Below are 114044 nucleotides of genomic sequence, written 5' to 3'. Positions count from 1 at the left end.
CTGCACCAGGGTGTGCTCGACGGTGGCTTCGAAGATCTCCAGCAGCAGCTTGCCCCAGCCGTAGGACGGCTTGACCTTGATCTTCAGGCGCTCGCAATGACGCAGCAGCGCTTCGCGATCGGTGCAGTCGGCGACGCTGATCTCCGGATTGTGGTGGCGCACCGCCTCGTCCATGCGCCAGCGACGGAACGCCGGGCCCAGGTTGATACGTGCGCCGTCCCATTCCACCTCGGTCGTACCCAGCACCTGCTGGGCGACGTCACGGATCACGCCTTCGGTCAGGTCCATCACTTCGTTGTACGTGGCATAAGCCTCGTACAACTCCATCATGGTGAATTCCGGGTTGTGGCGGGTGCTGACGCCTTCGTTGCGGAAATTGCGGTTGATCTCGTAGACGCGTTCCAGGCCACCGACCACCAGGCGCTTGAGGTACAGCTCCGGTGCCACGCGCAGGTACAGGTCCAGGTCCAGCGCGTTGTGGTGGGTGGTGAACGGCTTGGCGGTCGCGCCGCCGGGGATGTAATGCATCATCGGCGTCTCGACTTCCAGGAAGTCACGGTTGTCCAGCCAGGCGCGCATCGCGCGGATGATGCGCGAGCGCTTGATGAACACTTCGCGCGACTCCGGGGTCACGATCAGGTCGACGTAGCGCTGGCGGTAACGCTGCTCCACGTCGGCCAGGCCGTGCCACTTGTCCGGCAACGGGCGCAGCGACTTGGTCAGCAGGCGGATCGACTCGGCCTTGATCGACAGCTCGCCGGTCTTGGTGCGGGTCAGCCCGCCTTCGACGGCGATGATGTCGCCCACGTCCCAGCCCTTGAAGGCAGTGTAGGCATCGCCCAACGTGGCACCCTGCAGGAACAGCTGGATCCGGCCGCTCTCGTCCTGGATCTGGGCGAAGCTGGCCTTGCCCATGATGCGCTTGGCCATCAGGCGGCCGGCCATCTTCACGCGGCGGCCATTGCCTTCCAGCGTTTCGGCGGTCCATTGCTCGGCGTCGGCGTACTCGGCCTGCAGCTTGCCGGCGAAGTCTTCACGACGGAAGTCGTTCGGATAGGCGATCCCCTGCCCGCGCAGCGCTTTGAGTTTCTCGCGACGCTCGGCAATCAACTTGTTTTCGTCGACGGGTGGGGTTTCGGTGGCTTCGCTCATGGATCTGCAGGTGGATAGTGGGGGGATACGGCCGGCAACGCCGGTCGTACAGCATACCAAAACCACCCTCCCCCGGCCGGGCCGGTCGGCCCGGCCCCTGCCCCGTCCACGTCAATGGATGGCCGGCGGGAAGGCTTGGCGGAGCTCGTCCACCAGCACCCGCGCGTTCTCCGAGTAGTCCACCGGCACCGTTACCAGATGGACGCCGCCAGCGTTGAAGGCTGCTTCCAAGGTCGGGATGAACTGCCCGATCTCGCGCACCTCGTGCCCGGTGGCGCCATAGGCCTCGGCGTACTTGACGAAATCCGGGTTGGTGAAGGTCATGCCGTAGTCGGCGAAGCCGTCCACCGCCTGCTTCCAGCGGATCATCCCGTAGGCGTTGTCATTGAAGATCAGCACCACCAGGTTCAGGCCCAGCCGGCGGGCGGTTTCCAGCTCCTGGCTGTTCATCATGAAGCCGCCGTCGCCGCAGACCGCCAGCACCCGCCGCTGCGGATACAGGATGGCCGCGGTGATCGCCGAGGGCAGGCCCGCGCCCATGGTCGCCAGCGCGTTGTCCAGCAACAGGGTGTTGGCCACCTGGGTGCGGTAGTTGCGGGCGAACCAGATCTTGTACATGCCGTTGTCCAGCGCCACGATGCCGTCCGGCGGCATCACCTGGCGCACGTCGTGCACCAGCCGCTGCGGGGTGAAGCGGTCTTCCCCGGCGCGGTCGGTGATATGCGAAAGGATCTGCTCGCGCAGCGGCAGCAGCGCGTCGGCGTTGGCCACCTTGCCTTCGATGCGGTCGGCCAGCAGGGTCAGCGATCGGCCGATGTCGCCGATCACCTCGACCTGCGGGAAGTACACCTGCTCCACTTCCGCCGGCAGGTAACCGACGTGGATGACGGTCGGGCCACCCGGGCGCATCACGAACGGTGGCTTCTCGGTGACTTCATGGCCGATGGTGACGATCACGTCGGCCTGGTCGATGGCCATGTGCACGTAGTCGCGCTCGGTCAGCGCGGCGGTGCCCATGTACAGCCCCGAGCCGCCGGTCACCGAGCCCTTGCCCATCTGGGTGGTGAAGAACGGGATGCCCGCGCGCAGCACGAACGCCGACAGCGCCTCGCTGGAGCGCGGCCGTGACGCGCCGGCCCCCATCATCAGCAACGGCCGCTTGGCGGCGCGGATGATCCCGGCGGCCCGATCCAGCGCTTCCGGGCTGGCGATGGGAAGTTCCTGTGGATGCGGCGGGATCAGCGAGACCTCGTCCCCTTCCATCGCCGCGATGTCTTCCGGCAGCTCCAGCAGCACCGGACCGGGCCGGTCCTGCTGCGCGGTGCGGAATGCTTCGCGGACGATGGTCGGGATGGTGCGCGCCGAGACGATCTGCCGCGCCGACTTGGTCAGCGGCTTCATCGTGCTGACGATGTCCACGATCTGGAAGCGCGCCTGCTTGCTGGCGACGATGCCCTTCTGCCCGGTGATCATGATCACCGGCCACGCACCCAGCAATGCATAGGCCGCACCGGTGGTGAAGTTCAGCGCCCCCGGGCCCAGCGTGGCCAGGCACACGCCCGGCTTGCCGGTCAGGCGGCCGTAGGTGGCGGCCATGAACACCGCCGCCTGTTCGTGGCGGGTGATGACCAGTTCGATGCGCGAGTGCCGCAGCGACTCGACCACATCGAGGTTCTCCTCGCCGGGAATGCCAAAAATACGCTCGACGCCTTCGTTCTCGAGTGCGGCGACGAGCAGATCAGAACCCTTGGACATGGAATGACGCCCTTCTTGCTGGACTGGTTGTATGGCAGGCAACGATGCGCGCGGCTCAGGCGCGATCGATCCACACCGTCTGCGCGTTGACGAACTCGCGGACACCGAAATACGACAACTCGCGGCCGAACCCGCTCTTCTTGACGCCGCCGATCGGCACCCGCGGGTCGGATACCGAGAAGCCATTGATGAACACCCCGCCGGTCTGCAGGCGTCGGGCCAGCTGCGTGGCGCGCGCCACATCGCCGCTCCACAGGTTGCCGCTGAGGCCGAACTCGCTCTGGTTGGCCAGTGCGACGGCGTGGTCGGCGTCGCGCGCGCGGGTGATCGGCGCCACCGGCCCGAACGTTTCGGTATCGAAGGCCTGCATGCCCGGCTCGACGCCGGCCAGCACGGTGGGCGCGTAGAAGCTGCCGGGCCGATCCAGCTGGTGCCCGCCGACCAGCAGTTGCGCACCGGCCGCCACCGAGGCCTGCACCTGCGCGTGCAACTGGTCGAGCAGGTCCTGGCGGGCGATCGGCCCAAGCCGGTTGGCCGGGTCACGTCCGTCACCCACGGTCAATGCCTTGACCTGCTCGCTGAACAACGCCACGAAGCGGTCATGGATGGCATCCTCGACGATGATGCGCTTGCCGGCGATGCACACCTGCCCGGCGTTCTGGAAGCGCGAGGTCACCGCCGCAGCAACCGCCTTCTCCAGGTCGGCGTCGGCCAGCACGATGAACGGGTCCGAGCCCCCCAGTTCCAGCACCACCTTCTTCAGCACCTGCCCGGCCTGGGCAGCGATGCTGCGCCCGGCCGCGACGCTGCCGGTCAACGTCACCGCGGCGATGCGGTCATCGGCGATGGCCTTGCTGGTCTGCTCCCGGTTGAGGTTGGCGCCGATGAAGGTGCCGTCCGGCAGCCCCGCCTCGCGCCAGGCGGCGTCAAGCAGCTTTGCGGTACCGACGATGTTCTCGGCGGGCTTGAGCAGGAAGCCATTGCCCGCCAGCAGGATCGGCACGGCGGCGCGCATCACCTGCCAGTACGGGAAGTTCCATGGCATCACGCCCAGCACCACGCCCAGCGGCAGGAACGACACGTACGCCTCACCGCTCAACACCTCGGCCGGCTCGTCCCTCAGCCATTGCGGGCCGTGGTCGGCGTACCACTCGCATTGCAGCGCGCATTTCTCGATCTCGGCAAGCGATTCGGCCAGGACCTTGCCCATCTCCGCGGTAGCCAACGCCGCCAACGGCTCGCGGTCACGGCGCAGGATCGCCGCCATGCGGCGCAGGGCCTCGGCCCGCTGCGCCGGTGTCTGCGCGCTCCAGGCCGCAAAGCCGGCACGGCTGCGGTCCAGCAGTTCGTCCAGTTCGGCATCGCTGATGAAGGGGTGGGTGGCGATCAGCTCGCCGGTGGCGGGGTCGCGGGAAATCGCGGCGGCGCCGCTTGCTACGGGGACGGCGGACATCAGGTTCTCCTGTCGTGTCGACAACGGACCAGCGGTCCGTTTCCTGGAACGCAATCTGGACCCTACCACCCACCGACAACAAGGCGTGTGACCATCCTAGGAGTGGCACTCCCCCTTTGTTGCAGCGCGGGTTCGTTCCGTTGTCGAAGGCTTGGGATTGTTGGGCGGCGGCTGCTTTCGCGCACGGAGGTGTTGCCGGCTTGGCGGCTGAAGCCGCTCCCATCGGGGCGCATCCAGCGCCGCGCGCAACGCCCCCTCCCTTTGGCAAAGCCAAGGGGAGGATTGGGGAGGGGTCGCGCTTCGCACGGGACGGAAACACCGCCGGCTTCGCGGCCGGAGCCGCACCTACCGGGGGCGCATCCAGCGCGCCGCGCAACGGCCCCCTCCCTATGGCGAAGCCAAGGGGAGGGTTGGCGGGGGGTCGTTCTTCACCTGGCACTGAAACGTCACCGGCCTCGCGACCGGAGCCGCGCCTGCATCCGGCACTCAGGTCCGCGGCAGGTAGGTCACCAATGACAGGTCGTGCCGGCTTTCCGGAATCAACGCCACGTACTGCAGGTCCAGCAGGCCGCGGGTGGGATGGCTCAGGCGCTTGGCGCCCTCATCGAAACGCCGCACATCGTGCTCGGGCCACCACGCCCGGAACTCGGCGCTGTGCGCGGCGATGTCCTCGGCCAGCGCCAGGAACGGCGCCTTGTCCTGCGCCTGCGCCATGGCCGCGCGGAAGCTGGCCAGCAGCCCGCGCGTCATCTCCTCCCAGTTCAGGATCAACTGCCGGTACGGCGGGTACAGGAACATCAACCGCAGCGTATTGCGCTCGTGTGGCGCCAGTTGCGCATAGTCCACGAACAGCTCGGCGATGGCCGGGTTCCACGCCAGGATGTCGAAGCGGGTATTGCGCACATAGGCCGGGATCGGCTGCATCGCCAACACCAGTTGGCGAAGCCCTTCGGTGACCGTTTCATCGGGCGATTCCAGCGGCACGCCGTAACCGGACAGTGCGAACGCGTAGGCACGCTCGTCGTCACTGAGCTGCAGTACCCGCGCCAGCCGCTCCAGCACCTCGGGCGAGGCCCGCACGTCGCGCCCCTGCTCGATCCAGGTGTACCAACTGACGCTGACGCCCACGGCGAGCGCCACTTCCTCGCGCTTGAGCCCGGGCGTGCGCCGGCGCCCCACCGGCAGCCCCAGCGTACCGGGATCCACGCGTGCCCGGCAGGCCTTCAGGAAGCCGCCAAGTTCCCTGCGTTCTTCTTCGCTGCGCATCATCGCCGTGCCCCACGGCCGGCGACGGCAAGGCGGGCCCCACGATGGGACCCGCCCACGGTCCGGACGGCGGCCGAGGCCGCCGCGGGAGCCGGATCAGGCATCGCTGCGCTTGGCACCGGCCTGCAGGCCGGACTTGAGGCTGGCCTCGATGAATTCATCCAGGTCGCCATCGAGCACCTTCTGGGTGTCGGTGCGCTCGATGCCGGTACGCAGGTCCTTGATACGGCTCTGGTCGAGCACGTAATTGCGGATCTGGCTGCCCCAGCCGATGTCCGACTTGGTGGCTTCCACCGCATCGCGCTCGGCGTTGCGCTTCTGCACTTCCAGCTCGTACAGGCGGGCGGCCAGCATCTTCATCGCGCGGTCGCGGTTGGCATGCTGGCTGCGTTCGGTCTGGCAAGCCACCACCACGCCGGTCGGGACGTGGGTGATACGCACCGCCGACTCGGTCTTGTTGACGTGCTGGCCACCGGCACCGGAGGAACGGTACACGTCGGTCTTCAGGTCGGCCGGGTTGATGTTCACTTCGATGCTGTCATCCACTTCCGGGGACACGAACACCGAGGTGAAGCTGGTGTGGCGGCGGTTGTCCGAGTCGAACGGCGACTTGCGCACCAGGCGATGCACGCCGGTCTCGGTCTTCAGCCAGCCGTAGGCGAAGTCGCCTTCCACGCGGAACGTGGCCGACTTGATGCCCGCCACTTCACCGCCGGACACTTCCAGCAGCTCGGCCTTCCAGCCGCGCGATTCGCACCAGCGCAGGTACATGCGCAGCATCATTTCCGCCCAGTCCTGGGCTTCGGTGCCGCCGGCACCGGCCTGGATGTCGACGAACGCGTTGCAGGCGTCCATCTCGCCGGAGAACATGCGCTGGAATTCCAGCTTCTCGATGTGGACCTGGTGCTTGTCCAGGTCGGCGACCACCGCCAGCGCGGTGTCCTCGTCCTGCTCGCTCTCGGCCAGCTCCAGCAGCTCGTTGGCCTCGGTCATGCCGTCCAGCACCACGGCGATGCCGCCGACGGTCTTGTCCAGCATCGAACGCTCCCGGCCCAGCGACTGGGCGTACTCGGGGTTGTTCCAGATGTCGGGGTTTTCGAGTTCGCGGGTTACTTCTTCAAGACGCTCTTTCTTGGCGTCGTAGTCAAAGATACCCCCTGAGCGAGACCACGCGATCGGTCAGATCGGCGATTCGCTGGCGGATGGGATTCAATTCGATCATGGTCGGTCGATGAAAAAGGCAGACAAGCCGGGAATTCTAGCATCCAAGCGGCCAGCCAGCCCTCCCCCGGCCCGCGTGAAGGATTCTCGCTGAATACACAACGCCGGACCCGTTAGAATCCCGTCCGACCCGCCCCCGCGGGGAACGGAAACCACCCTTACTTGAAGGACCCACGCTTGAACACACGTCATGCCCGCCTGTTCGCAGCGATCTCTATGACAGTTGCGCTTGCCGCCTGTCAAAAGCTGGGGGGCGTCGCCGGCGGCGACAGCAACCCCAAGCTGACCGTCGGCGAGAGCGTCGCCGGTGAGATCACCTCCCGCAGCACCCTGAACTACAACGACGGCAGCCGCCACCAGGCCTACACCGTCACCCTGAAGAACGGCGAGGCGGTGTCGCTGGAGCTGGGCGGCTCGCTCAACGGCCAGCTGGCCGTGTTCGACGGCCAGACCATGCTCGCCAACGCCAGCGGCAACTCGGACATGGAAGAAGGTGACTCCGGCAGCGCGGTCAACCTGGCCTTCCGCGCACCGAAGGACGGCACCTACCTGGTCGCGGTCAACAGCGCCGGCTCCAACAGCTTCGGCCCGTTCAAGCTCAAGAGCAGCAAGATCGTCCCCTACGACGGCAAGCCGCTGGGCGCGGGCAGCCAGGCCATCGACTGGCTGATGGACGACAAGCAGGAGTACAAGCTGCAGGTCGACAAGGCCGGCCTGTACTCGATCACCCTGGAATCGAGTGCCTTTGACGCCTACCTGCGCCTGAACGGTCGCAACGTCGAGCTGGAGGACGACGACAACGGCGGCCGCCTGAACGCCCGTATCCGCACCTTCCTGGAGCCCGGTGAGTACACCATCGATGCCTCCTCGGTGAACGGCAAGACCGGCTCGTTCAAGCTGAGCGTGGCCATGACCGCGACCGATGGCAACCTGGTCACCCGTGACGGTACCGCCCTGACCATCGGCCAGACCGCGCAGTCGATGATGGATTCGCGTGCCCGCCGCACCTTCGTGCTGACCGTGGACAAGCCGCGCCAGGTGCAGTTCGATGCCATCGCCGATGGCTTCGACTCGGTGCTGCACATCACCGGCCCCGGCGTGGACGAAGAGAACGATGACGGCGGCAACGGCACCAACGCGCGCCTGACCCTGAACCTGCGTCCGGGCCGTTATATCGTCGCGGTCACCAGCCTGGGCAGCCAGCAGGGCGTGTTCGAGCTGGAAACCACCGACCTGAGCGGTGACGCCATCGACGTGGCCGGCCCGAGCAACCGCAAGGATGCCGCCGAAGAGGCCGCCAGCGCCGCAGCCGATGCTGCCGCCGTCGCCGAGCCGGTCATCCAGTAACGCGCCGTGCCGCCGGGGTCCCTGCCCCGGCGGTCCCGCCCCATGGCCGCTGCCGGCGGCCATGGGCTGGAGGCCAGCCATTCCCCTGTTCCCCCCCTGTACCAATCCATAAGGAAATCGAAGTGAAGCGACTCACAGCAGGACTGCTGTCCCTCGCCATCGCGGCCGCCGTGAATTCCCCCGTTCAGGCCGCCGGTCCCGCCCGCTCCCTCACCCTCAACGGTGAAGCCGACGGCGAAATCACCTCCTCGACCCCGGTCAACTACAGCGACGGCACCCGCAGCCAGCTGTACACGCTGCAGCTGGCCGCCGGCCAGGCCGTCTCGCTGAAGCTGGATGGCCCGCTGAACGGCTCGCTGGCGGTGTTCCTGCGTGACAGCCTGATCAGCCGCACCGAAGCCGGCGAGAACGGCGGCACCACGCTGAGCATGCGCGCCGACAAGGCCGGCCAGTACCTGGTTGCCGTCAGCGGCTCGGATGCCCGTGCGTTCGGCCCGTACCAGCTGTCGGCCGAGCCGATCGCCACCTACGACGGCAAGCCGTTGACCGCCGGCCGCCGCATCACCGACTGGCTGCGCGGCGGCGACAAGACCTTCACCCTGGAAGTCGAACAGGCTGGCCTGTATACCATCGACCTGGAGTCGGACGAGTTCGACGCACGCCTGACCCTGAGCGGCAACGGCGTGAGCATGGAAGACGACGACGGCGGCAACCAGCTCAACTCGCGCCTGCTGGCGCCGTTGAAGCCCGGCACCTACACCCTGACCGCCGCCGGCTTCAGCGAAGCCTCCGGCGCGTTCTACCTGGGCGTGCAGCGCGCCGACATGCCCGAAGGCCTGGTCTTCGAGGACGGCAGCGCGTTGCCGGTGGACGGCTCGACCAGCAGTTTCGTCACCGGCGACGTCACCCGCAGCTTCGTGATGACCCTGCCGGAAACCCGCCGCGTCCAGTTCGATGCCACCAGCCGTGACTTCGACACCCTGCTGACCGTGCAGGGCGGCGACCTGGTGCTGAGCGACGACGACGGTGCCGGCAATGGCACCAACTCGCGCCTGACCCAGGTGCTCGATGCCGGCCAGTACAACGTCTCGGTGCGTTCGGTGAACGGCCGTGGCGGCGTGTTCCAGCTCGCCACCACCACCACCGCCGCACCGGAAGGCTCCGCCCGCCCGGAACTCAAGCTCGGCCGCGAAGTGCAGGGCCAGCTGCGCCCGGGCAACCGCGACCTGTACACGCTGGAGATCCCGCGCAAGGGTACCTACGTGATCAGCATGACCGGCATCGGTGGCCTGGACGGCATGCTCACGCTGATGCGCAACGGCGAGGAAGTCGCCCAGCAGGACGACAGCGACAGCAGCCTGGATCCGTCGCTGGAAGTGGAGCTGGACGCCGGCCGTTACGTGCTGCTCGCGCACAGCTACGACTCCAACGCCACCGGCGGTTACCGCCTGCTGGCACGCCGCAAGTAACCAGCGCGGCAGGATACGAACGGGGCCGGCATTGTCGGCCCCGTTCTTTTGTCGCCATCGGCGGTGCTCAGCGCACTTCGAACTCGCCCACCAGCACCGTGGATTCGGTTTCGCTCAACCGCATCGTCACCGCCTTGTCCTGCTGCCCCGGCGTGCCCCAATGCGTGCTCAGGCGCAGCATCAACGTCGCCCAACCGGTCACCAGCTGTTCGCGGCTGCCGAAGTAGTTGGCTTCAACCTTGTAGATGCCGGGCTTGGCATCGCGCAACGAGAACTGCTCGGGCCCGTAGCCCCCGGTGAAGTCCTGCGACATCTGCCCGCCCTGGCGGGTCAGGCGATTGCCGTAGTACGCGCGCTCGCCATTGGGGTCGGTCACCCACAGGTCCATGTCGCTGTTGTCGCTGTCCCAGGCCAGCACCACGCGCAGGTCCAGCGGCATCGCCTTGCGCAGGCGTGGGTCGATCATCTGCACGTCCAGCGGGGTGCGGCTTCGGGCGACCAGGTTGGTCAGCTCATCCAGCGCGATCAACGCCACGCCGTCGAAACGCGAGTCCCATTCGCGCTGCACCACCTCGTACAGCGGCTGCAATGCCGCCTGTGCCTGCCCACTGGCCTCCAGCGCCAGGCCGAGGTCGCGGAAGCTCTGCGGCTCGTCCTCGGCCATCACCCGCACCTGTTCAAACACCGGCACCGCCAATGCCGGCTCGCCGGCCTGCATCAGGCGGTAGCCCAGCACGCGCAGCAGGTGGCGGTTGTCCAGGTCCATCTCCGCCAGGTTGGACAGCACCCGCAGCGCCAGCGGCTTCTGCCCAGCGGCGAGCAGCAGGTCGGTCACGTCGAGGAAGAACGCACTGCTGTCGGCATTGGCGGCGCGTTCGGCCAGGTAGCGCGCGTACAGCGTGCTGGACGGCCCGTTGCGCAAGCGTTTGGCTGCTTCCGAATCCGGCACCCAGGCAGCCAGCCGGATCTCCAGCGCGCCGTCGTTGGCAGCTGCCTCGGCCGCCGGTGCCGCGTTGGCCGAGGCAGCGCTCACCACGACCCTGTCCAGGCTGGCGCCATCGGCGACTTCAGCGGCCAGGTCCGTCGGCGGTGAAGGCGGAGGCGGAGGCGGAGGCGGCAGCATTGAAGGCCTCGGGGGAGCCATGGCCGCCGCTGGCGCGGGGGCTTCGGCATACGCCACCCGCTGGCGCGCATCCGGTCCAGCCGCCTTCGGCGGGGCATCCTTCGGCCAACGCCGGTTCCACCATTGCTCGCGCTCCTTCCACTGCGCGGCGACCGCATCCAGGTGGGACCTGCGCGCGGCATCGCGGTCGGCCACCTGCCGGGCGAAACGTTGTTCGTACTCCGCCCGCATCGGTGCCGGGGGCCGGATCGCAAAGCGCAGGTAGTCTTCCAGGGAATCCAGCACGATCAGCGAGGTCCCCTCGCTCACCAACGAGAAAGCCTGGGACAAACGCTGCATCGCCTCACGGTTGCGGCGAGGATCCGTCCCCAGCTGCTGCAACCGCGCCTGCGCCCACAACCCGGCCAACAACGCTCCATCGGCCTTGTCCGTTGCCAGTGGCACGCTCTGCCAATCACCTTCACCCACCCGCAGCTTCAATGCCGGGGTGTCGTCATCGCTGCGCGCCAGGATCCACAACCACCCCTGGCCGATACTGCGACGGTCCAGCACCACTTCGCGCAGGCCCACCGGATCGGCCAGCGCCACGTCCACCGGCATGGACAACAGCTCAGCGGCAACCGCGGCGACATCATCGCCCTCCAGCAACAGCAGGCGACCACGATTGCCTTCGGCCCAGCCGCGCAGGCGAGCACTGTCGGTACGCGCGCCCGCGCTGCTGATCGCAAACAGGCGCTGGTTCGCGGACAGGCTGGGCTGGGCATCGCCGCCCCAATTCAACAACCCGTCACTGAACAACAGGTACTCCCCCACGCCCGGATCGGCGCGCCACCCCGCCAGCCCGCTGGCACCGTCCTGCGGCTCCTGTTCCAGCGTCTTGCGCAGCGCGCTCCAATCACCACCGCGAACCACGAAGCGGCGCGCGGGAGCGGCGGTATCACGCAGCACGGTCAACTGCACCTCGCCCTCACCCATGGCGGCGAAATACCGATCAAGCAGTGCGAACTCCCGCGCCCGGTCGCGATGCACCGCGGAGCCAGAGGCATCCCACAGCAGCCCGACATGGCCGGGCAGGCGGCGCGCACCCGGGCGCGCCACCGGCACTTGCGCCAGCAGGTACTGCTGGCCGTCGTACGCGGCCACCTGCATGCGTGCCGTCGCCTGCATCGGCAGCTGCCACTGCAGTTCGGCAGGCAGTTGCCGGCCACTGCCCTGCCAGGTCAGTTCACGGCCGTTGAAACGGAACCCATCGGTGCCGCCCTGCGGCACGGACGATGCCTGCAGGTGCAGGCGTACCTGCCCTGCCCCCACCGCGAACTGCAATGGCAGCCGCCATTGCCAGGCCTCACCACGTACCGGCATCGCATCCCGGAGCGTCAACTGCACGCGCCGGGTACCGCCGGCGGGCAGCGGATAGACCCGCAGCCGGAACTGGTTGCCGGCCGTCTGTTCCAGCAGGGCGGGGTCCACCTTCTGGCGGATCACCTGCTCGAACACCTGCCGGCCGCGTTCCTTCGGCACCGCCACCGCGGCCCGCAGGTCCCCGTCGATGTCCAGCGCAAAGCCGGTGACCTGCTGACCATCGGCCAGCGGGAACTGCAACTCCCCTTCCATCACCCGCCGGTTGGGGTTGCGGAACTCAAGCTCGATGCGGGTCTGCGTCACCCCGGCCTGCACTTCCCCCTCAATGCTCGCGCGCAGCAGCTGGATCGGCTGCTCGGCCTTGGCCACGCTGATCAGCGGCGGGGCACGCCACGCCTGCTGTGCTTCTGCAGGCCCAGCCAGCACGCCCAGCCACGCCACCCAACCCAAACACCATTGCCAAGATTTCGGGACCATCTCGATGCTCCATCCAGGGACCGGGAGATTGAACGAGCAGACACCAGCTTCGGGGTTACCCGCAGAAGGTAACCGTACGCGGGGATGAAATCCCAGCCCGGCGGCACTGCCGACGCGGACCGGCCAGTTGCCCTGCGCCCCGGAATCATGGGCGATGCAGGGACAGGCAAAAAAAGGGCTCCCGGGCGATTCCAACGCCCGGGAGCCCCTTCCACGCAGTCACGGCTCAGCGATGCAGCGCGTCGATGATCAGCCCCGTCGCGATCTCCACCAGCAGGTACTCGGTATCGGACTGACGCACCCAACGTTCCCCGCGGCCCGGATCACGCAGGTGGTAATGGTCGTAATCCTCCACCCAGTAGCGGCGGTCGACTTCCGCCCAGGCCAGGCGATCGCCACGACGCCATGCCTTCTTCTGCCAGCCCGGCGGCGGTGCATCACGGTTGTGCGGCCCGCCCGCGTGGGGTGGCGGGCCGTTGCCCCGCGCATGATGGGGCGGATCCGCCCAGGCAGGGGCAACAGCCAACACCCCCGCAGCGGTCAATGCCATGCCCAGCAAACGTCCAGCTTTCATGAGGAAACCTCCTGTCCAGGCCGCGGCACGCGGCGTCACGGCGCGGACTATAGATCAGCCCATGTGAACGATTCCCGGTGCTTGCCGGGACGGATTTCGCCGGCCAAACCCAGGCACGAAGGAGGGTGATCCGTGCCAGCATTCAGGCCCGTCCGCCCTCATCCCACTGGATAACATCCGTGCAGCAATCAGCCCGGATGGAACAGGTGCAGCGCGTAGAGGAAGAAGCCGGCACCCAGAACGCCATGCAGGGAAAGACCCCAGCGGCCTTGCATGAGCGTTGCCGGGTTCCTGTCCCGTACCAGGCATGCCAGCAAGGCGGAGTGCACCAGCAGTAGAGCAAGGGGCCAAAGTGACAGGTAGAGCAGAATGACGACGCCGTCGGGCCCGGAACCATCGCTTTGATGGACAGGCACATGCGTCACCGCAACGATCAACCAGGCGGCCGACACCAGCCCGCAACGGATTCGCGCAAATCGGATTGATATTCCAGGACGAGCAGGCGCATGCAGGCAGGATACTGCCACCGATACGCGAATCCCAGCGCGGCTTCGGCGTTGCGGATACAGGCATCTCAACGGGACATTCTGCTCCGCTGAAGCATCCTGAATGAGCCTGCAGCGTGGGCCGCAAGACCGGAGTCAGGGCAACCGGCAACGCTACTCCAGCGCGCCGCTAGCGGGCACGCCAACGACAACGCGTTGACGCGCTTATCGGCCCGCGGACCGCTCGCGCTTGCCGTCGTCGTGCGGCGCCGTTGCACGGCTTTGCGCGAACTCCGGGAAGGTTTCGGCCAGCGATGCCTTGTCCGGCAGGATGTAGAACACCCCGCCCCGCTCGAACGTCGTGCGGACGATCTGTTCGTAGAATTCGGGCGAGAGGTTGATGCAGCCGTGGGTGACCCGGTTGTCGTCCGGGGAAGGCGAAGCCAGACGCTCGGCGCGCCGTTCGGCCGGCACACCGGTGGCCGTGGGATGGATGGAAACCGCGGAGTCGTAGTCCACCCACAGGACTCGCCCGGCGTCGATCGACGGGCCGAAGCCACCCACAAAGCGACCGGCGGGCGTGGTGCGGTCCCGGCCCGGGATCTCACGAAGCGCGAGGCCGGCGACGCCGGGCGCGGTGTGATCGCCGGTCGCCGAACCGAACAGGGCGGGTGCTGCACCACGAAGACGGCCATCGCCGCCGAACACGAGGACCTGTGCAGCGGCCTTGTCCATGATCGCGAACGGATAGCCCTGGTTGTCCTTGCTGGCGACAACCCAGCCTGCGAGTTCAATCACCGTGTCGGACACAGCCTGGCCCGGCGGCAGCTGGTCGACCGCGGCAACCGGCGGTGCCACGTCATCCTTGGCGCTGGCCACGCCGATGCTCACGAACGCCAGCGCCATTGCCACGGAAATGGCTCGGATTGCGGGGTATGCGTGCGTACGGATACGGATGGGACGATTCCTTGGAATGAGGATTGCGCGATGAAAGGAAGCCAGTGGCCAGCAACGGCCACCGGATCCTGGATTCAGATGTTCGTCATGAATCGCGTGCGGAAAAATGGATCAGCCACGCGGCGTACGGCGCGGGGCCCTTTCGAGCTGCTGGACGCGGCCTTCGATTTGATCCAGCCGTTGGTTTGCCTGCTGCGCGGACTGATTGGCCGATTCGGCACTCTGCGCAGCGCCCTGCACCTTCGCATCAAGTTGGTCCAGGCGCGAGTTGATCCCTGCAAACTCCTCTTTGTAGGTTGCACAGGACGCAAGACTTCCGGCTACGAGAATCGCCACACCAAGCCTGCGTGCCATCACCAGCTGTTGTTTGGTCAGAAACATTCCACTCCCTCCTTCGTCTGGGGAGTCTGGAATATAGCGGCGTTCTTTGCGCAGCCCGCAACCTGCTTTCAGCTGACGTTGGCGTACATCGATGCGCCGTGAAAGTGCGTGAATCGGCAATGTTTTTGCTTGAAACCCTCATTCATCACGATAGATCGCAGCCGTTGAACGCGTATCGTCCGTCTGAAGGTGACTCGCGCATCCACCGAAAGTGAACCGGGCGCATGGATATTGCTGCCGCTGTGCATCGACTGGCCTTCGTGACTTCGTCGATTCATCCCCATTCATCACAACGAATCGTCACGCCTTGCGCGTGAGCGCCGTCGGCAGCACCGATGGTGTTGCCCCGCACAATGCCCCCTGCGGACGTTCGCAACGTCCGAGGTGAACCCGCCTTGGGGGAATGAACCGCCGCGTCTAGTAGAACTGGCACGCCCAGCGCCAGTCGCCGGACGGGGTGCGGAAGAAGTAGCCACGGCCGTTGTCGGCCCACATCCAGCCAACCTTCTCTTCCGAAGCGACCTGGAACACGTAGTCCTGCAGACCTACGCCATGCTGGATTTCCGTGGGATAGCCACCGAACTTGGTGCCTCCGTACCGCGAGAAGGCGTTGAAGAAGGCGTTGCTCGCCGCTTCGTCGTCATTCACCGGCCCCAGGTCGACCAACTCCCACGCATCTTCCCAGCCCGGCGCGTCATCGTCGACGCGATTCCAGGCAACGGGGAAAGGACGGAACGGCCCGCTATCGGCCTGGAGGGGGACCAGCCCCTCCAGGCGGGTGTACTCGCGGATGAGCCAGCCCTCCCCGTGCGGACGGTCAAACGGATACTCGTGCCGATTCAGGAACAGCACCAGCAGTGCGATGCCCGCAAGCGCCTCGGGGACCACCGGGAGCTCGGATACCCGTACCTGCAGGAGGGGGAACATCGGCTCGCCCTGCCATTGCGGAACCGTCTCGCCGGGCAAGCCGACCGCCCGGCAGAACCAGGAGGTGGTCGGATCTTCCGGGGGCCTGAAGCCACCGACCCGTGCGACTGCCGCAGGGCGGAGCCTGGACCGAAGGTCTTCGAGAACGTGTGCTGCGTGGGGCGTCATGGGCACGGCCAACCGTATTGATCTGGCCCCGGGAGGCCGGTGATGTGACGAGCCTCTGGCGCACCCGGAGTGCGCCTGCTCACGTGATGGGGCCTGATCCCAGGGACGCCTGGCCCGGCCAAGCCCGTGCACGCATCCATCGAGTGGCCCCGTTCCGGCGTCAGGACTCGCGCACCGTCACCGGTTCACCGGCCCGGCAACCCTGCGGCCGGCGCTTTTGCGCCCTCGCCCACTGTTTGCCGCACCGACGGCAGGTAACGACGGCTGCAGGGCACTACCTGCCCGTCGTCCATCTGCAGTTCCGCTTCGCCGCCGTCGAGTGATCTTATCGACACCAAGTGCTTGATCTGCACCATCCAGCTGCGGTGCACCCGGATGAAGCGTCCGCCAGCCAGGCGCTCCTCCAGGCCGGCCATGGTGATGCGCAGCGGATAGTCATGCCCCTTCACCCGCAGGTTGACGTAGTTGCCGGCGGCCTGTGCCCACTCGATGTCCTCGGTGGCGATCAGGAAGTCCCTGCCGAGCTTGCGTACCAGCAGCCGTTCCGGCCGCTCGATGGGCTCGACCGGTGGACCTTCGTCCGGCTCGGCCAGCAGTTGTGCCTCGCCCTGCAGCCGGCGCAGCAGGAAGCGATAGCCTTCGATGAAACCGACGATCACCACCAGCGTGCGGATGTCCTTGAGGTATTCATAGAGCAGTTCCTGGCCCCAGCTGTGGACCCGGTACTGCTCGCCCATCAGCCGGTAGACCAGCATGCGCAGGCCGAACATCGCCAGGACGTGCAGCAGCGACGCCGGCACGCTGGCCAACAGGTATCCCGGCAATCGTTGCCGCCAGTTGTCCCGATGCAGCGGGAAGCGCGAGGTCAACCAGACGATGGCCGGCACCAGCACGAACAGCCAGACCAGGCCACTGGAGAACTCCCAGACCCACGGTTCCCACGCCGCCATCGGCGGCCGGCCAGAGCGATTGGCATCCATCCATGTCGTGATCGCATTGCCGCTGCAGTTGAGCAGGACCACCAGCAACCAGAACACCACCTCCGCCCGGCGTCGCCATGGACGGAAGCGGGTGAAGGCATCGAGAGCAGGTCGTTGTTCCATCCGCGCATTCTAGGGGAGCTGGCGCGACACGCTGCCGCGGCTCGTCCCCTCGTTGCCACCACCCGTCCCAAATCCCCTTCCATCAATCACTTGGCCTGCGCCGACGGACGCAGGCAGTGCTCTGATGCACGCCACTTCCAACGGGACTGGACCATGCAACGCCGCCACGATCTGGATTGGCTCAGGGTGATCGCCTTTGGACTGCTGGTGCTCTACCACGTGGGCATGTACTACGTGAGCTGGGGGTGGCACGTCAAAAGTCCGTTCGCCAATGAAGGCCCCGAGCCGTTCATGCTGCTGAGCAGTCCCTGGCGCATGTCGCTGCTGTTCCTGATCTCCGGCGTGACCACCGCCTACATGCTGCGCGGCCCCGCCAACGGGTTCTTCCGCCGCCGCTCGCGCCAACTGCTGCTGCCCCTGCTGTTCGGGATGCTGGTGATCGTTCCACCGCAGGCCTACCTGCAGGTGGTCGAACAGCTGCCAGGCGGCTACGGTGAGTCGTACCTGGCCTTCTACGGCAAGTACCTGAGCGGGTACCACGGGTTCTGCGGGACCGACGGGGACTGTCTGCTGCTGCCTACCTGGAACCACCTGTGGTTCCTGCCCTATCTGTGGAGCTATACGGTGCTGGCGTGGCTGGCGTGGCGACTGCTGCCGGCGACGGCGCTGCAGCGCCTGCGCGCGGCGCTCGGCCGGGCAATGTCGGGGTGGGGCGCGCTGTTGCTGCCGGTTGCCGTGCTCGCGGCGGCCCGCCTGCTGATGGCCGAGCGCTTCGAGCAGACCCACGCGCTGATCGATGACTGGTACAGCCACGCACAGTACTTCAGCGTGTTCCTGATCGGATTCCTGGCCGCGTTCGACAGCCGCTTCTGGGAAGCGCTGCAGCGCCTGCGGTGGGTGTCGTTGCTGGTGGCCGCCGCCTGCTATGCCGCCTTCGTCCATGCGTGGTACTTCGCCGGATATGACGATGCGCACCCCATTCCCGAAGCGCTGCGACTGTGGTTGCGACTGGCCTGGGCGGCCGATCAATGGTGCGCGATCGCCGCCCTGCTCGGCTTCGCCTACCGTTGGCGCCATGCCGACAGCCCCGCCCTGCGCTACCTCACCATGGCGGTGTTCCCGGTCTACATCCTGCACCAGACCGTGATCGTGGTGCTGGCCCATGCACTGAAGCCACTGAAGATTGCCCCCGGGCTTGAGGCCATGCTGCTGGTTGGAGCCACCTTCGCCCTGTGCTTCGCCGGATATGCGTTGATACGCCGCAGCCGCATCCTGCGCCCGCTGTTCGGCCTGCACCCGCTCAATGGCAGCGCGGCATCAGCGGCGGCGGTACCCGACCGCTCGTAGAAGCTGAACGTCGCGGGAGCGGCCTTGGCGGTGAAGCTGAGACGCCTGCAGTAGCAAAGGCTCCGTATGCCCGGAATTGCCCGACTTCGCGCCTGAAGGCGTGCCTACGGAGCGGTCGCTTCCGCCGGGGTGCAATGCTCGATGATCAACTGGATGGCCTGACCACCACGGTAGTCGTCACCGACCAACCGGTAAGCGATATGCACACGGCTACCCGGGTCAGCGCCCTTCCAGCCGCTGAAATGGATCGCACTGATCTTTGCGTTGCCCCCTGGCGCGCGCAGCACCAGCTTCAGGTGCCGCTCTTTCAGCACGCGCCACTCCAGCACATCGAACGCGCCATCGAACAGCGGCTCGGCGAAACCCTGGCCCCACGGCCCGGCCAGACGCAACGCTTCGGCATGCGTGAAGTCCAGCTCCGATGCAGACAGCTCGCCGTCGCTGAGCAGTTGTTGCTGCAGGGTGGCGGGGTCAATCGTGGCCAGCACCTGCTGTTCGAACGCGGCCTTGAAGGCATCCAGCCGTTCGCGCGACAGGCTCAGGCCAGCGGCCATCGCATGGCCGCCGAACTTCTCCATCAAGCCCGGATGAGTGGCGTTGATCGCCGCCAGTGCATCGCGGATATGGAAACCGGGAATCGAGCGCGCGGAGCCACGCAATGCTGCACTGCCCGGTTCGGACGGCGCGAATGCGATCACCGGCCGGTGCAGCCGATCCTTCATCTTCGAGGCCACCAGCCCAACCACGCCCGGATGCCATTCGGCATCGAACAGGCAGGCGGCAACCGGGCATTGTCCGTCGTCGGCCAGCAGGGCGCGCGAGACGGCCAACTCGGCGTCGTCGGTCATCAGCTGCTGTACGGCGCGGCGTTCGGCGTTGATCTCTTCAAGCAATGCCGCGATCTCGCGGGCCTGCGCGGGGTCTTCGGTCAACAGCAGCTCGATGCCCAGCGCCATGTCTTCCAGGCGCCCGGCCGCATTGAGGCGCGGGCCCAGTGCAAAACCGATGTCGCTGCCGGTCAGTCGACGCGCATCGCGACCACTGGCCTCGATCAGCGCACGCAGGCCCACGCAGCCCTTGCCGGCGCGCAGCCGGCGCAGGCCCGCGCCCACCAGCGCACGGTTGTTCTCGTCCAGCGCGACCAGGTCGGCCACGGTGCCGACGGCGACCAGGTCCAGCAGCGTCAGCAGGTCCGGCTCGGGCTGCCCGGCAAAGGCCCCTTGCCCGCGCAGATGGCGACGCAACGCCATCAGCACGTAGAAGATCACCCCGACCCCGGCCAGTGATTTGCTCGGGAACGCATCGCCATCCACGTTCGGATCGACGATGGCATCGGCCGGCGGCAGCTTCTCGCCCGGCAGATGGTGGTCGGTGACCAGTACCTGCCAGCCCAGCGCCTTGGCGGCGTTGACGCCGGCATGGCAGGCAATGCCATGGTCCACCGTGACCAGCAGATCCGGCTGCAACGCGGCCAGCTCCTCGACCAACGACGGTGACAGGCCGTAGCCATGCACCATGCGGTTGGGCACGGCGTGCACCACGTCGCGCGCGCCCAGCAGGCGCAGGCCACGCACGCCCACCGCACACGCGGTGGCGCCATCGCAATCGAAATCACCGACGACCAGGATGCGCTTGTTGCCGGCGATCGCCGCGGCCAGCAGTTCAACCGCCGCCTGCATCCCGCCCAGCAACTCCGGTGCGTGCAGCTGGCCCAGCTTCGGCTGCGCCTGCTCCGCCGAACGGGCACCACGCGCCGCGTAGATCCGCTGCAGCAGGGGCAGCGTCTGCGCATCCCATTGCCCGGCGTCGAGCACGTCGCGCCGGACGATCTTCACGGCATCACTCATCGGCCAACGTCGCCACCGGCTTCTTCCAGAAGCGCCACCGTTGCCCGCGATGGATGCGGTAATGCGTGCCGTCCTCGAAATCCAGGCGCAGCTCCTGCAGCTCACCGCGGTTGATCGCCTCCAGCAACGGCGTGATCGCATCACGCGTGAGCTGCTCCAGCGAACGCAACTGGCGCAGGTCGACCAACGCATCGACGGTCTGTTCCCCGCCCACGCGCACGCCGGCCATCTTGGCCAGGCCCTGCAACAGCGCGTCGCGGCTGCGCACCTGCGCATGCGCGGTCTGCACCGACGCCGGCAGCCGGCCGGCACCCCAGAACCACAACGAGTTCACCGCGCGCTTGCCCTGCGCGATGCGCTGCTCATTCCAGGAATGCTGGTGCAGCACCACCTGCGCTTCGGTCAGCAGGGCCCGCCATTGGCGGCCGGCCTCACCCTCGGGCAAGTGCAGGAACAGGTCATCGCCCAGCGCGACGTCCGGGTCGACGAAGTCCGGCAGCGGCGTGTCCTCGGGCAGGCGCAGGTACCAGCGCGACGGCGTGGGGGCGTCCAGCTGGAAGCCGAACCCGGCGAACAACGGCTGCAGCGCGGGCAACAGCACGTCCGCGTCGGGCTGCTCCAGGCGCAGCGTCTCGGCCGATGCCATCAGCCGTGCGCCCTGCATGTCCGGCGCCACGTTGGCCGGGTCGGCGCGCAGCCACAACGCACCGGCGGCATCGCCGGCATCGGCGTGGCGGCTCAATGCCGCCGCCGACCAGGTGTCGGCGGCGATGTCGAAATGCCGGCGCAGCTGCGCCGACTCGCCTGCGTCGGCGAGCCCATGTTCGGCCCGCCCGAGCGCGGCGGCCACCGGTGCCGGCAATGCGCCGGCCGGGAAACGGCTGCGCGCAGGCAGCAGCAGCGTGGCCTTGGCCATCGTCAGTCGAGGTACTCGACGCTGACGATCTCGTACTCGCGTTGGCCGGCCGGCGCATCGATGGCGATGCTGTCGCCTTCGTTCTTGCCGATCAGCGCACGCGCCACCGGCGAGGAAATGGCGATCAGGCCCAGCTTGATGTCCGCTTCCAGGTCACCCACGATCTGGTAACGCTTCTCCTCGTCGGACTCCACGTCGGCCAGCGTCACCGTGGCACCGAACACCACCTTGCTGCCGGCGTTGAGCTTGGTGATGTCGATGATCTCGGCATGCGACAGCTCGCCCTCCAGCTGCTTGATGCGGCCTTCGATGAAGCCCTGCTCCTCGCGCGCGGCGTGGTACTCGGCGTTCTCCTTCAGGTCACCGTGCTCGCGCGCCTCGGCGATGGCCGCAATGACCTTCGGGCGCTTGTCCGACTTCAGGTGATCCAGTTCCTCGCGCAGGCGCTGTGCGCCTTTCAGGGTAATCGGGGCTCTCATGCATTCAACTCCTTGTGCAGTTCCTGCAGCGACCAGACCGGGCCGGTGCCGCGGAATTCCAACGATTGCACCAATGCCTTGGCACCTGCAACCGTCGTCGAATAGGTGATGCGGTTCTGCAGCGCCTCGCGACGGATCGAGAACGAGTCGTTGATCGCGGCACGGCCTTCGGTCGTGTTGACGATGTAGACGATCTCGCCGTTCTTGATGCTGTCCACGATGTGCGGGCGACCTTCCACCACCTTGTTGACCACCTCGCAGGTGTAGCCCTGCTGCTGCAGCCACGCCGCGGTGCCACGGGTGGCGACCAGCGAGTAGCCGCGCTCGACCAGGCCCTGCACCGCCGGCATCACGCGCTGCTTGTCGGCATCGCGCACCGAGATGAAGGCCTTGCCCAGCGGCGGGGTCTTGATGCCACCGGCTTCCTGCGCACGCGCGAAGGCGGCGCTGAAGCTGCGGCCCACGCCCATCACTTCGCCGGTGGAACGCATCTCCGGCCCGAGGATCGGATCCACGCCCTGGAACTTGGCGAACGGGAAGATGGCTTCCTTCACCGAGTAGTAGTCCGGCACCACTTCCTCGGTCGCGCCCTGCTCGGCCAGCGTCTTGCCGGCCATGCAGCGGGCGGCGATCTTGGCCAGCGCCATGCCGGTGGCCTTGGACACGAACGGCACGGTGCGCGAGGCACGCGGGTTCACTTCCAGCAGGAACACCACGTCGTTGCCCTCGGCGTCGGTCTGGATCGCGAACTGGGTGTTCATCAGGCCGACCACCTTCAGCGCCTTGGCCAGCTCGGTGACCTGGCGACGCAGTTCGGCCTGGGTCTGGGCCGACAGCGAGTACGGCGGCAGTGAGCAGGACGAGTCACCGGAGTGCACGCCGGCCTCCTCGATGTGCTCCATCACGCCACCGATCAGTACGTTGCCGTCCTTGTCGCAGATGATGTCCACGTCGGCCTCGACGGCTGCGTCCAGGAAGTGGTCCAGCAGCACCGGCGAGTCGTTGGAGACCTTTACCGCGTCGCGCATGTAGCGCGCCAGGTCGGATTCGCCGTACACGATTTCCATCGCGCGGCCGCCCAGCACGTAGCTCGGGCGCACCACCAGCGGGAAGCCGATCTCGCGGGCCAGCGCCAGCGCCTCGTCGGCGGTGCGCGCGGTGCGGTTCGGCGGCTGCTTCAGGCCCAGGTCCTGGACCAGCTTCTGGAAGCGTTCGCGGTCCTCGGCCAGGTCGATGGAGTCCGGCGAAGTACCGATCACCGGCACGCCGTTGGCTTCCAGCGCTCGTGCCAGCTTCAGCGGGGTCTGGCCGCCGTACTGCACGATCACGCCCTTGGGCTGCTCCAGCTCGACGATCTCCAGCACGTCTTCCAGCGTCAGCGGCTCGAAGTACAGGCGGTCGGAGGTGTCGTAGTCGGTGGAGACGGTTTCCGGGTTGCAGTTGACCATGATGGTTTCATAGCCGTCCTCGCGCAGGGCGAGCGCGGCGTGCACGCAGCAGTAGTCGAACTCGATGCCCTGGCCGATGCGGTTCGGGCCACCGCCCAGGATCATGATCTTGTCGCGGTTGGTCGGCGCGGCCTCGCACTCGTCCTCGTAGGTCGAGTACAGGTAGGCGGTGCTGGTGGCGAACTCGGCCGCGCACGAGTCCACGCGCTTGTACACCGGGCGCACCTTGTGCGCGCGGCGCAGTGCACGGATGGCCGCTTCGTTGGTGCCGGTCAGCTGGGCCAGGCGGGCGTCGGAGAAGCCGGCACGCTTGAGCACGCGCAGGCGCGCGGCGTCGAGCGCGTCGATGCCCTCGGCCTGCACCTGCTTCTCGTCGGCGATGATTTCCTCGATCTGGTCCAGGAACCACGGATCGATGTGCGACAAGCCGTAGACGTCCTCCACGCTCATGCCGGTGCGCAGTGCATCACCGACGTAGAACAGGCGCTCCGGGCCCGGGGCCTTGAGCTCGCGCTTGAGCGTTGCGATGTCGTCTTCGCTGGCCAGGTCCAGGCCGGTCGGGTCCAGCCCGATCTTGCCGGTTTCCAGGCCACGCAGGGCCTTCTGCAGCGACTCCTTGAAGGTGCGGCCCATCGCCATCACCTCGCCCACCGACTTCATCTGGGTGGTCAGGCGCGCGTCGGCGGCCGGGAACTTCTCGAAGGCAAAGCGCGGAATCTTGGTGACCACGTAGTCGATGGACGGTTCGAACGAGGCCGGGGTGAGGCCACCGGTGATCTCGTTCTTCAGTTCGTCCAGCGTGTAGCCCACGGCCAGCTTGGCGGCGACCTTGGCGATCGGGAAGCCGGTGGCCTTGGAAGCCAGCGCCGAGGAACGCGACACACGCGGGTTCATCTCGATCACGACCACGCGGCCGGTGGTCGGGCTGATGCCGAACTGCACGTTCGAGCCGCCGGTGTCCACGCCGATCTTGCGCAGCACGGCGATGGAGGCATCGCGCAGGCGCTGGTATTCCTTGTCGGTCAGGGTCTGCGCCGGGGCCACGGTGATCGAGTCACCGGTGTGCACGCCCATCGGGTCCAGGTTCTCGATCGAGCAGACGATGATGCAGTTGTCCGCGGTATCGCGGACCACTTCCATCTCGAATTCCTTCCAGCCCAGCACCGATTCTTCCACCAGCACTTCGGTGGTCGGCGACAGCTCCAGGCCGCGGTTGACGATCTCGATCAGCTCTTCGCGGTTGTAGGCGATGCCGCCGCCGCTGCCACCCAGGGTGAAGGACGGGCGGATGATGGTCGGGTAGCCGACGCGGGTCTGGATCTCCAGCGCCTCTTCCAGCGTGTGGGCGACGGCGGCCTTCGGGCACTCCAGGCCGATCTCCTGCATGGCCACGCGGAACAGCTCGCGGTCCTCGGCCATGCGGATGGCTTCGCGCTTGGCGCCGATCAGCTCGACGTTGTACTTCTCCAGCACGCCGTGGTCGGCCAGGTCCAGCGCGCAGTTCAGCGCGGTCTGGCCGCCCATGGTCGGCAGCAGCGCGTCCGGGCGCTCCTTCTCGATGATCTTCTCGACGGTCTGCCAGTTGATCGGCTCGATGTAGACGGCGTCGGCCATCTCCGGGTCGGTCATGATCGTGGCCGGGTTCGAGTTGACCAGCACCACGCGGTAACCCTCGTCACGCAGCGCCTTGCAGGCCTGCGCGCCGGAGTAGTCGAACTCGCAGGCCTGGCCGATGACGATCGGGCCGGCGCCGATGATGAGGATGGTCTTGAGGTCGGAACGCTTTGGCATTGTCTTCTCTAAGTCAGTACAGCGTGTCTGGGGGAAGTGATCGCACGCTGTCGATCAGGAAATCTGTTCCGGGTCCAGCGCGATCTTGCACTCGCGCTGCAGGGCATCGACGATCCGCTGGCTGAAGTCAGCGGGCGGCTCGTTGTCGTTGAAGGCCTGCATGAAGCGCTGGAAGGCCGGCTTGCCCATGAAATCGGCAATCTTGCGCTTGGTGGCCTCGTCCACGCCCGGGTCGGCCGGTTCCTTGCCGGCGGCGGCCGCGGCGGCGGTGGCGCGGAACGTCCGCGCCATGTCGGTGCCGGCCGGCGTGGCCAGGAACTGCTTCCACTCGGCCACCAGCTGCGCACCGTCGTCGCCGAAGGCGTCGGCGATGCCCTGCTGGAACTGTTCGCCCATCAGCCGGGACACCTGGGTGGAGGCGCAGGCCATGCCGGCCGCATCCTGGTCCTGCATGCCCGGCAGCTGTGCCAGCAACGGGCCGATGGCACTGCCTGCGAGGTTGCTCATGCCCAGCGCCTGCATGATCTCGCCCACGTCCTTGCGCTCAGCAGGTGCCGCCACCGCGGAGGTGGACAACAGCAGGCCGGCGATCAGCGCGATGGCGCGCATCAGGCCTTTGCCTCTTCCATCAGGGTGATGAAGCGGTCGAACAGCGGCGCCACGTCGTGCGGGCCCGGCGAGGCTTCCGGGTGGCCCTGGAAGGAGAACGCCGGCGCATCGGTCAGGGCGATGCCCTGGATGGTCTGGTCGAACAGCGAGCGGTGGGTGACCCGCACGTTGGCCGGCAGCACGCTCTCATCGATGGCGAAGCCGTGGTTCTGCGAGGTGATCATCACCCGGCCGCTGTCGATGTCCTGCACCGGGTGGTTGGCACCGTGGTGGCCGTGGCCCATCTTCATGGTCTTGGCACCGGAGGCCAGGCCCAGCAGCTGGTGGCCCAGGCAGATGCCGAAGGTCGGCACCTTCGCGGCGACGAACGCCTTGATCGCGGCGATGGCGTAGTCGCACGGTTCCGGGTCGCCCGGGCCGTTGGACAGGAACACGCCATCGGGATTCATCGCCAGCACCTCGGCGGCCGGGGTCTGCGCCGGCACCACGCTGAGCTCGCAGCCGCGCTCGGCCAGCATGCGCAGGATGTTGGTCTTCACGCCGAAGTCGTACGCCACCACCTTGAACTTCGGCGCGGCGCGCACGAACTCATTGCGGTCCAGGTCCAGCTGGCCGTCGGCCCAGCCATAGGGCTTGTCGGTGCTGACCACCTTGGCCAGGTCCATGCCCTTCAGGCCCGGGAACTTACGGGCGGCTTCCAGTGCCTTCTCCACATCGATGTCGCCGGCCATCAGCGCACCGTTCTGGGCGCCGCGCTCGCGCAGGATGCGGGTCAACTTGCGGGTATCGATGCCGGCGATGGCCACCACGCCGCGCTGGATCAGCCAGTCCTGCAGCGACACCTGGTTGCGCCAGCTGCTCGGGCGGCGCGGCACGTCGCGGACGATCAGGCCGGCGGCCCACACCTTGCTGGCCTCTTCGTCCTGGTCGTTCATACCGGTGTTGCCGATATGCGGATACGTCAGGGTGATCATCTGCCGGGCGTAGGACGGATCGGTCAGCATCTCCTGATAACCGGTCATGGCGGTGTTGAACACCACCTCACCCACGGACAGGCCGGGCGCGCCTACGGATTCGCCCTCGAATACGGTGCCGTCTTCGAGCACGAGGATTGCGGCTTGGGTCACGGGAATCTCACTTTGGCTACCGGGGGACTCCGAAGCCACGCCTGCGTCGCCGGCAAAAACCGGTTGCAAAAAAGCGCGGACGGCGGTCTGTAACCGGTCCGGCTGACGTGTTTCGGCGAGCGGGAATTGTAAGGCCAAGGGGGCGCCAGCGCCAGCGCCCCGTGATGCCCTTCACAAGGGTTTCAGCCGTAACAGAAAGCCAACGAACGCACGTACTGAGGCGTATTCAGTTTGACCCCCGCCCCGCCGGCTCAGCCCAGCAGGTCGCGGACCCGGTAACGGCCGGCCGCGCGGCCGGCCAGCTGCCGGGCGGCATGCAGCGCGCCACGGGCGAAGATGTCGCGGCTGGTGGCCCGGTGCACCAGCTCCACCCGCTCGCCGAGCCCGGTGAACTGGACGAAATGCTCGCCGATGATGTCCCCGGCGCGCAGGCTGGCGTAGCGCGGCGCGGCCCCGCCCTGCACGGCCGACTCGCCCAGCGTCAGCGCGGTACCGGACGGAGCGTCCTTCTTGTGCACGTGGTGCGACTCGACGATGTCGCAGTCCCAGCCGGGCAGCGCCTGCGCGGCGCGCTCGACCAGCTCGGCCAGTACTGCCACGCCCAGGCTGAAGTTGGTTGCCCATACCAGCGCGATGCGCCCTGCCGCGCTGTTCAACGCTGCCTGCTGCGCGTCGCTGATGCCGGTGGTGCCGGACACCAGGCCGACGCCACGTTCGGCGCACAACGCCAGTACCGGGTCAAGGCCTTCCGGCAGGCTGAAGTCGATGGCCACGTCGAACGCCGGCACGCCGGCCAGCTCACTGGCCGCGAAGTACGGGATGCCCTCGACCACGCGCTGGGTCGGCGGCTTGCGCACCACGGCGGCGACAACCTGCAGGGATGCATCCTCGGCAGCCAGGCGCAGCAGGGCCTGGCCCATGCGCCCGGAGGCGCCGTGTATCAACAGACGGATCGGAGTGTTGTTCATGGCGGGGAAACTAACGCCTGCGACCGACCTGCGACAAGCCGCAGGCCTGCATCAATGATTCGCACCGGCGTGCACCACCGCCACGCTGCGCGTCACCAGCACCTTCCAGCGGTTGCGTTCGATCGTGTCGCGCCCACGGCTGACCATCCGCATGCCGGGGATCTCCAGCACCGAGGACAACTCGACCTTGGCCGTGCTGCCGTCCTCGGAGAGCGTGATGCTCTTGATGGTCTGCTGGTGGCGCAGCGGGATGCGCCCCAGCTGCGCCTGCAACTGGCGCATCATGTCCATCGTCCGGGCCAGCTCGGCGCAGTATTCCTTCTTGCCGAGCGAACGCTCGGACTGCGCGTTCTCGGTCTTCATGACCACTGACTGTTGGTAGTCCTCGGCCAGCAGTTCGCACAGCGCTTTGTCGTCTGCGATTGCCATGGCCTCGTCGGCGCGCTCGTAGAACGCCCGCACCTGCCTTTCACTGAGCGAATTACCGCCCCACTGGTAAATCCCCGCCACCGCCGCGATCACCACGGCCAGCGATACCAGAAACTTCATCCAAGCCCCCTTGGTCTGCATCCTGCAAGACCGCTGATTGTATAGCGCCTGCTACCCTGCGCGCACTTCGAACCAACGGTCTGCAACACCGATGAAGATCTCCGGACAACGGGCACTGATCACCGGCATCCCGCTGCGCGAGGTGACCACGCCGGAACAGTTCGCCAACGCCGCGCGGTTCTTCGCCTCACCGTGGGCACGCGCGGTGACCGGGCAGAACCTGGTCGTCGATGGCGGATTGGTCCGCGATTGACCTGGAAACACGAACGCCGGGCAGGCCCGGCGTTCGGTTCAATGCTGCTTGGGCGCCTTGGTGTCGCAGCTGCTGCAACCACCGCAGGCACCGCCGCCATTGGCGGGCGGGGGCGCAAGCCGCCGCCCCCACTCCTGCAACCGTTGCGAATGCGCCGGCTTCACCAGCCACAGCGCCAGTGCACCGCGCAGGCGCCGCACCACGCCGGGGAACTGCTTCTTCAGCACGACCCAGGCGCTGACCAGCACAGCCAGCGCGATGACCAGGTACTGCAGCAGCATGCCCCTGTCCATCAGCCTGCCCCCAGCGCCTTGGCCACCTGGTAGGTCACCAGCGCGGCCAGGTACGCCGCCGCGAACAGGTACACCGTGGCAAACGCCATCTGCTTCCAGGAATTGGTCTCGCGGCGGATGGTGGCCAGCGTGGAGATGCACATCGGCGCGTAGATGAACCACACCATCAGCGACAGGCCGGTCGCCAGCGTCCAGCCGTCGCTGATCACCGGGGTCAGTGCCTGGATGGCGGCATCGTCATCGGCCGCGGACAGCGCATAGATGGTAGCCAGCGAGGACACCGCCACTTCGCGCGCGCCCATGCCCGGGATCAGCGCGATACAGATCTGCCAGTTGAAGCCCAGCGGGGCGAAGATCACCGCCATCGCGTGGCCGATCTGGCCGGCGAAGCTGTAGTCGATGGCCGGCATGGTCGCGTTCTCCGGCGCGCCGGGGAAGGACAGCAGGAACCACAGCAGGATGGTCAGCGCCAGGATGATGCCGCCCACGCGCTTGAGGAAGATCATCGCGCGCTCGTACAGGCCCACCGCCAGGTCACGCGGGTTGGGCAGACGGTAGGACGGCAGCTCCAGCATCAGCGGGTGCTCGCTCTTGTCGCGGCGGAACTTCTTCATCGTCCAGGACATCATCAGCGCGCTGAGGATGCCCGCCACGTACAGGGCAAACAGCACCAGCCCCTGCTGGTTGAACACGCCCCACACCGTCTTGGCCGGGATGAACGCGCCGATCAGCAGCGCATACACCGGCAGGCGCGCCGAACAGGTCATCAACGGCGCGACCAGGATGGTGGCCAGGCGGTCACGCGGGTCTTGGATCGAGCGGGTCGACATGATGCCCGGCACCGCGCAGGCGAAGCTGGACAGCAACGGGATGAACGAGCGCCCGGACAGGCCAGCCGACGCCATCATCCGGTCCAGCAGGAAAGCCGCGCGCGGCAGGTAGCCGGACTCCTCCAGCGCCAGGATGAAGAAGAACAGGATCAGGATCTGCGGCAGGAACACGATCACCCCGCCCACGCCGGCGATGATGCCGTCCACCAGCAGGCTGCTCAGCGGCCCTTCCGGCAGCTTGGCCGCGGCGAACTCGCCCAGCCAGCCGAAGCCGGCCTCGATGCCGTCCATCAGCGGGGTCGCCCAGGCGTACACCGCCTGGAAGATCAGGAACATCACCACCGCCAGCGTCAGCAGCCCGTACACCGGGTGCAGCAGCCAGCGGTCGAGCGTGTCGTCGATCTTGCCGGTGCGGCTGGGCATGCGCACCGCCGCTTCCAGGATGGCGCGCACCTGGGCGTGGTGCTCGCCGGCTTCCACCGGTTGCTGCAGGGGCTGCGAAGCCAGCTGCGGCACCAGCCCGTCGATGCGCTCGACCAGGGCCTTGGCCCCGTTGCGCTGCACCGCGACGGTTTCCACCACCGGCACGCCCAGTGCCTTTTCCAGCGCCGGCACGTCGATCTCGATGCCGCGACGGCGCGCCGCATCCACCATGTTCAGGGCCACGATCATCGGCTTGCCCAGCTCACGCACCTCCAGCGCGAAGCGCAGGTGCAGGCGCAGGTTGGTCGCGTCGATCACGCAGATCAGCGCGTCCGGCGCGGCCTCGCCGGGGTAGAAACCACGGCACAGGTCACGGGTGATCGCCTCGTCCAGGCTGGCCGGGTGCAGGCTGTAGGCGCCGGGCAGGTCCAGCACCGCGTACTCGCGGCCGGACGGGCCGCGCATGCGGCCTTCCTTGCGCTCGACGGTGACGCCGGTGTAATTGGCCACCTTCTGGCGGCTGCCGGTCAGCTGGTTGAACAAGGCGGTCTTGCCGCTGTTCGGGTTGCCGACCAGCGCCAGCCGTGCCACTGCCCCACTCATGCCGATACTCCTTCAGTACGCACGCGCACCCGGGCCGCTTCGCTGCGGCGCAGGGCAAAACGGGTGAAACCCACCTGGAACAGCAGCGGCTCGCCGCCGACCGGGCCCCGCGCCACCAGGCGCACCTCCTCGCCGTTCACGAAGCCCAGCTCACGCAGGCGGCGCGCAATGGCGTCATTGGGATGCAGGTCCTGTACGTCTTCAACCTTGGCGGAGGCATGCAGCGGCAACTCGGACAACGTCACTGAATGGGCCCTTCTAAGGAGTTGATAAGAATGGTTATCAATTCTAGCATCGCCGCGTCGCGTCATGGCGTCCCAGTCCTGCACCGCTATGATTCGCGCACTTACCGTTCAACTCAGGCTTTCCCGATGAGCGATGCATTGCTCGTACACCGCCAGGGCGCCGTCGCGACCCTGCAACTGAACCGCCCGGAACTGCACAACGCATTCGACGCCGCACTGATCCAGACCCTGACCACCGCATTGGAAGCCGTCGGCAATGACCCGATGGTGCGCACCGTGGTCCTTTCGGGGGCCGGCGCCTCCTTCTCGGCCGGCGCCAACCTGCAATGGATGCGCGCGATGGCCAGCGCCAGCCAGGACGAGAACCGCCAGGACTCGCTGGCCCTGGCCCGGCTGATGCGCACCCTGGACGAGCTGCCCAAGCCGACCATCGCCCGCGTCCACGGTGCCGCGTTCGGTGGTGGCGTCGGCCTGGTGGCCTGCTGTGACATCGCCATCGCTGCCGAAGGTGCCCGCTTCGGCCTGACCGAAAGCCGCCTCGGGCTGCTGCCGGCGGTGATCTCTCCCTATGTGATCTCGGCCATCGGTCCGCGCCAGGCGCGCCGCTGGTTCGCCACCGGCGAGCACTTCGATGCGGCCACCGCCGCGCAGATCAGCCTGGTCCACCAGGTGGTCGCGGCCGAGGCCTTGGACGCGGCCGTGGACGCCCAGCTGTCACTGCTGGCCAAGGCCGGCCCGGTCGCCGCGGCCTCGGCCAAGGTCCTGGTCCGTGAAGTGGCCGCCGCCGGCGGTGACCGCGATGCCCTGGACCGTGCCAACGCCGGCCTGATCGCCGCGCTGCGCGCCTCCGATGAAGGCCGCGAAGGCCTGACCGCCTTCCTCGAGAAGCGCCCGCCCGCCTGGGCCTCCCCGTGACCGCAGGTATCGCAACGCCATGAACGATTTCGTCCGCATCGTGGAAGTAGGCCCGCGCGATGGCCTGCAGAATGAAAAACAGCAGGTCGCCACCGCCGACAAGATCGCGCTGATCGACCGGCTCTCGGCCACCGGCCTGCGCAGCATCGAGGCCACCAGCTTCGTCAGCCCCAAATGGGTGCCGCAGCTGGCCGACGCTGCCGAGGTGTTTGCCGGCATCCAGCGCCGCCCCGGCGTGAACTACCCGGTACTGGTACCCAACGAGCAAGGCTACGAGCGCGCGCGCGCGGTCGGGGTCCAGGAAGTGGCGGTGTTCACCGCCGCCTCCGAGCAATTCAACCTGAAGAACACCAATGCCGGCATCGACGAATCGCTGCGTCGCTTCGAGCCGGTGCTGGCCCGCGCCAAGGCCGATGGCATCAAGGTCCGCGGCTATGTCTCCACCGTGCTCGGCTGCCCCTACCAGGGCGAGGTGCCGCTGGCCGACGTGGTACGCGTGGCGCGCAGCCTGCATGCGATGGGCTGCTACGAGATCTCGCTGGGCGACACCATCGGCGTGGGCACCCCGCTGAAGGCGCGGGCGATGCTGCAGGCGGTTGCCGCCGAACTGCCGGTCGACGCCCTGGCCATCCATTTTCACGACACCTATGGGCAGGCGCTGGCTAATATCGCCACATGCTTGGACGTGGGGGTCCGGGTGGTGGATTCGGCGGTCGCGGGCACCGGGGGGTGCCCCTATGCGCGTGGCGCCAGTGGTAATGTCGCCAGCGAGGACGTCGTCTACATGTTGCACGGAATGGGGATGAGCACCGGCGTCGATCTGCCGGCGCTCGCCGCCACGGGGAACTGGCTCGCCGAACGGCTGGGCCGGCAGACAGGCAGCAAGACAGGAAAGGCTTTGACAGTGTCATGACCGGAACCGGCCAGCGCATAGTCCACGCGGAGGGGGAACACCCCGCCGCCCACGTCGATGCGCTCGCCGGGCTGGACCAGGCCCTGCACCAGCCGCTGCCGCTTGCCCTGCAGCAGGTACTGGTCGCCGCCCGCGCCGCACTCAGCGAGGCAATGACCGAGCGGCACGCCGCCCAGCGCCGCTACGAGGCGCTGTTCGATGCCGTGCCCGACCCGGTCAGCATCCTCAGCGCCACCGGTGTCGTGCTGGACCTCAACAAGGCCGGCATCGAGGCCTACGGCCGGACCCGCGAGGAAATCGTCGGCCAGCCCATCGAACTGCTCAACCCCGACCTGCCCGCCGACCACCTGGAGCCGGTCTGGGAAACCCTCCACCGCGGCGAGACCTACGTGGTGGAAGTCACCAACATGCGCGGCGACGGCAGCCGCTTCCCGGTGGAAGTGCATTCGGCCGTGTTCGAGCATGACGGCCAGCAGTGCATCGTCGCCGTCGCCCGCGACCTGAGCCGGCGCTGGCAGGCCGAAACGCGCTACCGCCTGCTGCTGGAGTCCATCGACAAGGGGGTGATGCTGTTCGACCGCAGCTTCAACATCCTCTCGGCCAACCCCGCCGCGCACCGCATCCTGCAACTGACCAACCACCTGCCGGCCCGCGCGCCGGTGGATGCCGATGAGTGGATCACCGTCGACGAGCGCGGCCGCCGCCTGGGCATGGAGCAGTGGCCGGTCGCACGCGCGTTCCGCGACGGACGCATCATCCCCAGCACCATCGTCGGCCTGTACCACCGGCCGCACGGCCGCATGATCTGGATCTCGATGACCACCGTGCCGGTGTTCTCGTCCAACTGCGACCTGCCCGACCATGTGTTCTCGCTGTTCAGCGACATCACCGAACTCAAGCGCGACCATGCCCTGTTCGATCGCGCCCAGGCCCTGGCCCACATCGGCGGCTGGGAGTGGGACCGCGGCCAGAAGCGCCTGTACCTGACCGGCGAAGCCCAGCGCATCCTCGGTCAGGCCCAGCCGCCGGAGGACCTGGACACCCTGCTCGGCTGCCTGAACCTGGGGTCGCGCCAGTTGCTGCGCGAGGCCATGGACCGGGTGGTCGAGCAGCGTGCCGGCTTCGAGCTGGAGCTGCAGGGGCAGCGCGCGAACGGGCACAGCTTCTGGATCCGCATGATCGGCGAGGTCGAGCCCGGCGACCTGGCCTCCAGCCGCATCGCCGGCACCCTGCAGGACATCACCGAATCCAAGCAGGCCGAGGAAACGCTCAAGAACCAGGCCCGCACCGATCCACTGACCGGCATCATGAACCGCGATGCCGCGCTCACCGACCTGGAAGCGCGCCTGAGCAACCCCTCCCACGCCGGCGTGGCGGTGCTGTACATCGACCTGGACCGCTTCAAGACCGTCAACGACGTGCTCGGCCACAATGCCGGGGACCAGTTGCTGATCGAGGCAACCCGCCGCATCAGCCAGGCCATCGGCACCGAGGGCCTGCTGGCCCGCTTCGGTGGCGACGAATTCGTGGTCACCTGCGATGCCCGCGACCTGCCACAACGCCCCGAGCAACTGGCCCAGGCCATCACCGACGCCTTCGTGCCGCCCTTCCAGTTCGGCAAGGACGAGTTCGCGGTCACCACCAGCATCGGCATCGCCCGCGCGCCGCAGCATGGGCAACGCCCGCAGCAGCTGATCCAGAACGCGGACCTGGCCATGTATGAGTGCAAGCGCCGCGACCGCAATGGCTGGCAGGCGTTCTCGCCGGAGCTGGCCCGGCGCCAGCGCGACCGCCTGCAGATCGAACGGCGCCTGCGCAAGGCCTTGGAACGCGACGAGTTCCGGCTGGTGTACCAGCCACAGGTGGACCTGCGCAGCGGCGAACTGGTCGCCTGCGAAGCGCTGATCCGCTGGCACGACCGACAACTGGGCGAGCTGCGCCCGGATATCTTCATCAGCCATGCCGAGAACACCGGTGACATCGTCCGGATCGGCGACTGGGTGTTGCACCAGGCCTGCCAGCAGATCCGCGAATGGCGCGACCAGGGGCTGGGGCTGGTGCGGGTGGCGATCAACGTCTCCTACCGCCAGTTCAGCGGCGACCGGCTGGCGCACCAGGTCCAGTCGGCACTGCAGGCGTTCGACCTGCCCGGCAGCGCGCTGGAGCTGGAGTTCACCGAACGGGTCCTGATCGAGGACGCCCCGGCCACGCTGCGCACCTTCGCCGAGCTGCGCGGGATGGGGGTGATCCTGACCATCGACGACTTCGGCGAGGGCTACAGCGCCCTGAACTACCTGCGCAACCTGCCCATCCATGGCCTCAAGCTCAGCCAGCTGTTCATCGGTGGGGTGCCACGCAACCGTTCCGACGTGGCGGTCTGCGAGGCGGTCTGCGGCATTGCCCGCAGCCTGGGCCTGGGGCTGGTGGCCGAGGGCATCGAGTCCGAGGCCCAGCGCCAGTTCCTGCTGGAGCTGGGCGTGCCGGTCGGCCAGGGCTTCCTGTTCTCCCCGGGCCTGTCCCCTGGGGAACTGGCCCTGCGCCTGCGCTGAAGCGGCGAGCCGGCCTGCCCCTCTGGGCGGAGCAGGCGCATCCGCTAGAATCGGTGGTCCATTTTTCCGCAGGATCGTTCCAATGCAGCTGTCCTCCGTGCGTGCTGTCATCACCGGTGGTGTTTCCGGCCTCGGCCTCGGCGTCGCCCAGTTCCTGGTCGCCAACGGCGGCAAGGTCGCCCTGTTCGACCTCAATGACGAGAAGGGTGCGGCCGCCGTCGCCGAGCTGGGCGCCGACAACGCCCGCTACTTCACCACCAACGTCACCGACGAGGCCGGCGTGACCGCCAACCTGGCTGCCGCCAGGGACTTCCTGGGCGGGCTGAACGTGGTGATGAACTGCGCCGGCATCCTTGGCGCGGGCCGCGTGCTGGGCCGCGAGGCCCCGATGCCGCTGGCCAATTTCCAGACCACGGTGATGGTCAACCTGGTCGGCAGCTTCAACGTGGCCAAGGCCGCGGCCGACCTGATGCAGCACAACGAGGCCTCGGCCGATGGCGAGCGCGGGGTGATCATCAACACCGCCTCGGTGGCCGCCTATGAAGGCCAGATCGGCCAGGCCGCCTACTCCGCCTCCAAGGGCGGCGTGGTCGGCATGACCCTGCCGATGGCCCGCGAGCTGTCGCGCTTCGGCATCCGCGTGCTGACCATCGCCCCGGGCGTGTTCTGGACCCCGATGGTCGATGGCATGCCGCCGAACGTGCAGGAATCGCTGGCCGCCTCCATCCCGTTCCCGTCGCGGCTGGGCCAGCCGGCCGACTTTGCCAGCCTGGTCGGCCACATCATTGGCAATACCTACCTCAACGGTGAGACTATTCGCCTTGACGGTGCCGTGCGTCTGGCACCGAAGTGACCCCCCCGGCGGGGGGGGCGCCCCGCCCCGCCCCCCCCCGGGGGGGCCCCCCCGGGCCCCCCGCCTCCGTTTACCCCAACCGACTTTCCAAGCATGAAAGCCAGCGATATCAAGAAAGGCAACGTCGTCGAATACAACAACGGCGTCTATCAGATCCGCGACATCGAGCGCAGCTCGCCGCAGGGCCGCGGCGGCAACGTCCGCTTCCGTTTCATCATGTACAGCGTGCCGGGCGGCAACAAGCTCGATGCCAGCTTTGACGCCGATGACAACCTGAGCGAAGTCGAGCTGCTGCGCCGCCAGTCCACCTATTCCTACATGGACGGCGACGCCTTCGTGTTCCTGGATGACGAGGACTACACCCCGTACACGCTGGATGCGGACGTGATCGGCGACGACGCCGGCTACATCACCGAAGGCCTGACCGGCATCTACGTGCAGGTGATCGACGACCAGCCGGTGGCGATCCAGATGCCGCAGCACGTGACCCTGGAAGTGGTCGAGACCCCGCCGGAGCTGAAGGGCGGCACCGCGACCAAGCGTCCGAAGCCGGCCAAGCTGAACACCGGCATCGAGATCATGGTCCCGGAATACATCACCAACGGTGAGCGCATCCTGGTCAACACCACCACCGGTGAGTTCGGCGGCCGCGCCGACTGATCCCCGGCAGGAGCGGCCTCGGCCTGCAGCAGGGCCCGTCATCCGGACATCACCGGATGACAGGGCACTCCGGGATCAGCGCACCACCGGGAAGTACAGCGATACCGCCGCACCCCCCAACGCCGACCGGCCGATCGTCGCGGTGCCCCCGGACTGCGAAGCAAACCCGTACACCTGGCTCAGCCCCAGCCCGCTGCCGTCGCCCACGCTCTTGGTGGTGAAGAACGGCTCGAACACGCTGCCCTGGATCTCGGCCTGGATGCCCGGCCCGCTGTCGCCGACGGTGATGCAGACGAAATCCTCTTCCTCGCCCTTGCCCCCGGGCAGCACGGCGGTTTCCAGGCGGGCTTCCAGCACCACCCGGCCCACCCCGTGCATCGCGTCACGGCTGTTGCTCAACAGGTTGAGCAACGCGGCCTCCAGTTGGCCGGTATCCACCGCGATCGGCGGCAGGCCCTGCGCCACCTGGATGTTCAGCTGGATGGTCTCCCCGCACACGCGGCGATACAGCTCCAGCGACGACTGCAGCAGGTGGCCGACGTCACTGACCTCCGGCACCAGCGTCTGCCCGCGGCCGAAGGCCAGCATCTGCCGGGTCAGCTGCGTGCCCCGCTCCACCGCACGGTGGGCGATGTCCAGGATGCGGCGCGCGCTCTCGTCGCCGGTACGGCGAGCGGCGAGCATGTCCAGGCTGTTGGCGATCACCGACAACAGGTTGTTGAAGTCATGCGACAGCCCCAGGGTCAGCTTGCCGACCGCGTCCAGCCGCTGCGCGCGCAGCGCGATCTCCTGCGCCTCGTTGACCCGCTTCTGGGTCTGAAAGAAATCGCTCAGGTCGCGCACCACCATCAGCACGCGCGGCGTCGCGTCCCCGCTGCCTTCCACCCGCTCCAGCAGCAAGCCGGCACGGAAGCGCGTGGCGTCCTTGCGCATCATCGCCAGGCCCTGGTTCTCGAAGCTGTGCAGCAATGCCTTGGTCAGGGCCGCGCGGTCCGAGCCACGGTCCAGTTCGGCGCTGCTGAACAGACAGGCGAAGTTACGCCCAACCAGTTCATCGGAACGATAGCCGAAGACCCCCAGCACACCGGCATTGCAATCCAGGATCCGCCCGTGGTGGTCCATCTGCAGGACCGCGCATGAGCGCAGTCGCATCACATCCTCGGCCAGCTGCGTCGCCCCATCGGGCAGCTGCACATCATTCATTGCCATGCTCAACCGCACCCTCCACAAGTCGTCCTCTCCCCCGCCCCCCGGTCAGTACGACTGGCAAGGAGGACGACGTACCGTACCGCAAACGCAAGCGTTGGCGCAGGTAGTCCAGATTCGATTCAATGCCGGCCATTTGCGCCTGTTGCCCGGCAGGCAGCAACGCCAAGGCTTCCGCGCGCAGCGCCGACCATTGCGCGATGGCTTCCGGCGCGCCCGCCGCCACCGCCCCACGGGCAAGATCGCGCTCGGCGGGGGTCGGGATGCCATATCCGCCCAGCGGCAGACCGCCCGGCGCCACCAGCAGGCCAGCGCGCTGCATCAGGGCCAGGAATTCGGCATGCTGCCGCGCCGCGTCCTTCCCCCCCAGCAATTCACGCTTGAGGCGGTCACGGGCCAGCAGTTCCTGGCGCCGCCATCCGGCCTGTTCCAGCAGGAGCAGTGCCGCCAGCGATTGCCCGTCGGCCCGCTCCATCCATGGCCGCCGCTGCCCGGCTGGCAACGCCAGCCAGTGCGCGACATCGGCCACCGGCAACCCCAAGGCCTCCCGCGCCAGGGCGAACACCAGCGCGTAGTGACCGGCGGCCGATTCGAAGTAATAGCCCCCGCGCACCGCTTCGGAGGTGTCCTGCGGGGCGGCCACCAACAGGTGCTGGCGCTGCAGCTTCGCGCGCAGGCCGGTCGGGGTGATGGATTGCAGGTCGGCCTGGCCCAGCCGAGGGGCACCGTCGCGCAGCAGCTTCCAGGTTTCCACCGCGCAGTTGTTGCTGATGAAGAAGTAGCGGCCGTCATAGCTCCAGTGCAACTGCGCGGCCTGCTGCAGCAGCCCGGTGATTTCCTGCCGGTCCAGCGCCAGTGGCACCGACGAGACGCCGCGCAGCTCGACCTTGGTGTATTCGTCGATCACCCGGTTCAGTGGCAGCACGAACAGGCGCGAAGGGTAGGAACCGGTCAAGCCGCGCCAGTTGGAGATCTGGACGTCGCCGACGAAGGCACGGAAGGACAGCACCAGGTGATGTTGCAGGTCCATCCGGCAGGCAGGGCCAGGTGGCCGCCCTGGCGCGCACACCACCAATCGCAACATGCTGTGGCCCCAGCGGCTCATCAGCACGTCGTTGCCCTCGGCCAGCAGGTAGTCCACCTGGTAGACACGCGCAGGATCCAGTTCGACCAGCTCGGCGGACCCTTCCTGTTCGCCGGCCTTCATCAGCGGCACGGCTGGGGCGCAGGTTGCGGCGGCTTCCGCCGGGAGATCGCCCAGTTGCGCGGCATACCAGGCCGCCAGCGCCGGGCGCCGGCAGCCGAACTGCGGATCAAGCAGGTAGTACTCGAAGTTGACCGCGAAGAACTCGGCCGGGTTGTCCCGCTCGTAGGCATCCGGGCTGCGCAGCGTGAAACGGTTGCGTCCCCGGCCCGGCCAGAGCGGGCGCTCCTGCCAACCCGCCAGGTCGCGGAAGCGGGCCTGCTTCGACCAGCCACCGTCGGGTGCGCGATCCAACGCATGTGCCAGCTCGTGGGCCAGCGCGGCGCGCGCCACGGCCCAATCAGGCTCATGACCACCGTCCAGCGCATCGAGCAGGCGCCTGTCCAGGCCGAGCACGTCGCCGTGGGCGCGCCCTTGCACGTGTTCAGGCAGATCCTCGCGCCAGCGCAGCCGCAACGGACGGTTTGCACGCGCACGCAGCGCGGGCGGTGCGCGCTGCAGGACATCCTCGACCAGTTGTTGGCTGTCGCGCCGTTCGGACGGCGACAAGCCCGGGCCGTCCACGCTGATGCGCAGTGCGGCCTGGCCCTGGCCGGCGGCCAACAGGCCGGCCAGCAGGACTACCAGCCACCGCGCACGCGGCAGCCGGCCGGTGCCGGTCACAGCGCCAGGATCTTCCGCGCCAGTTCCATGTCGCTGGCTTCACGGGCGGCGGCATCACGTTCGCGCAGGTGGATCAGGGCCGCTTCCAGCCATGCCCCACGGATGGCGCCATTGCTGGCGACAAAGCCGGCGGCGTCTTCGCGCGCATCCAGCACCACCTTGTCGTCGCCGGACGAGCTGCCCGACGAGTTGGAGGACGCGCCCGAGGCCGATCCGGCCGATGTTCCGGCAAAGCTGGAGGCGAACACCGACAGCGGCAGGGCAAGCAGGGCGCAGAACAGGATCGGGCGGATCATCGTCAGGTCGGTCTTGGCGATTGGAGGGCGCACAGAGTAACTGGCAAACCCTTACTGGTCGAACAACTTGCCCGGGTTCATCAGGCCGTTCGGGTCGAACGCCCGCTTGACCCCGCGCATCAGCGCGATCTCGGCCGCGCCACGGGTGCTGCCCAGGTAGGCCTTCTTGACCAGCCCGATCCCGTGTTCAGCCGAAATGCTGCCGTCGAAACGGTGCAGCACCTCGGCCAGCAGCTTGGTGACATGCTCGCACTGGATCAGGAACTCGGCATCGCTGGTGTCGTCGGGCTTGAGCACGTTGATGTGCAGGTTGCCATCGCCGATATGGCCGAACCAGACCACGTCGAAATGCGGATACGCGCCGTTGATCAGCGCCTGCGACTCGGCCAGGAACGCCGGCATCGCCGAGATCCGCACCGATACGTCGTTCTTGTACGGCTTGTAGCGCGCGACCGCCTCGGTGATCCCTTCGCGCAGGCGCCACAGCTGCTGGGCCTGGGCTTCGCTGGCGCTGATCACGCCGTCCAGCACCCAACCCTGCTCCATGCAATGCTCGAAGGCCGCCATCGCCGCCGCTTCGCCGGCCTCGTCGACCGAGGCGTACTCGGTGACCACGTAGTACGGGTGGATCTCCCCGAACGGGTACTGTGCCCCGTGCGCGGTGACGTGCTGCACGGCGCGGTCGGTGAAGAACTCAAAGGCCTCCAGCTGCAGGCGTTCACGGAACGCCGAGAACACCTGCATCAACACGTCGAACGACGGCAGCGCCAGCAGCATCACGTTGGTGGCCGGCGGCGGGTCGGTCAACTTGACCGTGGCCTCGACCACGATGCCCAGCGTGCCTTCCGAGCCGATCACCAGCTGGCGGAAGTCGTAGCCGCTGGAGTTCTTGATCAGGCCCTTGTTGAGCTCCAGCAGTTCGCCGTTGCCGGCCACCACCTTGAGCCCGGCGATCCATTCGCGGGTGTTGCCGTAGCGGATCACGCGGATGCCGCCGGCATTGGTGGCGATGTTGCCGCCGATCGAGCAGGAGCCGCGCGCGGCGAAATCCACCGGGTAGATCAGCCCGTGCTCCCTGGCCGCGTTGTGCAACGCCTCCAGCGGCATGCCGGCCTGCACGGTCAGGGTGCGGTCCACGGCATTGAAGTCCAGCGCCTTGTTCATGCGTTCCAGGCTGAGCACCAGCTCGCCGTTGGCCGCCACCGCGCCACCGGACAAGCCGGTGCGGCCGCCGGACGGCACCACCGCCACGCCGAGCTGGTTGGCCCAGCGCACCACCGCCTGCACTTCCTCGACCGTCCCCGGCAAGGCGATGGCCAGCGGGTTGGGGGTCCAGCGGCGGGTCCAGTCACGCCCGTAATGCTCCAGGTCGGCCGGATCGGTCTTCAGACGCAGGCTCGGGCAGGACTGCTGGAGGCTTTGCAGGCGTGGATCGGTCATGGCGGTGTTTCGGCGACGTGAAAGCCGCCAAGCGTGACAGTCCGGCCGCGCCTCGTCCAGTCACCTTGGCAGCCCGCTGCCAAGCGCAGGTAAATTCATCTGAAACCTTTTCTCCATCAATGCCTTGCCGCGTTGCGCAGCGCACCAAAGCGGCTTCGGATCTGGCATAGTTGGCGGCCCTTCCCCCTGTGCCGTCGTACCCGACATGTCGCCCAAGAAGACCTCGTTCCCGAAGCAGGACATCCGCGTTTTGTTGCTCGAGGGGGTCAGCCAGACCGCCGTGGACACGTTCAAGGCGGCCGGGTACTCGCAGATCGAATTCCATACCAAGTCGCTGCCGGACGAGGAGCTGAAGGCCCGCATCGCCGAGGCCCACATCGTCGGCATCCGCTCGCGCACCCATCTCTCGGCCGAGGTGCTGTCCCACGCAAAGCGCCTGATCGCGGTGGGCTGCTTCTGCATCGGCACCAACCAGGTGGACCTGGAGGCGGCCGAGCTGGCCGGCATCCCGGTGTTCAACGCGCCCTACTCCAACACCCGCTCGGTCGCCGAGCTGGTCATCGCCGAAGCCATCCTGCTGACCCGTGGCATCCCGCAGAAGAACGCCGAATGCCACCGCGGCGGCTGGTCCAAGTCGGCCGACGGCAGCCATGAGGTACGCGGCAAGACCCTGGGCATCATCGGCTACGGCCACATCGGTACTCAGGTCGGCGTGCTGGCCGAGGCGTTCGGCATGAACGTGATCTTCCACGACATCGAAACCAAGCTGTCGCTGGGCAACGCGCACCCGGCCATCAGCCTGGACAGCCTGCTGGAGCGCTCGGACATCGTCACCCTGCACGTGCCGGAGAACGGCTCCACCCAGTGGATGATCGGTGCCCCGCAGCTGGCGAAGATGAAGAAGGGCGCGCACCTGATCAATGCCGCGCGCGGCACCGTGGTCGACATCGACGCGCTGGACGCGGCGCTGCGCTCGGGCCACCTGGGTGGCGCGGCGGTAGATGTGTTCCCGGTCGAGCCCAAGGGCAATGGCGACCGCTTCGAATCGCCGCTCACCGCGCATGACAACGTGATCCTGACCCCGCACGTGGGTGGCTCGACGCTGGAGGCACAGGAGAACATCGGCATCGAGGTCGCCGCCAAGCTGGTGCGCTACAGCGACAACGGCTCGACCCTGTCGGCGGTCAACTTCCCCGAGGTGACCCTGCCCGAACACGACGAGAGCCTGCGCCTGCTGCACATCCACCGCAACGTGCCGGGCGTGCTGTCCAAGATCAACGAGATCTTCTCGCGCCACAACCTCAACATCGACGGCCAGTTCCTGCGCACCGACCCCAAGGTCGGCTACGTGGTGATCGACATCGGCGCGACCGAGGAGCAGGCTACCGTGATCCGCGACGAGCTGGCGGCCATCCCCGGCACCCTGCGTACGCGCATCCTCTACTGACCGCGGCAGTTGCACCTGTTGCGCGCCTGAAGGCACTTCTGCCGCTTCGTCCAGGAGCGGCAGGAGTACCGCGAAGCTGGCAATCAACCCGCGCGCCATCGGATCTCATTCCGGCTTCGCGCCTGAAGGCGCTCCTACCGGGGCGTTGACCGCGCCAACCAGCGTTGCGCCATGCGCCGCAGGGACGCATCGTCCTGCCCGGCGACCTCATGCACCGTGCACCAGGCCAGGTCCAGCGACTCCTCGCTGACCGCGAAGCGCTCGTCCGCCCCCGCCTGCACCACGTAGCGGACGTCGTAATGCCAATGCCCGGGGACCTCGCCCCGCGCCGGGATCCAGTGCCTGTCCAGGTCATAGATCCCCGTTGACCCCAAGCTCAGGCCGGGCAGCCCCGATTCCTCCTGCGCCTCGCGCAGTGCCACGGCCGCCAGGTCGTGGTCGCCATCGGCGTGCCCGCCCAGTTGCAGCCACCGTGCAAGCTTGCGGTGGTGGGTCAGCAGTACCCGTTGGCCGTCGGCGCTGACCAGCCAGGCACTGCCGGTGAAGTGCCCGGCCAGCCGCTCCCGGCAGAAAGGATCCGGCCCCTGGTCGGCCAACAGCGCCAGGAACGATTGCACCACCTCCGCCTGCTGCGGGACGGTCCGCGCATATTCCTGCAGCGCCTGGCGCAGCGCCTGATCCTGTTCATGCATGACTGTAAGCACATTCGTGGGGTTGATGCCGGCGGCCATTATCGCTGTCGATGTTGCACCTGCGCTTGTCGAGTTTCATCGCCTTTGGCAAGGTAGGCGCGTTGCCGAATGTTCAGCTTTCGGCGCACTCTACCGGACCCGCCCTTCCAGTCGGCGGGCCAGCACTCAGTACGGGAACCAGCGGAATGCTCAAAACACTGTTGAGGGTCAAACCGGTCGAACCGGCCGCACATGTCGATGCGGGCGAGCCGATCGAGGGCAGCCTCCAAGGCGAAGCCACGCTCAAGCGCACCCTCACAGCCAAGCACCTGATCATGCTCGGCATCGGAGCGGTCATCGGCGCGGGCATCTTCGTGTTGACCGGCCAGGCGGCCGCCAACCACGCCGGCCCGGCGATCATGCTGTCCTTCGTCATCGCCGGCCTGGCCTGTGCCCTGGCCGGCCTGTGCTACGCCGAGTTCGCGGCGATGATGCCTGTCTCCGGCAGCGCCTATTCCTACTCCTATGCCACCCTTGGCGAGGGCATGGCCTGGTTCATCGGCTGGTGCCTGGTGCTGGAGTACCTGTTCGCTTCGGCCTCGGTCGCGGTTGGCTGGTCGGCCTACCTGATCAGCTTCATCACCACCACCCTGCACATGCCGTTCCCCGACGCGCTCAGTGCCGCGCCGCTGGCCTGGACGGGCAGCGAGTTCGTCAGCTCCGGCAAGCTGTTCAACCTGCCGGCCGTGCTGATCGTGGCGGCGGTGACCGGCCTGCTCTACGTCGGCGTGACCCAGTCCACCTTCGTCAACGCCATCATCGTGGCGATCAAGATCACCGTGATCTGCCTGTTCATCGGCTTCGGCATCCAGTACATCGATCCCGCCAACTGGCAGCCCTTCATCCCGCAGAACACCGGCACCTTCGGCGAGTTCGGCTGGAGCGGCGTGTTCCGCGCGGCCACCATCGTGTTCTTCGCCTACATCGGCTTCGACGCGGTCTCCACCGCCGCCGGCGAGACCAAGGACCCGCAGAAGAACATGCCGATCGGCCTGCTCGGCTCGCTGGCGGTCTGCACCCTCGTCTACATCGTGGTCTGCGCCGTGCTGACCGGCATGTTGAACTACACCCTGCTGGGGACCGACAAGCCGGTGGCCACCGCGCTGGAGGCCTATCCCAAGCTGATGTGGCTGAAGACCTTCGTCGAGATCGGCGCCATCGCCGGCCTGTCCTCGGTGGTGCTGGTGATGATGATGGGCCAGTCCCGCATCGCCTACACCATTTCCCGCGACGGCCTGCTGCCCAAGGCGTTCGGCCGGGTCCACCCGCGGTTCCGCACGCCCTATGTCAGCACCGTGGTGGTCGGCGTGCTGGCGGCAGCGCTGGCCGGCCTGATCCCGCTCAACGTGCTCGGCGAGCTGGTGTCGATGGGCACCCTGCTGGCCTTCGCCACGGTCTGCATCGGCGTGCTCGTCCTGCGCTACACCAAGCCGGACATCACCCGTCCGTTCAAGGTGCCGGTGCCGTGGCTGATCTGCCCGCTCGGCGCCATCGCCTGCGTCGCCCTGTTCCTGCAGGCATTCGTGGTGCATTGGCACCTGTTCGTCGGTTGGACCGTGCTGGGCCTGCTGATCTACTTCGGCTACGGCATGCGCCACAGCAAACTCAACGACAACGCCTGATTCCCCTCATGCCGGCGCCTTGTGCGCCGGCGTTTCCCTGCGCCTCCCCGCTGCGCAACGACGAGCGAAGACCCGAAACATGTTCAAGCAACTCTGGGCGACCAAACACCCGCACGCCGCGCACGAAGAGGCCAATGGCCTGAGCCTGAAGCGCACCCTCGGCCCGTGGGGCCTCACCGCGCTGGGCATCGGCGCGGTGATCGGCGGCGGCATCTTCGTCATCACCGGCCAGGCCGCGGCCAACCACGCCGGCCCGGCGATCATGCTGTCCTTCGTGCTGGCGGCGGTGTGCTGCGCGTTCTGCGCGATGGCCTACGCCGAGTTCGCCTCGATGGTGCCGGTCTCCGGCAGCGCCTACACCTATACCTACGCCACCTTCGGCGAGCTCTCGGCCTGGTTCATCGGCTGGATGCTGGTGCTCGAATACGGCGTGTCCGCCTCGGCGGTGGCGGTGAGCTGGACCGGCTACTTCCTCAGCCTGCTCAGCCATTTCGACATCTACCTGCCAGCGGCGCTGGTCAATGCACCACTGGATGCCCAGCTGCGCCCGACCGGTGCCATCGCCAACATCCCCGCCGCCGTGCTGGTGCTGCTGCTGACCTGGCTGTGCTACGTGGGCATCAGCAAGTCCTCGGCGATGAACATGGCCATGGTCATCCTCAAGACCGGCCTGATCCTGCTGGTCATCTTCGCCGGCTGGAAGTACGTGGATCCGTCCAACTGGACCCCGTTCATCCCCGCCAACGAGGGCCCGGGCAAGTACGGCTTCGACGGCGTGCTGCGCGGCGCGGCGATGGTGTTCTTTGCCTACATCGGCTTCGAGGCGGTCTCGGTGGCCGCCCAGGAATCGCACCGCCCGCAGCGCGACCTGCCGATCGGCATGCTGCTGTCGCTGGTGATCTGCACCGTGCTGTACATCGCCATGGCGGCGGTGATGACCGGCCTGGTCCCGTACAAGCTGCTGGGCACCGCCGAGCCGGTGGTGACCGCGGTGGCCGCACATCCGCAGCTGGACTGGCTGCGCATCATCGTCGAGGTCGGTGCCTTGATCGGCCTGTCCTCGGTGGTGCTGGTGATGGTGATCGGCCAGCCGCGCATCTTCATGATCATGGGTCGCGACGGCCTGCTGCCGCCAGTGTTCACCAAGATCCACCCGAAGTACCGCACCCCGCACATCAACACGGTCATCACCGGCATCGGCATCGCCCTGCTCGCGGCGCTGTTCCCGCTGGACATCCTCGGCGAGCTGACCTCGATGGGCACCCTGATCGCCTTCGCCGCGGTCTGCGCCGGCGTGCTGGTCCTGCGTCGCACCCAGCCAGACCTGCCGCGCCCGTTCCGCATCCCGATGGCCTGGTTGATCTGCAGCCTCGGCGTGCTCAGCTGCATCGCCCTGTTGACCGCGATGACCCTGCACAACTGGATGCTGATGGGCTTGTGGACCGCCACCGGCTTCGTCATCTACTTCGTCTACGGCATGCGCCACAGCAAGCTGCGCGGCCGCAACGGCTGAGCCGGCGGCGGCGCCAACGGCCCTCCAAGCCCGGGTGGAAACACCCGGGCTTTTCCCTGCCCGACGCCACGCGCCGCCCGGGCACGCCAAACACACCCGGGATCAGCCGGAACGCAGTCGCGCCGACGTACGGGTTCGTGGGCCCAGGGCACCTGCCGGGCCACGGGCCCATCGCGCCGCAGCCCCTAAGAGCGCCCCCGGCTTAGTAGAATGCGCCCCATGAACGCGCCTTCCGTCCCCTACGACAGCGAGCGGCTGAGCCAACTGGCCCAGTTGCTGATCGACAACATCCGCGAACTGGCCCAGGCCGGCTGGACGCCTGCCACCAGCAGCAACTTCTCGCACCGGCTGGACGACCAGCACGCCGCCATCACCGTGTCCGGCAAGGACAAGGGGCGGCTGATCGAAAGCGACATCATGGTCGTGGACCTGGCCGGCAAGGCAGTGGGCCGCCCATTGCGTCCGTCCGCCGAAACCCTGCTGCATACCCAGCTCTACGCCCGCTTCCCGGACGTCGGTTGCGTGCTGCACACCCACTCCCCGACCCAGACCATCGCCTCGCGCCTGTTCGGCGGCCAGGGCCACATCCGCCTGGAAGGCTATGAGCTGCTCAAGGCACTGCATGGCAACTCCACCCACGAGACCGCCGTCGACCTGAAGGTGTTCCCCAACACCCAGGACATGGACGTGCTGGCCGCCCAGGTCGAGGCCGAACTGGACAAGGGCCCGATGTGGGGCTACCTGATCGACGGCCACGGCCTGTATGCCTGGGGCCGCGACATGGCCGAAGCCCGTCGCCACCTGGAAGCCTTCGAGTTCCTGCTGCATTGCGAACTTGAACTGCGCAAGCTGCGCGCCATTTCCTGATTACCCCTCCGCATGGGCCCGCGCCGGCCCGTGCGGGTATGCTCCCCTCCCCCCCCACTCGAGGAGTCCCTGGCCATGAGCCGACTGCGCATCTTCAACGACACCGCCCCGGACACCCCGCTGCTGGACAGCCGCGACGGCGCGGTCATCGCCGCCGAACTGAAGCACATCGGCGTCACCTTCGAGCGCTGGCAGGCCAAGCACCCGGTTGCCCCGGGCGCGAGCCAGGACGAGGTCTTCGCCGCTTACCGCGAGGACATCGACCGCCTCGTCGCCACGCATGGTTTCAAGAGCGTGGACGTGGCCTCGATCGCCCCGGACAACCCCAACCGCGCCGAGATCCGCAGGAAGTTCCTCGACGAGCACTACCACAAGGAAGACGAAGTCCGTTTCTTCGTCGCCGGCTCGGGCCTGTTCACCCTGCACGTGGGCGACAAGGTCTACGAAGTGGAATGCGTGAAGGACGACCTGATCTCGGTCCCGGACGGCGTCACCCACTGGTTCGACATGGGCGAGGAACCCAGCTTCGCCGCCATCCGCTTCTTCACCGAGCCGGACGGCTGGGTCGGCCACTTCACCGGCACCGACATCGCCCAGCGCTTCCCGCGCTATGAGCCCAGCGCGGCCTGATCTGCTCTTCAACTCCTCTTCCGCCTGCGGCAGAGGAGTCGGGGTGAGGCAGCCCCTAGTGGGCAAGCCCTCCCCGACGACCCGACCGTAAACCCGCCAGCACCCGGCCAGCCCGGCGCAGGAATACCCCGTCCATGACCATCAAAGCCATCCTCACCGACATCGAGGGAACCACCTCCAGCATCTCCTTTGTCAAGGAAGTGCTGTTCCCATACGCACGCAACGCCCTGCCGGAATTCGTCCGCAGCCACGGCAACGAACCGCAGGTGCGCCAGTGGCTGGACGCGGTGGCCACCGAGATCGCCGCCGGCGCCTGCCAGGACGCGGTGATCGTGGAAACCCTGCAGGGCTGGATCGACCAGGACCGCAAGCACACCGCGCTCAAGGCACTGCAGGGCATGATCTGGGACGCGGGCTACCGCAACGGTGACTACACCGCCCACCTGTACCCGGAAGTGGCGGCCGTCCTGCGCGGCTGGCACGCAAGCGGCCTGCCGCTGTACGTGTATTCCTCCGGCTCGGTACCGGCACAGAAGCTGTTCTTCGGCTTCAGCGATGCCGGCGACCTCAATGGCCTGTTCTCCGGCAACTTCGATACCGAGGTCGGCGGCAAGCGCGAGGCCCCGAGCTATGCGCACATCGCCAAGGCCATCGGCATCGCGCCGCAGGACATCCTGTTCCTGTCCGACGTGGTCGAAGAACTCGACGCCGCGCGCGAGGCCGGGCTGCAGACCGTACTGGTCGACCGGCTCAGCGACTATCCGCTGCCACGCACCGGCGAAGCGACGCACGGCCATGCGCGGGTCGAGAACTTCGAGCAGATCACGCTCTGATACCGCGTTGCCGCTGGACAGGAAAACGGCCCCGGTGGGGCCGTTTTCGCATGTGTCGCCGGGCGTCATGGCCTCACGCCGGCGCACGCGCGGGGCTGCTAGGGTACCGATGACGCGGAAGCCCCGTCTGCCGGTCGCTGGAGGCATCGACGCATGATCATTCCATTCGCGGTCAGCCAGACCCTGGCCAATGAGTTTTCACTGCCCGACGCCGAAACCCTCACCGTGGTCGGCGCCCGCCTGTTGACGGCCATCGCGCTCGGCGGCGCGCTGGGACTGGAGCGCGAGAGCAAGGGACGTGCCGCCGGGTTGAAGACGCACATCCTGGTTTCGGTGGGTTCGGCGCTGTTCGTCCTGGCGCCGCTGCAGATGGGCGTTGCGCCCGGCGACGTCACCCGGGTCATGCAGGGCATCGTCTCCGGCATCGGCTTCCTGGGCGCCGGCGCCATCCTCAAGCTGGACAACGAAGAACGTATCCAGGGGTTGACCACGGCCGCAGGCATCTGGATGACCTCGGCCATCGGCATGGCCGCGGGCATGGGCATGTACCTGGCAGCCGGTTTCACCACCTTGGCCGCACTGGCCGTGGTCAGCGCCCTGCCCCACCTCATGCCCGAAAAGAAGAACGACTGATCCATCCACGGCAGGCCGCCGCGCCAGGCTGCTATCGCGTGCGCAACACCAGCACGTCGATGCTGGAAGACACCCCCAGCCGCGCGGTGAAACCGTCCCATTGCCCGGCGCCGGCGCTGACGAACAGGGTCATGTCGCGCACCTTGTACTCGCCCCGCACATAGCCATCATTGAACGGTGCCACCACAAGGCGGTCGAAGCCCAGCAGATGGCCGCCGTGCGTATGGCCGGAGATCTGCAGGTCCACCGCCCCGCTCCTGGACGCATTGCGCGCCTGCTTGGGCTGGTGGGCGAGCAGGATGTGCACGTCGCTGCCCTGCGCGCCCGCGATCACCTTCGGCAAGTCCGGCGCCATGCCGCCGCGCACATAGGGACGGGGTTTCAACGCGGCCAGATCGCCAATACCGGAGATCGCCAGGGTGCGGCCATGGATGGACAGCTTCGCGGTCTGGTTCTCCAGCACGCCCAGCCCCATCCGCCGGAAGTGGGCCATCCATGCGGTGTAGTCGTAGTAGTACTCGTGGTTGCCCGGGGCCAGCCACACCCCATACGGCGCCTTCAACTGCGCCAATGGCGCAGCGAACCGACCCGACGCCTCCAGGCCGCCGTCGGCCATGTCGCCCGGCAGCACGATCAGGTCGGGCGTGGCGGCCAGCACCTCGTCGACGATGCGCTGGGTCCGCCAGGCGCGCTTCACCGGGCTGATATGCAGGTCCGCCAGCACCGCCACCCGCACCCCGTCCAGCTCCGCGGGCAGGTTCGGCACGACCAGGTCGCGTTCCTGCACCTTGGGCGGACGCAGGCCGTTGGCAATGCCCCAACTGGCCAGCAGGACGATGGCGACCGCTGCAACGTCGTTCAACCGCGCCCCGTGCCAGACCGTGGCCAACGTCGACGTGCGCGCGAGCAGGCGACTGGCCAGCCAGCCCAGCGTGCGCAGCAGCAGGAAGGCCAACAGCAGCACGAACATCACCAGCACCCAGCCGAACACCAGCTGGACCCAGGCCACCACCTCGTACGCGAGCCAGTCCAGCCGCCACAGCGTGGCGAAGCCAAGTCCGACGAAGGCCAGCCCCATGGTCAGGGAAATGCGCCAACGGCGCTGCCGCCTGCTGAGCGCGTTGACCGGCAGCCACAACCACAGCGCCAGCAACGGCAGGATCAGGGAAACAAGGAGCGTCATCATTGATTGCGACAACCGCGATGCAGGCTTCGCCCGCCGTCAGGCCGCCAGGAAGGACTCAAGGGGATGCCACGTACTTTGACACAGCCTGATTGCCGGGAAGGTAGCGGCGGCTGAACTGCTGTGTTTGGTTTTCAGGGGCCATCTTCGCCCCTCTCCCGCGGCCGGGAGAGGGGGAGCGCCGGCTTACTTCGCCTTTGCCGCGATCCAATCGTTGATCTTGGCATCGAGCACATCCAGCGGCACCGAGCCGTCCTTCAGGACTTCGGCATGGAACTCGCGGATGTCGAACTTGTCACCCAACTGCTCCTGCGCACGCTTGCGCAGCTCCTGGATCTTCAGCTCGCCGGTCTTGTAGGCCAACGCCTGGCCCGGCCATGCGATGTAACGCTCGGCCTCGGCGATGGCATCGGGCTCGCTCACCGAGGAGTTGGTGAACATGTAGTCCAGCACCTGCTGGCGGGTCCAGCCCTTGGAATGCAGGCCGGTGTCCACCACCAGGCGCACCGCGCGCCACAACTCGCCCTGCAGGCGGCCGAAGTAGCTGTACGGGTCGGTGTACACGCCCAGGTCCTTGCCCAGGCTCTCGGCATACAGGCCCCAGCCCTCGATGAAGGCGGTCTCGCCACCGAAGCGGCGGAATGCCGGCACGTCCTTCAGCTCCTGCTGCAGTGCCAGCTGGAAGTGATGGCCCGGAATGGCCTCATGCAGGAACAGGTCCTCCGCGTCCCAGGTCTTGCGGGTCGGCAGGTCGTAGGTGTTCACGTAGAAGATGCCCGGGCGCGTGCCGTCCTCGCTCGGCTGCATGTACTCGCCACCGGCGGCCGACTTGGCACGGAAGGCCTCGATCGGGCGGATCTCGAAGCCCGCCTTCGGGGTCAGCGAGAACAGCTTGGGCACGTTGGCGTTGATCTTCGCCTCCAGGCCACGGTAGTGCTCCAGCAGCGCCGGCTCGGATTTGAACTCGAACTGCTTGTCGTTCTGCATGAACTTGAAGAAGTCCTGCAGCGAGCCCTTGAAGCCGACCTCCTCCATCACCTTGCGCATCTCGCCGTGGATGCGCTCCACTTCCCTCAGGCCGATCTCGTGGATCTGCTCCGGGGTCTGCGCGGTGGTGGTGCTTTCCTTGGCATTGAACGCGTACCACGCCTTGCCGTCCGGCAGGGAATCCAGGCCCACCGATTCGCGGGTCGCCGGCAGGTACTCGTTGGCGATGAAGTCACGCTGCTTCTTGATCGCCGGCATCAGCTGGTCGGCGATCAGGGTGCGGAACGCGGCGGTCAAGCGTTCCTTGTCCGCCTGCGGGAAGTCCGCCGGCAGCGACTTGATCGGCCCCCAGAACTGGCTGTCCTCCGGCTTGGCGGTGATGATCTCGTCGAACTGCGGCACCACCTTTTCCATCAGCACGCGCGGCTGCACCACGCCGGCCTTCATGCCTTCGCGCATGTTGGCGATCTCGGTATCCAGCAGCACCGGCACACGCGCCGCGCGCGCCAGCCAGTTGTCGTAGTCCTTCACCGTCTTGAACGGCTGGGCGACCTGGCCCGAGCCCAGCATCACCGCATAGCTCACGGTCGAGCCCATCTGGTTGACCGGCATCATCCAGGACGGGAACTTCTCCCCTTCCAGCGACTGCTTCTGCTCTTCCACGAAGATGCGGTAGCTCAGCAGGTCCTGGCCGCTCAGGCCGGCCTCGCCCACGGCCTCCACCTTGCCCAGCCACTCGGTGGTGAAGTCATGGCTCTGCGCGCGGAACTGCGCCGAGCCGAAGTCCGGCAGCTGGTCGTTGTAACGGTTGTCGCCCTGGAAGGTGGCCTGCAGCGGGTTCTGCTTGAGCACGCCTTCCCAGTAGTCGGCATACAACTGGTTCAGCTGCGCGGCCTTGTCGGCCTGCGGCGCCTGGCTGGCGGTCTCGCCGGCCTTGGGCTCGGAGGACGGAGAACAGGCGGCCAGCACGGTGGCCAGGGACAACGAGACGGCAAACGCCAGGGGACGCAGCTTCATGGAAGGTTTCCAGGGTAAGTACAAGACCGGCAGCGTCGGTGCTGCCGAAGCACCCGGAAAGGGCCAAAGGTCACTGGTGGCGGCCGGAATTCGCGCTCCGGTCGGCAAACCGTCATAATTCACCGCCACGCCGCCCGTCCGGGCCGGCCACACCCCTTGCTTCCTGCCCCGCCCACCGCCTTCCGGCACGTGGCCAGGGCCCTTGCCGTTGCTGTAGTCATGACGAATTCGCGCCGCCCGCTGGGCTTCTGGTCCGCCACTGCCCTGGTCGTGGGCAGCATGATCGGCTCGGGAACCTTCCTGTTGCCGGCCACCCTCGCCCCGTACGGCGCTGCCACCCTGGTCGGCTGGGGCATCACCCTGTGCGGTGCCCTGCTGCTGGCCGTCACCTTCGCCCGGTTGGCCCGGCGCTGGCCGCAGACCGGTGGCCCGTATGTGTTTGCGCGCAACGCCTTCGGCGAACTGCCGGGCTTCGTGGTGGCGTGGAGCTATTGGATCTCGATGTGGTGCGCCATTGCCGCCATCGCGGTGGCCTTCGCCGGCAGCATCGGGGCGATCTTCCCGCAACTCACCGCGACCCCGGTACGGGCCGCCAGCTGCGGCCTGGTCGCGTTGTGGCTGTGCGCGGGCGTGAACCTGCTCGGTGTACGCGAAGCCGGTCGCCTGCAGCTGCTGACCACGGTGCTGAAGGTGGTCCCGCTGTTGCTGTTCGGCCTGGTCGCACTGTGGTTCGTCGATACCAGCCACTACGTTCCGTTCAACCCGACGGCCGAGTCGCTGGGCAGCGTGGCCGCCAGCACCGTGGCCCTCACGTTGTGGGCCATGATCGGGCTGGAAGCGGCGACCGTGCCGGCCGAATCGGTCGATGACGCGCCGCGTACCGTCGCCCGCGCCACCGTGGCCGGCACCGCCATTGCCGGCATCGCCACCGTGCTGGCCTGCACCACCGTGCTCGGCCTGCTGCCGGCCGACGTGCTCGCCAACTCCGGCGCGCCCATGGCCGATGCCGCCGCCGCGTTGTGGGGGCCGACCGCCGGCATGCTGCTGGCCGTGGTGATGGCGGTGTCCTGCGTGGGCGCGCTCAATGGCTGGACGTTGCTGTCGGCACAGCTGCCGATGGCCGCCGCGCGCGATGGCGTGCTGCCGCGTGCCTTTGCCCATGAAACCCGGCGTGGCGCGCCGGCATTCGGGGTGATCGTCAGCTGCCTGCTGGCCACCGTGCTGGTCATCTGCAACTACAACCGTTCGCTGGTGGACCTGTTCAAGTTCTCGGTGCTGCTCTCCACCGCTGCAACGTTGCTGCCCTATCTGGTTGGCGCGGCAGCCTGGCTATGGCGTGGCACCGGCCTGGTGTCGCGCGTCGTCGCCGCGGGCGCATTGGCCTTCAGTCTGTATGCGGTCATCGGCATCGGTACCGAGGCCCTGCTCTGGGGCGTCGGCCTGATCATCGCCGGCGTGCCGATCTACTTCGTGCTACGCCGCCAACGATAGTGGCGGCCGCCACCGCGAAGCCGGCGACGCATGCACACCGGGTACGCCACGCCTGCGTGGCAAGGCGTTCAAGCTCTGGTCCAACTAGCGCCTTCTGACTTCACCCTGCAGGCGTGAAGACAGAAGGTCGCATAGCTGGTGAAGCAAGCCTATCGTCGCGACGATTAAGACATCGTTACATCGCGCGGATATCTGCGCCGCGGTAGATGACACATCGTTCTACCCTTCTGCCCGAGTCTCATCAGGGGGAGAGGCAATGCCCGCAGATGTTACGTGCATGTCCAGATGTCCGGCGTGTCCTGCTGACCACACTGACTGAGCGCGCCATGGAAACCGGCGTACCCTGCTTTCATCTGCTGTGACGGCGACATGCCAGGACTGCATGATGGAAACAATGCTGACCCGTGACGCTATCGACCATTGGCTGCAGGGCATCGCACTGCGTGCGCGCGACAGGCTGGCCAACGCCCGCTCCGGCGACATCGCGGTGTTTGTCGCGCGCGAAGTCGATAGCATCCGGCCACGCGTCCCCGCGCCTGACCGCGCGTACTTCCATGACCAGTTGCGTGCACTGCTCGATGAGATCAGCAGCATCACCGCCGGCAAGCCGCGTGATGATGCCCTGCATTGACGGTGTACGGCTCCAACCCCGCATGTTCATGCACAAGGATCGGACAAACATGAATCATTGCCCCCCGTTGGACCACGCCGATGGCACAAAGTGTGAAGCCCTGACTTGTTCAGCCGGCAGTTGCCCTCTAGAAATGAACCAGCGGGGGGTCCGAACCACACACTGACGGAGTCAGCCTCATGGGATCGGTATCCATGTACCTTGAAGGCCCAGGCCGAGAGCGCCGGCCAGTCACACTGCTCGCCAGCGAGCCCACCCAGGTTCGCCCGGGTTCAAGCGACGGCATTCGCATCGCGCATCGACGCTCTTCGGAGATCCAGATGCGGACCTTGGTCGACGACCACGGCAACATCGCGCGCCAGGTGGATTACGACGGCTACCGCTACAAGTTCCAGGGCTCGGAGATGCACTGGGACCTGATCGTTGGATGAGCGGAAAGCCCCCTCCCGGGGGCTTTCCTTTTTCTTCAAGCAATCACCGCACCACGCTCAGCCGCGCGGGCCACCCATCACCGGCAGGATCACGCCATTGATATAGCTCGCGGTCACCGGGGACGCCAGGAACACATAGGCCGGCGACAGCTCCTCCGGCTGCGCGGGCCGGCCCATGTCGCTGTCCTTGCCGAACGCAGCCACATCGTCCGCCGCCTTGTCCGCGGGATTGAGCGGTGTCCACACCGGCCCTGGCGCCACGCAGTTGACGCGGATGCCGCGTTCCAGCAACTGTGCCGCCAATGATCGGGTGAAGGCATGGATAGCCCCCTTGGTGGCGGAATAGTCAATCAGCGATGGGCTGCCGAAGATGCCGGTTTCCGAGCCGGTGTTGAGGATGCAGGCGCCCTCCTTCATGTGCGGCAGCACCGCCCTGGCCATGTGGATGTAACCGGCGATATTGGTCTGCAGTGTTTCCTGCAGTTGGGCATCGCCAAGATCTTCCAGCCGGTGACAGTGCAACTGGAAGGCAGCGTTGTTGACGAGGATCTCGACCCCGCCATACGCCGCGACCACCTGGCGGACCGCAGCGCTGCAGAAGCCGGGGTCACGCACGTCGCCGCTGATCACCAAGCAGCTCGCGCCCTCCCGCTCCACCTGTGCGCGGGTCGTTTCGGCGTCCTGGTGCTCGTCCAGGTACAGCAATGCCACGTCGGCGCCTTCGCGCGCGAACAACACCGCCACCGCACGACCAATGCCGGAGTCGCCCCCGGTGATGATCGCGCGCATGCCGCGCAGTTTGCCCCTGCCGTGATACGCCGAGGCCAGATAGCGCGGGGCCAACTCCAGCTCCGCCTCCACGCCGGGCTTGGGCAGATGCTGGGCTGGCATGCGCACGGGTTGGTGGCGCACCCCGGCCTGGACACCCGCGCGTGGCTTCGGCTTCTTGTCCGCACGTGCATCGGCCTTGTCGGTCCGCGCCTGCAACTGGCGCTGGCGGGCGGCCGTGGTCGCGGCGGCGTTCTTGCCGACGGCCTTCTTCGCCGCACTGTGCCCGGTCTTCTTTGCGGGGCTCATATGTGAATGCTCCGGGTATGGCGCAGAATCGGGGGGACGCTCACGCCGAGGCGGGCTGAGCATGACGTGCGCAGTGCTCGCAGCAGAAGACGGAGCCCGCTGCCTCCACGCCGTGCCCGATGACCGCGCATCCGCAATGCGCGCACCGCGGTGCCATCGCATGGATGGCACATTCGAACGAATCGAAGGTGCCGGTTGCTTCGCCCTGGGTCACGGTGAAGCAGTGTGCATAGTTGTTGCCACAAACATCGCAGGTAGCCATCTGCAGTTCCTCGCGTGATCAAGCGGGAAGGAATTCTCCGCGTGCGCACCGGCCGGCAAGGTGAAAACAGGTAAACGCACCGTGTAGGCGATGCCTGGAGCAGCTAGCCCCCTGCTCGCGCCTGCGATCAGCGCGTTCGCCCAGCGCCCTTCCCGTTCCGGTGATGCGCGCGCAGGATGCGCAGCACGGCGCTTTCGCGGGCACGCGCTCCCCGCAATGTACGCAGGGGTTCCAATGCCCCCGCATGCCAGGCGTCGAACACGCAGGGGTCCACATAGGCCCTGCGACAGACCGCCGTGGTATTGCCCAGCACGGCCGCCACCGCATCCATCACCTGCCGTTCCACCGTGGCCGCTGCAGCGGGGTCGGCGGCGTATCGCGCCAGTTCGAACGCGGCGGCGGCGGTACCGCCCCAGGTTCGGAAGTCTTTCGCGCTGAACGCGCCTCCCATGGCCTGCCGCAGGTAGTGATTGATGTCCCCCGAATCGATCGGCACGGCCGTTCCCTGCGCGTCCACGTACTGGAACAACGATTGACCGGGAAGTTCCTGGCAGCGGCGGAGCAGGCGCACCAGTTGTGGGTCATCGATTGCATGGCGCTGCCTGCGCCCGGACTTCCCGGTGAACTCCAGCAACAGACCACCTCCGGCGCATCGGCCCAGATGTCGGTTGCGTAGCGTCGTCAACCCATACGAGCCATTGCCGCGGGCGTAGGCGTCATTGCCCACCCGGGCCAACGTGCGCCCCATCACCGCGATCACCAGCGCCAGCACTTTCTCGCGCGGCAAGCCGGGCAGCCGCAGGTCGGCACGCACCTGGCGGCGCAAGTGTGGCAACGCCGTGCCGAACTCCACCAGGTGCGCGAACTTGTCGGCGCTGCGCCGCCGGGTCCAGTCGGGGTGGTAACGGTACTGTTTGCGTCCGCGGGCATCACGACCGGTCGCCTGCAGATGGCCATCAGGAGCCGCGCAGATCCACACGTCGCGGTAGGCCGGCGGTATGGTCAGTGAACGTATGCGTTCGAGCGTGGCCGCCTGCACCACGGGTTTGCCGTTGGCGTGTACGTAGCGAAACCCACGCCCGCAACGCAGCCTTCGTATTCCCGGCGCGTCGTCACTGACATATCTAAGGCCTGCGCCCATCGCCACGCGCTCCTTCCCTGCCCCTTGCGGGCAGCGGCCCATCGCCGCTGCCCGCCATCATCCTCAGCGGGCCGGTGCCCCCATGACCCGGATGCCGGTCGCATCCACCTGCTTCACACCCTGGATACCGCGCGCAACCGCGACGGCACGTTCCTTCTCGGGTTGGCTGCTTACCGTGCCACTCAGGTTCACCGTGCCATTGATGGTCTCCACCTTGATCTCAAGGCCAGGAACGTTCGAGGTCGTCAACAGGTCCGCCTTCACCTTGGTCGTGATCCAGGCATCGCTGCCCGGCTGTTCCGAGTCCGCCTTGGCCTCTTCGCGCTCGGTCGGCGGGTTCTCGGCGCTGACGATGGCGGCCGAGGCACACAGCGGCAATGCAGCCAGCAGGGCCCAACGGCTGAGTAGTGCTCGTTTCATGGATTTCTCCTTTGACGGAGCAGGTCAGCTCCAGGTCCAGCATCCGCCTGCGCGGGTTAACCAGCCGCATCAGCGGCACATCGGTTGCTCATGCGCCGATGACAATCATGTACATCGCCACTACCACGGCGGGATGCTGATGATCAGCGCAAGGATGATGACGATCGCGCCGATGATGGCTATGTTCCTCTTGGACAGAAGGCGACGACGTTTCATGGCTACCTGCTCCGGTGCGGGACTCAGGCCGACGTCGGCGGATAGACCGCACCGGATTGCTCCGGCCAGATCAGGTCGGACAGGTCATAACCCTGCATGCGCGCCACATTCAGCCATTCCTCGGCGACGCTGCGCTCCATGTGGCCCTGCCGGTGCAGCAGCCACAGGTAGTTCCGTGACGGCTCACCGACCAGCGCGGTCTGGTAGTCCGCGTCGATCTTCAGCACCCAGTAGTCGCCCTTGGTGAACGGCACCCATTGCAATGCCTCGGGCAGGAAGCTCACCTCCAGCCGCGCATTGCTCTCGTCCACCGCGCGTGCCGTGCCCACCGACTGCTCCAGCTCGCGCTTTTCGTTGATGCAGGAGTTGACCACGCGGATCGAGCCGTCCTCGTTCAACGAGTAGTCCGCGGTGATGTCGCGCGCGCCCACATCCTCGTGGCGCATCGGCTTGCGCGCGATCTCGAACCAGAGGCCGAGGTAGCGCTCGATATCCAGGTGCGGAACGCTCAGTACTTCAGTGTCCATTGCGGTCTCCCATGTGCATGAAGTCATGAGAGCAAGCGCGCCTTTAGCGGCACGTGAAAGGAACCGGCCGGGGCCCTCACCGGACACTCATCCGGCTTGACGGGGGTGCAACGGCAACGCTTCAGAGCGGCAGGATCTCCACGCTTGCGCGCAGGATCGGCCCGACCAGTATCTGGTAGCCGTCCAGGTCGAACGCGACTTCGGGGCGGCTCAGCGCCGCGGCCCGCGCGAGGGTGTCCACGCTCCCCAGATAGGCCCAGTTGCGGATGACGTGGATCTGCCGAAGCCCTTCGCACTGCTCCACGATCCCGACGCCGCCGGCATAGGGCCACACGCGCCGGTGGTGCGCGCGAAGCGCCTCGTGCAGCCGTCGGCGGTGCTCTTGCATCGGAAGCTGGCCACAGCATGCGCCCGCGCAGCGCCCAAGCCGGTACCGGAAACAGGGCTGCCCCGCCGTGGACGGCTCCAGCCCCAGCACCGAACAGCAGAGCCCATGCGCATCGGCCAACGTGCGCAGCAATGCCTGCGCGGCGAACCTGCTGGCGAAGACCCCGTAGGTGGTGGTATCGCCGAGCGCATGGACATTGCGGATCTCGGGCGTGTCCCCGGGCAGGGTGATGCCCAGCAGGCGCCGGTGCCGCCGCAGGCGGATGTTGAAGACCGGGAGCTGCTGCTTCACCAGCCGGGCCTCCAGCAACTGTGCGCCGATGTCGCCGGCCGTGCGTACATGGCGGACGCGTCGCGCCCGCTCCAGCATGCGACGCGAGCCCGGTGCCCGCAGGTGATCGGCCACGCGACGGCGCAGGTTGATGCTCTTGCCGATGTAGAGCACTTCATCGTCCTGTCCCAGGAAGATGTACACGCCGGGTGCGGGCGGCAGCGCCTGCAGGCCCTGCAATTCCATCGGTGGTTTCATCGACGCAGGGTACGTCGCCATTGCTTAACGGCCGGGGCATCCACCGCGGTCATCATTGTCAGCGTACCGGCAACGCGACAGCCACGGCGTACTAACTGCCCAGCGCGCAGGGTACTGGCACGGCAATGCCTGCCGTGCCAACGGAGCAACGCCATGACCCTCCTGCAAGCCGGTCACCGGCTCGGGATTTCATCGCGGAACGACGCCAAGCCCGTTCCTTCCGACAACCTGCCGCATCCGGCGCCTCGCCGCGAGCCGAACCCCGGTACACCGCCCGAACCCAAGAAGCACCGCGAGCACGACGACGAGGAAGAATGAACGGGGCGTCGGCCTCGCCTTCAAGCACAAGCCCCGCGTAACGGGGCTTGTGCAGAACCGGACGATGGGTAGCGGACGTCAGGCCGGCATCGGCTCCGCGTCCTCTGCGGCGGCCTGCGCCGTTGGATTCAGCACCGGCGCACCGATCCGCGTCAGCGTGTTGCGATCGGTGTGATTGAACGGCTCGGCCTGGCCCGGGATCACCAGCACCGTCGTCTGCTCATACGACCAGGTGCCATCGTCATGGATGGTGACCTCGATGTCGTAACTCTCGGTCCGGAACGCATGTTCCAGGAACGGATTGGAGAGGATGCCGTTGGTGGTGGAGCCGCGCACCGCACGCAGATGGAAGCGCTTGGCGTCCGGCGCGGCCGTGCCGACGGCCATCGCCGTCTGTCCACGCGGGATGGACAGCGTCAGGATGATCGTCCCGGTCGCCGGCTCCCACAGCCAGTGGCCCACCTGGTCGTGAAACGTCTCCACGTCGTCGGGCTTCACGATGCGTGTGTGGTAGCGCAGGCCGTAGAACAGCTGCGGGCCATTGGTCTGTGCGTCAATGGGATGGAGCTCGTAGTGCTCGATGAACGCCTGATGCTCCGGACCGTCCGCCTTGGGATTCACATCCATGCCGCGCTCGCCGCGCCAGACGCCGGCCATGGGTGCCAGCGGGCCCAGGTTGCCCAGCGTGTTGGGATCGGGGGTCGGCTCGGTGTAGATGTCTTCAGGGAATGTGGTCATGGCGCGCAGGGTGTACCGCAGCAGTGAATTGGCGCATTTTACCCGCTGCCACCCCGAATATCCCTGCCGGTCCCGCGCCCGCCCGATCCGCGGGCACGGAGCGCCCACCGCCCCGACACAACCGATGCCCATGGACTTCCCTGCCTATCTCACTGAACTCGCGGCCTTGTATGCGGCCAACGATCAGGCCCTGCAACTGGCCCCCGGCGTCAGCGAGGATGCGCTCGCTGACGCCGAACGGGAGCTTGGCTTCACGATCTGCCCGCTGCTGAAGAGCGCCTGGCGTCATGCCAATGGCAGCGAGGATGCCCAGACCGTGTTCGCGCGCCCGGGCTATCTCACCGGCTACCGCTTCCTGTCGTTGCAACAGGCGATGCAGCAATGGCGCGGCATGCACCGGCGCGCGCCCCAGTACGACGGCTACGAGGATCCCCGCCCCCGGGACGTGCGGCTCCAATCCGGTTGGGCGCAGCAGGGCTGGCTGCCCTTCGCCGGCTTCCATGCCCCGATCCTGATGCTGATCCTCGACCACAGCCCTTCCGCGCACGGCCGTCCCGGCCAGATCATCAGCTTCACCCACGACCCGGATGCGATGGACCATGTCTGCGACGGGTTCGCCGCGCTGTTGCCGCTCTCGCTCACGCAGATTGCCGACGCACCCGAGGACCTCCTCCTCGAATGAGTGGCAGCGACATGCCCACCCATCCACCTAGGCTCCGGGACGCCAGGCCATCGTCCGCGAGCGCCTGGACTTCGGCCATTCTCGGCGCCTCCTGCCCGCGCATTCGGCGCCGCAGGCCCACTCGATCTGCGGGTGTTTGATCGAGGCACTTTTGCCGCGCCTGCCCGAATGCTCTCCCCATGCGGTGTACCGACACCGCACATCGCTCACAACCCGACAGCCCCCTGCCGGCCTGTGTGAAGCACGGTGATGGAATGGCAGGCGTAGCGGATGAAATCGGCAACCGCATCTGGCTGGCCTGAGAGCGTGTCCGGTGCATGTCCCAGATACGCCGCCCGCGCAGCGGCCAGGACGCGTTGATACCGCTCGTCCAGCAGCGGGAGCAGCCAATCGGCGGCACCATCCTTGGCGGCGATCCGACCGGTGACCGTCGTGTACCAGATGCGCGCCAGCGCCAGAACGATATTGCGCTCGTCCCCTGCCCAATCTTCCGGCACCTGCCACTGCGCGACGGTGTCCTGCAATGCGCGGCCAACATCCGCATCGGGGACCGGCTCAAACAGCGCTTCCGGCGAGGGCCCGAACAGCGCCACGCCGTGCGCCTGCACCTGCCTGAGCAGAATGGCCAGGTCGTGATCGAGTACGGGCGCCTCGAACCGGCCCGCGACGATGTCCGACCGCAACCATTCCCCGAACTGCAGCTCCCGGCGCGCGGGATACCGCCATGGCACCACACCGTCGTACGCGACCACCGTCAGCTCCAGAGGACGCAACACCGCATCGACAGATGGCGGCGCCGATACCGTCAGCAGATCCACCAGCAATGCATTCCGCACACCCTCATCCGGTGCCACGGCCACGGTGACGAGCAGGTCGACGTCACTCGACAGCTTGAGCCCGCCCAACAGGGCCGAGCCAAACAAATGGACCGCCATGATCGTGTCACCGAGATGGCGTTCAACCACGCGGTGAACAGCGGCCAGCTGCAGATTGATCGAAGGAACCGGAGAGTCATGCATGCCGGGAGTGTAGCGTCGCCTCCCCTTCGATGCAGGCAATCGCACATCTGCGGCGGCACGGGGATCCGCAGCTCAACGGGCCAGGCGGCCCATGCCGCGCCTGGCCCCAACTGCATGCTGACGACGTGGATGGCCGATCAATCCCAGAAATCGATCCTGGTGTAGGAGGTGATGTCCTCGCATGCCATCCCCACCAAGCCCGCCTGCTGACAGGTGACGCGTAATGCTTCATTGCAGACCAGGGCATGACCCAGATCCATGCACAGGAAGGCCGCGGCCTCGGGCACCTTGCCTCCGTCGACTACAAACGCCTCAACCTAATTCAGCACTGGGACCGCTGGGAAATACTTCTGATGCAGCACATCGCCGGTCGTCAGGTCCCGCTCCAAAGTACAACGTGAACGCTGCAGATCAATCACCGAAGCCCATGCCGACCAGCACAGGTAGAAGTACTGTGTCCCCGGCGCTGCCCCGTTTGCGAGCACGACATCCAGCGGAATCGCGTCAACGCCGATGTTGAAATGGCGGCACACCGCCAAGAACCGATCGGACGCCATCCAGTTCACGTCCCAATAATCGACGTCCGGTCGCGCGTGTCCAGCCTGGTACATGTAGCCCGATCCTGATCTTCCCTGCGATGGGTCATGATTGAATGCCCTCCACTCCCACGCCCTGTTCAATCGACCCTTGAGCACGGCCGGGAAATCATCGTCATTGGAGACATACTTGACCCGATAGAGCGGCGCGACCTTGCGGCCGGAATGTCAACTTCGTGACGAGATTTTTTCCGGCCACACCTGTGAAGCACACGCCAGCGCATCCGATGCGCTCTCAATCGACAAAGATTCTGGCGAGATACCCGCAGTAGAGGCACAGGCCAAACGACGATTGCCCTGCACGTTGCAATGCCTCGATGTCTGATCTCCTACCACGCCTACAACTCAAGCAATGTCCGGGAACTACTTTTTGATCACCTCGCATGGCACGTTACTCTCATCGCCCAACAAGAACTCCCTCAAAGCGAGATCAACCGCCTGAAGGGGCACCACATAGGTTGACGGGTAGTCGACGGCCTGCCCTCCAACTGTCACCTCGGTGAAGTCGTCAACGTCACGCCCAGGGTCAACAATGTTCACGACTTTATCCAGGAAATCCATCGTAACGACATATCCATCACATCCGCCGCCCACAAGAATGTTCCCATCGGAAACAACGATGCACACGAGCGTTCTATCCAACCCATTCAGACGTCCAATCGCATTCATTGCACCATCAAAACTAAGATCATCAATGCGAACAGATTCCGCATACGCGCCGCGGCGCACCTCTTCAGTAAGTTCATTTATTGTGCGCATGGTGCCTTGAAAACTCGGGAGCCAGAGGGAGAGTGAACAAGTATCTCATCAAGCCCCAGTGCTTTGGCAAGCGAACCCACCCCATTTGAGGGGCCGCAGGCATGACACAGATCTCTATCGACCCACATTTCGGCAACCCTGGCCTTACCTACCATTCCAGCATCTACAGCCTGTTGAGCCGCATTTCCCTCAGCATGAAACTTCGTAATGTTGTTTATTGGCCCCGCCGTAAAAGGATTTTTTGGATTTTGAATTCGGCTATTCATACCAATAAACTCACGATCACCAACCTTCAACAATGCGATGGTGTTCTGGGAGTTCTTAACCCCTCCCAAAGCAAGCATGTCCTCATCCGCAACCGACAGGAGACCATTCTGGTCTCTAAAGAATGCGATCGATTCCCACGCACTGCCAGCAGATAACCCCAAAGGATCCACCCAAGCCAAGGAGTTTTTTCCATACCCATACAAATTGATGCTGGTAAGCAACCCCAACGGATCTTGCACCAAGAACGCATCCAAATCGGGGTCGTAGTATCTATACCTATTATATGCGAGCCCCGTCTCTTCATCAGCATATTGCCCTTGCAGGGCGATATTATTACCACCCACGCAATCGGCCGCACCCGAATCACCACTATCAGCCGCAGCACGTTGCCAGACCACATCACCGACAGCATTCAGCAGGCGAAGCGCACTTCCATTCGCGTCAACCTGAAAGATCGATACACCTGCTACTCCCGAGTTTTCGCCACACACCACATACGCCACATCATTGGCATTATTCGACTCTTCATAGAAAGCCGAATTCTCACCTTGTCTGGGCACCAATGAAGGCTCACAACCGGTTGCCACATCACTTTTACTTGGAGCAGAGCCCGTGCAGCCCCCTCCCCTATTTCCACTCTCCCGCCCCAATCTCGACCCAGCACCCAGGATTCCAAGCGGGCTATCAGACTTGCCACTTGCGACCATGGGAGGCGCTACCACCCGTTGGACAATAGAGCCTCGACCGTCGTCCACTGGGCTCGCTCCCCTCCCCACTAGATGAGATCTCTCCTTTGATTGCAAAGGAGAAGTGACCAACGCCAACGGCACAAACGTCCCCGGGTAGTACACATACTCCCGCACCCGCTCATGCAACATCTCCAGCCGCCGCTGCCTGCGCTTCACTTCCACCAGGCTGGCCACGTTCCCTACCCAGACCGGCACCGCATCCTCGGCGTCATTGGCCTGCTGCACCTCGCCCAGCAACGCATCGCCATCCCAGAAGAACCACGTCGTCTGCGTCGGATTGCGCTTGAACACCCGACGTCCCAGCGGGTCGTAGCCGTAGTACGTTGATTGCCCGTTGCGGCGGCTCTCCGCCAACCGATGGTTGGCATCCCAGATCAGCGTCAGGTCATCCGGCGCGTCGCCATGCGGTGCGCCCTTGTGCACCAGGTCGCCGGAGCGGTCGAACACGTAGTGCACGCCCTGGTAGGTGCCTTCGCGCGTCCAGGTAGTCTGCTCGTCTTCGTCGCCGCCCACCACCTTGCGCGCCTGCACCTGCTTCACTTCGGTGCGCAGCCGGTCGCCCGCCGGGTCGTTGAAGTAGCGCTCCACTTTCTGCTTCGGATCAATATGCTCCAGCAGGCGACCAATGGCGTCGTAACGGTACTCATCCATGCCCTGCACGCTGTCGCTGCGCCGGGTCAGGTTGCCACTGCGGTCGTAGTCGTAACGCGTCTCGAACAGCGGTGCGGCATCCTTCAGCACCGACTGCGAGGTCAACAGGTTGCGGCTGTCATAGGTGAACTCGCGCTGCAGATGCGGGCTCAGCTGCTCCCGGGTAGTGCGCCCCAGTGCATCGCGCTCCATCGCGATCGGCGGCTCATCGTTGATGGTCACCGACACCGCCTGATCACGCAGGTCGAAGCCGAACGCCACCCGGTTGCCGGCCGAGGTCTCGCGCAGGACGCGGTTGCCGACCGCATCGTAGGCATAGCCCACGCGGAAGCCATCCTGCAGCTCTTCCAGCAACTGTCCTACTTGATCGTGCTGCCGCCTGACCGTTCGCGCCGGATTGCGCAGCTCAACGAGCTGCCCCAGCTTGTCGTAGATGAAGTGCTCCTGCACCTGCTGGCCCGGATGACGGACATCGGGCAGCGTCTTGCGGATGATGCGTCCGAGCTTGTCGGTGGTGAAGGCGATCCGCTGGCCCAGCGGGTCCACCGTGGCGGTCAGTCGCCCCGCAGCGTCATAGGTGTACCGGCGGGCCTGTCCCCAGTAGTCGACCTCCTCGACAATGCGGCCCAAGGCGTCGCGCACCAACTGGTAGGTTTCACCGCGCTGGTTGATGACCGCGACGAGCTGTTCCTCGGAGTCATACCGATACTCCACGCTGTGGCCATCGGCCTGCAGCCGCTTGCCGATCTGACCGATACCAACGTACTGCAGGCGCGTTTGACCACCAGCTTCATCGGTGTAGCGCACCAGCTGGTCCTCGGCGTCGTACTCGCAGCGCACGCCATTGCCGTCCGGTCCGACCGTGCCCAGCAGGCGTCCCTTGATGTCGTACTCGTAACGACTGACCTGACCGAGTGGGTCCGTCTGCTCCTGCACGTGGCCCATCGGGTCATGCACGTAGCGGCTCTCGTGGCCCAGTGCATCGATCACCGCGGCCACCAGCCCGTGGCGGTCATAGCGCAGTCGCGTCACCGCCTGACGGGCATTGGTCTGCGCGAGCAACTGGCCCTGCCGGTCGTAGTCGAAGCAGGTGGTGGCGCCCAATGGATCCACCTGCGCGACCAACAGGCCCTGCAGGTCGTACGTCTGGCGCCAATCGGCGCCATCGGGTGTCCGCAACGACACCATATGGTCGTCCTGGTCGTACTCCATCTGGACCGAGGTGCCGTCGGCACGCGTCAGGCAGGTCAGGTTTCCGTGGGCGTCATAGGCAAAGCCGGTGCGCAGCCCCTCCGGGTCGGTCACCGCTACCGTGCGGCCGAAGTCGTCGTACTCGAACAGCGTGACGCCATCGAGCGGGTCGATCTCGCACAGTGGCAACTGGTTTTCATCGAACTTAACCACCGTCAGGTGGCCCAACGAGTCGGTGACGCGCGTTTCCCTCAGCAACGCGTCGTATTCGAAGCGATAGTCGTACAGGCCGCCATCACCCCAGGAGTGCACCACCCTGCCCTGTGCGTCGAACGCATAGTGGAAGGACAGGCCGACGCGATCAGTATGGCGCACCATCCGCTGCTGCTCGTAGCCGAACGTGCGCGGCGCACCCAGTGCATCGACGGCGGCGAGCAGGTCGCCGGCATCGCCATGCCGGTAGCTCACCAGCGGGTGAAGCCGGCCGGTGGCCGGATCGTGCAGGGCCATCCGCTCGATGCGGCCATGGCGCGCATCCACCTCGATGAAGCGCCCCTGCAGGTCATCCACCCCGCTTTCGACGATGCGGACGAGATGGCCATCGCGTCGCTCGAACCGCCAATGATTGCCGTGCGCGTCCTCGATGCGCTCGATGACCAACGCGCCCCTCGCCGGCAACGTGCTCACCCCGCCGGGTCGCAGCACGCCGAATACATACTGCAACCCACCCTTGAAGCGCACCCGCCACTGCCCCTGACCCCGCAGCAACCGGGCACCATCGACAAAGTCCAGGATCGCACCCACCTCGCCGTCCACCGCCGGCAGCTCAGGAAAGAACGCCACCTGGTCCGGCGCGGACAGCCAGGCGCTGCCATCGTCCAGGAGTTCCAGGCGTATATCGGCCGGCGTCAGCCAGCCGTTGCCGCACAGGCCCGGCTCTGACCCACGGCGCGAGCCGTAGCTGCGCGTCCACGCCAATGGCAGGCGGCCGGGAACATGGAAGTCCTGGTGGTTGACCACCACGCTGCCGTCACGGATATCCACCGGCTCGGCACGCAGCACCTTGCACTTGAGGAATCCCGGTGGCAGGTTGCCCCACCGCGCTCGCCGCCAGTTCGCGAATGCGTCCATCTTCTTGCGGAAGAACGCACTCTTGCGCAGCTTGCCCAGCCCCGCGAACGCCGCACGGAATGCCAGTGCCGTCCACGACACCGTCGGCGGACCGCCCACGGTGACGCTGGTGGGAATGGCCACGTTCAACCCGGTGGGCAACGACATCGCGCGCAGCGGCTTCTTGGGCTTCTTCACCCGGAACGGGTTGATCATGCCGGCCAGGTTGCAGTCCAGCACCGGCATGGCGAGCCGCGAGAACGGCTCCCCGTCGGCAGACACGGTACGGCTGCCCATGAAGATTTCTTCACCGTCGAACTGCGGCCCCATCGGCGCTGACAACGGCGGCGCCCACACCCCCATCGGGATGTGGATGTCCAGGCCCCCGGTACCGGCGGTGGCGCGATGCACGCCGTTGACCTTGATGGTCGAGCCGATGAACGGGATGTAGTCGAACGGATCCAGCACCAGGCCGATATGCGGCGTCGGCAGCGGGCTCGGCGGCACCGCGTACATATGGATGTCGATGCCCAACTGGGGGTCGAAATGCTTGGCGGCGATGCTCATGGCAACACTCCCTGTCCGCTATAGCGCGCGCGCCAGAGCGCGCAGGAAAGCCTTTACCTCGTCCCGGTAATCGGCACTGATCCACGCCACGACGGCGATGCCGACGACGATGGCCACGCTCATCCAGAGGATCTTGTTCGACTTCATGCCAGGGCCACTCCCGTGGTCGTTGCGGGTGTGACCGGGCTGGCAGGTGCCGGCTGCAACAACGCGGCCGGGTCCGGCAGCGGCTGCATGGCCGGCGGCTCGCTCCACACCGGAATGTCGTGGTCCAGCGGGTGCTCGATGGCCGGCAGGCCATTCCAGCCCGGGTCAAGGAAGTCGCGGCCCACCGCCACGATCTTGCGGAAGAATTCGTCGCCTCCCTGGATCACCCGCTCGCGCTCCTGCTGGGCACGGTGGAAGCTCTGCTCCAACGCGCCATCCAACTGCGCGTCGATCCGGTCCAGCGCCGCCCGAGGCGGCAGCGGCCCCAACGCTCGTGCCTGCGCATCGGCTTTTTCAAGCAGGAGCATACTTGCCTGCAGGTAGTGGGCCGACACCTCCTGGAGCTTTTCGCAACGACGCGTGTCCTGCAGCAACAGCAGGTCCCACAGCGCCTGCGGCAAGGTGGTGGCCTTGCGGTCGGCCGGTGACAGGGGCTTGGCGGTCCGCACCGCCTCCAGCAGGTGCGTGCGCGCCGCCTCGCGCTGGCCGGCCTGGAGTTGGCACCAGCCGGCCATGCGTTGCCCTTCCAGCGTGAACATCGGGTGCGGGATGCTGGCGGCCGAGGTGGAGGCCTGAAGGTAGGTCTGGGCGGCACGCTCGTGCTGTTTGGCCGCCAACCAGCAGCCGGCCTCGCCGAACCAGCTCTGCATCACCAGTTCCGGTGCGGCGGCATTGCCGGCCACGCGCGCCCCTTCGGCCGCGCTACGTGCCTGTCGATAGGCGTTGATGGCCTGCGCGTGGTCACCGTACTTGAGCCATGAACCGGCGAGCATCATCTGCACCACCGACTGTTGCTCCTGCCAGCCCTGGCGCAACGCCAGGCCCTGGGCCCGCTCGGCGCGGGCGGCGACCTGCGCCGGCGTGCCACGCTCGATCAGCAACATCATGTCGGCCATCAGTTGCCGGTACAGCACTTCCGGGCCGCGCCCGCCCGATTGCGCAGCGGTGTCGCGGGCGATGGAGAACAGGTCCACCTCCGCCGTGATCAAGCCGGCCTTGTCGCCCAGGCGATCCAGCAGGCTCTGCCAACGCGGCTGCTCCTGGCTGTCGATCAGTACCAGCCGCAGCCGCGGCCCCGGGCCGGCCGCCAGGGCGGCCTCCACCCAGCGCTCGAAACCCTCGCCCGGCACGCAGCGCTCCGGCTCCAGCACGGCCGCGAGCAACCGCATCTGTTCGCGGTGGTGTTCGACGAAGCTCTCCAGCACGTCCACCACGCCCTTGGCGCTGTCCGCGTGCGCCTCGTGCGGGCCGCGCCAACCCAGCGGCACCTGCTGCTCGCGCAGCTCGTCCTGGCTGGCCAGGTAGCGCTCCAGCAGATCGCACTTGATCTGCCGGCTGTAGCGGAAGCCGAGCTCATAGGCGGTGTCGATGCGCAGGAAGTAGTCCGGCGTATCGCGCCCCTCGTCGTGCCGCTGCATTTCGAAGAACGCAGCCAACAGGCGGCTGGCGTTGGCCGGCAGGCGCCACACCAGCAACCGGTGGGCCGGCTCCGCACTGGCCTGCAGCCAGGCATCTCGCAACGCGCTCAAGCCGCGCAGCATCGGGTTGTCCTGCATGCATTGCCTCCCGGGCCGGCTCAGCAGTTGAGCTTGATTTCGCTGCCATTGACCGAGACACCGCTGGCATCGATCACCACCACCGAACCCCCGGCGCTGATCGTGATCGCACTGTCGGTGATCTCGATGGATGAACCACCCACCTTCGCGGTGAGCTTGGTCGCCGACTCCAGGCTCATGTCGCCATCGGACCCCTGGGTGAAGGTACCGGAGGCGTCCTGCGAGTAGTTGCCGGTCACATCGACCACGCGCGCCCCGACATTGCTGTCGTCCACCTTGCCCTGCACCGCGCGCTTGTCCTCGCCGGTGATGGTGGTCTTGCGCCCCGCATCGAACGTCTCGGTGACCAGGCCGACCACGTTGCGCGTGGACGTTGATGTCACCGTCTCCAGCCAGGTGCCGGTGCGCTGGCTGGTGTAGTCGCCGGTCAGGGTGGTCTTGAACGGGCCGGTGATGGTCTCGGTGTAGCCGGCAGCGGTGATGGTCTTGGTTTCGCCGGCTTCGTACTTCTCGGTGACCGCGCCGGTGACGTTCGTGGTGCGCGTTGCCTTTGCCGTCAACGTGTCCGCGCCGGTCACGGTGATGCCGCGGGTGCCGCCCACGCTGATGTCCTGGTTGGCGCCCACGTCCATGCTGTGGTTCACCGTCACCGACGTGGACTTGTTGTTCTTGACCGTGGCGTTCTGGTCATTGAGCACGGTGGTGACCATGTCGCGCTGGGCGCGCATGTTCAGCAGCTCGCCGCCGGCGCTGTCGTGCATGGTGATCTCGTTCCAGCCCGCGCCCTTGACGGTCTTGGACTTCAGGCCGCTGACCTCCATGCCGAAGGGTGGCATGTTCTGCTCGTTGTATACGCGGCCGGTGATGATCGGCCGGTCCGGGTCGCCATCGAGGAAGTCGACGATGACCTCCTGCCCCACGCGCGGCGGCGAGACACCGCCCATGTCTGCACCAGCCCAAGGGCTGGCGCTGCGGATCCAGCACGAGGCGTTCTCGCGGCGATCCAGCTGGCGGTCCCAATGGAACTGCACCTTCACCCGCCCATAGGCATCGGCATGCAGCTCTTCGCCCGGCGGCCCGACCACCGTCGCGGTCTGCGGCCCGGGCATGCGCGGCCACGGCGTGGTGCGCAGCGGCCGGAACGGGATGCGACGGCGCAGGACTTCAGCGCGCATCTCCACACTCGGCGCTTCGGCGCTGCCGAAGTCACTGGCGAAGTTGTTCCGCCCTTCCCGCTGCAACGCCACCACGAAGAACTCGCGGTCAGCACCGTCACGTCCGTGGAAGTCCGGGTGACGCTCCAGGCTGAAGCAACCGCCCGCGTCCAGCTCGCCGGCATTGCCGGCACATTCGAACAACTTGGTCGGCCACACCACCTCTTCGTTGCGCACCGCTGCCAACGCCTGTCCGACACGGCTGTTGGAGAACCGTGCCGCACCGTCGTAGCGGTACTGCTCCAGCGGCGGCAGCAGGCCCAGTGGCACCTCGTTGCCCCGATCGCCATCCAGCTGCTGGCTGGGCTGCTTGAAATCAAAGCTGCGCAACGTCTGCATGCTGGGGCCAACACGGCGACGTGCGCCCCAATGATGCAGGCCGGTCCGTGCCAACGTGCCCTGGTCCGAGACGAAGGAAACCGCCAGCGGGTCACCGTGCACGGTGCTGAGCGTGGAGTCATCGCTGATCACCAGCGTATGCCCGTCCTCGTCATGCACGAAGCTGTAGTAGAGGCCGGCGTCTTCGAGCAGGCGGCTGACAAAGGCAAAGTCCGACTCGTTGTACTGCACGCAGTAGGAGAGCGCCGGCAGCTTGCCGGCATTGAGGTCGTAGCGGTACCGCGCCAGGGCGGAATACCCGTCGAACACCTCCTCGATGATCTGCAGGACGTTCTTGTCCTGGAAGATGCGGCAGTTGCAGGTGTAGTCCAGGAAAGCGAACCAGGGAGCCACCTCCGCGCGATAGCTGCTGAACTGTGCCTGCTGGCCAGTGCTGGCGAACTCACGCACGTAGCCGTGCACGCTGCGGTTCCCGAACTCGTCACCAAGCTGCAGGCGCAGCGGCTGGCCCACCAGTTGCTTGAGCTCCAGCCGGGGCTGGGTGGAAAGCAACTCGATGCGGTAACTGAAGGGCCGCGACGCGCCTTCGGAGCCATCGAACTGCTTGACCAGGAATGTCTCCGGCTCCAGTGCCGTCTCCACGCGGATCAGGCGTCGGTCCTGATGCAGGCGTTGCACATCCAGGGCGGTAAGCAATGATGCAGCGGACATTGGGCGCTCCGTCGTCCCATGTAGGTCGAGCCCGACTTTGCCATCAGCACCGGGAAAGCGCCATCATTTTGACGCTTCAAAATTCAATCACAAAGCTAAACAAGACGGTTCTGCAGCCCCGCTTCGGAATGCTCCCAATTCAGGCCTTGCATGTGCCCAACGTCGACGCACCACAAACCGTGATGCAGGCATGAAAACGGAGTCGGGCCCGCCAAAACGAAGGGCGGCCATTGGCCGCCCTTCGTTTCATTTCCGCTTGCCTTGCGCTCAGTACCCGGACCGGTACACCGGAACGACCGGCACCAGCGGTACGTACTGCACTTCGCGGCAGCCGTCATAGCGGCTGCAGCTGCCGAAGTACCCCGGCCCCCAGTAGCGCTGGCGCGCATCGCGGTTGTACGGGCTGTTGTAGAAATCCGGCCGGTACATGCCCGAGCCATGGTAGGTGTAGGGCGTGCTGCCGAGCGAGCTGGTCTGGCGCGCCGTGTAGGCTTCCGACGGCGCACCGTCATTGGCGACATAACCGAACTCGTTGTCGTAACGCACGAGCCGGTAGTAGACGGTTTCCCCACCCTGCTTGCGGCTGTGCAGGCGCTCGAGCTGGCCACCGCCGGCGTCGGCATAGGCCTGCCCATTCTCGAACACCACCTCGCTGGGGTTGACCTGTTCTTCCTCCATCGGCGGTGCGGCGTTCGCGCCACATGCGGCGGCAACCAACACCAGTGCCGCGCTCATCCTGATCAATGCCGTGTGACTACGCATGACTATCCTCCGTGATACCGCCCCGGGCCTGCCGGAGCCGATGATTGAGCCTTTGCCGATCCCCTTGGTTGGCCCGAGGGAGCGCGTCCATCACGGGCGTCCCGGCCTTCCCCACGCTCGGCACAAGGGCCGAGTATATGCCAGCCTCCACTGGCACATCGTGAAGCCGCGCACGCGCGGCTCAGCGAGCGGGCGAGGTCTGCCCGAATCGCTGCATCGCGGCGCGGATCAGCTGCCGCGCCTCCCCGGCATCGCCCCAGCCATGCAACTCGATCCGGGCACCGGCCGGGAGCTGCTTGTAGACGCGGAAGAATGCCTCGATGCGCTCGCGCTCCATCGCCGGCAGGTCCTGCAGGGTGCGCAGCGCGCTGTAGCTCGGGTCAACCGCATCGCTGGGCACGCCGACGATCTTCTCATCGGCCTGGCCGCGGTCGACCATGCGCAGCACGCCCAAGGGACGGAACCGGACCACGGCCCCTGGCTGGATCGGGAAGCGGGTCAGTACCAGGGCGTCCAAGGGGTCGCCATCGCCGGCCAGCGTGCGCGGCATCGAGCCGTAGTTCGCCGGATAGGCCACGGGCATCGACAGGAACCGATCCACCCGCAACTCACCGTCCTCGCCAAGCTCGTACTTGATCGCGCCACCGGCGGGGATCTCGACCACCAGCAGCACGTCGTCGGGGGCCGTCTCCGGCTGTTCCAACCGGATCGGATGCAGCACGACATCGCCCGCCCAGGCGCCCGGCGGCGTCAACGCCAGCAACAGGACCATTGATCGCAGCACTCGCATCCTCTACTCCCAGCAGCGGTCGTCGCGCCCCTTGGGCGAATGCGGGCGCGGGCAATCACGTTGCGCAATGCGCCCCTTGGTCACTTCGGTGAACCGCCGTGCCTCGCCCCTGCCACGACGAATCTCGAAGGCGTCGTACAGGCGCCCGGTCGCGGTCCGCGCCTCGTAGCGCAGGGTGCGTCCTTCGATCCGCAGCACCTGGAACAACTGGGTGTCCTCGGCCACCGGTCGCATCGTCGCGCGCGCCTGTTCGGACAGGCGGTACTGCTTGGGGCCCGCCACAGAGGAGATGTACTGCGGCAGGTCGCCTGCCTCGTCGGCACGGCGTCCGTAGGTGTGGTCGTGCCCCTGCAACACTAGGTCGACGCGGTGGCGGCGCAGCACCGGACGCAGCTGCTCGGCCAGCACCGTGTTGTCACGCTCGGCCCGCAGTGGATACAGCGGCTGGTGTACGACGACGATGGTCCAGTGCGGTCGCTCACCGGTGAGCACGCCGTCCAGCCATTGCGCCTGCTGCGCGGCCGTGCCCAGGTCCAGCGCCGAGGTGCCGTCGAGCACCACCACGCGCAGGTCCTGGTAGTCGAACCAGTACGTGGTGCTGCGGGCCACGCCCGCACCATTGCCCGGCAACGCGAAGCTCACCGGCCAATGCCGGCCCAGTACGCGTCGTTCCTGCGGGGTGTCTTCGAACTCCTCGAAGTACTCATGGTTGCCCGCCGCCGGTGCCACGGCCATTCCCGGCAGCAGCCAGCCGCCCGCGGCGAACCATTCGCCCCATTCGCTGTCGTCCTGCCCGTCGCCGCCGCTGACCAGGTCACCGGCGAACACGGCCAGCCGCGCGTCCGGTGCCGTTTGCCATCCCTGCCGGATCACCCGGCTGACGTGGCTGAGGTTCTTGTTCTGGGTGTCGCCGAAGTACAGCACTGTCAACGACTGGTCGGCGGTACCTGCGGTGCGGAAGTGGTTCCACGCACTCCAGCTGCCCTGCCCCTGCACGCGGTAGGCATACAGCGTGTCCGGCTGCAGGCCACCGACATCGGCGTGGTGGAACTGGGCCGCGCCGTTTTCTGTCTGCAACGCCTGGCTGCGGGCGGTGATGCGCCGCACCTGCCCCATGTCCGGCGAGTCACCGGCCAGGGTCACCTCCAGTACCGCCGCCGCATCCAGCGGCACGCTTCGCCAGGACACCGCAAAACCGGTGGCGGCATCCTGCGCCGGGGAAGCGACGATGCGGTCGGGCATGGCGGTCGCCGCATAGTGCCGGCTCCCCACCGGCACCTGTGTGTTCGGCTCTGCGGCCGGAGCGGCCCCCACCGCCCCGGCCGCGACCCACAAGGCTGCCAGCAGCAGCCACTGCCTCCCGCCCCCGGAACTCACAGCGCGCAGTCCTGCGGCAACGACAAGGCCTTGGCGATGTCACGCCAATCGAACGCGACCACCCCCTGATCGTCATGCACGGCGTACAGCGCTCCCTGCGGGAAGCGCGCCGATGCCTGCTGGCCGTTCCAGATGCCGTCGGTATTGGCCACCACGTCGCCGTGGAATGCCCCCACCGGTGCCAGCGTCCGGCGGTCGAACAGGTGGAACACGCTGCGATCCTTGCCCTGCTCGGTGGTGATCCACCAGCCACCGTCGCCGCAGGTACGCAGCATCACGCCCTCGGCTTGCGCCTTGAACTGCCCGTTGCCGAACGTGTTGCCGGTGAAGTCACCGGCCAACGTGTAGACCTTGAACTCGCTGGCATAGGTTTCGTCTTCCTCGGCCACCAGCAGGCGGTCATTGGCCGGGTCACCCCAGATCGACTCGACCACGCGCAGCGCGCCCTTCGCCGAGGTGTCGCCGATGCTGCGGACCAACCGCGCCTGCACCGTGCCGTCCCCGACTTCGACGTGGTAGCGACGCACGCGTTCGTTCAATCGCTCCAGCGCCGGCAGGATGTCATTGCCGGCCGCGTCCTCGCCGTCGTCGTAGGAATCGGTGACGTACACGTCGTAGCCGCCCTGCGCCGGGTTCACCCAGAGCCCGTAGGGCTTGCGCAGGTCACCTGCGGCGAACACGCCCAACGGCTTGAAATCAGGCAACTGCAGGACCTGCACGCGATGGTTGTCGCGCTCGACGATGAACACCAGGTCGCCGCTGACGGCGATGCCGTTGGGGCGATCAAACTGCCCCGGGGCGGTACCGGTGCTACCCACGTCACGCAGGTGCTCGCCGCTCTGGCCGTCGTAGACGACCAGCTTGTCGGTGGCCTTGGCGGTGGCGATCAGCCACAGCGCGCCGTCGGCGGCCCGCCAACTGGCGGGCGAGTCGATGTTGTCGGCCGGCGTCATCGGGGTCAGGAAGGCCTCGGTGACGCGGACCGACGGCGCCGCGCCCTCGGCGACGTCCTCGGCACTGGGCGGTTGCGTCGACTTGGCGGTCGGTTGGCAGGCACTCAGTGCCAGCACCAGCGCGGTGCCCAGCAGGGCGGCCCTCACAGTGCCACCTTCAGGCCGATGGCGTAGGTGCGGCCGTACTCTTCGTTCTGCAGGGTGCGCGAGCGCACGCCCTGGTAGAGCTCCAGCGGTTCGTCGAGCAGGTTGGAGGCCTCCAGGTACAGGCTCACGTTCTTGCTGAACTTGTAGTCCAGGCTGAAGTCCAGCTGCGTATGCGGCGCAACGTAGATATCGAACGCTTGGCTATCGCCGATGCTGTCCAGGTACTCGCTGCGGTAGACACCGGCAAGGCGCGTGCTGAAACCGCCCCACTCATAGCCCACATGCGCGCTGTAGACGTTCTTCGAGGCACGCGGCAGGGTGAAGTCGTCGCGCGCGCGGTCGGCCATGCCCGGGTCGAAGTCGGTATCCAGCCAAGTACCACTGGCGCCGACCAGCAGGCCCGACCATGCACCCGGCAGGAACGACAACTGCTGCTGCCAGTTGAACTCCGCGCCGAACACCTTGGCCTTGTCGCCGTTGAGCGAACGGGTGACATCCATGCCCGGGTATTCACTGTCGTTCTTGCTGGTCACTTCGACGATGTAGCCGTCGATGGACTTGTGGAATAGGCCGAGCGAGACGATGCCGCTGTCGCCCAGGTAGCGCTCCACCGAGAAATCCAGGTTGGTGGACTCATACGGATCCAGCTGCGGGTTGCCGACGCGCACTTCCTCGTCCTGCACGTTGACGGAAAGGCGCGGCGAGATGTCCCCGAACGACGGACGCGCCACCGTCTTGTTGACCGAACCGCGCAGCACCCAGTTGTTGTCGGTGTCATAGCGCAGGTGCAGGCCCGGCAGTACGTTGGTGTAGCTGCTGCTGGCCAGTCGCGGCGACACCAGGAGATCGCCATCCTCGTCGACATCGACCTGGTTGCCGGTCGCGTCGAACTGGGTGTTCTCCACGCGCACGCCGCCGATCACGCGCAGTGCGCCGATGTCCCAGGTGCCCATGGCGTAGGCGGCGAGGATGTCCTCGTTGGCGGTGTAGTCCTCTTCCAGCGACGCCATCGTGTTGCCCAGCGCCTCCTTGGAGCGCTCGCTGTACAGGCTGCCATTCTCGGCCCACCAGCGCCGCATCGCCGCCGAACGCATGCCCTGTCCCAACGGACCACCGCGGTGGTCGAGCGTCTCGCCGTTCCACTCGGTCAGGTCGACCGCCGGCCCCTTGCGCAGGTCGGTTTCATCGACGTTGACCGCGCGCTCGCGCCAGCGGCCGAGCAGGCCGAACTTGTAGCTGGCGTGGTCACCGTCGAAGCGGATGTTGACCTGCGCGCTGCGCTCGCTGTCATCCACCTGCTTGGGCGAAAGCACCACGCGGTTGAACGCATAGTTGCTGCTGTCCATCCAGCCGGCATCGCTCAGCGACAAGCCGGGGATGCCGCTGTTCTGGTCGATGACCGCGGACAGGTCGTCGCCGTCGTAGTCGAAGCGCGCCTCCATTTCATCGTTCACGCGCTCGCGGGTCTTGGTATAGCCCACGCGGTAGTCCAGCACCGCGCCGCTCAGGCGGTTCTCGCCGCCGAGGCTGGCGGCAAAGGTGTTCTCTTCCTTGGTGCGGTAGCGCATGCGCTTGCTGATCGCATCGGCGGGCAGCTCGTCCACCTGGTAGCGCCCATTGCCCAGCGCGCTGATCTGGCCGTCCTCCAGCGCGAAAACGGTACGCTGGCGGGTTTCGGCATCATCGAAGCGGCTGTACAGGGTCCGCAGGTAGTAGCGGTTGTCCTCGTCCGGGCGCCAGTCGAAGTTGAGGTTGGCACCGGTGCGCTCACGCTCGATGGTGTACTTGCGGCGCTGCAGCTCGGTGGCGACCAGGTCGTCCTGCCGGTCGTCGTCATACGTGTCATACGCCACTTCGGTGTTGTCCGATTCGAAGGTGCGCTTCTGGTAGTTCACGCCCAGCGCCACGCCGAAGGTGTCGTTGAACACTTCGCTGTAGTTGAACGCCGCCTTCGGGCTGGTCTCGCCGGACAGCTGCTGGTGGCTGGCCTCCACCTTGCCCTTGAGCGAACGGCCGTCGCGGTCGAAGGCCGACGCCGATTCCACCACCACGCTGCCGCCGATGGCGTCACCGGGCATGTCCGGGGTGGCCGACTTGACCACGCGCAGGCGCTCGGTCGAATCGGTGGGAATCACGTCCAGCGGGGCCGCACGCGAGGAGTCTTCCGGCGTACCCACGGCAATGCCGTCGATGCTCACGCTGTTCAGCGCGGCGTCCAGGCCACGCACCACCACGAAGCGGCCCTCGCCCTGGTCGCGGGTGACGCTCACGCCGGGCAGCCGCTGCAACGACTCGGCCACGTTCATGTCCGGGTAGTCGCCCATCGAATCGGAGGCCACCGCGTCCTGGATGCCGTTGGCATCCCGCTTGAGCTCCACCGCGCGGGTCTGCGCCTCCAATTGCGGACGCACCTCGACCCGGTCCAGGTCGATTGCCGCCGCAGCGGCAGCCGCGGTCGCCGAGCCATCCGGCCCCACCTGCTCGGCCCTTGCCGGAGCCGATGCCATGCAGGCCACCGCCGTTGCGACCGCCACCACCAGAACACCCTTGCGCACTATTGCCCCCAAACCATGTAAAGGATGGGTGGGCAAGGTATTTCCGAAAGTTTGCATGGGGGTTACAGCCACGCGGCTGCAATGTTTCAGTCACACTGGCCGAGCCGGGATGCAGGCGTCAAACTGTGGCATCTCCCTACCGCGTAGTACCCCAATGAAAATCGTCGAAGTCCGTCATCCGTTGGTCCAGCACAAGATCGGCCTGCTCCGCGATCCGGCCATGAGCACCAAGGATTTCCGCGAGGTCGTCAATGAGCTGGGTACCCTGCTGGCCTACGAGGCCACCGCCGACCTGGAAACCGAGAACCATACCCGCGACGGCTGGGCCGGCCCGGTGCAGGTCCAGCGCATCGCCGGCGCCAAGATCACCGTGGTGCCGATCCTGCGCGCCGGCCTGGGCATGCTGACCGGCGTGCTGTCGCTGATCCCGGCCGCCCGCGTCAGCGTGGTCGGCCTGCAGCGCGACGAGGAAACCCTGCAACCGGTGCCCTACTTCGAGCGCCTGACCGGCCGCCTGGAAGAGCGCGATGCGCTGATCCTGGACCCGATGCTCGCCACCGGCGGCACCCTGATCGCCACCATCGACATGCTCAAGCGCGCCGGCGCCCGCCGCATCAAGGGCATTTTCCTGGTGGCCGCGCCGGAAGGCATCGAGGCGGTCAAGGCGGTCCACCCCGACGTGGAGATCTTCACCGCGGCCATCGATGAGCGCCTCAACGAGAAGGGCTACATCCTGCCGGGCCTGGGCGACGCCGGCGACCGCATCTTCGGTACCCGGGTCGGCTGATCCGGCTTCCTGCCCCCGGGACATCCGGGGGCAGCGCTGTTCTCCCCTTCAGCGACGCAGCCACTGCTCTCCGTCCGCAGCCGGCGCTGCCAACGCGGCCCGTGCCTGCGGATCATCCAGCAGCTCGGCCTGCAGGAATGCCGTCCCCAGCTGCCGGGCGCGATCGAACAACGCCTCCGGCTCGCCGCCGATCAGGTTGTGGTCGCCGCCGGCCAGCACCACGCCGGTCTTGTCCCCGGCCGGTGCCGTTTCCACCGCGTACAGATGATCGGCGGGGTTGCTCACGAAGCCCGGCACCACGTCCTTGTCACCGGTGACTTCCAGCAGCGGGACCGCGAGCGAGGCATAGCTATCCGGCCCGATCAGGCCGGGAATCTTGCCCGGCGAGGAAAAGCCCAGCACCGCGACCACGGACGGATCACGCAGCGGCCCCAGCGTGGCCAGCGCACCGCCCAGCGCGGTCGATATCAGCGTACCCAGGCTGTGCCCGGCAGCGGCCACCGGCTTGCCCGGCCAATGCGCGGCAGCGTAGGCGCTGGTGGCGCGCATGTCGCTGAAGCGCTCGCCCAGGCTCTGCTGCAGGGTGAACTTGTCGCGCTCCGGGTACTTCATCGAATCCACGTGGACTGGCGCCAGCACTGCGAAGCCGGCGTCCACCCACGTCTGGAACAGCCGCTCGTAACGCTCCGGCCACGCGCCATGGCCGGATGAGAACAGCACCACGCCACGCACCTGCGCCGGCTCCCATACCGCCATCGTGGTGGAACGCTGCGCGCTTACCTGCAGCGGCTCCACCCGGGACGGGGCCGCCAGCGCCGCGACGGATGGCACCAGCAGCAGCGCGCAGAAGGCAGCACGACGGATCAGGCGGGAAATATTCATGGCATCGACTCCGCATCAAAGGATGGGGTCAATGTCCTCTCCGGCGCCCTCGCGATTCAGTGCCGGAAGTCAGTTTTTTTCGTGCTGTTGGTCAGCTCAGGCCGCCAGCGTGCGTGCCTTCAACTCGCCGACCTCGTGCGCGGTGGCGAAACGGCCCTTCTCGTCACGCACCACCTGTGCCATTGCGCACTGCGGGTCGTGGGTGAAGAACAGGTGCACGTTGCGGGCCAGCTTGTCCTCCAGGAAGGCGCGCTTCTCGTCGATCAGCAGCTCCGCATTGCGGTCGTAGCCCATGGTGATCGGGACATGTACCCAGGAGCGCCCGGGAATGAGGTCGGCGCAGAACACCACGCCGCCGCGCGGCTGGCCGTTGACCTGTTCCGGGCCGACGATCTCGGCCAGCATCAGCCCTGGCGTATGCCCGTCGCTGAAGCTGAAGCGCACCGATTCGCCCAGTGCCTTCGAGTGGGCACCCGACACCACTTCCAGCCGGCCACTGGCTTCCAGCAACCCCGGCAGTTCCGGGATGAAACTGGCCCGGTCGCGCGGATGCGGATGGCGGGCACGCTCCCAATGGGCCGCACCGACGACGAAGGTGGCATTGGGGAACAGCAGCTCCGGCTCACGCCCCTCCGACCACGGTGCCAGCAGGCCGCCGGCATGATCGAAATGCAGGTGGCTGAGCACCACCACATCGATGTCCTCGTGCTCGAAACCTGCCTCGCGCAGCGAATCAATCAGGATGTGGCGCGGCTCCATCACCCCGTAGCGCTCGCGCAGCTTGGGTTCGAAGAACGCACCGATGCCGGTTTCGAACAGCACCGTCTTGCCGCCCAGCGGGCTGGCCAGCAGCGCCCGGCAAGCCAGTTCGATGCGATTGAGTTCATCCGACGGCGACCACTTTTCCCACAACGCCTTGGGCGCGTTGCCGAACATGGCACCACCATCGAGCTTCTGCGAATTACCGCGGATCGACCAAAGTTTCATGTGAAAAATTCTAACCGGCGCACGTTAAATATTCGCAAGTTGTGAGTGGCGAATTATTGACGCGATGGGCCACCGGCACGCCGTGTCCGCCACCCCGCCGGGACGTGTGGCCTCGCTGGCCCCAGCCTCCCGCGACAGGGCCGGCTCGGGTCCACGCCCTGCCCGGCTACCTGCCATGCAGCGGCAAGCACCCGAAGCCCGTCAAAGAAAAACCCCGCTCGAAAGCGGGGTTCCCATCACCACGTCGGTAGCGCCGGATCAGTCGGCCTTGGCCGGCTTCTCGACCCGTGCACTGCCCACCGGGTTACGCGGATCGCTACCGCCGTACAGCGTGTTGGTGCTGCGGTCCCATTCCACCGTCTGCAGGTTGCCCCATACATGGCTGGAGCCACGCCCGCCTGCGGCGCTGTCGCCGGGCAGGTCGATCTTGTGGCCCATCGCCTGCAACTGCTTCACGGTCTCCGCGTCGAAGGTACCGTCCTCGGCTTCGATCAGGTCCGGCAGCCACTGGTGGTGGTAGCGCGGCAGCGCGGCGACCTGCTGCGCGGTCAGGCCATCGTCGTAGCCCAGGATGCCCAGCAGCACCATGGTGATGATGCGGCTGCCACCCGGCGTGCCGATCACCACCACCTTGTCGTCCTTCTCCATGAAGGTGGGCGTCATCGAGCTGAGCATGCGCTTGCCCTTCTTCGGCGCATTGGCCTCGTAACCCATCACGCCAAACGCGTTCGGGGTACCCGGCTTGAGCGCGAAGTCATCCATCTCGTTGTTGAGCAGCACGCCGGTGCCGGCCGGGATCAACCCCGAGCCGTACAGCAGGTTCACCGTCTGGGTGCCGCCGACGCGGTTGCCTTCGGCGTCGATGATGGAGAAGTGCGTGGTCTCCTCGTCTTCCAGCGGCGTCGGGTTGCCCGACAGCAGGTCGCTCGGCGTGGCCTTCTCCGGATGGATGGTCGCGCGCAGGCCCTGCGCGTAGTCGCGGCTGGTCAACACCTTCTGCGGGATGTCGACGAAGTCCGGGTCGCCCAGGAAGAAGGTGCGGTCGCGATAGGCGCGGCGCATCGCTTCCACCACCAGGTGGGTACGGTGGGCGGCGTCCATCTTGCCCAGGTCCCAGCCTTCCAGGATCTGCAGCATCGATGCCAGCGCGATGCCACCGGAAGACGGCGGCGGCGCGGTGGTGATCTTCCAGTCGCCATAGTTGAAGACGATCGGCTCACGGGTCTTGACCGTGTAGCCGGCCAGTTCCTCGGCGGTCCAGCGACCACCGGCCTGCTTCACGCCGGCCAGCAGCCTGCGCCCGGTCTCGCCGCGGTAGAAGCCGTCAAAACCACGGTCGGCCAGCAGCTGCAGCGTATGCGCCAGCTCGGGCTGCTTGAACACGTCGCCTTCGGCGATCGGGCGACCATTGCGCAGGTACACCTCGCGCGTCCCGGGATAGCGTTCCATCACCTCCGCACGCGAGGCATAGCCCCGTGCCATGCGTGCGTACACCGGGAAGCCGTCGGTGGCGACGCGGATGGCCGGCGCCAACGAATCCTTCAACGGCAGGCGGCCATGCTCGCGGGCAATCTGCACCAGCGCCGCCGGCAGGCCGGGGATACCGGCCGACCACGCACCGTTGACCGAGCGGTCGCGGTCCAGGTCACCGTTCTTGTCCAGGAACTGGTCCGGCGTGGCGGATTCGGGCGCGGTCTCGCGCGCATCCAGCATCACGTCCTTGCCGGTCCTGGCGTCGTGCAACAGGAAGAAACCGCCGCCGCCCAGACCCGAGCTGATCGGCTCGACCACGGCCAATGTCGAGGACACGGCCACCGCCGCGTCGAATGCGTTGCCGCCCTTGGCCAGGATTTCCATGCCGGCATCGGTGGCCAGCGAATGACCGCTGGCGATCACCGCACCATCTGGATGGGCCGCGCGCGCCGGCGCGGCCTCCGACGCCCACACGCTCGGGCTCAACAGCAACGCACACAACAACAGGGAACGGGCGATGGGTTTCATGCCTGCGGGTTCTCCGGTTCGTAAAGTTCGGGATGATCACGCTGCAGCCCGTGCAACTTGGCCAGCAACTGATCCTGTGTCTCGGGGATGTCCGGGTCCGGGTCGATGCATTCGACCGGGCAGACCACCACGCACTGCGGCTCGTCGAAATGGCCGACACATTCGGTGCAACGGGCCGGATCGATCACGTAGATCGTCTCGCCCATTGAAATGGCCTGGTTCGGGCAGGCGGGCTCACAGACGTCGCAGTTGACGCAGAGCTCATTGATTTTCAGGGACATGCCACTTCCTGCCTTCCCGTTGCGACGGGACGTTCAACCAACCACGCCGCTCCCGGTGCAGGAGCGGCCTCAGCCGCGAGGCTGACAAGGCTTCCACGAAGGAACGCCTGCAATCACATCACCGCCGGTGTTGCCTGCGTCGCCTCCAACGCCTGCCACCCGCGCCTTGAAGCAAGGCAGGGCCGCATCGCGGCCCTGCCCCATGGCATTACTTGGCTTCGACGAAGATGTAGTCGGCGCCGGTCGGCTTGACGATGGTCTGCACGCGGGCGTTGTCGGCGGCATCGCCGATGAACACCACGCGCACGTTCTTCATCGAATCAGCCTGCACGCCCTTGAAGGCGGCTTCGATCATGTCGGCCATCTTGGCCGAGGCCGAGGAACCGAAGGCCAGCATGTTGCCCGGCTGGATGCCACGGCCGATGGCGGTGGTGGCGCTCTCGACCTGGCGGTCGTACTTGGCGGCGAATTCCGGGTCCGATTCCGGCGGGAGGTAGTACAGGAACGGGCTGGCGGTGATGTTGCCCATGTTCTGCACGGCCACGGCCTGCAGGTACTTCTTCCAGCCCGCATCGTCGTCCTTGGCCGGGGCAACCAGCGCCTGCTGGGCTTCCGCCACCGGAGCGGCCTCTTCCTTCTTGCAGGCGGTGAAAGCCAGCACCATCGAAGCGGCCAGCATCACGCGCATCGTGTTCTTCATGTTTCTTCTCCCTTTTGAGGTTCTGTACGGCTGTTCGGATGTTTCACTTGCCCGCGCGGGCTTCGCGGGCCTTACGCAACGCTTCCAGCACGGTGGCCGGCACGAAGCCGGACACATCGCCCCCCAGCCGGGCGATTTCGCGCACCAGCGAGGAGGAGATGAAGCTGTGCTGCTCCGACGGGGTCAGGAACAGGGTCTCGACCTCGGGGATCAGGTGGCGGTTCATGCTCGCCATCTGGAACTCGTATTCAAAATCGGACACCGCGCGCAGGCCACGCAGCAGCACGCCGCCATGGCAGGCGCGCACGAAATGGGCCAGCAGGGTGTCAAAGCCCACGACTTCCACGTTGTCGTGGTGCTGCAGGGCTTCCACCGCCAGCGACACACGCAGCTCCAGCGGCAGCGTGGGGCCCTTGGACGGGCTCTGCGCCACGCCGACCACGATCTTCTCGAACAGCGGCGCAGCGCGGTTCACCAGGTCGATGTGACCGTTGGTGATCGGGTCGAACGTACCCGGGTAAACGGCAATGCGGCGGTTGGGCGTGGTCATACGGGTTCAGTCGCGTTCATGTCGCCGCGAAGTGTAACAGTGGCTTGCCGATACAGGGCATAGGCCACATCGCGAGTCCCCCCTTCGCGGTGCAGGCTCCAGCCTGCCGGCAGTGCCGGCATCGATCCGGCCGGGGCCTCCATGTACAACCAGGCATCGTCGGCCAGGTGCCGTGGCAGGCGCGCGATCACCTGTTCCCACAGACCTGCCGCGAACGGAGGGTCCAGGAACACGATGTCGGCCCGCACCGGCGATGCACTTTCCAGCCAGCGCAGGGCGTCGCCGCTGACCACCTCCACCTGCGCGGCCGCATCCAGCCGGGACACCATGCCCCGCAATGCCGCCACCAGGCCCGGGTCGCGTTCGACCAACTGCGCCGAGGCCGCGCCGCGCGACACCGCTTCCAGCCCCAGCGCACCGCTGCCGGCGAACAGGTCCAGGACCCGCGCACCGGGCAACTTGGGCATCAACCAGTTGAACAGGGTCTCGCGGACCCGGTCGCTGGTGGGACGCAGCCCCTGGACCTGCGGCACCTGCAGGCGGGTATTGCGCCATCGGCCACCGATGATGCGCACCTGCCCGGTACCCGTCGGCGGCGCACCGCCAGCGCGCCCACGGCTCATGCGGCCCCTCCCGGCAGGGCCAATGGCAACGGTCGGAGAAGGGAAGGCATCGGCAGGCACCCACAGGACAGCTGAATCAGGCCGCAGATGATAGACCAGCCCCCGTCCCGGGTGCCGACCTTGAAAATCGCCCATTCACCCCTACCCCTGTGTCAGCCGCCGCGCCGGGCGCGGCACCTCAGCCACGGAGCATCCCCGACCGATGAACGCACAGAACCACAAGGAAACCCGCGGGTTCCAGACCGAGGTGAAGCAGCTGCTGCACCTGATGATCCACTCGCTGTACTCGAACAAGGAGATCTTCCTGCGCGAGCTGGTGTCCAACGCCGCCGATGCCAGCGACAAGCTGCGCTTCGAGGCGCTGACCCGGCCGGAGCTGCTGGAAGGCAACGGCGAGCTGCGCATCCGCATCGAGGCCGACCCGGCCGCCCGCACCCTGACCATCGACGACAACGGCATCGGCCTGAGCCGCGATGAAGCCATCGCCCACCTGGGCACCATCGCCAAGTCCGGCACAGCCGAGTTCCTGAAGAACCTGTCCGGCGACCAGAAGAAGGACTCCAACCTGATCGGCCAGTTCGGCGTGGGCTTCTACTCGGCCTTCATCGTCGCCGACCAGGTCGACGTGTACAGCCGTCGCGCCGGCCTGCCGGCCAGCGAGGGCGTGCACTGGTCCTCGCGCGGCGAAGGCGAGTTCGAGGTGGAAACCATCGACAAGCCCGAGCGCGGCACCCGCATCGTGCTGCAACTGAAGGAAGGCGAGGAAGGCTTCACCGACGGCTGGCAGCTGCGCAGCCTGATCAAGAAGTACTCCGACCACATCGGCCTGCCGATCGAGCTGCAGAAGGAACACCACGGCGAGGAAGCCGACACGCCGGCCACGCCGGAGTGGGAAACCGTCAACCGCGCCAATGCGCTGTGGACCCGTTCCAAGTCCGAGATCTCCGACGAGGAGTACAAGGAGTTCTACAAGCACATCGCGCATGACCCGACCGACCCGCTGGCGTGGAGCCACAACAAGGTCGAGGGCAAGCTCGAGTACACCTCGCTGCTGTACACCCCGGGTCGTGCGCCGTTCGACCTGTACCACCGCGATGCGCCGAAGGGCTTGAAGCTCTACGTGCAGCGCGTCTTCATCATGGACCAGGCCGAGCAGTTCCTGCCGCTGTACCTGCGCTTCATCAAGGGCGTGGTCGATTCCAACGACCTGCCGCTGAACGTCTCGCGCGAGATCCTGCAGTCCGGCCCGGTGATCGACTCGATGAAGTCCGCGCTGACCAAGCGTTCGCTGGACATGCTGGAAAAGCTGGCCAAGGACCAGCCCGAAGCCTACGCCGGTTTCTGGAAGAACTTCGGCCAGGTGCTGAAGGAAGGCCCGGCCGAAGACTTCAACAACCGCGAGAAGGTCGCCGGCCTGCTGCGCTTTGCCTCCACGCATGACGCCAGCGGCGAGCAGAGCGTGGCGCTGGCCGACTACATCGGCCGCATGATCGAAGGCCAGGACAAGATCTATTTCCTGACCGGCGAGAGCTTCCAGCAGGTCAAGGACAGCCCGCACCTGGAAGTGTTCCGCAAGAAGGGCATCGAAGTGCTGCTGATGACCGACCGCATCGACGAGTGGCTGATGAGCTACCTGCACGAGTTCGATGGCAAGTCGTTCGTGGACATCGCGCGTGGCGACCTGGACCTGGGGAAACTCGAAACCGAGGAAGACAAGAAGGCGCAGGAAGAAGTCGCCAAGACCAAGGAAGCCCTCGTCACGCGCCTGAAATCAGCATTGGGCGAGGACGTGGCGGAAGTGCGCGTCTCGCACCGCCTGACCGACTCCCCGGCCATCCTGGCCATCGGCGAGCAGGACCTGGGCCTGCAGATGCGCCAGATCCTGGAAGCCAGCGGCCAGAAGGTGCCGGACAGCAAGCCGGTGTTCGAGTTCAACCCGGCCCACCCACTGATCGAGAAGCTGGATGCCGAGGCCGACACGGACCGCTTCAACGACCTGGCCCACGTGCTGTTCGACCAGGCCGCGCTGGCCGCGGGCGATAGCCTGAAGGACCCGGCCGGCTACGTCCGCCGCCTCAACAAGCTGCTGTTGGAGCTGTCGGTCTGATTGACCGGGAGCGGGCCTTTGGCCCCCTCCCTTTCGCGCAGCGAAGGGGTGGGTTGGGCAGGGGTAAGCTTTTCATCCCACCCCAGCAATACAACAGCCGCCGCCCCGCGCGCCGGCCGTTGCGCTGACGCAAGGGGCGTTCATCGGGGCGCGAACCCGTGGTTCGCAAGCGCCCCTCTTCGTCCCTTGAACGGGAGAGCGGCTTGAGCCCCCACCCTTTCGCGCAGCGAAGGGGTGGGTTGGCGAGGGGCAAGCTTTTCACCCCACCCCGGCGACACAACCGCCGGTGGTAGCATATGCATCTGATTTCAGGCCTTTTTCCTCCATGTTCAGCTTTTTCCGCCGCAAGAAGACCGACGACGCCCAACCGCCTGCAAAGCCGTCCACGCTGAGCGCGGAAGACCTGGCCGCCGCGTTCCCGAAGGCACCGGCCGAAGCCTCGGCAGAAGCCGACCTCGCCGAGGCGTTCGTCCAGCCTCCGGTTGAAGCGCCTCCCGCAGAAGTCGTCATCGCCGAAACCCCGGTCCAGGCCGAGCCGGCCACCGAAGCCGCGCCGGAGCCCATCGTCGTTGCCGAACCCGCGCCGGTCGCAAGCGCACCAGCGCCCCAGGCGAAGGTGGTACCCGCTCCCGCCCCCCTCGCCTATGAAGACGTCGCCGCATCGAGCGCGACCGAAACCGATGACGCCCTGATCCCCGCCAACGCCGCCCCCGCCGCACCGGCCGGCAAAGTCGGCTGGCGCGACCGCCTGCGCAACAGCGTGTTCGCCCGCAGCTTCGGCGGCCTGTTCTCGCGCAACCCCAAGCTCGACGACGACCTGCTGGAAGAGATCGAGACCGCGCTGATCACCGCCGACGTCGGCGTACCGGCCACCACCGCGCTGGTGGAAAGCCTGCGCAAGCGCATGAAGTCGCGTGAATTCGCCGATGCCAACGCCCTGCTGGCTGCACTGCGCGCCGACCTGATCGCGCTGCTGCAGCCGGTGTCCCAGCCGTTGGTCATCGACACCCAGGCCAAACCGTTCGTGATCCTCACCGTTGGCGTCAACGGCGTGGGCAAGACCACCACCATCGGCAAGCTGGCCAAGCGCTTCAAGGACCAGGGTCACAGCCTGATGCTGGCCGCCGGTGACACCTTCCGCGCCGCTGCCGTGGCCCAGCTGCAGATCTGGGGCGAGCGCAATGGCGTGGCCGTGGTCGCGCAGGGCCAGAATGCCGACGCCGCCTCGGTCGCCTTCGACGCATTGCAGGCCGGCAAGGCCCGCGGCACCAGCGTGCTGATCGCCGACACCGCCGGCCGCCTGCACACGCAGACCGGCCTGATGAACGAGCTGAGCAAGATCCGCCGCGTGCTCGGCAAGATCGACGACACCGCACCGCACGAAGTGCTGATGGTCATCGACGGCACCACCGGCCAGAACGCGCTGTCACAGGTGCGCCAGTTCCATGCCGCCGCCGGCGTCACCGGCCTGGTGGTGACCAAGCTGGACGGCACCGCCAAGGGCGGCGTGGTATTCGCGCTGGCCCGCGAGTTCGGCATCCCGATCCGCTTCGCCGGCATCGGCGAGCGCCCGGAAGACCTGCGCGTGTTCGACCCGGAAGCCTTCGTCGACGCCCTGCTGCCGCAGGCGCTGGGCAGCAACTGACCTGAAGCCCCTCTCCCGCGTGCCGGAGAGGGGGTGAGGGCCCATGGGAGCGAAGCCCCCACGCAGCACCAGCGCCCCCCCTGCCCTCATCCGCCCCTTCGGGACACCTTCTCCCGCAGGGAGAAGGGCTTCAAAGTCGCCATCGCCTGCGAGTCCATGTCCAGCTTCCCCAGCCAACTACTGACCTGGTTCGACCAGCACGGACGCCATGACCTGCCGTGGCAGCATCCGCGTTCGCCGTATCGGGTGTGGCTGTCGGAGATCATGCTGCAGCAGACCCAGGTGGCCACGGTCATCCCGTACTTCCACCGCTTCATGGAGGCATTCCCCACCCTTCCTGATCTGGCCAGGGCCGACAACGACACGGTGATGGCCAACTGGGCCGGCCTGGGCTACTACGCCCGCGCCCGCAACCTGCATGCCGCGGCGAAGCAATGCCTCGAACGGCATGACGGTGACCTGCCACGTGACTTCGATGCCCTGCTCGCCCTGCCCGGCATCGGTCGCAGCACTGCCGGCGCCATCCTCAGCCAGGCCTGGAACGACTCGTTCCCGATCCTTGATGGCAACGTGAAGCGCGTGCTGACCCGTTACCACGGCATCGTCGGCTTCCCCGGCCAGCCGGCCATCGAGAAGCAGCTGTGGGGGCTGGCCGCAGCGCATGTCGCCCAGGTGCCCGCCGGCCGCATGGCTGACTACACCCAGGCCCAGATGGATTTCGGTGCCACGCTGTGCACCCGCGCCAAACCGGCCTGCATCCTGTGCCCGCTGCAAGGCAACTGCGTTGCCCATGCCGAAGGACTGGTCGATGCACTGCCCACGCCCAAGCCGAGCAAGACCCTGCCCGAGCGCGAGGCCACGGCCTTGCTGCTGGAGGATGCCCAGGGGCGGATCCTGCTGCTCAAGCGCCCGCCGACCGGCATCTGGGCCTCGCTATGGACGCTGCCGCAGGCCGATACCGACGCACTGATGCGCGAATGGTTCGCTACCCACATCCAGGGTGATTACGACAATGCCGAAGAATTGCCGTTGATCGTGCACGCCTTCAGCCATTACCGGCTGCACCTGCAGCCCTTGAACGCCCGCAAGGTCGCCCTGCGTGCCCGGGTTGGCGACAATGCCGACCTGCGCTGGGTATCCCGCACGGAGCTGGCCAACCTCGGCCTGCCCGCTCCCATCCGCAAACTGCTTGAGCGCCATCGCGCGCACTGACACCACAGGACCACGCCATGCCCCGTTCCGTCTTCTGCCAGTACGAACAACGCGAAACCGAAGGTCTGGACTTCGTGCCCTACCCCGGCGATCTGGGCCAGCGCATCTTCGCCAACATCGGCAAGCAGGCGTGGGCCAGCTGGCTGGCGCACCAGACCATGCTGATCAACGAAAACCGGCTGTCGCCGCGCGACCCGAAGCACCGCGCATTCCTGGAAGAAGAACTGGTGAAGTACCTGTTCTCCGGCGGTGCCGAGAAGCCTGCCGGCTACGTCGCCCCCGAGGCCTGACACCGGGCAGGACGAGAGGTGCCGGGCCATGCCCGGCACCTGACGCTGCCAGCAACACCCCGCGGCGCCTGGCGCCGCGCTACCGTGTTGGTTACTTGTCTTCGGCCGTCTGGTCGGCGGCACGCTCGGCGACCTTGGCCTCGCGCAGTTCCTTCTCCGACGCCCGCAACGCCTTCACGTCCAGCGGCTGGATGCTCTCGATGCGGCATGGCACACGACCGACCGGCCCGCTGCCCAACACCACCACGCGGTCAAAGCGCGCCGACACCTGGCCCATCATGTTGGTGATGCTGATGGCCGGCGCGTAGGACAGGTCCATGCATGGCCCACTCAGGCTCAGCAGCCACGCCTCGCTCGGCTTGGTCCATACCGCCAACGCACTGTCACCCAGTTCGGTCCAGCCGTTGAACGAACCGAAGTACCGGAAGCTGTTCACCGGCGCGCCGGCGTGGGCGCGGTACAACTCCAGCCGCTCGCTGCTGCTCAGCTTCCCTGCCGTGGCACAGCCGGCCAAGGCTGCGGCAGCCATCAATGCGACAAGCACCTTCTTCATGGCACGACTCCTCTTACCGGGAAAGAAAACCACGCAACATCCAGGCAGGATCATCCTCCCGTCCGGGTGAATTGGCGAGAAACATCCCCGGCCTCAGACCTCGCTGCGCTCCAGCTGGTGCAGGCGGCCCTCGCGCAGCTCCAGCACCCGATCCAACTTGCGGGCCAGGCTGCGGTCATGGGTGACCAGCACCAGGCTGGTCTGGTACCTGCGGTTCAATGCCAGCATCAGCTCGAACACGGTGCCCGCGGTCTTGTCATCCAGGTTGCCGGTGGGTTCGTCACCCAGGATGCAGGCAGGATTGTTGACCAGCGCCCGCGCCACCGCAGCACGCTGGCGCTCGCCACCGGACAGCTCGCCCGGCTTGTGGTGCACGCGATGTCCCAGCCCCACGGCCTCCAGTATTTCGGTCGCCCGTTGACGGGCGGCAACAACCTTCTTCCGTCCACTCCAGTACGAGATGACACCCACCCCGAGCAGCCCTGCAAGCCACAACCCCAAGGCAAGCCACAGGAAGATCCAGTGCCCGGTCCTGACCGAGGCCAGCGTGGCGAAACAGACCGTCGCAATGCTCGTGGCCACCCAGCGGCGTCCGGGGACAGGGCTCTTCTCATCCAGCATCACCGGCATCATCACGTTTTCCAGCGCGGTGAACTCCGGCAGCAGGTGATGGAACTGGTAGACGAAGCCCAGCGAGCGGTTGCGCAGGCGACCGCGCTCGGTGTCGGACAACGCCGACATCCGGTGCCCGGCCACGTAGACCTCGCCCGCGGTGGGAATATCCAGGCCACCCAGCAGGTGCAGCAGCGTGCTCTTCCCGGCACCGGACGCACCGACGATGGCGACCGTCTCGCCGGGCTTCACGTCCAGGTCCAGCCCATCGAACACCGGCGTGTGCATCTTGCCCTCGGCGTAGGTCTTGCCCAGGCCCTCGGCGCGGATCACGGATTCCATCGGGTTCTTACTCATAACGCAGCGCCTCGGCCGGTTGGGTGCGGGCGGCGCGCCACGCGGGGTACAGGGTGGCGACAAAGCTCATCAGCAACGCCACGGCGGTGATGATGACGATGTCACTGGTCTGCATGTCGGTCGGCAGGCCGGTGATGTAGTACACGTCTTCCGGCAGCAGCTTGATGTTGAAGGCCGACTCGATCAGGCCGAGGATGCGCTCCAGGTTGAGCGTCAGGGTGATGCCACCGAGCACGCCGGCGATCGTGCCGAACACGCCGATCAGCGTGCCCTGCACCATGAACACCTGCATCACCCCGCCCGGGGTCAGGCCCAGCGTACGCAGGATCGCGATGTCGGCCTGCTTGTCGGTGACCAGCATCACCTGCGAGGACACCAGGTTGAACGCGCCCATGGCGATGATCAGCGACAGCAGAATGCCCATCACCGTCTTTTCCATGCGCAGCGAGTGGTACAGGTTGGCGTTCTCCTGGGTCCAGTCGCTGACCCGGTAGTAGCCGTTGAGGTTGATCGCCAGGTCGCGGGCCACGGTGTAGGCCTGGTCCATGTCATGCATCTTCAGGCGTACGCCGGTGACGCCGTCCATGCGCAGCACGCGCTGCATGTCCTGCATGTTGACGAAGGCCAGGCCGCGGTCGACCTCGTTGGAACCGGCCTCGAAGATGCCGCTGACGGTGAAGCGCTTGACCCGCGGCATCGCACCCATCGGCGTGCCCTGCACCTCGGCCAGCGTGGCGACCACGTTGTCGCCCACGTCCACGCCCAGCCACAAGGCCAGTTCCTTGCCCAGCACGATGTTGAACTCGCCCGGCTTCAGATCATCCAGCGAGCCCTTCTGCATCTTGTCGGCCAGCACCGACACCTTGGGCTCCTGCGCGGGATCCACGCCCTGCACGATGGCACCCTGCACGCGCGGGCCGGCCAGCATGCCCTGGATCTCGATGTAGGGTGCGGCACCGGCCACGCGCGGGTCCTTGATCGCCACATCGATGGCGTGCTGCCAGTTCGTCATCGGCTCGCCATCGGCGCTGACGGTGGCGTGCGCCGACATCTGCAGCAGGCGATCGCGGATTTCCTTCTGGAAGCCGCTCATGACCGCCAGCGTGGTGATCAGCACGGTCACGCCCAGCGCGATGCCGAGGATCGAGGCCATGGAGATGAAGGAGATGAAGCCGTTGCGGCGCTTGGCTCGCAGGTAACGCAATCCGATTGCGACGGGTAAGGGTTTGAACATGCGCGTGTGCCCGGGAAGTGCCGCTATGGTGCCATTGTCCCTGCTTGGCGGGAAACGGCATGGGCGCGCACGGCCAGACGCAGTTCACGTCGTCGTGCCTGCGGCAGGTTGTCCGGCCCGAACAGCAGGCAGCCGCGCCGCCCGTCGGATTGCCAGCGCAGCAGCACCAATGGCCCGCGTTCGAGCAATTCCAGCCGGTCCAGCGGCCGGTCGTCCAGCCGGGCCGGCTGCGCGCTGGCGGGGATCAGCAGTTGCACCACCGGCCGCTGCCATTCGCGGCGCACCAGCCGCCACGACCCTGCCAGCCCGAGCACAGCCAACGGCCAGGCCACGGGGGCCTGCAGGTCACACGTCAATGCCGCCAATGCGGCCAGCCCTCCCAGCAGCGTCAGCGCGGCCAGCAGCCAGCGTGAAGGCCGGCACTCATACCGGAAGGGAGCGGATATAGGAGAGCAGCTCTGCCTGCGGCGCATCCGGACAGGCCTCGTAGCCCATGGACCAACGCCACAACTTATCGTCTTCGGTTTCCAGCAACTGCAGGAAAACCGCGCGTTCTTCGGCAGGCGCCTGCAGCCAGCGACGGTCAAGGTACCGGCCGAACAACTGGTCCAGCTCGCGCATGCCGCGCCGGCAACGCCAACGCAGCTTCTTCAACAGGATTTCGTCTTCGGTCTGCATGGCTTCGGATACCTCGGATACCAAAGCCCCTCTCCCGCCGGGAAAGGGGTTGGGGTGAGGGTTGGAGCGAAGCTCCCGCGAAATCGATGGCAGCAGGCGTCGCCCCTACCCTCTTCCGCCCCTTCGGGGCACCTTCTCCCCAAGGGGGAAGGCATAACGCATCAGGCGCGGCGCGCCATCATCAGCTTCTTGATCTCGGCAATCGCCAGCGCCGGGTTCAGGCCCTTCGGGCAGGTGCGGGCGCAGTTCATGATCGTGTGGCAGCGGTACAGCTTGAACGGATCTTCCAGATCGTCCAGGCGCGAACCGGTGTCCTCGTCACGCGAGTCGATGATCCAGCGGTAGGCCTGCAGCAGGATCGCCGGGCCCAGGTAACGCTCGCCGTTCCACCAGTAGCTCGGGCAGCTGGTCGAGCAGCACGCGCACAGGATGCACTCGTACAGGCCGTCCAGCTTCTCGCGGTCTTCCGGCGACTGCAGGCGCTCGCGGTCCGGCGGCGCCGGGGTCTGGGTGCGGATCCACGGCTTGATCGAGGCGTACTGCGCGTAGAAGTGGGTCAGGTCCGGAACCAGGTCCTTGACCACGTCCATGTGCGGCAGCGGGTAGATCGGCACCTCGGCCTTGCCGCAATCGGCGATGGCGCGGGTGCAGGCCAGCGTGTTGGTGCCGTCGATGTTCATCGCGCACGAACCACAGATACCTTCACGGCAGGAGCGACGGAAGGTCAGGGTCGGGTCGATCTCGTTCTTGATCTTGATCAGCGCGTCCAGGACCATCGGGCCGCACGCATCGAGGTCGATCTCGTAGGTGTCGGTACGCGGATTCTGGTCGTCGTCGGGACTCCAGCGGTAGATCTTGAAGGTGCGCGTGTTCTTCGCGCCGCCCTTGGCGGGGAAGTGCTTGCCCTTGGTGATCCGGGAGTTCTTCGGAAGTGCAAATTCAGCCATGTTCGTAGGTTCCCCGGATCAGTAGACGCGCGGCTTCGGCGGCACGACGGACACGTCATCGCTGAGCGTGTACATGTGCACCGGACGGTAGTCGAAGCTGCACTTGCCCTTGTCGTCGACGGTGACCAGCGTGTGCTTCTGCCAGTTGACGTCGTCGCGGTCCGGGAAGTCCTCGTGCGCGTGGGCGCCGCGGCTTTCCTTGCGCTGTTCGGCCGAGTTGATGGTCGCAACGGCGTTGAGCAGCAGGTTGTTCAGTTCGTAGGTCTCGATCAGGTCCGAATTCCAGACCAGCGAACGGTCGGAAACCTTGACGTCCTGGAACGAGTCGAACACCTCGGCCATCTTCTTGCAGCCTTCCTCCAGCGTCTTGCTGGTGCGGAACACGGCAGCGTCGGCCTGCATCGTGCGCTGCATGCGGTCACGGATGACGGCGGTCGGCGTATCGCCATTGGCGTGGCGCAGCTTGTCCAGCAGGCCCAGCGCCTTGTCGCAGGCATCGGACGGCAGGGTCTTGTGCGAGGCACCCGGCTTGATCGTCTCGGCGCAGCGGTTGGCCACGGCGCGACCGAACACCACCAGGTCGAGCAGCGAGTTCGAACCCAGGCGGTTGGCGCCGTGCACCGACACGCAGGCCGCTTCGCCGATGGCGTACAGGCCCGGCACCACGGCATCCGGGTTGTCGCCGACCTTGCGCACCACTTCGCCGTGGTAGTTGGTCGGGATGCCACCCATGTTGTAGTGGACGGTCGGGATCACCGGGATCGGCTGCTTGTGCACGTCGACGCCGGCGAAGATGCGGGCGCTCTCGGCGATGCCCGGCAGCTTCTTGTCGATCACGCCCGGGCCCAGGTGGGTCAGGTCGAGCAGGATGTGGTCCTTGTGCTCGCCGACGCCGCGGCCTTCGCGGATTTCGATGGTCATCGAACGCGACACCACGTCGCGCGATGCCAGGTCCTTGTAATGCGGTGCGTAGCGTTCCATGAAACGCTCGCCGCTGCTGTTGCGCAGGATGCCACCCTCGCCTCGCACGCCTTCGGTGATCAAGCAGCCGGCACCGTAGATGCCGGTCGGGTGGAACTGCACGAATTCCATGTCCTGCAGCGGCAGGCCGGCACGGGCCACCAGGCCACCGCCGTCACCGGTACAGGTGTGCGCCGAGGTAGCGCTGAAGTAGGCACGGCCATAGCCGCCGGTGGCCAGCACCACGCCCTGCGAACGGAACAGGTGCAGGGTGCCTTCGGCCATGTCCAGGGCGAGCACGCCACGGCAGACGCCTTCGTCGTCGAAGATCAGGTCGAGTGCGAAGTACTCGATCATGAACTGCGCGTTGTGCGCCAGCGACTGCTGGTACAGGGTGTGCAGGATGGCGTGGCCGGTACGGTCGGCGGCGGCGCAGGTACGCTGCGCGGACGGGCCTTCACCGTACTTGGTGGTCATGCCACCGAACGGACGCTGGTAGATCTTGCCTTCTTCGGTGCGCGAGAACGGAACGCCGTAGTGTTCCAGCTCGATGATGGCCGGGATGGCCTCGCGGCACATGTACTCGATGGCGTCCTGGTCACCCAGCCAATCCGAGCCCTTGATGGTGTCGTAGAAGTGGTAGCGCCAGTCGTCCTCGCCCATGTTGGCCAGCGCGGCGGAGATGCCACCCTGCGCTGCAACGGTGTGCGAGCGGGTCGGGAAGACCTTGGTGATGCAGACGGTCTGCAGGCCCTTCTGGGCCAGGCCGAAGGTCGCACGCAGGCCAGCGCCACCAGCGCCGACGACCACCATGTCGACCTTGTGTTCAGTGATGTTGTAAGCGGACATGTATCAGTTCCCAAGCGCGATGCGGGCGACCGCGAAGATGCTGACGATCGCGCCGAGCACGGCGACGAACTTGACCATGGTCTGCAGGGCCAGGGCCATCAGCGAGTTGTGGATGTAATCCTCGAGCACCACCTGCAGGCCAAGCTGGGCGTGCCAGAACATGGCGACCAGGAAGCCGACCAGCAGGATTGCATTCCACGGCTTGGAAACAGTTTCCACGGCGGTGACGTAGTCGGCGCCGAGCAGGCTCAGCACCAGGCACAGGAACCAGATAGTCAGCGCGACCAGCGCGGTGGCGGTCAGGCGCTGGTGGATGAAGTGCTCGGTGCCGGACTTGGAGCTGCCCAGGCCGCGTGCATTCTTGAGCGGGGTACGGAACTTGCTCATGCGGCGGCTCCCATGCAGACGTAGGCCCAGATCGCGGCGGTGATGACCAGCGAGGCGATCACCGAGATCCAGCTGCTGCGGATGAAGGTGGGCTTGGCATAGCCGATGGCGAAGTCCTGCACGATGTGGCGGATGCCATTGCACAGGTGGTAGGCGAAGCACCAGCTCCAGCCAAACAGGATCACCTTGCCGTACCAGGCGCTGGCGTGGGTGGTGAAGCAGCTCCAGGACTCAGGGCCCATCATCAGGGCGAGCAAACCGCCTGCGATGATCAGGGCGCCGACAGCCAGAATGATGCCGGTGGCTCGATGCAGGATCGAGGTGGCCATCTGGATCTGCCAGCGATACACCTGCAGGTGCGGAGAAAGGGGGCGGGGTCTGTTCGCCATTCGCTGACTCGTTATCTCGGCTGGGCGGCACAATGCCGCGTTGGCTCAACGCTGCTCAGAAATCGATGCAGCGCCCGTTTTTTTCCCAATCGCCATATCGCACCGGATCAAGTCCGCCGCGACCACCGATTTCCTGCGGCACCGGCGTGGCCTCGGGAAGCGGCTGCTTCTCGGGGGTCGACGGGGCTTCAGCTTCGGTCTCGGGAGTGGGGGTTGTTTGGCCTATCATGGTCGGTCTCGCAACGCACAAATTTTAGTCCCCAGTCACGTGTCTGACAACCTCGCCCCCGCTTTCAACGGTTTCCGCACATTGGCCATGGCGCAGATCGTGCGCCTTTCCGGCCCGGATGCGGTCGCTTTCGCCCAAGCCCAGTTCGCCAACGACATCCCTTCGCTGGCCGATGGCCATTGGCAATGGAGCGCCTGGCTGACCGCCAAGGGCCGCGTGATCGCCATCTTCCAGCTGCTGCGGCTGGATGCGCAGGAGCTGCTGCTGGTCTGCCACGACGGCGGCGCGGCGGCCATCGCCGAGCAACTGCGCCGCTTCGTGTTCCGTCGCAAGGTGGTGGTCAGCCATGCCGACACGCTGAGCGTGAATGCGGCGCTGCAGGCCCCGACCGAGGCCGATGGTGCGCGGATCGCGCGGCGCGACGGTGACGTGGTCGAGCTGGATGTCGGCAGCCTGGCCCTGCCCCGCACCCTGCTGCTCGGGCCGGCAACCGCGGCCGCCACCCCCGGCGAGGAGCTGGCCTGGCGGCAGAGCGACCTGCGCTTCGGGCTGCCGCGATTGGTGGATGCCCAGCGCGAGCAATGGACGCCCCAGCAACTGGGACTGGACCGGCTGGCCGCCTACAGCGTGAAGAAGGGCTGCTATCCCGGCCAGGAAATCGTGGCCCGCACCCATTTCCTGGGCAAGGCCAAGCGCTCGCTGGCCCTGCTGCACACCGTGGCCACGCCCGAAGCCGGTACCGCGGTCAGCCAGAACGGCGCCACCATCGGCAGCGTGGCCAGTAGCGCTGGCGTGCTGGCGCTGGCCGTCCTGCCACTGGAGATGGCCGAGGGCCCGCTGCAGGTCCTCGACGCGGACGCCCACATCATGCCGCTGCTGGACGGCCTGGCGCGCTGAACCGGGTACCGGGGCTCAACCAGCCCCGTGGGCCTCGATGCGATTGCCGCTGGCGGCATCGAAGAAGTGCAGCGCCGACGGCCTCACCGCCACCTGCAGTTCCTGCCCGACCTGCGGCAGGGCCTGCGGCGCCACCCGGATGACCAGCGCCTGCGCGCCGAGGCGCAGATTCACGAACATCTCGTTGCCCACCGGCTCGATACCCTCGATCCGCGCGGCGAACGCCCCCTCCCCGGTGGCAGGCTGCAGGTGCTCCGGCCGCACGCCCACCGCCAGGTCGCGGCCCACCCATTCCGGCGCGACCATCGCCGCTCCCAGCGGCACCTCGGTGCCATCGCCCAGCCTCAACCAGGCCGCCCCCTGCGCGTCCTGGTGCAGCACGCCGCGCAGCACGTTCATCGCCGGACTGCCGAGGAAGCCGGCCACGAACAGGTTGGCCGGGCGGTCGTAGAGCGCCATCGGCGTGTCGATCTGCTGGATCACGCCTTCGTTCAACACCACGATCCGCTGTCCGAGCGTCATCGCTTCGACCTGGTCGTGGGTGACGTAGATCATCGTGCTGCCCAGCTTGCGATGCAGCTGGGCGATCTCGGTGCGCACGGTATGGCGCAGCTTGGCATCCAGATTGGACAGCGGCTCGTCGAGCAGGAACACCTCCGGCTCGCGCACCAGCGCACGCCCCAGCGCCACGCGCTGGCGCTGGCCGCCGGACATCGCGCGCGGCAGCTTGTCCAGCATCGTCGTCAGGCCCAGCGCGTCGGCGGCGCCCTGCACGCGGCGCTGCACCTCGGCCTTGTCATGGCCGCGCAGCTTCAGGCCGAAGGCCAGGTTCTCGGCGACGGTCATGTGCGGGTACAGCGCGTAGTTCTGGAACACCATGGCGATGTCGCGGTCCTTCGGAGCCACGTCGTTGACGACACGATCCCCGATGCGCAGCGTGCCGGCGCTGATGTCCTCCAGCCCGGCCACCATCCGCAACAGTGTGGACTTGCCACAACCCGATGGCCCGACCAGCACCATCAACTCGCCGTCGGCGATCTCGAAACTGGCCCCGTGCACGGCCACCTGGCCGTTGTCGTAGACCTTGCGCACACCCTCGAAGCTCACCTTGGCCATCACCACCTCGTTGACATCGCCACATCCGGCACTGTGCCCGCAAACGGGCAAATCACTTCATGCCAATGCCCGCATTGGCACAGTGCAATCGTATACATCCGAAACCGTGTGCACAGTAAGCATATTCATATGGCAACATCCCGGTTCCGTTTTTCCATTTGCCAGCCCAGATGAACATGCGGCTCCGCCCTGCGGACCGCGGCGTTCGCGGCACTGGCATTGACTGCAATGCCCCCTCCCCCGGCCCCGGCAGACGCAAGCAGCCCAAGGCTCCAGTTCCTTGAATACAAACAATTGACAACGATGTCATCCGCACACGAAACTCGAGAAATGCACGATACCCTCTTCCTGTTCGGTGCCACAGGCGATCTGGCCCAGCGCTACCTGTTCCCCTCCCTGTTGCGCCTGCTTGGCGATGGCCTGCTGCCGGAAGACTTCAAGGTTCGTGCCCTGGCGCTGTCGCCGCACGACACCGCCAAGTTCCACGACATCCTGCGCCCGCGCCTGGAGCAGGCCATGCCGCAGGCCCGCCAGGAAGACATCAACGACCTGCTGCGCCGCATCGACTACCGTTCGGTGGACCTGCGCAACGCCGAGTCGGTGGCCGAGGCCGTCAAGGACCTGGTCGACCGCAGGTGCGTGAGCTACCTGGCGATCCCGCCGGGCCTGTACATCTCCACCTGCGAAGGGCTCGCCCTGGGGGGCGCGCTGGCGGCACCGCACCGGCTGATGCTGGAAAAGCCGATCGGCTCGGACAGCGCCAGCGCCGAGGAGATCCTGCAGACCATCGGCAAGTGGATCGACGAAGACCGCGTGTTCCGCCTGGACCACTACCTGGGCAAGGCCGCGGTGCAGAACCTGATGGCCCTGCGCTTCGGCAACACGCTGCTGGAGGCGGTGTGGAACCGCAACTACATCGAGTCCGTGCACATCATGGTCGCCGAGAGCGACGGCGTGGATGGCCGTGACTCCTATTACTCGCGCTCCGGCGCGCTGCGCGACATGGTCCAGAGCCACATCCTGCAGCTGCTGTGCCTGGTGGCGATGGAGCCGCCGGCCTCGCTGGAAGCCGACCGCATCCGCGACGAGAAGGTGAAGGTACTGCGTGCCCTGCGCCCGTTCGATGCCCGCCATGCGGCCAAGGATTCGGTGCGTGGCCGCTACACCGCCGGCACCATCAACGACCAGCCGGTGCAGGCCTACCAGCCGCCGGAAGGCAGCGAAGCGGAAACCTTCGTCGGCGTCACCGCGCACATCGACAACTGGCGCTGGGCCGGCGTGCCGTTCCACATGGTCACCGGCAAGCGACTGCCCGAGCGCACCACCCGCATCGAGGTCAACCTCAAGCCGGTCACGCATTGGCTGTTCGAGCGCCCGACCCGCCACCACGCCAGCGCCAACCGCCTGACCTTCCAGCTGCAGCCCCAGGAGAACATCCAGCTCGGCCTGATGAGCTCGCTGGCCGGCCCGGAATGGGGCGCGCTGGAACTGCAGCCGCTTGAACTGGAACTGTCGGTCCCGACCGGCCTGCACCGTCGCATCGCCTACGAGCGCCTGTTCCTGGACGCCTTCAACGGCAACCACGCCCTGTTCGTGCGCGACGACGAAGTGCGCGCGGCCTGGGCCTGGATCGACAGCATCAGCGACGCCTGGAAGGCTTCCGACCAGGCGATGGAACCGTACGCCGCCGGCAGCTGGGGCCCGCGTGACGCGGCCCACTTCCTGCCGGGCGACATCGTCGCCGAGGCTAGGGCCGAAGACGGGGACGCGCCGTGAGCGCGTCGACGACGGTCCTGGTCGCCGACATCGGCGGCACCAACGCCCGCTTCGCGCTGGCCGACCTCTCCCTCGCCGCTCCGTTGAACCAGGGCAGCATCGTCGAGTACCCGGTCGCACAGTTCGGCTCGCTCGGCGATGCCGCCGCGCACTACCTGCAAGAGCAGGGCGCCACTGCCAGCAGCGGCGTGTTCGCCGTGGCCGGGCGCGTGGATGGCGACGAAGCACGCATCACCAACCATCCGTGGGTGATCTCGCGCTCGCGTACCGCCGCCCAGCTGGGTTTCGAGCAGTTGCACCTCATCAACGACTTCGTCGCCCAGGCCATGTCGATCGCGCTGCTGGGGCCGGCCGACGTGGTGCAGATCGGCGGCGCCAGCTGGGAGCCGGCACCGGCCGGCGAACCCCGCAACTACTGCGTGATCGGCCCGGGCACCGGGCTGGGCGTGGGCGGCCTGGTGGTGCGCGACGGGCGCAACTACCCGCTCGCCACCGAAGGCGGCCATACCAGCTTCGCACCGGCCAACCCGGAGCAGATCCGCATCCTGGAGATCCTCTCGGCGCAGTTCGGCCGGGTTTCCAATGAACGGCTGGTCTGTGGCCCGGGCCTGGTCAACATCCACCGCGCCTTGAGCGAGATCACCGGCGTCGACCCCGGCCAGCTGGCACCGTCGGACGTGACGGCCCGCGCCGCCGCAGGCGACGCGATCGCGACCCGTGCGGTGGAAGTGTTCCTGGAGATCTTCGGTGCCGTGGCTGGCGATGCCGTGCTGGTGCAGGGCGCCTGGGATGGCGTGTTCCTGACCGGCGGGCTGGTGCCGCGCTTGCTGCAGCAACTGCAGCTGTCCGGCTTCCGCCCCCGTTTCGAAAGCAAGGGCCGTTTCACTGCGACGATGTCGCAGATTCCGTCGATGGCCATCGTCCACCCCTGCCCCGGCCTGCTCGGCGCCACCGCCTACGCGCTGGACCTGCAGCACGCTACACGAGGAACCCCCGCATGAACGCCGCTGTTTCCGACCGCATCACGCTTGTCCGCCACGGCAACGACGAGGACTGGACCGAAAGCGTAGCCAAGGAAATGGCGGGCTTCCTGCAACAGGACATCAAGCAGCACGGCCGCGCCCGCATGCTCCTGTCCGGCGGCACCACGCCGGCACCGGTGTACGAGATGCTGTCCGAGCAGCCGCTGGAATGGGCGCGCGTGGACGTGGGCCTGGCCGACGAGCGCTGGCTCTCGCCGCAGGACCATGACAGCAATGCATGGCTGGTGCGCAACAGCTTCCTCAAGCTCGCCGAGGGCGCGCATTTCGACCCGCTGGTGCGGGTCGGCCGGCCGATCGCCGAGTGCGTGCACACCGCCAACCTGCTGGCCGAGCATGCGCTGCCGGCCACGCTGGTGGTGCTGGGCATGGGCAACGACGGGCATACCGCTTCGCTGTTCCCCGGCTCGAAGGACCTGGACCGCGCGCTGCAGAGCCGCCAGGCCTATGCCGCGCTGGACGCCACCGGCTGCCCGGTGGCCAAGGACTGGCACCTGCGCATCACCCTCACCCCGCAGGGCCTGGCCCCCATCCGCCATCGCCTGCTGCTGCTGCGCGGCAAGCAGAAGCTGGAGGTGCTCGAGGCCGCGCTGGCCTCGGGCGACGTGCACACCTACCCGATCCTGGCCGCGATCAACGCACCGGGAAACAAACTGCGCGTCCACTGGGCACCGTAATCGCGGGCGCCGGCCTTGCCGGCATCCGTCCCCCTTCCTTCAAGGCCGGCACACCGTCCGACCTCAACTCATAGCCGGTAGCCAATGAGCCTGCACCCGACCATCCACGCCATCACCGAACGCATCCGCCAGCGCAGCGCCCCGTCGCGCGCGGCCTACCTGGCCGGCATCGACGCCGCCCTGCGTGAAGGCCCGTTCCGTTCGCGCCTGAGCTGCGGCAACCTGGCCCACGCCTTCGCCGCCTGTGGCCCGACCGACAAGGGCCGGCTGCGCGGCGACGTCACCCCGAACCTGGGCATCATCACTGCCTACAACGACATGCTCTCGGCGCACCAGCCGTTCGAGCACTACCCCGAGCTGATCCGCAGCGCCGCCCGTGAACTCGGCGCGACCGCGCAGGTGGCCGGCGGCGTGCCGGCGATGTGCGACGGCGTCACCCAGGGCCGCGGCGGCATGGAGCTGTCGCTGTTCTCGCGCGACGTGATCGCCCAGTCCACCGCCATCGGGCTGAGCCATGACATGTTCGACAGCACGATCTACCTGGGCGTGTGCGACAAGATCGTGCCCGGCCTGCTGATCGGCGCGCTGGCCTTCGGCCACCTGCCGGCGGTGTTCGTGCCGGCCGGCCCGATGACCCCGGGCATCCCGAACAAGAAGAAGGCCGAGGTCCGCGAGCGCTACGCCGCCGGCGAAGCCACCCGCGAGGAACTGCTGGAAGCCGAATCGGACTCCTACCATGCCCCGGGCACCTGCACCTTCTATGGCACCGCCAACTCCAACCAGGTTTTGCTGGAAGCGATGGGCGTGCAGCTGCCGGGCGCCTCGTTCGTCAACCCGGAACTGCCGCTGCGCGATGCGCTGACCCGCGAAGCCACCGCGCGCGCGCTGGAGATCAGCGCGCTGGGCCAGGACTTCCGCCCGCTCGGCCACCTGATCGACGAGCGCGCCATCGTCAATGCCGTCGTCGCGCTGATGGCCACCGGCGGCTCGACCAACCACACCATCCACTGGATCGCGGTGGCCCGTGCCGCCGGCATCGTGCTGAGCTGGGACGACATGGACCAGCTCTCGCAGATCGTGCCGCTGCTGGCCCGCGTGTACCCCAACGGCGAAGCCGACGTGAACCGCTTCGCCGCGGCCGGCGGCCCGGCCTTCGTGTTCCGTGAACTGATGGACGCGGGCCTGATGCACGATGACCTGGCCACGGTCGCCGCTGGCGGCATGCGCGCCTTCGCGCAGGAACCGCGCCTGATCGATGGCCAGGTCGTCTACGCACCGACCGTAACCGAGAGCGCGGACCTGGAAGTGGTACGCCCGGCGGCCGATCCGTTCGAAGCACAGGGCGGCCTGCGCCTGCTCAAGGGCAATCTCGGCAAGTCGCTGATCAAGCTGTCGGCGGTGAAGCCGCAGTACCGCACCATCGAGGCCCCGGCCGTGGTCGTCGATGCACCGCAGGCATTGAACAAGCTGCACGCCGCCGGTGCGCTGCCGCACGACTTCGTCGCCGTGGTCCGCTTCCAGGGCCCGCGCGCCAACGGCATGCCGGAACTGCATTCGCTGGCGCCGCTGCTGGGCCTGCTGCAGAACCAGGGACGCCGCGTTGCGCTGGTCACCGATGGCCGCCTGTCCGGTGCCTCGGGCAAGATCCCCGCCGCGATCCATGTCACCCCGGAAGCCGCGCGCGGTGGCCCGATCGCCCGCGTGCGCGAGGGCGACATCATCCGCCTGGACGGCGAGGCCGGCACGCTGGAAGTGCTGGTGGACGCCGCCGAATGGGCCGCGCGCGGCATCGCCGCCAACACCGCGCCGGCCGGCAATGACATGGGACGCAATCTGTTCGCGATGAACCGCCGCATCGTCGGCCCCGCCGACCAGGGCGCGGTGTCGATCTCCTGCGGCCCGGCTCACCCCGATGGCAGCACCTGGGACTACGACGCCGAATACGAGCTTGGCCACGACGCCGCGGCCGCCGCTGCGCCGCACGAAGCCAAGGACGCCTGATTCCGCGTGCCGCCCGCGGCACGCTTCCGCTGCATTGAGAGGAACACGATGAGCATTGCCCAGTACCAGGATCGCGCCGAGCAGCTGCTGAGCGCCGCCGGCATCCTGCCGGTGGTTACCGTCCATACCCTGGACCAGGCACGCGCGGTCAGCACCGCGCTGCTGGAAGGTGGCCTGCCGGCCATCGAACTGACCCTGCGCACCCCGGTGGCGATGGACGCGCTGGCCATGCTCAAGCGCGAGCTGCCCGACGTGGTCGTCGGTGCCGGCACCGTGCTGACGGTCGAGCAGATGCGCCAGGCCATCGACGTCGGCGCCGACTTCCTGGTCACCCCGGGCACCCCGGCGCACATGGCCGATGCGCTGGCCACCGCCCCGCTGCCAGTGGTGCCGGGCGCGGCGTCGCCGACCGAGCTGTTGGCCCTGCTTGCCCGTGGTTTCCGCATCTGCAAGCTGTTCCCGGCCACCGCCGTGGGCGGGCTGGCGATGATCAAGGGCGTGGCCGGCCCGATCCCCGAGCTGAAGCTGTGCCCGACCGGTGGCATCACCGAAGCCACCGCCGCCGATTACCTCGCGCAGAAGAACGTGGTGTGCATCGGTGGCTCGTGGATGGTGGCCGACAGCTGGATCCGCGCTGGCCAGTGGGACGAAGTGAAGCGGTCCGCCGCCGCCGCCGCGGCGATCGTCAGGCAGGCACGCGCAGGCTGAGTTTTCCAAGTACGACGGCAGATCTCCCTCTCCCTCCGTCTACTTCACTGCGCCCCGGTGTTCGGGGCGCAGTTTTTCTTTGTGCAGGGCGGTGCGCGTATCGGGGCAATCCCTGCCAGTTGTTTCAGCGGCGCGCACGCTCGCCGCGACGCTGGTCGGCGGGCACGTCGATCTCCACCTTGGCCGGCAATTGGGTGATGCGCAGTTCGCGCCCTTCCCAGGCGGCCGGCTCCCCATTGATGCTGGCCTCGCCCGGCGCACCCTCATACGGCCACGGCAGCACCAGGCCGCCGGCCGGCAAGCGCAGCCCCTCCGGCACCTGCAGGGTCAGCTTGCGGTCACTGCGCGCGAGGGCGTACTTCACCGTGCCATGCGAGGTCCGCAGACCGTCGATGGCGATGCCCTTCCCCGCCAGCCAGTCCGCGGGCACGCCGGCCGCCAGCACGATCGCATCGTCCACCTCGCGCTTGTAGGCGAACATGTCCAACGCCGAGCGCACGAAATCCGAGGCCACCCAGGCGTGCGGCAGGTCGCCGACGAAGAACGGCTTGCGGGGCGTCGAGGACACCACTTCGGCCCATTGGTTCCAGCCCTGCGGCGCGCGGTCCTTGAAGAAGAACTCGGTCGCCGCCCAGGCGCGGGTACGCCAACCCAGGCGCACGAAGGCCGCGACATTGCGCCATTCGTAGGGCGTGTAGTCCTTCCACTGCCGCTTGCCGTCACGACGCGCCTCGAACTCGCTCCAGTAGCGTTCGAAGGTGTTGTCCAGCGCGGGCTGCGGCAGGCGGCCCTGCTCGCCGCCCGGTGCCAGCGCGATGGTGGTCGAGGTGGCATCGAAGTCCCCCAGCTCCACCGACCCGGGCAGGAAGTCGATGCCATGTGCCTGCATGCTGGCCCGCAACGACTGGTCCAGGTCCTGGCGGAACGCGTCGCGGGAGGCCGCCATCATCGCCGCGTCCTCTTCCAGCCCCAGCGCAACGGCGATGTCCGCCGCATCCTTGTAGCCGCGCAACGCCCAGAAGTCGTCCCAGTACGAGTGCACCGGCTTGGCCGAATAGCCTTCGTGGCTGATCGAGGCCGGCATCATCCCGTAGAAGCCCGGATTGCGGGCCCGGTTGTCCTCGGTGCGCTCGCTCAGGCGCAGCTGCTCCATGTACTTCCAGGCGCCCTGCACGTGCGGCCACATCCGCTGCAGGAACTGCAGGTCGCCGGTATGCCGCCAGTACTCGGCGATGGTGTAGATCAGTTCGCCGTGACTGTCGTTCTCCGGCACCGGGTCACTGCCACGGGCATCCACGCAGCACGGCACCATGCCGCTCTCGAACTGGTACGGCGCGTACCAGTCCACGTACTGCCGCACCGCGTCGTCGCGGCCCATGCGCAGCAGGCCTTCGGAAATCATCGCGCCATCGCGGATCCAGCTGCGTGCGTAGGAGCGCGTGCCGGGCTGCAGGCTCGGCCCGACCCGCGAGATCAGCATGTGCGCCAGGGCGGTGCGCACGGTGTCGGCCAGCGGCTGGCCCGCCGCCGGCACCTGCAACCGCACCTGGTCCAGCTTCTGCCGCCACTGTGCAGCCACCTGCTGCTGCGCCTTGTCCACGTCGAACCCGGCCGGTGGCCGCCAGTCACCGACCTGCGGCAACACCAGCGCCACCTCGCGGCTCTCGCCGGGCTCCAGCTTGAAGGTGTAGAGCAACGCACCGGAGGCCAGCCCGGTGGCATCGCGCACCTCGGTATCGGCGGGCAGGGTCTTGTCTGCCAGATGCGTGACGTCCAGCTTGCCGTCGAAGGTACTGGCGAAGGCCTTGTCCGGGGCGGTCATCGCGAACACGCGCGGCACGCCGTTGACCTCGACCTGGTTGCCCTTGACCGCCAGGCGCTCGATCCGGCTCACCCCGCCCACCGTGTTGAGGAACTGCGTGGGCGGATTGACCTGGAACGGACGCACCGCCAACGCCAGGGTGTACTCCCGACCCGTCTTGCCCGGGTTGTGCAGCCGGTAGCGCGTGACCAGCTGCGCCTGCTCCGGCCGTCCCTGCACGAAACTGCTGACCTGCAGCCCGAAGTCCGCATGCTGCCACTGCACCGTTGGCATCGGCAGATAGCCATCCTGCAGGCTCTGGCTGCCAGTCACGTCCGCCCAGCTGACCACCTTGCCGTCGCTCAGCACGAAGGGCTCGACGCTGAAGCCGGACTTCACCGCCTCCACCGCGCCGTCCTCGCCCATCAACGCCTGCTCGCGGCCACCGTCCAGCCCCAGCAGCGTCCAGTAAGGCTGCTCACCGGTGAAGCCGCGCGGCAGGAAACCGCGCGGCAGGTCGGCCGCCACCGAGCGGATGAAATCATTCGGAGTCGCCGCGAAGGCCAGCGGCTTGAGCGAGATGTCACGGATGCCATAACGCCAGTTCGGGCCATCCTGCAGGTCGAAGCGCAGGTAGCGCGCCTCGGTGTCCGGCAGGGCCAGCCAGTCGCGACCGCCTCCGCCGGTGGTCACCTCGCGCACCGGATGCCAGTCGCGGCCATCGCGCGAGGCCTGAACCACGTAGCGCGAGGCCTGCAGGCCGGGCACCCATTGCACCACCGCGCCGCCGAACTCGCGCACCTTGCCCAGGTCCAGGCTGATGGTCTGCTGCTTGACGCCGCCGCTGATCCACATCGTGTCCGGCTTGCCGTCGGCGATGCGCTGCTGCAGCGCGGTCGCGGTGTCGGCCAGCACCACCGGTTGCAGCGGCGAGGTGTCCTCCTTGGGCAGCGGCTGCAGCGTCAGGCGGTCGAAGCAGACCGTGCCGCGTCCACCGACCTTGCTGTAGATGGTGAACTCCACCGCGGCGCTGCGCCGCAGCGTGCGGTCCGGGTCCGGGCCCCAGGCCTTGTCGATGTGACGCTTGCGGTATTCCACGCGCGTCCAGTTCTTCGGGAACGCATAGCCGGTCCTGTTCACCCACCAGACGTTGTCGCCGCTGGCGTCGATGAGCTTGAACTGCAGGTCGTTGGCCGGCGAATCGCCGCGCAGGTCGAACGAGACCTGGTAATTCTCCGGCCAGCTGACATCGAGCTTGCGGCGGATGCCTGCATAACCGGACACCTCGTGGAAGTCGTAGTCCAGGCACAGGGCGCGGCCGTTGCCACCGGCCACCGGCCGCAACGAACCACTCACCTGCGGCGAGGTGATCAGCTGCCACGCCCCGATGTCATCGAAGCTGGCCAGCACCGTCGTGCTGCCGGGTGAGGCTGCCCCCAGCAGCAAGGTGGCCAACAGGCCCACGGCATAACGCTTGTTCATCACCAGAATCCCGAATCACGATCGACGGCAGGCGTCGGATTTTCGCAAAGTTCCCTGTTCCGAACGACGCTGGTTGCAGACGGAAGTACCACCGCCGGCGCTCAGCCCTTGACGCTGCCCAGCAACAAGCCCTGGATGTAATACCGCTGCAACACCAGGAACAGCAGCAACACCGGCAGCACCGTGACCACCGCGCCGGCCATCATCATCTCCACGTCCTGGATGTGCTCGCGCGACAGGCTGGCCAGCGCCACCGGCAGCGTGTAGTGCTCCTGGTCGGTGAGCACGATCAACGGCCACATGAAGTCGTTCCACGCGCCCATGAAGGTGAAGATGGCCAACGTCACCAGCACCGGCTTGAGCATCGGCAACACGATCTGGAAGAAGATCCGTGCCTCGCTGGCCCCATCGATGCGCGCCGCCTCCAGCAGTTCATCGGGGATCGAGCGCGCGTACTGGCGCACCAGGAAGATGCCGAACACGCTGGCCAGCGCCGGGATCACCACGCCGCCGAACGTATTGACCAACCCCATCTGCTTCATCAGCAGGAACAGCGGCAGCATCGCCACCTGCGCCGGGATCACCAGCGCCGCCAGCAGCATCTGGAACACCCGTTCGCGCCCGGCAAAGCGCAGCTTGGCGAAGGCGTAGCCGGCCAGGGTGTTGAACAGCAGCGACCCCAGCGTGATGCCCAGCGACACGACCAGGCTGTTGAGGAAGTTGCCGCCCATGCCGGTGCGGCTGGCCAGCGCGTGGTAGTTGGCCAGCGTGGCGTGCGCGGGCAGCAACGGTGGCGGGAACTGCGAGGCCTGCCCGCTGGGCATGAACGACACCGACAGCATCCAGGCCAGCGGCGCCAAGCTGATCACCGCCAGCACCGCCAGCGCGCCGTTGATCCACCACGCATGCCAACGCGATTGCCCGATCTCCCGGCTCATACCAGCTCCTTGCGCTTGCCGAAGCGCAGCATCAGCGTGGTCACCGCCAGGATGATCAGGAACAGCAGGAACGCCACGGCCGAAGCGCGCCCCAGGTTCCACCACTTGAAGCCTTCCTCGAACATGAAATACAGCACGCTGACCGTGCTCTGCAGCGGGTCGCCGCGGGTCATCACGTAGGGCTCGGCGAACAGCTGGAAATAGCCGGACACGGTGATCACGCCCACCACCAGCAACACCGGCCCCAACATCGGCAGGGTGATGTGCAGGAACTGCTGCCAGCGCGTGGCCCCGTCGATGCGCGCGGCCTCGTACAGGTCCCTGGGGATCGCCTGCAGGCCGGCCAGGAAGATCACCATGTTGTAGCCGAAGTTCTTCCAGACCGCGAACAGGATGATGGTCGGCATCGCCCAGCGCGGGTCACCCAGCCAATCCACCGGATTGATGCCGACCTGGCCCAGGCCCCAGTTCACCAGCCCGTAGCGGGTGTGGAACAGGTAACGCCAGATCACCGCCACCGCCACCAGCGTGGTCACCACCGGGGCGAACAGGGCGGTGCGGAACAACGCCTTGAAACGGCTCGCCGGCGCATTGAGCAGCATCGCCGCGCCCAGCGACACCGCGATGGAGAGCGGCACGCCCAGCACCACGAAGTACGCGGTGTTGCCCAGCGACTTCCAGAACATCGGTGTCTGCAGCAGGTCGATGTAGTTGCCCAGCCCGTTGAAACGCAGGTTGTGCGGGTCGGCCAGTGCATACAGGTCGAAGTCGGTCAGGCTCAGCGCCAGTGCCGACAGCACCGGCAACCCGAAGAACACGCCGATCACGATCAGCGCCGGCGCGGCGAATACCCAGCCAACGAGCGAACGCTGCTTCATTGCCCTGCCCCCGCCGCGTTGGCGCCGGCCTGCTGTTCAACGATCCAGCGGCGCTTGGCCAGGATCTCGTCGACCTGCTGGTCCAGCTGTTCCACCGCCTTGTCCTGCGGCAGGCCACCGCGCACCACCTGCTCGGTGACCACCCGCATCTGCTGTGCGATGCGTTCCCACTCCAGCACCTTGGGCGTCGGTTTGACCCGCTCCAACTGGTCGGCGAATGCCGCGGTGAGTGGATCGTCGGTCAGCTCCGGCGACTGCCACGCACTGCGCCGTGGCGGCAGGTCACCGATGACGGTGTAGAAGCGCTGCTGGATGTCCGGGCGCGACAGGAACTCGATCAGCTTCCACGCCGCCTCCTTTTTCTGCGAGGCGCGGAACACCACCAGGCTGGTGCCGCCGGCGATACCGGCACCGGGGCCGTCCGGGCCGGGCAACGGGGTGGTTCCCCACTCCCCGTCCAGGCCAGGGGGCTGGCGCTGGCGGAACTCGCGGATGTTCCAGGGCCCGGACAGGTAGAACGCGGTGAAGCCACGGAAGAACTCGTCCCAGACGTTGGAGATCTGCGTCTCGGACATCTTCGGCGCCCAGCCCTGCTCGAACATGTTGTCGTAGAAGGCCAGCGTGCGCCGGAAGCCAGAACTGCGGAAATTGCCGCGCGTGTCGTGGTCACGCAGCAGCCCATCGTCCTGCTGCAGGGCGAAGGACAGCTGCGGCTCGAACTCGTTGAGCGGCATCAACACCGGGTAACCCTTGTCGCCCATCAGCTTCTTCAGCGCGGCGTTGGCCTGCTCCCACTCGGCCCAGGTGCGCGGCGGGTGGTCGTAGCCGGCCTGGCGCAGCAGGTCCTTGCGGTAGAACAGCAGGCGCGTGTCCACGTACCACGGGATGCCGACCAGTTGCCCGTCGACCACATTGGTGTCCCAGATACCGGGGAAGTAATCAGCCTGATCCACCACGGACGAGGCGTCCGCCCGGGCCTGCAGCGGCTCCAGCGCCTGCAGCGTGGCGAACTCGGCGATCCAGGTGTTGCCGAGCTGGCAGACATCGGGCAGCCCTTCGGCGGCATAGGCGGTCAACAGCTTTTCATGCGCCGCCGTCCACGGGATGTTCTGCACCTCGACGTGGATGCCCGGGTTCTCCACCTCGAACTCGCGCAGCAGCTCGCCCACCACTTCCGCTTCGCGGCCCATCGCCCAGAAGCGCAGCGTGGTGCCGTCCTGCGGCGTGCCGCCGCAGCCAACCAGCACGCCGGACAGGCACAACAGCAGCAGCGCGCGGATCATCGACGGCATGTCACTGCTGCGGCTTGGAGGCCGGCGGGTTGCCCGCCGCGGCCTTCTGTTCGGCCGCGGCGGCAGCGCGCGATTCGGCGATGCCGGTGGCGCGGGCCGACGCCGCGCGGTCGTCCTTCTGCAGGGGCTGGAAGCTGTCCTCCGGCGCCAGCCAGCCACCGGTGAAGCCCGCCCGCTCCAATCCCTTGCGGACATACGGGTTCTTCTTCATCACGTCCCACACGAACTCGTCGCGGTAGTTGGCGATGCCCAGCAGGATCGGCCCCTGGTCGATGGCGATGTAATCGCTGGCCACCCAGCCACGCTCGGGGATGGTGCGCCCGGTCTTGAGCGGGATGTCGTAGTTGAAGCTCGGGTTGAACGAATCCAGGAACCCGTAGCTGGAGTACAGGTAGTCGCCGTAGCGCTTGTGCATCTCCACGGTGGCCGGGATCACCACCTCCGGCGCATACGGCAACGAGGAGATCGCCGCCGACGGCACGATGGTGCCGTCATCGAAGTTCTCGCGCAGGCCCGCGCCGCGCGAGGAGTAATGGCGGAACTGGCGCTGCTCGCCCTTGTACTCCTGGGTGGTGTTCTGCGGCCCGTCGCCGGCGGTCAGGCCCCAGACGTTGTCGCCGTAGTCCTTCCACTGCATCGGGTTCTCGATGGCGTACTCGCGCTGGGCCAGCGTCGCGCGCCGGGTGTTGAGGAAATAG

At 66.9% G+C, this 114044-nt stretch carries 102 protein-coding genes (2 of these 102 running past the window's edge); 31 read left to right on the top strand and 71 right to left on the bottom strand.

The features are described from left to right. The 5 genes from lysS to prfB all read right to left on the bottom strand — a co-directional run. Positions 1–1152 carry the 5' portion of a lysine--tRNA ligase gene (gene lysS, locus VA603_RS04475; RefSeq protein WP_132863135.1) on the bottom strand. Its footprint begins 360 nt before the window's first position, so the window shows 1152 of its 1512 coding nt (coding positions 1–1152); the start codon lies at positions 1150–1152; its stop codon lies beyond the left edge, outside the window. Positions 1153–1263: 111 nt separating this feature from the next. Continuing rightward, positions 1264–2907, bottom strand: coding sequence for an acetolactate synthase large subunit (locus tag VA603_RS04470; protein ID WP_323438036.1), 1644 nt, complete (start codon positions 2905–2907; stop codon positions 1264–1266). 55 nt (positions 2908–2962) lie between these two features. Next, positions 2963–4360, bottom strand: a complete 1398-nt coding sequence (locus VA603_RS04465; protein ID WP_323438035.1) for an NAD-dependent succinate-semialdehyde dehydrogenase — start codon at positions 4358–4360, stop codon at positions 2963–2965. Between the two features lie 486 nt (positions 4361–4846). Next, a complete protein-coding gene (locus VA603_RS04460) occupies positions 4847–5629 on the bottom strand; it encodes a helix-turn-helix transcriptional regulator (RefSeq protein ID WP_323438034.1) in 783 nt (260 codons plus the stop codon). A 93-nt stretch (positions 5630–5722) separates the two neighbouring features. Next, positions 5723–6848 (bottom strand): peptide chain release factor 2 gene (gene prfB, locus VA603_RS04455; RefSeq protein ID WP_132863131.1). Its coding sequence is split into 2 segments (ribosomal slippage): positions 5723–6772 and positions 6774–6848, totalling 1125 coding nucleotides; the frame shifts between segments, so codons are not numbered across the junction. Positions 6849–7063: 215 nt separating this feature from the next. Between prfB and VA603_RS04450 the strand changes: the two genes are divergently transcribed. After that, positions 7064–8194, top strand: a complete 1131-nt coding sequence (locus tag VA603_RS04450) for a PPC domain-containing protein (protein ID WP_132863130.1) — start codon at positions 7064–7066, stop codon at positions 8192–8194. Positions 8195–8364: 170 nt separating this feature from the next. Further along, entirely contained in the window at positions 8365–9663 is a 1299-nt protein-coding gene (locus VA603_RS04445) for an ABC transporter substrate-binding protein (RefSeq protein WP_192285908.1), read from the top strand. Between the two features lie 67 nt (positions 9664–9730). Here the strand turns inward: VA603_RS04445 and VA603_RS04440 are convergent, their stop codons facing one another. The 7 genes from VA603_RS04440 to VA603_RS04410 all read right to left on the bottom strand — a co-directional run bounded on the left by VA603_RS04440 (position 9731) and on the right by VA603_RS04410 (position 17220). Further along, positions 9731–12625, bottom strand: a complete 2895-nt coding sequence (locus tag VA603_RS04440; RefSeq protein WP_323438033.1) for a VIT domain-containing protein — start codon at positions 12623–12625, stop codon at positions 9731–9733. A gap of 226 nt (positions 12626–12851) precedes the next feature. Next, positions 12852–13199, bottom strand: coding sequence for an RcnB family protein (locus VA603_RS04435; protein ID WP_132863127.1), 348 nt, complete (start codon positions 13197–13199; stop codon positions 12852–12854). 188 nt (positions 13200–13387) lie between these two features. Further along, complete coding sequence (locus VA603_RS04430; RefSeq protein ID WP_323438032.1) at positions 13388–13651, bottom strand: hypothetical protein; 264 nt, start codon at positions 13649–13651, stop codon at positions 13388–13390. Positions 13652–13909: 258 nt separating this feature from the next. After that, on the bottom strand, positions 13910–14590 hold the full coding sequence (locus tag VA603_RS04425; RefSeq protein ID WP_132866074.1) for a L,D-transpeptidase: 681 nt from the start codon (positions 14588–14590) through the stop codon (positions 13910–13912). Positions 14591–14752: 162 nt separating this feature from the next. Beyond that, positions 14753–15022 (bottom strand): hypothetical protein, encoded by a 270-nt coding sequence (locus VA603_RS04420; protein ID WP_132863125.1) that lies wholly within the window; start codon positions 15020–15022, stop codon positions 14753–14755. A 417-nt stretch (positions 15023–15439) separates the two neighbouring features. Then, the gene (locus VA603_RS04415) at positions 15440–15949 is read right to left on the bottom strand and encodes a DUF1963 domain-containing protein (protein WP_425603655.1); all 510 of its coding nucleotides are present in this window, start codon (positions 15947–15949) and stop codon (positions 15440–15442) included. Between the two features lie 353 nt (positions 15950–16302). Next, a complete protein-coding gene (locus VA603_RS04410; RefSeq protein ID WP_323438030.1) occupies positions 16303–17220 on the bottom strand; it encodes a LytTR family DNA-binding domain-containing protein in 918 nt (305 codons plus the stop codon). A 153-nt stretch (positions 17221–17373) separates the two neighbouring features. On the opposite strand from VA603_RS04410, the gene VA603_RS04405 reads away from it, so the two are divergent. Further along, positions 17374–18567, top strand: a complete 1194-nt coding sequence (locus VA603_RS04405; RefSeq protein ID WP_323438029.1) for an acyltransferase family protein — start codon at positions 17374–17376, stop codon at positions 18565–18567. A 104-nt stretch (positions 18568–18671) separates the two neighbouring features. Here the strand turns inward: VA603_RS04405 and recJ are convergent, their stop codons facing one another. The 8 genes from recJ to VA603_RS04365 all read right to left on the bottom strand — a co-directional run bounded on the left by recJ (position 18672) and on the right by VA603_RS04365 (position 28301). After that, positions 18672–20414 carry a single-stranded-DNA-specific exonuclease RecJ gene (gene recJ, locus VA603_RS04400; RefSeq protein WP_323438028.1) on the bottom strand — a complete coding sequence of 581 codons (1743 nt, stop codon included), beginning with the start codon at positions 20412–20414 and terminating at the stop codon, positions 18672–18674. Then, the gene (locus tag VA603_RS04395) at positions 20407–21330 is read right to left on the bottom strand and encodes a phosphoglycerate mutase (RefSeq protein ID WP_323438027.1); all 924 of its coding nucleotides are present in this window, start codon (positions 21328–21330) and stop codon (positions 20407–20409) included. The genes recJ and VA603_RS04395 overlap by 8 nt, the downstream gene beginning before the upstream one ends. Before the next feature lie 2 nt (positions 21331–21332). Next, the gene (gene greA / locus VA603_RS04390) at positions 21333–21797 is read right to left on the bottom strand and encodes a transcription elongation factor GreA (protein ID WP_192287234.1); all 465 of its coding nucleotides are present in this window, start codon (positions 21795–21797) and stop codon (positions 21333–21335) included. Positions 21798–21805: 8 nt separating this feature from the next. Continuing rightward, positions 21806–25048, bottom strand: coding sequence for a carbamoyl-phosphate synthase large subunit (gene carB / locus VA603_RS04385; RefSeq protein ID WP_323438026.1), 3243 nt, complete (start codon positions 25046–25048; stop codon positions 21806–21808). A gap of 54 nt (positions 25049–25102) precedes the next feature. Further along, positions 25103–25657: a hypothetical protein gene (locus tag VA603_RS04380; RefSeq protein ID WP_323438025.1), complete on the bottom strand. Its 555-nt coding sequence runs from the start codon at positions 25655–25657 to the stop codon at positions 25103–25105. Beyond that, positions 25657–26784, bottom strand: coding sequence for a glutamine-hydrolyzing carbamoyl-phosphate synthase small subunit (gene carA, locus VA603_RS04375; protein WP_323438024.1), 1128 nt, complete (start codon positions 26782–26784; stop codon positions 25657–25659). Before carA ends, VA603_RS04380 begins: the two co-directional genes overlap by 1 nt. A 251-nt stretch (positions 26785–27035) precedes the next feature. Next, positions 27036–27752 (bottom strand): 4-hydroxy-tetrahydrodipicolinate reductase, encoded by a 717-nt coding sequence (gene dapB / locus VA603_RS04370; RefSeq protein ID WP_323438023.1) that lies wholly within the window; start codon positions 27750–27752, stop codon positions 27036–27038. A 51-nt stretch (positions 27753–27803) separates the two neighbouring features. Then, positions 27804–28301, bottom strand: coding sequence for a hypothetical protein (locus tag VA603_RS04365; RefSeq protein ID WP_323438022.1), 498 nt, complete (start codon positions 28299–28301; stop codon positions 27804–27806). 91 nt (positions 28302–28392) lie between these two features. On the opposite strand from VA603_RS04365, the gene VA603_RS04360 reads away from it, so the two are divergent. After that, positions 28393–28554, top strand: a complete 162-nt coding sequence (locus VA603_RS04360; RefSeq protein ID WP_425603654.1) for an SDR family oxidoreductase — start codon at positions 28393–28395, stop codon at positions 28552–28554. A 38-nt stretch (positions 28555–28592) separates the two neighbouring features. On the opposite strand, the gene VA603_RS04355 is transcribed toward VA603_RS04360, so the two are convergent. From VA603_RS04355 to VA603_RS04345, 3 genes are read right to left on the bottom strand one after another with little or no spacing between them, the layout of a single operon-like run. Beyond that, positions 28593–28847, bottom strand: coding sequence for a DUF6587 family protein (locus VA603_RS04355; RefSeq protein ID WP_323438020.1), 255 nt, complete (start codon positions 28845–28847; stop codon positions 28593–28595). Then, positions 28847–30703 carry a ferrous iron transport protein B gene (gene feoB, locus VA603_RS04350; protein ID WP_132863112.1) on the bottom strand — a complete coding sequence of 619 codons (1857 nt, stop codon included), beginning with the start codon at positions 30701–30703 and terminating at the stop codon, positions 28847–28849. The genes VA603_RS04355 and feoB overlap by 1 nt, the downstream gene beginning before the upstream one ends. After that, positions 30700–30948 carry a FeoA family protein gene (locus VA603_RS04345; protein WP_132863111.1) on the bottom strand — a complete coding sequence of 83 codons (249 nt, stop codon included), beginning with the start codon at positions 30946–30948 and terminating at the stop codon, positions 30700–30702. The genes feoB and VA603_RS04345 overlap by 4 nt, the downstream gene beginning before the upstream one ends. Before the next feature lie 126 nt (positions 30949–31074). Here VA603_RS04345 and VA603_RS04340 point away from each other — a divergent pair, with 126 nt between their 5' ends. The 5 genes from VA603_RS04340 to yeiP all read left to right on the top strand — a co-directional run bounded on the left by VA603_RS04340 (position 31075) and on the right by yeiP (position 36838). Further along, complete coding sequence (locus VA603_RS04340; RefSeq protein ID WP_323438019.1) at positions 31075–31863, top strand: enoyl-CoA hydratase-related protein; 789 nt, start codon at positions 31075–31077, stop codon at positions 31861–31863. Positions 31864–31882: 19 nt separating this feature from the next. Further along, positions 31883–32776, top strand: coding sequence for a hydroxymethylglutaryl-CoA lyase (locus VA603_RS04335; protein WP_323438018.1), 894 nt, complete (start codon positions 31883–31885; stop codon positions 32774–32776). Further along, positions 32773–35325: a sensor domain-containing protein gene (locus VA603_RS04330; protein WP_323438017.1), complete on the top strand. Its 2553-nt coding sequence runs from the start codon at positions 32773–32775 to the stop codon at positions 35323–35325. Before VA603_RS04335 ends, VA603_RS04330 begins: the two co-directional genes overlap by 4 nt. An 82-nt stretch (positions 35326–35407) precedes the next feature. Then, on the top strand, positions 35408–36178 hold the full coding sequence (locus VA603_RS04325) for an SDR family NAD(P)-dependent oxidoreductase (RefSeq protein ID WP_323438016.1): 771 nt from the start codon (positions 35408–35410) through the stop codon (positions 36176–36178). A gap of 93 nt (positions 36179–36271) precedes the next feature. Continuing rightward, positions 36272–36838 carry an elongation factor P-like protein YeiP gene (gene yeiP / locus VA603_RS04320; RefSeq protein WP_323438015.1) on the top strand — a complete coding sequence of 189 codons (567 nt, stop codon included), beginning with the start codon at positions 36272–36274 and terminating at the stop codon, positions 36836–36838. 75 nt (positions 36839–36913) lie between these two features. Here the strand turns inward: yeiP and VA603_RS04315 are convergent, their stop codons facing one another. The 4 genes from VA603_RS04315 to VA603_RS04300 are packed head-to-tail and all read right to left on the bottom strand — an operon-like array spanning position 36914 to position 41647. After that, on the bottom strand, positions 36914–38047 hold the full coding sequence (locus tag VA603_RS04315; protein WP_132863105.1) for a two-component system sensor histidine kinase NtrB: 1134 nt from the start codon (positions 38045–38047) through the stop codon (positions 36914–36916). Then, positions 38034–39911, bottom strand: coding sequence for a DUF7844 domain-containing protein (locus tag VA603_RS04310; RefSeq protein ID WP_323438014.1), 1878 nt, complete (start codon positions 39909–39911; stop codon positions 38034–38036). The genes VA603_RS04315 and VA603_RS04310 overlap by 14 nt, the downstream gene beginning before the upstream one ends. After that, positions 39908–40207 (bottom strand): DUF2388 domain-containing protein, encoded by a 300-nt coding sequence (locus VA603_RS04305; protein WP_132866073.1) that lies wholly within the window; start codon positions 40205–40207, stop codon positions 39908–39910. Before VA603_RS04305 ends, VA603_RS04310 begins: the two co-directional genes overlap by 4 nt. 51 nt (positions 40208–40258) lie before the next feature. Beyond that, positions 40259–41647 carry an FAD-binding oxidoreductase gene (locus VA603_RS04300; protein ID WP_323438013.1) on the bottom strand — a complete coding sequence of 463 codons (1389 nt, stop codon included), beginning with the start codon at positions 41645–41647 and terminating at the stop codon, positions 40259–40261. Positions 41648–41852: 205 nt separating this feature from the next. Between VA603_RS04300 and serA the strand changes: the two genes are divergently transcribed. Continuing rightward, positions 41853–43094, top strand: coding sequence for a phosphoglycerate dehydrogenase (gene serA, locus VA603_RS04295; RefSeq protein ID WP_132863102.1), 1242 nt, complete (start codon positions 41853–41855; stop codon positions 43092–43094). A gap of 134 nt (positions 43095–43228) precedes the next feature. Here the strand turns inward: serA and VA603_RS04290 are convergent, their stop codons facing one another. Further along, positions 43229–43786 carry an NUDIX hydrolase gene (locus VA603_RS04290; RefSeq protein ID WP_132863101.1) on the bottom strand — a complete coding sequence of 186 codons (558 nt, stop codon included), beginning with the start codon at positions 43784–43786 and terminating at the stop codon, positions 43229–43231. 185 nt (positions 43787–43971) lie between these two features. Between VA603_RS04290 and VA603_RS04285 the strand changes: the two genes are divergently transcribed. The 6 genes from VA603_RS04285 to VA603_RS04260 all read left to right on the top strand — a co-directional run bounded on the left by VA603_RS04285 (position 43972) and on the right by VA603_RS04260 (position 49923). Continuing rightward, a complete protein-coding gene (locus VA603_RS04285) occupies positions 43972–45447 on the top strand; it encodes an amino acid permease (RefSeq protein ID WP_323438012.1) in 1476 nt (491 codons plus the stop codon). Between the two features lie 79 nt (positions 45448–45526). Beyond that, positions 45527–46960, top strand: coding sequence for an amino acid permease (locus VA603_RS04280; protein WP_323438011.1), 1434 nt, complete (start codon positions 45527–45529; stop codon positions 46958–46960). Between the two features lie 219 nt (positions 46961–47179). Beyond that, complete coding sequence (locus VA603_RS04275; protein WP_192285973.1) at positions 47180–47827, top strand: methylthioribulose 1-phosphate dehydratase; 648 nt, start codon at positions 47180–47182, stop codon at positions 47825–47827. A gap of 75 nt (positions 47828–47902) precedes the next feature. Continuing rightward, positions 47903–48457, top strand: coding sequence for a 1,2-dihydroxy-3-keto-5-methylthiopentene dioxygenase (locus tag VA603_RS04270; protein WP_323438010.1), 555 nt, complete (start codon positions 47903–47905; stop codon positions 48455–48457). Between the two features lie 134 nt (positions 48458–48591). Then, complete coding sequence (gene mtnC / locus VA603_RS04265; protein ID WP_323438009.1) at positions 48592–49290, top strand: acireductone synthase; 699 nt, start codon at positions 48592–48594, stop codon at positions 49288–49290. Positions 49291–49443: 153 nt separating this feature from the next. Next, positions 49444–49923, top strand: a complete 480-nt coding sequence (locus tag VA603_RS04260) for an MgtC/SapB family protein (RefSeq protein ID WP_323438008.1) — start codon at positions 49444–49446, stop codon at positions 49921–49923. A 31-nt stretch (positions 49924–49954) separates the two neighbouring features. Here the strand turns inward: VA603_RS04260 and VA603_RS04255 are convergent, their stop codons facing one another. Both VA603_RS04255 and VA603_RS04250 read right to left on the bottom strand, forming a co-directional pair. Next, positions 49955–51106, bottom strand: a complete 1152-nt coding sequence (locus VA603_RS04255) for a metallophosphoesterase (protein WP_323438007.1) — start codon at positions 51104–51106, stop codon at positions 49955–49957. A gap of 186 nt (positions 51107–51292) precedes the next feature. After that, positions 51293–53110 (bottom strand): DUF885 domain-containing protein, encoded by a 1818-nt coding sequence (locus tag VA603_RS04250; protein ID WP_323438006.1) that lies wholly within the window; start codon positions 53108–53110, stop codon positions 51293–51295. 219 nt (positions 53111–53329) lie between these two features. Here VA603_RS04250 and VA603_RS04245 point away from each other — a divergent pair, with 219 nt between their 5' ends. Further along, the gene (locus VA603_RS04245; RefSeq protein WP_323438005.1) at positions 53330–54601 is read left to right on the top strand and encodes an amino acid permease; all 1272 of its coding nucleotides are present in this window, start codon (positions 53330–53332) and stop codon (positions 54599–54601) included. A 385-nt stretch (positions 54602–54986) separates the two neighbouring features. Further along, on the top strand, positions 54987–55232 hold the full coding sequence (locus tag VA603_RS04240) for a hypothetical protein (protein WP_323438004.1): 246 nt from the start codon (positions 54987–54989) through the stop codon (positions 55230–55232). A gap of 488 nt (positions 55233–55720) precedes the next feature. On the opposite strand, the gene VA603_RS04235 is transcribed toward VA603_RS04240, so the two are convergent. From VA603_RS04235 to VA603_RS04215, 5 genes are all read right to left on the bottom strand, one after another. After that, a complete protein-coding gene (locus VA603_RS04235; protein ID WP_323438003.1) occupies positions 55721–56740 on the bottom strand; it encodes an SDR family oxidoreductase in 1020 nt (339 codons plus the stop codon). 389 nt (positions 56741–57129) lie between these two features. Next, the gene (locus VA603_RS04230) at positions 57130–58143 is read right to left on the bottom strand and encodes a DNA topoisomerase IB (protein ID WP_323438002.1); all 1014 of its coding nucleotides are present in this window, start codon (positions 58141–58143) and stop codon (positions 57130–57132) included. Between the two features lie 63 nt (positions 58144–58206). Then, positions 58207–58563: a BON domain-containing protein gene (locus tag VA603_RS04225; RefSeq protein WP_132863088.1), complete on the bottom strand. Its 357-nt coding sequence runs from the start codon at positions 58561–58563 to the stop codon at positions 58207–58209. Positions 58564–58802: 239 nt separating this feature from the next. After that, entirely contained in the window at positions 58803–59306 is a 504-nt protein-coding gene (locus tag VA603_RS04220) for a lipocalin family protein (RefSeq protein WP_132863087.1), read from the bottom strand. A 121-nt stretch (positions 59307–59427) separates the two neighbouring features. Then, positions 59428–60210 carry a GIY-YIG nuclease family protein gene (locus VA603_RS04215; RefSeq protein WP_323438001.1) on the bottom strand — a complete coding sequence of 261 codons (783 nt, stop codon included), beginning with the start codon at positions 60208–60210 and terminating at the stop codon, positions 59428–59430. Positions 60211–60375: 165 nt separating this feature from the next. On the opposite strand from VA603_RS04215, the gene VA603_RS04210 reads away from it, so the two are divergent. Continuing rightward, on the top strand, positions 60376–60540 hold the full coding sequence (locus VA603_RS04210; protein ID WP_165931122.1) for a hypothetical protein: 165 nt from the start codon (positions 60376–60378) through the stop codon (positions 60538–60540). A gap of 78 nt (positions 60541–60618) precedes the next feature. Here VA603_RS04210 and VA603_RS04205 read toward each other — a convergent pair whose 3' ends face one another. Beyond that, the gene (locus VA603_RS04205; RefSeq protein WP_323438000.1) at positions 60619–61410 is read right to left on the bottom strand and encodes an FABP family protein; all 792 of its coding nucleotides are present in this window, start codon (positions 61408–61410) and stop codon (positions 60619–60621) included. On the opposite strand from VA603_RS04205, the gene VA603_RS04200 reads away from it, so the two are divergent. Beyond that, positions 61409–61960 carry an SMI1/KNR4 family protein gene (locus VA603_RS04200; RefSeq protein ID WP_323437999.1) on the top strand — a complete coding sequence of 184 codons (552 nt, stop codon included), beginning with the start codon at positions 61409–61411 and terminating at the stop codon, positions 61958–61960. The genes VA603_RS04205 and VA603_RS04200 overlap by 2 nt on opposite strands. Before the next feature lie 206 nt (positions 61961–62166). Here VA603_RS04200 and VA603_RS04195 read toward each other — a convergent pair whose 3' ends face one another. From VA603_RS04195 to VA603_RS04140, 12 genes are all read right to left on the bottom strand, one after another. Continuing rightward, positions 62167–62979 carry an aminoglycoside adenylyltransferase family protein gene (locus tag VA603_RS04195; protein ID WP_323437998.1) on the bottom strand — a complete coding sequence of 271 codons (813 nt, stop codon included), beginning with the start codon at positions 62977–62979 and terminating at the stop codon, positions 62167–62169. A gap of 317 nt (positions 62980–63296) precedes the next feature. Beyond that, entirely contained in the window at positions 63297–63590 is a 294-nt protein-coding gene (locus VA603_RS04190) for a hypothetical protein (RefSeq protein WP_323437997.1), read from the bottom strand. Between the two features lie 348 nt (positions 63591–63938). Continuing rightward, complete coding sequence (locus tag VA603_RS04185) at positions 63939–64334, bottom strand: hypothetical protein (RefSeq protein WP_132863082.1); 396 nt, start codon at positions 64332–64334, stop codon at positions 63939–63941. Next, the gene (locus tag VA603_RS04180) at positions 64322–68869 is read right to left on the bottom strand and encodes an RHS repeat-associated core domain-containing protein (RefSeq protein WP_323437996.1); all 4548 of its coding nucleotides are present in this window, start codon (positions 68867–68869) and stop codon (positions 64322–64324) included. The genes VA603_RS04185 and VA603_RS04180 overlap by 13 nt, the downstream gene beginning before the upstream one ends. 18 nt (positions 68870–68887) lie before the next feature. After that, on the bottom strand, positions 68888–69016 hold the full coding sequence (locus VA603_RS04175; RefSeq protein ID WP_263863683.1) for a hypothetical protein: 129 nt from the start codon (positions 69014–69016) through the stop codon (positions 68888–68890). Beyond that, complete coding sequence (locus tag VA603_RS04170) at positions 69013–70632, bottom strand: tetratricopeptide repeat protein (protein ID WP_323437995.1); 1620 nt, start codon at positions 70630–70632, stop codon at positions 69013–69015. The genes VA603_RS04175 and VA603_RS04170 overlap by 4 nt, the downstream gene beginning before the upstream one ends. 20 nt (positions 70633–70652) lie before the next feature. Further along, complete coding sequence (locus tag VA603_RS04165) at positions 70653–72896, bottom strand: type VI secretion system Vgr family protein (RefSeq protein ID WP_323437994.1); 2244 nt, start codon at positions 72894–72896, stop codon at positions 70653–70655. Positions 72897–73163: 267 nt separating this feature from the next. After that, a complete protein-coding gene (locus VA603_RS04160; protein WP_313254443.1) occupies positions 73164–73658 on the bottom strand; it encodes a hypothetical protein in 495 nt (164 codons plus the stop codon). 181 nt (positions 73659–73839) lie between these two features. After that, complete coding sequence (locus VA603_RS04155) at positions 73840–74430, bottom strand: inorganic diphosphatase (RefSeq protein ID WP_323437993.1); 591 nt, start codon at positions 74428–74430, stop codon at positions 73840–73842. A 21-nt stretch (positions 74431–74451) separates the two neighbouring features. Continuing rightward, the gene (locus VA603_RS04150) at positions 74452–75825 is read right to left on the bottom strand and encodes a purple acid phosphatase family protein (protein ID WP_425603653.1); all 1374 of its coding nucleotides are present in this window, start codon (positions 75823–75825) and stop codon (positions 74452–74454) included. After that, on the bottom strand, positions 75822–76925 hold the full coding sequence (locus VA603_RS04145; protein ID WP_323437992.1) for an NHL repeat-containing protein: 1104 nt from the start codon (positions 76923–76925) through the stop codon (positions 75822–75824). Before VA603_RS04145 ends, VA603_RS04150 begins: the two co-directional genes overlap by 4 nt. Continuing rightward, positions 76922–79432 (bottom strand): TonB-dependent receptor, encoded by a 2511-nt coding sequence (locus VA603_RS04140; RefSeq protein ID WP_323438079.1) that lies wholly within the window; start codon positions 79430–79432, stop codon positions 76922–76924. The genes VA603_RS04145 and VA603_RS04140 overlap by 4 nt, the downstream gene beginning before the upstream one ends. A 202-nt stretch (positions 79433–79634) precedes the next feature. On the opposite strand from VA603_RS04140, the gene upp reads away from it, so the two are divergent. Further along, positions 79635–80267: a uracil phosphoribosyltransferase gene (upp, locus tag VA603_RS04135; RefSeq protein WP_132863075.1), complete on the top strand. Its 633-nt coding sequence runs from the start codon at positions 79635–79637 to the stop codon at positions 80265–80267. A gap of 48 nt (positions 80268–80315) precedes the next feature. Here upp and VA603_RS04130 read toward each other — a convergent pair whose 3' ends face one another. From VA603_RS04130 to rsmD, 7 genes are all read right to left on the bottom strand, one after another. Beyond that, on the bottom strand, positions 80316–81149 hold the full coding sequence (locus VA603_RS04130; RefSeq protein ID WP_313254449.1) for an alpha/beta hydrolase family protein: 834 nt from the start codon (positions 81147–81149) through the stop codon (positions 80316–80318). A gap of 96 nt (positions 81150–81245) precedes the next feature. Beyond that, complete coding sequence (locus VA603_RS04125; RefSeq protein WP_132863073.1) at positions 81246–82136, bottom strand: MBL fold metallo-hydrolase; 891 nt, start codon at positions 82134–82136, stop codon at positions 81246–81248. A 258-nt stretch (positions 82137–82394) separates the two neighbouring features. Further along, positions 82395–84137: a gamma-glutamyltransferase gene (gene ggt, locus VA603_RS04120; RefSeq protein ID WP_323437991.1), complete on the bottom strand. Its 1743-nt coding sequence runs from the start codon at positions 84135–84137 to the stop codon at positions 82395–82397. Further along, positions 84134–84418, bottom strand: a complete 285-nt coding sequence (locus tag VA603_RS04115; RefSeq protein ID WP_132863071.1) for a YfhL family 4Fe-4S dicluster ferredoxin — start codon at positions 84416–84418, stop codon at positions 84134–84136. Before VA603_RS04115 ends, ggt begins: the two co-directional genes overlap by 4 nt. 208 nt (positions 84419–84626) lie before the next feature. Further along, on the bottom strand, positions 84627–85118 hold the full coding sequence (locus tag VA603_RS04110) for a hypothetical protein (protein ID WP_132863070.1): 492 nt from the start codon (positions 85116–85118) through the stop codon (positions 84627–84629). Between the two features lie 43 nt (positions 85119–85161). Beyond that, positions 85162–85668 (bottom strand): pantetheine-phosphate adenylyltransferase, encoded by a 507-nt coding sequence (coaD, locus tag VA603_RS04105; protein WP_192286016.1) that lies wholly within the window; start codon positions 85666–85668, stop codon positions 85162–85164. Next, the gene (rsmD, locus tag VA603_RS04100) at positions 85665–86291 is read right to left on the bottom strand and encodes a 16S rRNA (guanine(966)-N(2))-methyltransferase RsmD (RefSeq protein WP_323437990.1); all 627 of its coding nucleotides are present in this window, start codon (positions 86289–86291) and stop codon (positions 85665–85667) included. Before rsmD ends, coaD begins: the two co-directional genes overlap by 4 nt. A 202-nt stretch (positions 86292–86493) precedes the next feature. Between rsmD and htpG the strand changes: the two genes are divergently transcribed. The 4 genes from htpG (at position 86494) to VA603_RS04080 (ending at position 91545) form a co-directional block, all read left to right on the top strand. Next, entirely contained in the window at positions 86494–88398 is a 1905-nt protein-coding gene (gene htpG / locus VA603_RS04095; protein WP_323437989.1) for a molecular chaperone HtpG, read from the top strand. A gap of 325 nt (positions 88399–88723) precedes the next feature. Then, positions 88724–90043, top strand: coding sequence for a signal recognition particle-docking protein FtsY (gene ftsY / locus VA603_RS04090; RefSeq protein ID WP_323437988.1), 1320 nt, complete (start codon positions 88724–88726; stop codon positions 90041–90043). A gap of 156 nt (positions 90044–90199) precedes the next feature. After that, a complete protein-coding gene (mutY, locus tag VA603_RS04085) occupies positions 90200–91255 on the top strand; it encodes an A/G-specific adenine glycosylase (RefSeq protein ID WP_323437987.1) in 1056 nt (351 codons plus the stop codon). A 17-nt stretch (positions 91256–91272) separates the two neighbouring features. Further along, positions 91273–91545 (top strand): oxidative damage protection protein, encoded by a 273-nt coding sequence (locus VA603_RS04080; RefSeq protein ID WP_132863064.1) that lies wholly within the window; start codon positions 91273–91275, stop codon positions 91543–91545. A gap of 91 nt (positions 91546–91636) precedes the next feature. Here VA603_RS04080 and VA603_RS04075 read toward each other — a convergent pair whose 3' ends face one another. The 10 genes from VA603_RS04075 to VA603_RS04030 form a co-directional block, all read right to left on the bottom strand. Then, complete coding sequence (locus VA603_RS04075; RefSeq protein WP_132863063.1) at positions 91637–92098, bottom strand: DUF6491 family protein; 462 nt, start codon at positions 92096–92098, stop codon at positions 91637–91639. Positions 92099–92191: 93 nt separating this feature from the next. Next, positions 92192–93067 carry an ATP-binding cassette domain-containing protein gene (locus VA603_RS04070; protein WP_323437986.1) on the bottom strand — a complete coding sequence of 292 codons (876 nt, stop codon included), beginning with the start codon at positions 93065–93067 and terminating at the stop codon, positions 92192–92194. Continuing rightward, positions 93060–94301: a lipoprotein-releasing ABC transporter permease subunit gene (locus VA603_RS04065; RefSeq protein ID WP_132863062.1), complete on the bottom strand. Its 1242-nt coding sequence runs from the start codon at positions 94299–94301 to the stop codon at positions 93060–93062. The genes VA603_RS04070 and VA603_RS04065 overlap by 8 nt, the downstream gene beginning before the upstream one ends. A gap of 23 nt (positions 94302–94324) precedes the next feature. Then, on the bottom strand, positions 94325–94774 hold the full coding sequence (locus tag VA603_RS04060) for a hypothetical protein (protein ID WP_323437985.1): 450 nt from the start codon (positions 94772–94774) through the stop codon (positions 94325–94327). Next, positions 94725–94979: an FAD assembly factor SdhE gene (locus VA603_RS04055; protein WP_132863060.1), complete on the bottom strand. Its 255-nt coding sequence runs from the start codon at positions 94977–94979 to the stop codon at positions 94725–94727. Before VA603_RS04055 ends, VA603_RS04060 begins: the two co-directional genes overlap by 50 nt. A gap of 161 nt (positions 94980–95140) precedes the next feature. Continuing rightward, entirely contained in the window at positions 95141–95926 is a 786-nt protein-coding gene (locus VA603_RS04050; protein ID WP_132863059.1) for a succinate dehydrogenase iron-sulfur subunit, read from the bottom strand. Between the two features lie 18 nt (positions 95927–95944). Next, the gene (sdhA, locus tag VA603_RS04045; RefSeq protein ID WP_132863058.1) at positions 95945–97735 is read right to left on the bottom strand and encodes a succinate dehydrogenase flavoprotein subunit; all 1791 of its coding nucleotides are present in this window, start codon (positions 97733–97735) and stop codon (positions 95945–95947) included. A gap of 3 nt (positions 97736–97738) precedes the next feature. Next, entirely contained in the window at positions 97739–98122 is a 384-nt protein-coding gene (gene sdhD, locus VA603_RS04040) for a succinate dehydrogenase, hydrophobic membrane anchor protein (protein ID WP_323437984.1), read from the bottom strand. Next, complete coding sequence (sdhC, locus tag VA603_RS04035) at positions 98119–98511, bottom strand: succinate dehydrogenase, cytochrome b556 subunit (RefSeq protein WP_132863056.1); 393 nt, start codon at positions 98509–98511, stop codon at positions 98119–98121. The genes sdhD and sdhC overlap by 4 nt, the downstream gene beginning before the upstream one ends. 55 nt (positions 98512–98566) lie before the next feature. Beyond that, on the bottom strand, positions 98567–98740 hold the full coding sequence (locus VA603_RS04030; RefSeq protein ID WP_132863055.1) for a DUF1674 domain-containing protein: 174 nt from the start codon (positions 98738–98740) through the stop codon (positions 98567–98569). Positions 98741–98779: 39 nt separating this feature from the next. On the opposite strand from VA603_RS04030, the gene ygfZ reads away from it, so the two are divergent. Continuing rightward, the gene (gene ygfZ / locus VA603_RS04025; protein WP_132863054.1) at positions 98780–99637 is read left to right on the top strand and encodes a CAF17-like 4Fe-4S cluster assembly/insertion protein YgfZ; all 858 of its coding nucleotides are present in this window, start codon (positions 98780–98782) and stop codon (positions 99635–99637) included. A gap of 15 nt (positions 99638–99652) precedes the next feature. Here ygfZ and VA603_RS04020 read toward each other — a convergent pair whose 3' ends face one another. After that, positions 99653–100753, bottom strand: a complete 1101-nt coding sequence (locus tag VA603_RS04020) for an ABC transporter ATP-binding protein (protein ID WP_323437983.1) — start codon at positions 100751–100753, stop codon at positions 99653–99655. Positions 100754–101083: 330 nt separating this feature from the next. Here VA603_RS04020 and zwf point away from each other — a divergent pair, with 330 nt between their 5' ends. From zwf to eda, 5 genes are all read left to right on the top strand, one after another. Further along, entirely contained in the window at positions 101084–102529 is a 1446-nt protein-coding gene (gene zwf, locus VA603_RS04015) for a glucose-6-phosphate dehydrogenase (protein ID WP_132863052.1), read from the top strand. Beyond that, on the top strand, positions 102526–103530 hold the full coding sequence (glk, locus tag VA603_RS04010) for a glucokinase (protein ID WP_323437982.1): 1005 nt from the start codon (positions 102526–102528) through the stop codon (positions 103528–103530). The genes zwf and glk overlap by 4 nt, the downstream gene beginning before the upstream one ends. Then, positions 103527–104246 (top strand): 6-phosphogluconolactonase, encoded by a 720-nt coding sequence (gene pgl / locus VA603_RS04005; protein WP_132863050.1) that lies wholly within the window; start codon positions 103527–103529, stop codon positions 104244–104246. The genes glk and pgl overlap by 4 nt, the downstream gene beginning before the upstream one ends. An 84-nt stretch (positions 104247–104330) precedes the next feature. After that, the gene (gene edd, locus VA603_RS04000) at positions 104331–106247 is read left to right on the top strand and encodes a phosphogluconate dehydratase (RefSeq protein WP_132863049.1); all 1917 of its coding nucleotides are present in this window, start codon (positions 104331–104333) and stop codon (positions 106245–106247) included. 48 nt (positions 106248–106295) lie between these two features. After that, the gene (eda, locus tag VA603_RS03995) at positions 106296–106955 is read left to right on the top strand and encodes a bifunctional 4-hydroxy-2-oxoglutarate aldolase/2-dehydro-3-deoxy-phosphogluconate aldolase (protein WP_132863048.1); all 660 of its coding nucleotides are present in this window, start codon (positions 106296–106298) and stop codon (positions 106953–106955) included. A gap of 124 nt (positions 106956–107079) precedes the next feature. Here the strand turns inward: eda and VA603_RS03990 are convergent, their stop codons facing one another. From VA603_RS03990 to VA603_RS03970, 5 genes are all read right to left on the bottom strand, one after another. Further along, entirely contained in the window at positions 107080–110238 is a 3159-nt protein-coding gene (locus VA603_RS03990; protein WP_323437981.1) for a discoidin domain-containing protein, read from the bottom strand. Between the two features lie 101 nt (positions 110239–110339). After that, entirely contained in the window at positions 110340–111176 is an 837-nt protein-coding gene (locus VA603_RS03985) for a carbohydrate ABC transporter permease (RefSeq protein ID WP_132863046.1), read from the bottom strand. Continuing rightward, entirely contained in the window at positions 111173–112054 is an 882-nt protein-coding gene (locus tag VA603_RS03980; RefSeq protein WP_323437980.1) for a carbohydrate ABC transporter permease, read from the bottom strand. The genes VA603_RS03985 and VA603_RS03980 overlap by 4 nt, the downstream gene beginning before the upstream one ends. Beyond that, positions 112051–113346, bottom strand: a complete 1296-nt coding sequence (locus VA603_RS03975) for a sugar ABC transporter substrate-binding protein (RefSeq protein WP_425603652.1) — start codon at positions 113344–113346, stop codon at positions 112051–112053. The genes VA603_RS03980 and VA603_RS03975 overlap by 4 nt, the downstream gene beginning before the upstream one ends. A 1-nt stretch (position 113347) precedes the next feature. Further along, positions 113348–114044: the 3' end of a glucoamylase family protein gene (locus tag VA603_RS03970; RefSeq protein WP_132866067.1), read on the bottom strand. It continues 923 nt past the right edge of the window; 697 of the gene's 1620 nt are visible here — the last part of the coding sequence; its start codon lies beyond the right edge, outside the window — the gene reads right to left on this strand; its stop codon occupies positions 113348–113350.

The sequence above is a fragment of the Stenotrophomonas capsici genome, from assembly GCF_034961085.1.
GTDB classification, from domain to species: domain Bacteria; phylum Pseudomonadota; class Gammaproteobacteria; order Xanthomonadales; family Xanthomonadaceae; genus Stenotrophomonas; species Stenotrophomonas capsici.
The sequence above is the reverse complement of the archived record's forward strand: the minus strand, read 5'-3'. Positions and strand labels throughout refer to the sequence as shown.

Excerpts from the sequence above, each read along its gene's own strand:
- VA603_RS04225 (WP_132863088.1), bottom strand. The coding sequence starts at position 58,563 with ATGAAACGAGCACTACTCAGCCGTTGGGCCCTGCTGGCTGCATTGCCG.
- VA603_RS04140 (WP_323438079.1), bottom strand. The coding sequence starts at position 79,432 with ATGGCATCGGCTCCGGCAAGGGCCGAGCAGGTGGGGCCGGATGGCTCG.
- VA603_RS04115 (WP_132863071.1), bottom strand. The coding sequence starts at position 84,418 with ATGTCCCTGAAAATCAATGAGCTCTGCGTCAACTGCGACGTCTGTGAG.
- VA603_RS04260 (WP_323438008.1), top strand. The coding sequence starts at position 49,444 with ATGATCATTCCATTCGCGGTCAGCCAGACCCTGGCCAATGAGTTTTCA.
- VA603_RS04275 (WP_192285973.1), top strand. The coding sequence starts at position 47,180 with ATGAACGCGCCTTCCGTCCCCTACGACAGCGAGCGGCTGAGCCAACTG.
- VA603_RS03975 (WP_425603652.1), bottom strand. The coding sequence starts at position 113,346 with ATGCCGTCGATGATCCGCGCGCTGCTGCTGTTGTGCCTGTCCGGCGTG.
- VA603_RS04195 (WP_323437998.1), bottom strand. The coding sequence starts at position 62,979 with ATGCATGACTCTCCGGTTCCTTCGATCAATCTGCAGCTGGCCGCTGTT.
- VA603_RS03990 (WP_323437981.1), bottom strand. The coding sequence starts at position 110,238 with ATGAACAAGCGTTATGCCGTGGGCCTGTTGGCCACCTTGCTGCTGGGG.
- VA603_RS04205 (WP_323438000.1), bottom strand. The coding sequence starts at position 61,410 with ATGGGCATCGGTTGTGTCGGGGCGGTGGGCGCTCCGTGCCCGCGGATC.
- VA603_RS04300 (WP_323438013.1), bottom strand. The coding sequence starts at position 41,647 with ATGACCGATCCACGCCTGCAAAGCCTCCAGCAGTCCTGCCCGAGCCTG.
- zwf (WP_132863052.1), top strand. The coding sequence starts at position 101,084 with ATGCACGATACCCTCTTCCTGTTCGGTGCCACAGGCGATCTGGCCCAG.
- VA603_RS04210 (WP_165931122.1), top strand. The coding sequence starts at position 60,376 with ATGACCCTCCTGCAAGCCGGTCACCGGCTCGGGATTTCATCGCGGAAC.
- feoB (WP_132863112.1), bottom strand. The coding sequence starts at position 30,703 with ATGAGTGGGGCAGTGGCACGGCTGGCGCTGGTCGGCAACCCGAACAGC.
- VA603_RS04420 (WP_132863125.1), bottom strand. The coding sequence starts at position 15,022 with ATGTTTCTGACCAAACAACAGCTGGTGATGGCACGCAGGCTTGGTGTG.
- yeiP (WP_323438015.1), top strand. The coding sequence starts at position 36,272 with ATGAAAGCCAGCGATATCAAGAAAGGCAACGTCGTCGAATACAACAAC.
- VA603_RS04160 (WP_313254443.1), bottom strand. The coding sequence starts at position 73,658 with ATGCGTAGTCACACGGCATTGATCAGGATGAGCGCGGCACTGGTGTTG.
- VA603_RS04365 (WP_323438022.1), bottom strand. The coding sequence starts at position 28,301 with ATGAAGTTTCTGGTATCGCTGGCCGTGGTGATCGCGGCGGTGGCGGGG.
- VA603_RS04395 (WP_323438027.1), bottom strand. The coding sequence starts at position 21,330 with ATGGCCAAGGCCACGCTGCTGCTGCCTGCGCGCAGCCGTTTCCCGGCC.
- VA603_RS04425 (WP_132866074.1), bottom strand. The coding sequence starts at position 14,590 with ATGGCGCTGGCGTTCGTGAGCATCGGCGTGGCCAGCGCCAAGGATGAC.
- sdhD (WP_323437984.1), bottom strand. The coding sequence starts at position 98,122 with ATGAGCAAGTTCCGTACCCCGCTCAAGAATGCACGCGGCCTGGGCAGC.
- htpG (WP_323437989.1), top strand. The coding sequence starts at position 86,494 with ATGAACGCACAGAACCACAAGGAAACCCGCGGGTTCCAGACCGAGGTG.
- VA603_RS04460 (WP_323438034.1), bottom strand. The coding sequence starts at position 5,629 with ATGATGCGCAGCGAAGAAGAACGCAGGGAACTTGGCGGCTTCCTGAAG.
- sdhA (WP_132863058.1), bottom strand. The coding sequence starts at position 97,735 with ATGTCCGCTTACAACATCACTGAACACAAGGTCGACATGGTGGTCGTC.
- VA603_RS04050 (WP_132863059.1), bottom strand. The coding sequence starts at position 95,926 with ATGGCTGAATTTGCACTTCCGAAGAACTCCCGGATCACCAAGGGCAAG.
- VA603_RS04250 (WP_323438006.1), bottom strand. The coding sequence starts at position 53,110 with ATGAAGCTGCGTCCCCTGGCGTTTGCCGTCTCGTTGTCCCTGGCCACC.
- VA603_RS04245 (WP_323438005.1), top strand. The coding sequence starts at position 53,330 with ATGACGAATTCGCGCCGCCCGCTGGGCTTCTGGTCCGCCACTGCCCTG.
- VA603_RS04285 (WP_323438012.1), top strand. The coding sequence starts at position 43,972 with ATGCTCAAAACACTGTTGAGGGTCAAACCGGTCGAACCGGCCGCACAT.
- upp (WP_132863075.1), top strand. The coding sequence starts at position 79,635 with ATGAAAATCGTCGAAGTCCGTCATCCGTTGGTCCAGCACAAGATCGGC.
- pgl (WP_132863050.1), top strand. The coding sequence starts at position 103,527 with ATGAACGCCGCTGTTTCCGACCGCATCACGCTTGTCCGCCACGGCAAC.
- mtnC (WP_323438009.1), top strand. The coding sequence starts at position 48,592 with ATGACCATCAAAGCCATCCTCACCGACATCGAGGGAACCACCTCCAGC.
- VA603_RS04280 (WP_323438011.1), top strand. The coding sequence starts at position 45,527 with ATGTTCAAGCAACTCTGGGCGACCAAACACCCGCACGCCGCGCACGAA.
- VA603_RS04465 (WP_323438035.1), bottom strand. The coding sequence starts at position 4,360 with ATGTCCGCCGTCCCCGTAGCAAGCGGCGCCGCCGCGATTTCCCGCGAC.
- VA603_RS04270 (WP_323438010.1), top strand. The coding sequence starts at position 47,903 with ATGAGCCGACTGCGCATCTTCAACGACACCGCCCCGGACACCCCGCTG.
- VA603_RS04220 (WP_132863087.1), bottom strand. The coding sequence starts at position 59,306 with ATGGACACTGAAGTACTGAGCGTTCCGCACCTGGATATCGAGCGCTAC.
- ggt (WP_323437991.1), bottom strand. The coding sequence starts at position 84,137 with ATGAAACCCATCGCCCGTTCCCTGTTGTTGTGTGCGTTGCTGTTGAGC.
- VA603_RS04360 (WP_425603654.1), top strand. The coding sequence starts at position 28,393 with ATGAAGATCTCCGGACAACGGGCACTGATCACCGGCATCCCGCTGCGC.
- rsmD (WP_323437990.1), bottom strand. The coding sequence starts at position 86,291 with ATGAGCCGTGGGCGCGCTGGCGGTGCGCCGCCGACGGGTACCGGGCAG.
- recJ (WP_323438028.1), bottom strand. The coding sequence starts at position 20,414 with ATGAGTGATGCCGTGAAGATCGTCCGGCGCGACGTGCTCGACGCCGGG.
- VA603_RS04125 (WP_132863073.1), bottom strand. The coding sequence starts at position 82,136 with ATGAAACTTTGGTCGATCCGCGGTAATTCGCAGAAGCTCGATGGTGGT.
- VA603_RS04240 (WP_323438004.1), top strand. The coding sequence starts at position 54,987 with ATGGAAACAATGCTGACCCGTGACGCTATCGACCATTGGCTGCAGGGC.
- dapB (WP_323438023.1), bottom strand. The coding sequence starts at position 27,752 with ATGAACAACACTCCGATCCGTCTGTTGATACACGGCGCCTCCGGGCGC.
- VA603_RS04450 (WP_132863130.1), top strand. The coding sequence starts at position 7,064 with ATGACAGTTGCGCTTGCCGCCTGTCAAAAGCTGGGGGGCGTCGCCGGC.
- VA603_RS04065 (WP_132863062.1), bottom strand. The coding sequence starts at position 94,301 with ATGTTCAAACCCTTACCCGTCGCAATCGGATTGCGTTACCTGCGAGCC.
- VA603_RS04180 (WP_323437996.1), bottom strand. The coding sequence starts at position 68,869 with ATGAGCATCGCCGCCAAGCATTTCGACCCCCAGTTGGGCATCGACATC.
- VA603_RS04170 (WP_323437995.1), bottom strand. The coding sequence starts at position 70,632 with ATGCAGGACAACCCGATGCTGCGCGGCTTGAGCGCGTTGCGAGATGCC.
- VA603_RS04305 (WP_132866073.1), bottom strand. The coding sequence starts at position 40,207 with ATGATCCGCCCGATCCTGTTCTGCGCCCTGCTTGCCCTGCCGCTGTCG.
- VA603_RS04175 (WP_263863683.1), bottom strand. The coding sequence starts at position 69,016 with ATGAAGTCGAACAAGATCCTCTGGATGAGCGTGGCCATCGTCGTCGGC.
- VA603_RS04290 (WP_132863101.1), bottom strand. The coding sequence starts at position 43,786 with ATGCATGAACAGGATCAGGCGCTGCGCCAGGCGCTGCAGGAATATGCG.
- VA603_RS04380 (WP_323438025.1), bottom strand. The coding sequence starts at position 25,657 with ATGCGCGCCATCGCGCTGATCGCCGGCCTGCTGTTGTCCACCTCCGCG.
- VA603_RS04110 (WP_132863070.1), bottom strand. The coding sequence starts at position 85,118 with ATGAAGAACACGATGCGCGTGATGCTGGCCGCTTCGATGGTGCTGGCT.
- VA603_RS04020 (WP_323437983.1), bottom strand. The coding sequence starts at position 100,753 with ATGGCCAAGGTGAGCTTCGAGGGTGTGCGCAAGGTCTACGACAACGGC.
- eda (WP_132863048.1), top strand. The coding sequence starts at position 106,296 with ATGAGCATTGCCCAGTACCAGGATCGCGCCGAGCAGCTGCTGAGCGCC.
- VA603_RS03980 (WP_323437980.1), bottom strand. The coding sequence starts at position 112,054 with ATGAAGCAGCGTTCGCTCGTTGGCTGGGTATTCGCCGCGCCGGCGCTG.
- ftsY (WP_323437988.1), top strand. The coding sequence starts at position 88,724 with ATGTTCAGCTTTTTCCGCCGCAAGAAGACCGACGACGCCCAACCGCCT.
- VA603_RS04060 (WP_323437985.1), bottom strand. The coding sequence starts at position 94,774 with ATGCGCCGCAGGCAGAGCTGCTCTCCTATATCCGCTCCCTTCCGGTAT.
- VA603_RS04130 (WP_313254449.1), bottom strand. The coding sequence starts at position 81,149 with ATGAATATTTCCCGCCTGATCCGTCGTGCTGCCTTCTGCGCGCTGCTG.
- VA603_RS04030 (WP_132863055.1), bottom strand. The coding sequence starts at position 98,740 with ATGATAGGCCAAACAACCCCCACTCCCGAGACCGAAGCTGAAGCCCCG.
- VA603_RS03985 (WP_132863046.1), bottom strand. The coding sequence starts at position 111,176 with ATGAGCCGGGAGATCGGGCAATCGCGTTGGCATGCGTGGTGGATCAAC.
- VA603_RS04070 (WP_323437986.1), bottom strand. The coding sequence starts at position 93,067 with ATGAGTAAGAACCCGATGGAATCCGTGATCCGCGCCGAGGGCCTGGGC.
- VA603_RS04440 (WP_323438033.1), bottom strand. The coding sequence starts at position 12,625 with ATGGTCCCGAAATCTTGGCAATGGTGTTTGGGTTGGGTGGCGTGGCTG.
- VA603_RS04190 (WP_323437997.1), bottom strand. The coding sequence starts at position 63,590 with ATGTACCAGGCTGGACACGCGCGACCGGACGTCGATTATTGGGACGTG.
- VA603_RS04470 (WP_323438036.1), bottom strand. The coding sequence starts at position 2,907 with ATGTCCAAGGGTTCTGATCTGCTCGTCGCCGCACTCGAGAACGAAGGC.
- VA603_RS04215 (WP_323438001.1), bottom strand. The coding sequence starts at position 60,210 with ATGGAATTGCAGGGCCTGCAGGCGCTGCCGCCCGCACCCGGCGTGTAC.
- VA603_RS04415 (WP_425603655.1), bottom strand. The coding sequence starts at position 15,949 with ATGTTCCCCCTCCTGCAGGTACGGGTATCCGAGCTCCCGGTGGTCCCC.
- VA603_RS04335 (WP_323438018.1), top strand. The coding sequence starts at position 31,883 with ATGAACGATTTCGTCCGCATCGTGGAAGTAGGCCCGCGCGATGGCCTG.
- carB (WP_323438026.1), bottom strand. The coding sequence starts at position 25,048 with ATGCCAAAGCGTTCCGACCTCAAGACCATCCTCATCATCGGCGCCGGC.
- VA603_RS04340 (WP_323438019.1), top strand. The coding sequence starts at position 31,075 with ATGAGCGATGCATTGCTCGTACACCGCCAGGGCGCCGTCGCGACCCTG.
- VA603_RS04055 (WP_132863060.1), bottom strand. The coding sequence starts at position 94,979 with ATGCAGACCGAAGACGAAATCCTGTTGAAGAAGCTGCGTTGGCGTTGC.
- VA603_RS04155 (WP_323437993.1), bottom strand. The coding sequence starts at position 74,430 with ATGGTCCTGTTGCTGGCGTTGACGCCGCCGGGCGCCTGGGCGGGCGAT.
- serA (WP_132863102.1), top strand. The coding sequence starts at position 41,853 with ATGTCGCCCAAGAAGACCTCGTTCCCGAAGCAGGACATCCGCGTTTTG.
- VA603_RS04410 (WP_323438030.1), bottom strand. The coding sequence starts at position 17,220 with ATGGAACAACGACCTGCTCTCGATGCCTTCACCCGCTTCCGTCCATGG.
- VA603_RS04435 (WP_132863127.1), bottom strand. The coding sequence starts at position 13,199 with ATGAAAGCTGGACGTTTGCTGGGCATGGCATTGACCGCTGCGGGGGTG.
- VA603_RS04325 (WP_323438016.1), top strand. The coding sequence starts at position 35,408 with ATGCAGCTGTCCTCCGTGCGTGCTGTCATCACCGGTGGTGTTTCCGGC.
- VA603_RS04355 (WP_323438020.1), bottom strand. The coding sequence starts at position 28,847 with ATGGACAGGGGCATGCTGCTGCAGTACCTGGTCATCGCGCTGGCTGTG.
- VA603_RS04075 (WP_132863063.1), bottom strand. The coding sequence starts at position 92,098 with ATGAAGAAGGTGCTTGTCGCATTGATGGCTGCCGCAGCCTTGGCCGGC.
- VA603_RS04080 (WP_132863064.1), top strand. The coding sequence starts at position 91,273 with ATGCCCCGTTCCGTCTTCTGCCAGTACGAACAACGCGAAACCGAAGGT.
- VA603_RS04235 (WP_323438003.1), bottom strand. The coding sequence starts at position 56,740 with ATGAGCCCCGCAAAGAAGACCGGGCACAGTGCGGCGAAGAAGGCCGTC.
- VA603_RS04405 (WP_323438029.1), top strand. The coding sequence starts at position 17,374 with ATGCAACGCCGCCACGATCTGGATTGGCTCAGGGTGATCGCCTTTGGA.
- VA603_RS04230 (WP_323438002.1), bottom strand. The coding sequence starts at position 58,143 with ATGGGCGCAGGCCTTAGATATGTCAGTGACGACGCGCCGGGAATACGA.
- VA603_RS04330 (WP_323438017.1), top strand. The coding sequence starts at position 32,773 with ATGACCGGAACCGGCCAGCGCATAGTCCACGCGGAGGGGGAACACCCC.
- mutY (WP_323437987.1), top strand. The coding sequence starts at position 90,200 with ATGTCCAGCTTCCCCAGCCAACTACTGACCTGGTTCGACCAGCACGGA.
- VA603_RS04165 (WP_323437994.1), bottom strand. The coding sequence starts at position 72,896 with ATGTCCGCTGCATCATTGCTTACCGCCCTGGATGTGCAACGCCTGCAT.
- edd (WP_132863049.1), top strand. The coding sequence starts at position 104,331 with ATGAGCCTGCACCCGACCATCCACGCCATCACCGAACGCATCCGCCAG.
- VA603_RS04255 (WP_323438007.1), bottom strand. The coding sequence starts at position 51,106 with ATGACGCTCCTTGTTTCCCTGATCCTGCCGTTGCTGGCGCTGTGGTTG.
- VA603_RS04315 (WP_132863105.1), bottom strand. The coding sequence starts at position 38,047 with ATGGCAATGAATGATGTGCAGCTGCCCGATGGGGCGACGCAGCTGGCC.
- coaD (WP_192286016.1), bottom strand. The coding sequence starts at position 85,668 with ATGACCACGCCCAACCGCCGCATTGCCGTTTACCCGGGTACGTTCGAC.
- sdhC (WP_132863056.1), bottom strand. The coding sequence starts at position 98,511 with ATGGCGAACAGACCCCGCCCCCTTTCTCCGCACCTGCAGGTGTATCGC.
- VA603_RS04200 (WP_323437999.1), top strand. The coding sequence starts at position 61,409 with ATGGACTTCCCTGCCTATCTCACTGAACTCGCGGCCTTGTATGCGGCC.
- VA603_RS04185 (WP_132863082.1), bottom strand. The coding sequence starts at position 64,334 with ATGCGCACAATAAATGAACTTACTGAAGAGGTGCGCCGCGGCGCGTAT.